The following is a 90,468-nucleotide window of genomic DNA, read 5'->3' on the forward strand; positions in this document are numbered from 1 at the left end:
CCGCAACGGTTTAAGTCTCGGTGAATACCGGGGCCCTTGTGCCGCGCAAAAAGAGAAAGTAATGTCACTTTCAGTTTTCCGGTCCTGATCGCCAGCCCGCTGGTCGCCCGTCGGAGGAGCCGTCCATGGAATCCTTTGTCCACCTACGCAAAGGCAGAACACCGCGCCGCCTGCACGCCGACCTCGAGGGCCTCAAGGACGACGAGTTGGGCCGGGGCGGATTCACCGGCCGCACCGCCAATCTCTACCGGCGCCACGACCCCACCGCCTACCGGTCGGTCGGCCCGCTGCGGCCCATCGACGTGCTGTCCAGCGAGCTCAAGCCCAGCGATGCCACCGACGCCGACGGTGGGCCCCTGCTGATGTTCAGCAACGACGACTGCCGAATTCTGTTGAGCCGACGACTCGAGCCGATGCCGTTCTTCGTCCGCCATGTCGATGGGGACCTGCTGTGCTTCGTCCACGAGGGCAGCGGCCTGGCCGAGACCGAGTTCGGGCCACTGCGCTATCGGGAGGGCGACTGGCTCTACATCCCGAAGGCGTGCACCTGGCGCCAGAGCCCCGACAGCCCGACCACGATGCTGATGATCGAGGCCACCGACGAGTTCCGGGTGCCACCGCCCGGAGCGTTGGGCCGCCACTTCCCGTTCGACCCGTCGCAGGTCGTCATCCCCGAGCCGGCGCCGGCCGACGAGGGCGCAACCGACGGCGAATTCGAGGTCCGGTTGATCCACCAGGGCGGCCCGACAACGCTGTTCTACCAACACAATCCGCTCGACGTCGAGGGCTGGCGTGGGGACAACTTCGCGTTCACCTTCAACATCGCCGATTACAACGTGGTCACCTCCGACAGCGTCCACCTCCCCCCGACCGTGCACCTGTTCATGCAGGCCACCGGCGTCTACGTGATGAACTTCCTGCCCAAGCCCGCCGAAGGGATCCCGGGCACCGAACGCACCCCGTGGTATCACCGCAACGTCGACTACGACGAGATCGCCTTCTTCCACGGCGGCTCGCTGTATGGCATCCCGATGCCGCCGGGCTTGATTTCGCATGCGCCACAAGGCGTTCACCACGGCGCGCCGGAAAAGGCCCGGGAACGCGCGCGGCGCAAATTCGACGACTACTCCCGCGTCGACTGGCAGGTGATCGCCGTCGACACCCGCCGCCGGCTGACCCCGTCGGCCGAAGTACTGGCCCACGACCTAGGACAACATTGATGAAACACGAGTACGACCGGATCCCCTATCTCGTTGCGTTCCAGAACAATTCCGGGGTACGCGACGTCTACGGCGGCCTGGCCGAGATCACCGTGCTGGAGAGCTATCTGCTCAAGCCGAAGGACAAGCCGTCGGACACGGTGCTGGTGTTCATGCATCCGATCGGTGGCGGCGCCTACCTACCGATGATCAATGCGCTGGCCCGAGCCGGCCACCACGTCATCTACTGCAACAGCCGCTTCCGTGGCACCGACTCGGCGCTGCTGATGGAGAAGGTGGTCGAGGATCTCGGCGAGTGCATCAAGGACGCCAAAAAGCGACTGGGCTACTCCAAGGTGGTGCTGGCCGGATGGAGCGGCGGCGGCTCGCTGTCGGTGTTCTACCAGCAGCAGGCGCAGAATCCGACCATCACGTCCAGCCCGACCGGTGACGGCCCCGACCTGACCAAGCTCGACCTGCCCGCCGCCGACGGCATCATGCTGCTCGCGGCGCACATCAGCCGGCACGGCACGCTGACCGAATGGCTGGACGCGTCGATCCTCGACGAATCCGACCCCACCAAGCGCGATCCCGAGCTGGACCTGTACAACCCCGACAACCCCAATCAGCCGCCCTACAGCCAAGAATTCCTGGATCGCTACCGGCAGGCGCAAATCGACCGCAACCGCCGCATCACCGCATGGGTCAAGGACAAGCTGGCCGAGCTGAAAGCGTCGGGGCGCCCCGACGCCGATGTTGCCGAGTTCTGCTTCGTCGTGCACGGCACCATGGCCGACCCGCGCTGGCTGGACCCGGCCGTCGATGCCAACGAACGGGCCCCGGGCACCTGCTACCTGGGGGATCCTCAGGTGGTGAACATGAGCCCCGTCGGGCTGGCCCGGTTCTCCACCCTGCGCGGCTGGCTGTCGCAGTGGAGCTATGACGACGCGCGCGGCGACGCGGTGGCCTGCGGGCCCGACATCGCGATCCCGGCGCTGGTGATCGGTAATCTTGCCGATGACGCCTGTACGCCCAGCCACACCCGGCGGCTGTTCCAGGCGATCGGACACGAGGACAAGGAAATGCACGAAATCCCCGGTGCCACACACTATTACGCCGGGCCCGACCAGCGCGACGCGCTGCGGGCCGCGGTCACCATCGTCACCGACTGGCTGGTGCGGCACGACTTCGCGAGCGCCGGATGACGGTGACCGGGCCCCTGGACGGCATTCGGGTGCTCGAGCTGGGCACCCTGATCGCCGGCCCCTTCGCCGGCCGGCTGCTCGGCGACCTGGGCGCCGACGTGATCAAGGTGGAACTGCCCAACGCCCCGGACCCGCTGCGCACCTGGGGCCAGGCCGAACTCGACGGCCAACACGTCTTCTGGACGGTGCACGCGCGCAACAAGAAGGCGATCACCCTGGACCTGCGCCACCCCCGTGGCCGGGAGCTGTTCTGCGACCTCGTCGAAAAGTCCGACATCGTGGTGGAAAACTTCCGACCGGGCACCCTGGAAAAATGGAACCTGGGCTACGAGGTGCTGAGCGAACGCAATCCGGGCATCATCCTGGTGCGGGTGTCCGGCTACGGGCAGACCGGACCCGACGCCGCCAAGGTCGGCTACGCCTCGGTCGCCGAAGCGGCCAGCGGACTGCGGCACCTCAACGGTTTCCCCGGCGGGCCGCCGCCGCGGCTGGCGCTCTCGCTCGGTGACAGCCTGGCGGGGATGTTCGGCGCGCAGGGCGCGCTGGCCGCGCTGTATCGACGCAGCGTCACAGGACGCGGCCAGGTGGTCGACGTCGCCTTGACCGAATCATGTTTGGCCGTCCAGGAATCCACCATTCCCGACTACGACGTCGGCGGTGTGGTGCGCGGACCGTCGGGCACCCGGCTCGACGGCATCGCGCCCTCGAACATCTACCGCAGCGCCGACGGCTCGTGGGTGGTGATCGCCGCCAACCAGGACACCGTGTTCGCGCGGCTGTGCAAGGCGATGGGCCGTCCGGAGCTGGCCACCGACGAGCGATTCGCCACACACGGGGCGCGCGGCCGCAACCAGGACGAACTCGACCACATCATCGGCAGCTGGGCGGCCGAACGCCAGCCCGGTGACATCATCGAAACCCTTTCCGCCGCAGGGGTGATCGCCGGCCCGATCAACACCGTCGCCGAGGTGGTCAACGACCCGCAGCTGCGCGCCCGCGACATGCTGATCGAGCACTACGACGAGCGGCTGCAGCGCAACGTGCTGGGCCCGGGCATCGTGCCGGTGCTCTCGGAATCGCCGGGCCGCCTGCGCAACGCCGGCCCCGCGCGACCGGGCCAGCACAACGACGAGGTCTTCACCGGGCTGCTGGGCATGACGGCCGAGGAGCTCGAGAAGCTGCGCTCCGAGGAGGTGCTGTGACACACGTCGACATTCGCGAGGTGGCGCTGCGCGACGGTCTGCAGATCGAAAGGCCAATCCCGTTGTCGGCCAAGCTGGAACTGCTGGCCGCGGTGGCGGCCACCGGGGTCCGCGAGGTCGAGGTCACCGCGTTCGTCTCCCCGACGAAGGTGCCGTCGATGGCCGACGCCGCTGAACTGGCCACACATCTGCACGACTACCCCGACATCGAATTCTCGGCCCTGGTGGCCAGTCCCAACGGCGCCAAGCGGGCCGTCGCCGCGGGCTTGCGCTCCGTCGAGTATGTGGTCGCCGCCGATGACACCTTCAGCAAGGCCAACGTCGGACGCACCAGCGCCGAGGCCACCGCGGCGATCGACGAGATCGTCGCGATCGCGCACGACAGCAACGTCACTGTCGAAGTCGTGATCGCCACCGCCTGGGATTCACCCTTCGAAGGTCCCACCCCGCCCCAGCGGGTGCTCGAGATAGCGGCGGCCGCCCGCGAGCGTGGCGCCGACCGCCTGTCCATCGCCGACACCATCGGCACCGTCACCCCGGGTCGGGTGAGTTCGCTTATCGCGCAATTACTTCCGGTGATCGGCGATCTCCCCCTGGGCGGGCATTTCCACAACACCCGCGGCTCCGGACTGGCCAGCGCCTATGCCGCGGTCAGCTCCGGTGTGACCCGGCTGGACGCCTCGGTGGGCGGGCTGGGTGGCTGCCCCTTCGCCCCGGGTGCGACCGGCAACATCGCCACCGAGGATCTGGTGTACCTGTTGGGCGACAGCGGCATCGACGTCGACATCGACCTGCAGGCCGCCATCGCCGCCGCCGATGTGGCGAGATCGCTGGTCGGCCACGACCTGCCGAGCGCCCTGTTGCGCGCCGGCGACCGGATTCGAGACTAGATGTCAGCCCCGGAGGCAGCCCGCGAGCTGACCGCCAAAGGTCGCCAAACCAGGCAGGCCATCGAACAGGCCGCCCGGAAATTGTTTGCCGAACGGGGTTTTCACGGCACCACCCTGGCCGACATCACGTCGGCCGCGGGGAAATCGCCGGCGGTGTTCTACCGATACTTCACCGACAAGGAGGACCTGCTTGCCGGTCTCGCGGAGTCATTCCTGCACGAGGTGGTGACGCCGTCGGGGCTGAGCGTTCACCTTCCGGACTCTCCGGACGACGACGCCTTCTTCGCCTCGGTGGTCACCGGCTACTGGAACATGTTCAAGCAGAACATCGGGATCATGATCGCCGTGGCCCAGCTGGCCGCCACCCAACAGCGGTTTGCCGCCGTGCAGAACGAGTTTCGCCGCTTCGGCATGGACATCGTGGCGGCATCGGTTCGGCGCGCGCAGGAGCAGGGTTACGGCGCCGAGCTCAACCCGCAGCACACGGCGGCGGCCATCGCGCTGCTGTTCGAGAACTTCACCACCGTCTTCGTCGGGCAGTCGGGTCTCGGAATCCAGATCAGCGACGAGGATGCCATCGCGACGCTGTCGACGGTGTGGAAGAAGACTCTCTATGGCGCGTAACGCGAGAATCGCGAGGAGATAACCGTGGATTTCACCCTGCCAGAACACCTGCCGGGCGTGCTCGCCGAGATGGACGAGTTCATCGAGACCGAGATCAAGCCGCTGGAACGGGAAAACATCCAGTACTTCGACCAGCGCCGCGAACACGCGCGCACCGATTGGGACAACGACGGAATCCCGACGCGCGAGTGGGAGGACCTGCTCTCCGAGATGCGCCGCCGCGCCGACAAGGCGGGCTGGCTGCGCTACGGACTGCCGGCCTCGCTGGGCGGTCGCGACGGCAGCAACGTCGACATGGCGGTCATCCGGGAGCACCTGGCGCACAAGGGCCTTGGCCTGCACAACGACCTGCAGAACGAGTCGTCGATCGTCGGCAACTTTCCGCAGGTGATCATGATGGAACGGTTCGGCACCGAGGAACAGCGCAAGGTGTGGTCGGAGGCGTTGATCACCGGGGAACGGTCCATGGCTTTCGGGCTGACCGAGCCCAAGCACGGATCGGATGCCACCTGGCTGGAAACGCGCGCCGAACGCGACGGCGACAGTTGGGTGATCAACGGCTCCAAGCGGTTCAACACGGGCGTGCACCGCGCGACCCACGATCTGGTCTTCGCCCGCACCTCCGGGGAGCCCGGCAGCGCGCGGGGCATCACCGCGTTCCTGGTGCCGACAGACACGCCCGGGTTCACCGTGCCCTACTACTGGTGGACGTTCAACATGCCGACCGACCACGGCGAGGTCGAGCTCACCGATGTGCGGATTCCCGCCGATGCGGTGCTCGGCGAGGTGGACCGCGGGCTGGAAGTCGCGCAAACGTTCCTGCACGAGAATCGAATTCGGCAAGCCGCCAGTAGCCTGGGCGCGGCGCAGTACTGCATCGACCGTGCCGCCGAATATGCCGGCACCCGAACGGTTTTCGGCAAGCCGCTGTCGGTCAACCAGGCCGTCCAGTGGCCGCTGGCCGAGTTGGCGACCGAAGCGCAGATGGTGCGGCTGCTGGTGCATTACGCCGCCTGGCATCTCGATCGCGACCACCATATGGAGGTCTCGGACAAGGTGTCGATGGCGAACTACCGCGCCAACCGGCTGGTGTGCGACGCCGCCGACCGCGCCATGCAGATCTTCGGCGGCCTCGGTTACAGCCGCCACGAGCCGTTCGAACACATCTACCGCCACCACCGTCGCTATCGCATCACCGAGGGCGCCGAGGAAATTCAGATCCGCCGGGTGGCGCAGCGGCTGTTCAAATTCGGCACGAAGTGATGGACAGCGTGGAGCCGGCGGAGCTGGGCACCAAGCTGGCCGGCGTGCTCACGGCGGCCCTCGGCGCCGACACCGCGGTGGAGAACCTGCGCGCGTTGACCGGTGGCGCCAGCAGGACGACCTGGGCGTTCGAGGCCGTGACGGGCGCGCAGCGTCGTGCGCTGATCCTGCGCACCGGCCCACCCGACGACGTGCATGCCGGCATGGAGTTGGAAGCCAAGACGCAGGCCGCCGCGTGCGCCGCGGGCGCGCCCGTCCCCCACGTGTTGATCGCCGACAATTCCCCTGCCGCGCTGGGCAATCCGTTTCTGATCTGTGACGAGATCAAGGGCGAGACCATCGTGCCGCGCATCCAGCGCCAGCTCGACGACGACAAGCGCATGCGATTGCTGCAGCAGTGCGCGCAGGCGGTGGCCGCCATCCACCGCGCCGACCCGGACGTTCCGGACCTGACCCACGAGGACCAGCTCGCCGAGTGGCGGCAGCGTCTCGATGAGATGGGTGACACCACCGCAACCTTCGAATGGGGGTTTCGTTGGCTGGCCGCCCACCGTCCGCCACCGTCGCCGGCGGTGTTGGTGCACGGCGATTTTCGGATGGGCAACCTCATCGTGGACGGGGCTGACCTTGCGGCGGTGCTGGACTGGGAACTCGTGCACGTCGGGCAGGCGTACGAAGACCTGGCCTGGTTCTGCATCCGGGCCTGGCGATTCGGCGCCCCGGCCGGTCTCGGCGCCGGCGGCCTGGGCAGCATCGAAAGCTTCGTGCGGGCCTACGAGCAGGCCAGCGGGACTACCGTCGACCGGGTGGCGTTTCACTGGTGGCTCGTGCTGGCCACCTTGCGCTGGGGCGTCATCTGCCGCTTCCAGGCCGAACGGCACCTGAGCGGGCAGCACCGCTCGGTCGAGTTGGCCACCATCGGGCGTCGAGTCTGCGAAACCGAGTGGGACCTGCTCAACCTGCTCGCGCCCGCCGACGATGCGCGCCGCGCCGCGGCGCGAGGAGGAGGCGGGCAATCGGGGCCGGGCGCGGCCGTGACCGGCGCGTACGGCCGCCCGTTGGCCGTCGAACTCGTCGCCGCGGTCGCCGAATTCCTGGAAAGCGACGTGCGCGGGGCGACCGAAGGACAGGTCAACTTCCACGCCCGCGTCGCCGCCAATGCGCTGCGCATCGTCGAACGGGAACTGCTCGACGACAGTGACGCGGAGTCCCGCGCGGCGCTGGCCGGCCTGGGCTTCGCCGACGAGGAACAGCTGGCCGCCGCGATACGGTCGGGCGAGCTGGACGGGCAGGCGGACCAGGTCACCGCCTGCCTGCGCACCCTGGTACGACGCCGATTGGCCGTCGCCCATCCGGGATACGACACCGAGTAGCCCGGCGATCGAGAGAGGAGCCCGACATGTCCGCTTCCGGCACCGCGACGGTCGTCGAGACGGCCAACCGCCTGTTCGCCGCGATCGAACGCAGCGACACCGCCGCGGTTGACGCGATGTGGAGCAAGGACATCGCGGTGTGGCGCTCCGACTCGCGCCGCGACCCCGTCACAACAGACGACAAGGCTCGCGCGATGCGGGTCATCGATTGGTTCATCGGCGCGACCACGCAACGCCGCTACGAAATCCTCGACCGGCAGTTTTTCGACGACGGCGCCGCGCGGGGCTTCGTCCAGCAGCACATCTTGCACGCCACCGGGCATGCCGGACAGTCGATCTCGCTACGGGTCTGCATCGTGATCAGGGTGGATACCGACGGCCTGATCGAGCGCATCGAAGAATATTTCGATCCCGCAGGGATCGCGCCGTTGCTCAACTAGCGCTAGATTCGCCACGACACACTGGGGGTGACGATGACGACTTTGGAGACACTGCTTCACGATCCCGACATGGCCGGCGCGTGGAACCTGGTTCGGGATCGCTCGGCCATCACGTTCAAGATCCGCAACATGTGGGGCCTACTGAACGTCAAGGGCCGCTTCACCGACTTCACCGGCGACGGCCAACTGACCGGCACGGGAGCGGTTTTCGGCCGCGTCGACATTCGGGCCGCCTCGCTGGACACCGGCATCGGGCGTCGCGACACGCACCTGCGCTCGGCCGACTTCTTCGACGTCGACCGCTTCGGGGAGATCAGCGTCATCGTGACAGCGGTGCACCCGACGAAAGGCAAGGCCGCCGACCTGCGGACCACCTTCACCATCAAAGGCGTCACCGAGGAGGTAACGCTGCCGGTCACGATCTTTGAGCTCGAGGACGGCTCGATCCGAATCACCGGCGAGACCAAGCTCGATCGCGACCGGTTCAACCTGGGTTGGAACCGGCTCGGCATGATGAGCTCCACGGCGACGGTCGCCGCGGACGCCCACTTCGTGCGGGTATCGCAATGAGGATTTCCGCGGGCACCCCGCTTCACGCGGGTCGACACCAGTAGCATCTGCACCGTGCCCGACTCCACCCCCCAATCCAGCGTCGCCCTGCGGATCCTCGTCTACAGCAGCAACGTCCAAACCCGCGAACGGGTGATGCGGGCGCTGGGCAAGCAGCTGCATCCCGATCTGCCCGAACTGAGCTATGTCGAGGTGGCAACCGGGCCCATGGTGGTGGCGACGATGGACAAGGGCGGCATCGACTTGGCCATCCTGGACGGCGAGGCCACCCCGACCGGTGGAATGGGAATCGCAAAGCAGCTCAAAGACGAACTCGAGAACTGCCCGCCCCTGGTCGTCTTGACGGGGCGGCCCGACGATGCCTGGCTGGCCGCCTGGTCGCGCGCCGAGGGCGCGGTGCCGCACCCCATTGACCCCATCGTGCTGGGGCGCACGGTGCTCAACCTGCTCCGGGCACCCGTTCGCTGACTCATCGCACTTTGCTGCGACCACTCCTAGCGGGACATCGGATGAGGGGCTGTCGGCCCTGGCGACGCCGTTGATCTCTACCGCCGCACCGATCTGCACAGCAGCGCCTTTGCTGGTGCTGCCCGCGTAGCCGACGCGGCGGATCACGTCCGGCGACGGGCGTTGCTTTCACCGCCTATCGAGTTTGCGCAGCACAGCGCTGCATGGCGCCGCCGATCCCGCCCAACGCCCACCCCGGGCAAGCACGCCGCGCGCCGCGACGCTATGTTGTAAATCACTGTGGCGGGCTTGCGACCCAGTTCGTCACAGCAGCCCGGTTACCGCCTGGCCGCTGCAGGCGGCTCGTACGACGGATCATGGAGCGAGTTGAACGTCTACATACCCATCCTGGTGCTAGGCGCCATCGCCACCGCCTTCGCCGTGGGCTCGGTGGCGATCGCGAGCCTGGCCGGCCCGTCACGTTTCAACAAGTCGAAGATGTCGGCCTACGAGTGCGGAATCGAACCCACCGAGACCTCGGTGAGCGGCCCGCATGCGACGGCCGGGCAGCGCTTTCCGGTGAAGTACTACCTCACCGCGATGCTCTTCATCGTCTTCGACATCGAAATCGTGTTCCTGTACCCGTGGGCGGTCAGCTACGACGCGCTGGGCACCTTCGCTCTGGTCGAAATGGTCATTTTCATGCTGACGGTTTTCGTGGCCTACGCCTACGTGTGGCGCCGCGGCGGCCTGACGTGGGATTGAGGTAAGACGTGGGTCTTGAGGAACAGCTGCCCGGCGGGATTCTGCTGTCCACGGTCGAGAAGGTCGCGGGCTACGTCCGCAAGAACTCACTGTGGCCGGCGACATTCGGGTTGGCCTGCTGCGCCATCGAGATGATGGCAACGGCCGGGCCAAGATTCGACATCGCCCGGTTCGGCATGGAGCGCTTCTCGGCCACCCCGCGGCAGGCCGATCTGATGATCGTCGCCGGGCGGGTCAGCCAGAAGATGGCCCCCGTGCTGCGGCAGATCTATGACCAGATGGCCGAACCGAAATGGGTGCTGGCCATGGGCGTCTGCGCATCATCCGGCGGAATGTTCAACAACTACGCGGTGGTGCAGGGCGTCGACCACGTGGTCCCGGTGGACATCTACCTGCCCGGCTGCCCGCCGCGGCCGGAGATGCTGTTGTACGCAATCCTGAAGCTGCACGAGAAGATTCAGGAGATGCCGCTGGGCGTCAACCGGGAGACCGCTATCGCCGAGGCCGAGCAGGCGGCCTTGTCGGCCCGGCCCACGATCGAGATGCGCGGACTGCTGCGATGAGCACACCGGACCAAGATCCCCAGGAAGCAATCAGCCGCGCCGACGAAGAGGTAATCGACGTGCGCCGCGGCATGTTCGGCGCCAAGGGCACGGGTGACACGTCCGGTTACGGACGGCTGGTGCGCGAGGTCCTGCTGCCGGGCAGCAGCCCGCGGCCCTACGGCGGCTATTTCGACGAGGTGGTCGACGGCCTGGCCGCGGCGCTGAACCGGGACGACGTCGAATTCACCGAGGCCATCGAAAAAGTCGTGGTGTACCGCGACGAGCTGACCCTGCACGTCCGCCGCGACGCGTTGGTGCAGGTCGCTCATCGGCTGCGTGACGACCCGCAACTGCGTTTCGAAATGTGCCTGGGCGTCAGCGGGGTGCACTACCCGCACGAGACGGGTCGCGAACTGCACGCCGTGTACCCACTGCAGTCGATCACGCACAATCGCCGTATCCGCCTGGAAGTGTCTGCGCCCGACAGTGATCCACACATCCCCTCGCTGTTCGGGATCTATCCGACCACCGACTGGCACGAGCGGGAGACCTACGACTTCTTCGGCATCATCTTCGATGGGCACCCGTCGCTGACCCGCATCGAGATGCCCGACGACTGGCACGGACACCCCCAGCGCAAGGACTACCCCCTCGGCGGCATTCCCGTCGAATACAAAGGCGCACAAATACCCCCGCCCGACGAGCGGAGAGCGTACAACTGATGAGCACTACCACCGAAGCGACGCACGACGGCGCCGGCGAGAGGTTCGTGGTCGCCGGCGGCCAGGACTGGGACAAGGTCGTCGAAGCCGCCCGCGGCGCCGATCCCGGCGAACGCATCATCGTCAACATGGGTCCCCAGCACCCGTCCACCCACGGCGTGCTGCGCCTGATCCTGGAAATCGAGGGCGAGACGGTGACCGACGCCCGTTGCGGCATCGGCTATCTGCACACCGGCATCGAGAAGAACCTCGAATACCGCTACTGGACCCAAGGCGTCACGTTCGTGACCCGGATGGATTACCTCGCACCATTTTTCAACGAGACGGCGTACTGCCTGGGCGTGGAGAAGCTGCTCGGCATCACCGATCAGATACCGGAGCGGGTCAACGTCATCCGGGTGATGATGATGGAGCTCAACCGGATCTCGTCGCACCTGGTCGCCCTGGCCACCGGCGGCATGGAATTGGGCGCCATGACCCCGATGTTCGTCGGCTTCCGGGGACGCGAGATCGTGCTGACCCTGTTCGAATCGATCACCGGCCTGCGGATGAACAGCGCCTACGTCCGGCCCGGCGGTGTGGCGCAGGACTTGCCGCCCAACGCGGAAACCGAGATCGTCGAGGGCCTCAAGGGGCTCCGGCAGGTGCTGCGCGAAATGAGCGGTCTGCTCAACGAGAACGCCATCTGGAAAGCCCGCACCCAGGGCGTCGGTTACCTGGATCTGACCGGGTGCATGGCGCTGGGCATCACCGGACCCATCCTGCGCGCCACCGGGTTGCCGCACGATCTGCGCAAGAGCGAACCGTACTGCGGATATGAAAACTACGAATTCGACGTAATCACCGAAGACACGTGTGATGCTTACGGGCGCTACATGATTCGCGTCAACGAGATGTGGGAGTCGATCAAGATCGTCGAGCAGTGTCTGGACAAGCTGAAGCCCGGCCCGATCATGGTCGAGGACCGCAAGATCGCCTGGCCGGCCGACCTGAAGGTGGGGCCCGACGGCATGGGCAACTCACAGGAGCACATCGCCAAGATCATGGGCGGCTCGATGGAGGCGTTGATCCACCACTTCAAACTGGTCACCGAGGGCATCAGGGTGCCGGCCGGCCAGGTGTACACGGCGGTCGAATCGCCGCGCGGGGAGCTGGGCGTCCACATGGTCAGCGACGGCGGCACCCGGCCTTACCGGGTGCATTATCGAGACCCCTCGTTCACCAATCTGCAGTCGGTGGCGGCGATGTGCGAAGGCGGCATGGTCGCCGATCTGATCACCGCCGTCGCCAGCATCGACCCGGTCATGGGCGGGGTGGACCGGTGACCGGGCCGCAGGGACAGCCGGTCTTCCTCCGGCTCGGCCCGCCGCCGGACGAGCCCAACGCGTTCGTCGTCGAGGGTGCGCCCAAGACGTACCCGCCCGAGGTGCGGGCCCGGCTGGAGGTCGACGCCAAGGAGATCATCGGCCGCTACCCCAGCAAGCGGTCGGCGCTGTTGCCGCTGCTGCACCTGGTGCAGGCGGAGGATTCCTACCTGACGCCGGCGGGGCTGGAGTTCTGCGGTGAGCAACTGGGCCTCACCGGGGCGGAAGTGTCCGCGGTGGCGAGCTTTTACACCATGTATCGGCGCGGTCCCACCGGTGATTATCTGGTGGGTGTCTGCACAAACACGTTGTGCGCCATCATGGGTGGCGACGCCATCTTCGATGCGTTGAAAGAACACCTGGGCGTCGGCAACGACGAGACCACCGCCGACGGGTCGGTCACCTTGCAACACATCGAATGCAACGCCGCCTGCGATTACGCACCGGTGGTGATGGTGAACTGGGAGTTCTTCGACAACCAGACGCCGGACTCGGCGCGCGAACTCGTCGACTCGCTGCGCGCCGGCGAGCCCAAGCCGCCCACCCGCGGCGCTCCCCTGTGCGCCTTCCGCGAGACGTCGCGCATCCTGGCCGGGCTGCCCGACGAGCGCCCCGACCAGGGGCAGGGTGGCGCCGGCGCCGCCACGCTGGCCGGCCTGAAGGTCGCCAGGGAACACGGCATGGAAGCGCCCAGCGCGCCGGAAGGCCAGTAATGACAACGACTTCTGATACCTCGCAGGCGACGCCGCTCACGCCGGTCATCAGCCGCTTCTGGGACGATCCCGAATCCTGGACCCTGCAGACCTATCACCGCCACGGTGGTTACGAGGCGATGAAGAAGGCCCTGGCGATGGCGCCCGACGACGTGATCGGGCTGGTGAAGGACTCCGGGTTACGCGGGCGCGGCGGCGCGGGCTTCTCGACCGGCACGAAGTGGTCGTTCATCCCGCAGGGCGACACCGGCGCGGCGGCCAAGCCGCATTACCTGGTGGTCAACGCCGACGAGTCGGAACCCGGGACGTGCAAAGACATTCCGCTGATGCTGGCGACACCGCACGTCCTCGTCGAGGGCGTCATCATCGCCGCCTACGCGATCCGGGCCAGCCACGCGTTCATCTATGTGCGCGGAGAGGTGCTGCCGGTCCTGCGCCGCCTGCAGAACGCGGTGGCCGAGGCCTACGCCGCAGGCTACCTGGGCCGCGACATCAACGGCTCCGGCTTCGATCTCGAGCTGGTGGTGCACGCCGGCGCCGGCGCCTACATCTGCGGCGAGGAGACCGCGCTGCTGGACTCTCTGGAGGGCCGGCGCGGCCAGCCCCGGTTGCGCCCGCCGTTCCCCGCCGTGGCCGGCCTGTACGGCTGCCCCACCGTGATCAACAACGTCGAGACCATCGCGAGCGTGCCGTCGATCATCGGCAACGGTGTGGACTGGTTCCGTTCGATGGGCAGCGAGAAGTCCCCAGGCTTCACGCTGTATTCGCTGTCCGGTCACGTCACCCGCCCCGGCCAGTACGAGGCGCCGCTGGGAATCACGTTGCGCGAGTTGCTCGCCTACGCCGGCGGGGTCCGGGCCGGACACCGGCTGAAGTTCTGGACACCCGGGGGCTCGTCGACGCCGCTGCTCACCGACGAGCACCTCGACGTGCCGCTGGACTACGAGGGCGTAGGCGGGGTCGGCTCGATGCTGGGCACCAAGGCGCTGGAGATCTTCGACGAGACCACCTGCGTGGTGCGTGCCGTGCGGCGCTGGACGTACTTCTACAAGCACGAATCCTGCGGAAAATGCACACCGTGCCGCGAGGGCACCTTCTGGCTGGACCAGATCTACGAGCGGCTGGAGACCGGCAAGGGCACCAGCGAGGACATCGGCAAGCTGCTCGACATCTCCGACACCATTCTTGGAAAGTCGTTCTGCGCCTTGGGGGATGGTGCGGCAAGCCCGGTGATGTCGTCGATCAAGTTCTTCCGCGACGAGTACGTCGCGCACGTCGAGGGCGGCGGATGCCCCTTCGACCCCCGAGATTCCATGCTGACGCCGGAGCGCAACGGCGCGAAAGGTTAGGGCTCGATGACCAGCGACGCGACGATGCAGCGGGGGCACCACCCGCTTGCGGGGGACGAAGCGATGCGGGGGTCCCTCCCGCTTGCGGGGGGAGAGGAGCGGCGCTCATGACTAGTGCGGCCAAGACCGAGACCGGTGACGAGGTCCGTCCGCCGGACATGGTGACGCTGACCATCGACGGCAACGAGATCAGCGTTCCCAAGGGAACTTTGGTGATCCGCGCTGCGGAACTGATGGGCATCCAGATCCCGCGGTTCTGCGACCACCCGCTGCTCGAGCCGGTCGGCGCGTGCCGGCAGTGTCTGGTCGAGGTCGAGGGGCAGCGTAAGCCGATGGCGTCGTGCACCACGGCCGCCACCGACGACATGGTGGTGCGCACCCAGCTCACGTCGGAGGCCGCCGACAAGGCCCAGCACGGCGTGATGGAGCTGCTGCTGATCAACCACCCGCTGGACTGCCCGATGTGCGACAAGGGCGGCGAATGCCCGCTGCAGAACCAGGCAATGTCCAACGGCCGCACCGATTCTCGTTTCACCGACGTCAAGCGCACCTTCGCCAAGCCGATCAACATCTCCTCGCAGGTCCTGCTGGACCGCGAGCGCTGCATCCTGTGCGCGCGCTGCACGCGATTCTCCGAGCAGATCGCCGGCGACATCTTCATCGACATGCAGGAACGGGGCGCCCTGCAGCAGGTCGGCATCTACGCCAACGAACCGTTCGAGTCCTACTTCTCGGGCAACACCGTGCAAATCTGCCCGGTAGGCGCGCTCACCGGAACCTCGTACCGGTTCCGGGCCCGTCCCTTCGACTTGGTTTCCAGTCCCAGCGTCTGCGAGCACTGCGCATCCGGGTGCGCCCAGCGCACCGACCACCGCCGCGGCAAGGTGCTGCGCCGGCTGGCCGGCGACGATCCCGAAGTCAACGAGGAGTGGAACTGCGACAAGGGCCGGTGGGCGTTCACCTACGCAACCCAGGCCGACGTGCTCACCACTCCCCTGATCCGCGACGCCGACGGCTCGCTGCAACCAGCCTCCTGGTCGCACGCGATCGCCGTCGCGACGAAGGGCCTCGAGGCCGCGCGCGGCCGCACGGGAGTGCTGGTGGGCGGCAGGGCGACGTTGGAAGACGCCTACGCCTACTCCAAGTTCGCGCGAATCGTGCTGGATACCAACGATATCGACTTCCGCGCCCGCCCGAGTTCGGCCGAGGAGGCCGACTTCCTGGCCGCCCGGATCGCCGGGACGCCGATCACCGTCAGCTACGCCGAACTGGAATCGGCGCCGGTCGTCGTGCTGGCCGGCTTCGAGCCCGAAGACGAATCACCCATCGTGTTCCTGCGGTTGCGCAAGGCGGCCCGCAAGCACGGCCTGCCGGTGTACGCGATCGCGCCGTTCGCCACCCGCGCGCTGACCAAGATGTCCGGCCGCTTGATCAAAACCGTTCCGGGCGCCGAGGCTTCGGCGCTGGACGGGTTGGCCACCGGTGAGGTGGGCGACCTGCTCTCCACCCCGGGCGCGGTCATCATGGTCGGCGAACGGCTTGCCTCGGTGCCGGGCGGATTGTCGGCCGCTGCCCGGCTCGCCGACACCACCGGCGCCCGCCTGGCCTGGGTGCCGCGCCGCGCCGGTGAGCGGGGCGCGCTGGAGGCCGGGGCGCTGCCGGGGCTGTTACCCGGTGGCCGCCCGGTCGACGACGAGACCGCCCGGGCCCAGGTTGCCCAGGCATGGAACGTGTCCGAATTGCCCTCCGGCACTGGACGTGACGCGGACGCGATGCTGGCCGCCGCCGCCGACGGAACGCTGGGCGCGTTGCTGGTCGGCGGTGTCGAGCCCGACGACTTCACCGATCCCGCAGCGGTGCTGGCGGCGCTGGACGGCGTCGACTTCGTGGTCAGTTTGGAGCTGCGGCACAGCGCCGTCACCGCACGCGCCGACGTGGTCTTCCCGGTCGCGCCGACGACGCAGAAGGCGGGCGCATTCGTCAACTGGGAGGGCCGCTTCCGGCCGTTCGCAGCGGCGCTGCGCAACACTCAGGACGCCAGCCAATCCGACCACCAGGTGCTCGACACGCTCGCCGACGAAATGGGCGTCTATCTGGGAATGTCCAGCCTCGAGACGGCCCGCGAAGAACTTGCCGCCCTGCGGAACTGGGACGGCAAGCGCACCGCGAACCCGGACGTCGCCGCCCCGCAGCCCGCCCAGCCCGCCGCGGGTGAGGCGGTATTGGCCGGCTGGCGGGCGTTGCTGGACAACGGCCGAATGCAGGACGGCGAGCCGCATCTGGCGGGCACCGCGCGCAAGCCCGTGGCTCGGCTGTCGGCCGACACGGCCGCCGAGATCGGCGCCGCAGACGGCGACGCGGTCACGGTCAGCACGTCACACGGGTCCGTCAGCCTGCCGCTGGTGATCACCGACATGCCCGACCGGGTGGTGTGGCTGCCGGTGAACTCGCCCGGCTCGGCGGTGCACCGCCAACTCGGCGTATCGGTCGGCAGCACAGTCAAGATCGGAGTTGGCTCATGACCGGGTTGACCGCATTCGGGCACGACACCTGGTGGCTGGTGCTCGGCAAGGCACTGGCGATCTTCGTGTTCCTCATGCTCAACGTGCTGGTGGCGATCCTGCTCGAACGCAAGATCCTGGGCTGGATGCAGCTGCGGCCCGGCCCCAACCGGGCGGGGCCGTGGGGGGTTCTGCAGAGCCTGGCCGACGGAATCAAGTTGGCGCTCAAGGAGACCATCACCCCGGGTGGGGTCGACAAGTTCGTCTACTTCGCGGCGCCGGTCATCTCCACGATCCCGGCGTTCACCGCTTTCGCGTTCATCCCGTTCGGTCCGGTGGTGTCGGTGTTCGGCCACCGCACGCCGCTTCAGCTGACCGACCTGCCCGTCGCGGTGCTGTTCATCCTCGGTCTGTCGGCGATCGGCGTGTACGGAATCGTCTTGGGCGGTTGGGCTTCCGGGTCCACCTACCCGCTGCTGGGCGGGGTGCGCTCCACCGCCCAGGTCATCTCCTACGAGGTGGCGATGGGCCTGTCGTTCGCGGCGGTCTTCCTCTACGCGGGCTCCATGTCGACGTCACAGATCGTCGCCGGGCAGGACCGGGTCTGGTACGTGTTCCTGCTGCTGCCGTCGTTCGTGATCTACCTGATCTCGATGGTCGGTGAAACCAACCGGGCGCCTTTCGATTTGCCCGAGGCCGAGGGTGAACTGGTCGCCGGCTTCCACACCGAGTACTCGTCGCTGAAGTTCGCGATGTTCATGCTCGCCGAGTACGTCAACATGATGACGGTCTCGTCGCTGGCCACCGTCCTGTTCTTCGGTGGCTGGCACGCGCCGTGGCCGTTGAACATGTGGGCCGGCGCCAACACCGGATGGTGGCCGGTGCTGTGGTTCACCGCGAAGATGTGGACCTTCCTGTTCGTCTATTTCTGGCTGCGGGCCTCGTTGCCCCGGCTGCGCTACGACCAGTTCATGGGGCTGGGCTGGAAGCTGCTGATCCCCGCTTCGCTGGTGTGGGTGCTGATCGCCGCCGTGATCCGCACGCTGCAGAACCAGGGCTACGCGCACTGGACCCCGATACTGGTGGCCAGCAGCGTCGTGTTCGCCACGGCGCTCGTGCTGTTGCTGCGAAAACCGTTCAGCGCGCCGGGTATTCGCGCGCTGGAGAAACAGCTGCGCCGCGAGGCGAAGAAACTGCCATCCGCAGCGATCCCCGCACCGGTATTCCCGACACCGCCGCTGCCGGGGCAAACCCAGAAGTCCCTGGCGGCTGCGAGCAAGGAGGAAGCACGTGGCTAAATTCTTGGACGCCGTGGCCGGATTCGGCGTGACGTTCGGATCGATGTTCAAAAAGAATGTCACCGAGGAGTACCCGGAGAAACCGGGCCCCGTCTCGCCGCGCTATCACGGCCGCCACCAGCTCAACCGCTACCCCGACGGCCTGGAGAAGTGCATCGGGTGCGAACTGTGCGCCTGGGCCTGCCCGGCCGACGCGATCTACGTCGAGGGCGCGGACAACACCGAGGAACTCAGGTATTCGCCCGGCGAACGCTACGGCCGGGTCTACCAGATCAACTATCTGCGGTGCATCGGCTGCGGCCTGTGCATCGAGGCCTGCCCGACACGGGCGCTGACGATGACCAACGACTATGAGATGGCCGACGACAACCGCGCCGACCTGATCTACGAGAAGGACCGGCTGCTGGCGCCGCTGCTGCAGGACATGCTCGCGCCGCCCCACCCGAGGACCGCCGGCGCCACCGACAAGGACTACTACCAGGGCAATGTGACCGCCCACGGGTTGCGTGAGACCGAGCAGGCCGGAGACTCGCGGTGAGCGGATTGACCGGCCACGCCGTCGCCGTAGCGTCCAGTTTTGCCAACGACACCATCGTGCGAACCTCCACCGGCGAAGCGGTCGCCTTCTGGGTGCTGGGCGTCCTGGCCGTGCTCGGCGCGATCGGGGTGGTCACCGCCGTCAACGCCGTGTACTCGGCCATGTTCTTGGCGATGACCATGATCATCCTGGCGGTCTTCTACATGATCCAGGACGCCCTGTTCCTGGGTGTGGTTCAAGTCGTGGTTTACACCGGCGCGGTGATGATGCTGTTCCTATTCGTACTGATGCTCATCGGTGTGGATTCCGCGGAGTCGCTCAAGGAGACGCTGCGCGGTCAGCGCGTCGCCGGAGTGGCGGCCGGTATCGGGTTCGGCATCCTGCTCATCGCCACCATCGGCAACATCGCGACCGGCAGTTTCGCCGGCCTGACCACTGCGAATGCCAACGGCAACGTGGAAGGGCTGGCGGCGCTGATCTTTTCGCGGTACCTGTGGGCGTTCGAGTTGACCAGCGCGCTGCTGATCACCGCGGCCGTCGGCGCCATGGTGCTGGCGCACCGCGAGCGCTTCGAGCGCCGCAAGACGCAGCGCGAGCTGTCCCAGGAACGGTTCCGGCCGGGTGGACATCCCACGCCGATGCCGAGCCCCGGCGTCTACGCCCGCCACAACGCGGTCGACGTGGCCGCGATGCTGCCGGACGGGTCGTACTCGAAGCTTTCGGTGTCGCCGATACTGCAAAGCCGCGGCGCCGACGGCAAGAAGACCCCGTCCACCGAGCCGAGCCCGAGTCTCTCCCAAGGCGGTACGTCGTGAATCCGGCCAATTACCTGTATCTTTCGGCCCTGCTGTTCACCATCGGCGCCTCCGGCGTGCTGTTGCGCCGCAACGCCATCGTGATGTTCATGTGCGTGGAGCTGATGCTCAACGCGGTCAATCTCGCGTTCGTCACGTTCGCGCGAATGCACGGCCACCTGGACGGGCAGATGATCGCGTTCTTCACGATGGTGGTCGCCGCCTGCGAAGTGGTTATCGGCCTGGCCATCATCATGACCATCTTCCGTACCCGCAAATCGGCGTCCGTCGACGACGCGAATCTACTCAAAGGCTGAAGACGCCAACATGACTCAATACACTCCGCTGCTGGTGGCGCTGCCATTGGCGGGCGCCGCAATCCTGCTCTTCGGCGGGCGACGCACCGACCGGTGGGGTCATTGGTTGGGCTGCGCCACCGCCCTCGCGGCATTCGGGGTGGGCCTGAGCCTGCTGAGCGAGCTGCTCGGCCGCGCCGCCGACGACCGCGTCATCCACCAGAAGGTGTTCAGCTGGATCCCCGTCGGCGGACTCCAGGTGGACCTCGGGCTGCAAATCGACCAGCTGTCGGTGTGTTTCGTCCTGTTGATTTCCGGCGTCGGCTCACTGATTCACATTTATTCGGTGGCCTACATGGCCGAAGACACCGACCGCCGAAGGTTTTTCGGCTACCTCAACCTGTTTCTGGCGTCGATGCTGCTGCTGGTCGTCGCCGACAACTACGTGGTGCTCTATGTCGGCTGGGAAGGCGTCGGCCTTGCGTCCTACCTGCTGATCGGGTTCTGGTACCACAAGCCGACGGCGGCCACCGCGGCCAAGAAGGCGTTCGTGATGAACCGGGTCGGCGACGCCGGGCTGGCCCTGGGAATGTTCTTGATGTTCAGCACTTTCGGCACGCTGTCCTACGCCGGGGTCTTCGCCGGCGCGCCGGGGGCCAGCCGCGGTGCGCTGACAGCCATGGGATTGCTGTTGCTGCTGGGCGCCTGCGCCAAGTCCGCCCAGGTCCCCCTGCAGGCGTGGCTGGGTGACGCCATGGAGGGCCCCACCCCGGTGTCCGCGCTGATCCACGCCGCCACCATGGTGACCGCCGGCGTGTATCTGATCGTGCGGTCCAACCCGCTGTACAACCTGTCACCCGACGCGCGACTGGCCGTGGTCATCGTGGGCGCGGTCACGCTGCTGCTCGGGGCGTTCATCGGGTGCGCCAAGGACGACATCAAGCGGGCGTTGGCGGCCTCGACGATGAGCCAGATCGGCTACATGGTGCTCGCGGCCGGCCTCGGCCCGGCCGGCTACGCCTTCGCGATCATGCACCTGCTCACCCACGGCTTCTTCAAGGCCGGGTTGTTCCTCGGCTCCGGCGCGGTGATTCACGCGATGCACGAAGAGCAGGACATGCGCCGCTACGGGGGACTGCGTGCGGCGCTGCCCATCACGTTCGTCACCTTCGGCCTGGGCTACCTCGCGATCATCGGCGTGCCACCCTTCGCGGGCTACTTCTCCAAGGACGCCATCATCGAGGCGGCGCTGGCCTCCGGTGGCATGCAGGGTTACCTGCTGGGCGGCGCCGCGCTGCTGGGCGCCGGCGTCACCGCGTTCTACATGACCCGCGTGATGCTGATGACGTTCTTCGGCAAGAAGCGCTGGGGTCCCGGCGCCCATCCGCGTGAGGCGCCCGGCCTGATGACGTGGCCGATGATCCTGCTGGCCGTCGGCTCGGTGTTCTCCGGTGGACTGCTGGCGGTGGGCGGCACCCTGCAGCGCTGGCTCGAGCCGGTCGTCGGAAAGCACGAGGAAGTGACCCACGCGTACCCGGTGTGGGTCAGCTCCGCGCTGGCGCTGGGCGTCGTGGTCATCGGCATCGCGGTGGCCTACCGGTTGTATGCGAAGGCCCCGATCCCCCGGGTGGCTCCGCTCTCGGTCTCGGCCCTGACGACGGCGGTACGCAACGACTTCTACGGCGATGCCTTCAACGAAGAGGTGTTCATGCGCCCCGGTGCGGCACTGACCCAGGCGCTCGTCGACGTGGACAACGCCGGTGTCGACGGCTCGGTCAACGGGCTGGCGGCGCTGGTGAGTGCGACGTCAAATCGGCTGCGGGGGTTGCAAACCGGCTTCGCCCGCAACTATGCACTGTCGATGCTGACGGGCGCCGTGCTGGTGGTCGCGCTGATCCTGGCGGTGCGGCTGTGGTGAACCGGCCCGCGACCATGCAGCCAGAAGCGATGACGAGGAGCGGCGCTGGTGAATAACGTTCCATGGTTGAGCGTGCTGTGGCTGGTGCCGCTGGCTGGCTCCGTACTGATCATCCTCACGCCGCCGGGCCTGCGACAGCTCGTCAAATGGACGGGTCTGGTCTTCGGCGTCGCGACCCTGGCCGTGGCGATCGTCGTCACCGCCGGGTTCAAATCCGGTGGCGCGCCCTATCAATTCGTCGAAAGCCATCAGTGGATCCCGGCGTTCGGCGCCGGCTACACCCTGGGCGTCGACGGCATCGCGGTGGTGCTGGTGCTGTTGACCGCGGTGCTGATCCCGGTGCTACAGGTGGCCGGCTGGAACGACGTTGGCGAAAGCAACCCCCGCGGTGTACACGCGTACGTCGCGCTCACGCTGGCCATCGAATCCATGGTGCTGATCTCAGTCGTCGCGCTCGACGTGTTGCTGTTCTACGTCTTCTTCGAGGCGATGCTCATCCCGATGTACTTCCTGATCGGCGGTTTCGGCGGCGGAACCGGCCGCTCGCGCGCGGCCGTGAAGTTCTTGTTGTACAACCTGTTCGGCGGGCTGATCATGCTGGCCGCGGTGATCGGGCTGTACGTGGTGACCTCGCAGCACGGTTCGGGCACCTTCGACTTCCGCGAGATCGTGGCCGGCGTCGCCTCCGGCCGCTACGGCGCGGATTCCGCGGTGTTCAAGGCGCTGTTCGGAGGCTTCATGTTCGCGTTCGCGATCAAGGCGCCGCTCTGGCCGTTCCACCGTTGGCTGCCCGACGCCGCCGTCGAGGCCACCCCGGCGACGGCCGTGCTGATGATGGCGGTGATGGACAAGGTCGGCACCTTCGGCATGCTGCGGTACTGCCTGCAGCTGTTCCCCGGCGCCTCAACGTATTTCCGGCCGTTGATCGTCGTGCTGGCGGTCATCGGGGTGATCTACGGCGCGATCGTCGCCATCGGCCAGACCGACATCATGCGGCTGATCGCCTACACCTCGATCTCGCACTTCGGATTCATCATCCTGGGCATCTTCGTGATGACCAGCCAGGGGCAGAGCGGGTCGACGCTGTACATGCTCAACCACGGCCTGTCCACGGCGGCGGTCTTCCTGATCGCCGGGTTCCTGATATCGAGGCACGGCAGCCGCGCGATAGCCGACTACGGCGGCGTGCAGAAGGTGGCGCCCGTACTGGCGGGCACCTTCCTGGTGTCGGCCATGGCCACCCTGTCACTGCCGGGTCTGGCCCCGTTCATCAGCGAATTCCTGGTCCTGTTGGGAACTTTCAACCGGTACTGGCTGGCGGCCGCATTCGGGGTCACCGCGCTGGTGCTCTCCGCCGTCTACATGCTGTGGCTCTACCAGCGGGTGATGACCGGCCCGGTCGCCACGGGCAACGAGAAGATCGGCGATCTGCGCGCCCGCGAATTGATCGTCGTCGCACCGTTGATCGCGCTGCTGCTGGTGCTCGGCATCTATCCCAAGCCGGTGCTCGACATCATCAACCCCGCCGTCGAGAACACCATGACCACTATCGGCCAGCACGACCCCAAGCCCACCGTCCCGGTGGCAACACCGCGGCCGGCCGACCTACCCCGGACCGCCGAAGGACCGCGATGACCCTCCCTACCCCGAGCATCCAGTACTTCCTGCTGTGCCCGACGCTCATCGTGTTCGGCGTCGCCGTGGTGGCCGTCCTCGCAGAGGCGTTCGTGCCGAGGCGAATTCGCTACGCGGCACAGGTGGCGCTCGCGCTGGGCGGCTTGGTCGCGGCGTTCGTCGCCGTCATCGCCGTGAGCCGCTCGATCCCGGCCTCGGGACGCGCCGCCGTGTTGGGCGCCATGGCCATTGACCGCCCGACGCTGTACCTGCAGGGCACCGTGCTGCTGGTCGCGGTGATGGCGGTCATCTTCATCGCCGAACGCACACAGGCCCGGGCGGACAGCAAGGTTTCCGTGGGCGTCGGCACGGCCGGTTCGGGCGGCCTGGACTCCATTACCCCGCAGGCGTCGGCGGTGCCCGACAGCGATGCCGAGCGGGAGGCCGAGCGGGCCGGAGCCGCCCAGACGGAGCTGTTCCCGCTGGCGCTGCTGTCGGTCGGCGGCATGATGGTCTTCCCCGCGTCCAACGACCTGTTGACCATGTTCGTCGCGCTGGAAGTGTTGTCGTTGCCGCTGTACCTGATGTGCGGTCTGGCCCGTCATCGCCGCCTGCTGTCGCAGGAAGCCGCGATGAAGTACTTTCTGCTGGGCGCGTTTTCGTCGGCGTTCTTCCTCTACGGCGTGGCGCTGCTCTACGGCGCCACCGGCACGCTGCTGTTGACCGGCATCCGCGATGCGCTTGCCACCCAAGGCGATACGTCGATGGCGCTGGTCGGTGTGGCGCTGCTGGCGGTCGGTCTGCTGTTCAAGGTCGGCGCCGTTCCCTTCCATTCGTGGATTCCCGACGTGTATCAGGGCGCGCCCACCCCCATCACCGGGTTCATGGCGGCCGCCACCAAGGTCGCGGCTTTCGGTGCGCTGCTTCGGGTTATCTACGTCGCACTACCGCCCCTGCACGATCAGTGGCGCCCGGTGCTGTGGGCCATCTCCATTTTGACGATGGCGGTGGGCACCATCACCGCGGTGAACCAGACCGACGTCAAACGCATGCTGGCCTACTCGTCGGTCGCCCACGTCGGATTCATCCTGACCGGCGTCATCGCCGACAACCACACGGGCCTGTCCGCCACGCTGTTCTATCTGCTGGCGTACAGCTTCAGCACCGTCGGCGCGTTCGCCATCGTCGGCCTGATCCGCGACGCCGACGGCGTCGAGGACGCCACGCTCTCGCACTGGGCGGGACTGGGGCAGCGCTCACCCATTGTGGGCGTGATGTTTTCGATGTTCCTATTGGCCTTCGCCGGGATCCCCCTGACGAGCGGATTCGTCAGCAAGCTCGCCGTGTTCAAGGCCGCCGCCCAGGGTGGTGCCGCGCCGCTGGTGATCGTCGGTGTGGTCGCGAGCGGGGTGGCCGCGTACTTCTACGTGCGGGTGATCGTGTCGATGTTCTTCACCGAAGCGACCGAGGACACGCCGCACGTGGTGGCGCCGGGCATCTTGAGCAAGGCCGCGATCGCGGTGTGCGCCGCGATCACCGTGGCGCTGGGCATCTTCCCGCAGCCGCTGCTCGACCTGGCCGACCAGGCCGCCCAGCTGCTGCACTGACCCGGCGCCCGTCGGCAGCGGTTTAGTTCATGAACGGCCGGACGGCCAGTAGGTAGATCAGCAGCGCCGCCAGCGGGGCGAGCAACGGCAACCACGGCAATTGCAGGGGGAACGACGTCGCCACCAATCCGGCGATCGTAAACCCCACGGCGCCAAGCGCGGTCGGCCAGCTGTCCAGCACCACCAGCGCGGACGTGCCGGCCGCATGGCGGCATACCAGGTAGGCGGCGGCGCACAGACCGGACAGCGCGACGAGTATCACCGGCGGGCCGGACACCACGACGGTGACGGCCGCCAACACCACGGCAACCGTGGCGGCGCGGCGGAATACGATGCCAGCCGCGACCGCGATGAGGGCCGCCACCCATGCGGCGATCGCGGGTTCGTGCCAGCCGTCGGCGGCCAGCCCCACCATGAGCAGTCCGAAGGCCGTCGCGAACGCAGGCGCGCCCGCCCGTGCCAGCACCCCGGCGTCGCCGTCAGCCACGGAGCTTCCCGCGCACCCGCCGCCGCCGATCCGGCAACACACCCATCGACTGCTCCAGACCACTCGCGGCGGGCCAGGACACGATATCCACGCCGATGGTGGCCATGTCGCGATACATCGCGGAGCGCTGCAACGCCCACATCCGATCCACCAAGGGATCCTGTTCGTCTTCGAACGGCGAACTGTCCAGGATGTCGACGGCCAGCACCACATGGCCCCGCTTGCGCAGATTGATCAGGGCCAAGGCGAATTCGGTGTCGAGCAGCGTGGAGAACGCGATGACGATTGCCCCGGCGGGAACCGCCGCGCGCGGCGCCAACGTGCCCGTGGTGTGTTCGAATTGGTCACCGGCGCGAAGCACGGTGTCGAGCACCCGATAGAACTGGCGCTGCCCGATGTCGGCTCCCAGCCAACGCGGGTGGTTGCCGCCGAGGGCCACGATGCCGGCCCGGTCACCGTGGCGCAGCGCGGTTTGCACCACTTGCGCCGCACCGCGAGCGACGCGTTCGGTGGCCTCGGTGGCCGGCCCCGCCGGCTGCCGGTAGCCGTCGATCAGCACCACCACGTCGGCGGCGCGGTCGGTCAACCGCTGCGTCACGTGTAGTTGGCCGCGGCGCGCACTCACCGGCCAATTCACCGCGCGCAGTTGGTCGCCGGGCACGTAGGGACGAATGTCGGCGTATTCCACTCCCGGACCGATGTGGCGGGTCAGGTGGGCACCCAGGCGGTCGAGCAGCTCGGTCTGCGGGATGGGCGTCGGCTGCGGCGGCGTCAGCGGGAACACGATGACCTCGGCGGCCCCGACGACGGCCGTTCCGGTGAGCAGCCCACCGCGGGCGACGACATCGATGCGGACCCCGATCGAATACCGCCCCCAGCGCCGCGCGGTCGACGTGACCGTTTTCGCTTGATCCCCATCGGATTCCGCGACGTCGAGCTCCATCCCCGCTATGTCCGGGATCGTCAGCCGCACCGCCGCGGCCCCGTCGTCGTCCGTCAACCACACCCTGATGCGCGCCTGCTCGGTTTCGAAGCACCGCTGGGTGTCGGGTTCACCGTGCACCCGAACCGTCGGAACCGGCCGCTGCCAGCTGATCGAGCACAGCACGCCCAGCAGCGGCGCCGCGAACGCGATCAGCTGCCACCGGCCGCCGATCACGGCCGCGGCCATCGCGAATCCCGCGCAGGTGGCGATCGCTCGCGTCAATTCCGATGCCCGCCAGCGAAACTCGACCCCGCCGCCGTGGGTCACGCGGGGCTCATCCGCTCTCGCCGGCACTGGCACCGGTACGGGGCACCGGCAGCCGGTGCAGCAGTTCCGCGATGACGTCGGCGCCCTGGATTTTGCGCACCCACATCTCGGGGCGCAAGGTGATGCGGTGCGAGACCGCCGCGATGGCAAGCGCCTTCACGTCCTCGGGGATGACGTAGTCGCGGCCGAGCAGCAGCGCGCGGGCGCGGGCGAGCTGAACCAGATCGAGTTCGGCGCGGGGGCTGGCCCCGACCGCGACCTGCGGATGGTGCCGCGTGGCGTTGGCCAGCGACACCACGTAGTGCAGGACGTCTTCGTGCACGGTCACCTGCTCGACCGATTCGCGCATGGCCAGCAGGTCGTGGGCGTCCACCACCTGGTTGACCGTCGGCTCGGCCGAACCGCGTTCGAGGCGGCGGCGCAGCATCGACGTCTCGTCCCGCTCGTTGAGATACCGCAGCTCCAGCCGGATCGCGAACCGGTCGAGTTGCGCCTCGGGCAGCGGATAAGTGCCCTCGTACTCGATCGGGTTGTCGGTGGCCAGGACGATGAAAGGCTTTGGCAGCTGGTGTGTTTCGCCGTCGATGCTCACTTGCCCTTCGGCCATCGCCTCCAGCAGGGCCGCCTGGGTTTTCGGCGGCGTGCGATTGATCTCATCGGCCAGCAACAAGTTGGTGAAGATGGGGCCGGGCCGGAACGCGAAGCGGCCGGACTGCATGTCGTAGATCGTCGAGCCCAGCAGGTCCGCGGGCAGCAGGTCCGGCGTGAACTGCACCCGGGTGAATTGCAGCCCCAGCGCCGCGGCAAAGGATCTCGCGATCAGCGTCTTGCCCAGGCCGGGCAGGTCTTCGATGAGAATGTGACCGCGAGCCAGCACCGTGGTGAGGATGAGCCGCAGCGCGGCTCGCTTCCCCACCACCACGCGTTCTATCTCGTCGAGAATCGCTTCGCAGTGGGCGGTCGTGGTGGCGGCCGGCAGGGTCATGTTCGGATCGCGCCTCCTGTCATACCTGCTCGAGCTTTTGCAGAATCTCTTGCAGCGCCGCACGGCCCGGGCCGGGTTGGCGATCACCGCCGCGCGTGACGTTGTTGGGATTGACCCATTCCCACAGCTCCACACCGAAGATCATGCGCCCGGTTGCGTGGTACGCCGCGGAGTCCTTGGATTGCCTTTGGCCCGTTGTCATCTCGTACCGGCGGGCGAGCATCGGGCGCAGATGGCGGTCCCAGTCGGCCCGGGTCGACTCCGACCACCGGATCGTCGTCTCGGTAGTGGCGAGCCAGCGCCGCAACGAATCCCCGAGATCGTCGGCGTCCGCCTCCCCCTCGGCATCGAAACCCCGCCCCAGCGCACGACGCAGGGTCAGCAACACCAGCGCCAGCCCCGCACCGGACGCCGCCAGCACCAAGCGCCGATCATGCTGCGTCAGCGCCAACAGTTCGATGCCGATGATAAACCAAATGCCCAGCGTCGTAGTCTTTTTCATGCGGGACTCCGCGAACCCAGCTCGTCGAGGACCAACCGGAGGACGCCCACGGCGACGTCGCGGTGGCCCTCGTTCATCACGTGCGGGCTGAACCGCGCCTCGGCGAACAGGTTCACCAATTGGACGGCGTTGTCGGCGTGCAGGGCGTGGTGCTCGACCGCGCGGGCCAGCACCTCGGTCGGGGTATCGAATTCCTGGGGGACGGCGCCGGGAACATGTGCGAGTTCACGTTCCATCGCGGCGTAGCAGGCGATGATCGCCTCGCGCGGTTCGCGGCTCAGGTCGGTCATCTCGGCCAGACCTCGTTCGGCCGCCCGCGCCAGTGACTCCGAACGCGCCGGCGCCGGCGCGGGCTCCGCCGGTTCGTCGGCGACGCCGGGCACCGCCGGACGCCAACGCCGCCGTGCCGTGGCGACGGTACCGGCGACGAACAGCACCAGCATCGCGACCGTGCAGGCGAGCAGGATCCCCAGCATGTTCTGCGAGCCGTCGCGCGGTCGGTGCTGACGTTGCTGCGGCGGGGGCGGTGCGGACGGATTCGCCGGCGGCGCCGCGCCGCTATCGGGTGGTGAGGGGGCGGGAGCGACGCTGTGACCCAGGAGCCGGGCCAGCAGCATCACGGCCAGCAGCCAGGCCACGATCACGGCGAGCCCGATCAGCAACACGCGCCAGCTCGGCCGCCCCCGACCGGTGCCCAACATGTCGGACACCGCACCGGCGGTCGGCGCGGCGGCGCGCGGGTCTCGCAACCGCGCGACGACCGCGATCGCGATCAGGGCGAGCGACACGGCCAGGGTCGCTACCACGAGGGCCAGCGCCCCCCGCCCGCCCGACTCGCTGCGCACCGCGTCGTGGCGAGCGGGAAGGTAGCCGTGCAGGGCGGCGGCGACCACGAGCAGCAGGACGATCAGGGCGACGACTCGCCCTGTCGGCTTGTCTATACCAGGCATTGGCACACCGCTCGATTGGTTGTTGCGGCACTGGCTTTCCTCATACTTGCACGTCAAGCGGCCCCAGGCCAGGACTGGCGTGGCCGCTTATCCACAGTCGGCAGTTCATCCACAAATGCCACGCGGCGCTGCTGATTCGAACACAGGTTCGATACCGTGGCGGGTGTGGGACCTCTGGTGAATGCGGAACAGGCGCGGCAGCGAATCCGCTCGGCGCTCGACGCGATCGACGCTGCCCACGAGGTGTTGCGCCAGACCCCGTCGGACGCGGTCACCAACGCCTTTCGGGTCGACGTCGCCGACCGCCTCGAGGCCCAGGACCGCGCCAATCGCGGCATGATGTACCGGATTTTCGGCGAAATCGCCGACCCGCCGGGCGGCGTGGCGTGCGTGCCCGCGGTGCGCGCCACGCTGTGGGCGCGACTACGCATCACCCCGAAGGAAGTCGCGCGCCGCTTTCGGCTCGCCGCACGCCTCCGGCCGCGCCGCGCGCTGACCGGGGCGGTCCTGGGACCCGAACTGCCGGCCCTGGCGGAGGCGGTGGCCGCCGGTGCGGTGGGTGAGGACCACATTCGCGCCGTGTGCGCCGCCGTCGACATGTTGCCCTCTTGCGTTTCGCCCGTCGATGTCGCGGACGCCGAGCGCACGCTGGTACGGCACGCGACCAAGCTCGACGCCGCGGTGGTCACCAAGCTGGGCCACCGGATTGCCGACTATCTCAATCCCGACGGCCGCTTCACCGACGTCGATCGGGCCCGCCGCCGCGGTGTGCGGCTGGGCCCGCAGGGGCCCGACGGGATGTCGCGGCTCTCCGGCCTACTGGATCCCGAGGCCCGGGCGTACTTCGAAGCCCTCGAAGCTGCGGTCCGGCCCGGTCGCCATCAGAGCCCCGACACCGATCCCGAGGCGCGCGATGACCGCACGCCGGCCCAACGCTGCCACGACGCGCTCAAGCTGGGTCTCGAAATCGCCATCGCCTCCGGCGGTCTCGGGGCGCACCGCGGGCTGCCCGTAACGGTGATCGCCACGACCACGCTGGCCGAACTCGACCGAGCCGCGCACGCAGCCGTCGACTCGTCGGTCCCGATGCCCGCGCCGGCACCCACCGGCGGCGGTTCACGGCTGCCGATGCCGGATCTGATCCGCATGGCCGCCAAGGCAATTCACTACCTCGCGGTGTTCGATGACCACACCGGCCGGCCGTTGTACCTAGGGCGCCAAAAGCGCGTCGCATCGGCGGATCAACGGCTGGTGTGCTACGCCCGTGACCGCGGCTGCACCCACCCCAACTGTCTCGAACCCGGCTATCACTGCGAGGTCCACCATGCGCGCGAATGGGCAGACGGGGGCCCGACCGATGCCGACAACCTGTTCTTCGCCTGCGGATCCGACCACGGCGCGGTGGGCCGAGGCGAATGGCGCACCACGGTGGCCGGCAACGGGCGACTCGGCTGGACCGACGGCAAGGGTCCGCCCGAGGTGAACCACGCGCACCATCCCGACGAGCTGCTGCGCGGCGACCCCGACCCGCCTGAAGGCGAGTGGGTTTAGTCAGGCGTGAAGGGCCGGAAACTGCCCTCGAGGACCTGGAGGTGACCGATGGTGCGGCCGGTGACCTTGCTCGGATCGACCAGGGCCAGTTCGACTGCCGCACGGGCGAATTCGTCCTCCGAGCAGGTGTGATCGAAGGCGCGGGCATAGTAGGACAGCCCCGGGGTGAGGATCGGCTTGGACGGTGACAGCGCATTGACCGCGATGTGGTGGTCGGCCAGATCGAAAGCGGCGCACTGGGTCAGGTGCTCGAGCGCGGCCTTGGATCCGCCATACCCGGGCAGCACGCCACCGCTGCGGTCGGCGTACGGGCCATCACCGGGCAGTCGCGACGCGACCGAGGTGATGTTGATGATCGAGCCGCCGCCCGCCTCGATCATGTCGGGGCACACCATTTGCATCAGTTCGTAGGCCGCGAACACCGCGATCTCGAAGTGCCGGCGATACGCGTGCAGGGGCGTGCTGACGAATCCCGGCCAGCCGGGCTTGGCGGCACCGGCCGGCTTGGCGGCACTCGCCGGGTCGGCGGCGCGGGCTGGCTTGGCGGCGCGCGGCGGCGCGCCCGGTGCCGGCGGGCGCCCGGGCGCGGTGAAGGCCGCATTGTTGACCAGAATCTCGATGGGGCCCAGCGCTTCTCGCGCCGACTCGACCAGCCGGGCGATGTGCTCGCGGTCGGTCAGATCCGCCCGGACCGGCACGGCGCGCCCGCCGGCCGCCTCGATGTCGGCGACGGTCTCTCCGATGGTTCCGGGCAACCGGTCGTCCCACACTTCTTCGGTACGCCCGGCCACCGCCACCGCCGCCCCCTCGGCAGCCAGTGCCAACGCGATGGCCCGGCCCAGACCGCGGCTGCCGCCGGTGACGATCGCGGCGCGGCCGGCGAGCCGCCCCGTCACCGGCGCACCCCGTGCACGACGATGGCGGTGGTCTGCTCCACCCACGCGTCGCCGAGTACCTCTTCCGGACGCAGCAGCATCCGCAGCATCGTCGCTCCCCCGATCAACTCGATCAAACGGTCGGGATCCACATCGGGATGGGCTTCGCCCCGGTCAACCGCCTCCCGCAGCCGCACCCGCACCGCGGTGAACAGGTCCACGAACCGCGCCATCACCCGCGCGTTGAGCGCGGGATCGGCCGTCATGTCGGCAACCAGACCGGGCAGCGCGGCACGCACCACCGGGGTGGTGAACACGTCGCGGGTGGCCTCGATCATCATCCGCATGTCGGCGGCGATGTCCCCGGCCGGCGACTCCAGCGCGGTCGGGGCCGTCGGGAAGGCGGCCTCGTGCACCAGCTCGGCCTTGCTCGACCACCGCCGATACAGCGCGGATTTCGTGGTGCCGGCGCGCTCGGCGACCGCGGCCAGGCTGATGTTGGAATAGCCCGTTTGGACAAGCAGTTCCGCGGTCGCCGACAGGATCGCGGAGTCGATACGCGGATCGCGCGGGCGGCCGGCGCCGGAGGCCTTGTCAAGGCCGGACGGGTCTGCTTTCATAACGCTACCTACCGTATCGTAATTGCCTCAACGAAGGAGGCACCTTATGGCCACAGAACCGGCGGTCGACAACGTCGACCGGCTCCAGCGCTCCAGCCGCGACGTCACCACCTTGCCGACGGTCATGTCACGCTGGCTCTCCACCGTACTGCCGGAGGCCGCAAATCCCGAGGTGACCGTGGAAAGCGGCGTGGACTCGACGGGCATGTCGTCGGAGACGATCATCCTGACCACCCGCTGGCAGCAGGACGGGCAGCCGACCGAGCAGAAGCTGGTGGCCCGGGTGGCGCCCACCGCCGAGGATGTGCAGGTCTTCCCGACCTACCGGCTCGACCACCAATTCGACGTCATCCGCAAAGTGGGCGAGCTGACCGACGTGCCCGTGCCCCGGGTGCGCTGGCTGGAGAACACCGGCGACGTCCTGGGCACACCGTTTTTCGTGATGGACTACGTCGAGGGTGAGGTGCCGCCCGACGTCATGCCGTACACCTTCGGGGGCAACTGGTTTGCCGACGCGCCCGCCGAGCGGCAGCGCGAGCTGCAGGACGCCACCGTCGGCGTCCTGGCCGCATTGCACTCGATCGCGAACGCGCAGAGCACATTTGGCTTCCTCACCGAGGGCCAGTCCGGCGACACCGCGATGCGCAAGCACTTCAACTGGGTGCGATCCTGGTATGACTTCGCGGTACCCGACATCGGGCGATCGCCGCTGCTGGAGCGGACCTTCGAGTGGCTGGAGGCCAACTGGCCGGCCGAGGCGGCCGCCGCCGAGCCGGTGCTGCTGTGGGGCGACGCCCGGGTCGGCAACGTGCTGTACAACGACTTCCGGCCGGTCGCGGTGCTGGACTGGGAGATGGTGACGTTGGGACCGCGCGAGCTGGATGTGGCGTGGATGATATTCGCGCACATGGTCTTTCAGGAGCTCGCCGGCCTGGCCGGCCTGCCGGGGCTACCCGGGGTGATGCGCGAGGAGGACGTGCGCGCCACCTACGCGCGGCTGGCCGGCGTCGAAGTCGGTGACCTGCATTGGTTCTACGTGTACTCCGGCGTGATGTGGGCGTGTGTGTTCATGCGCACCGGCGCCCGGCGGGTCCACTTCGGCGAGACCGAAAAGCCCGACGATGTCGAATCGCTGTTCTACCACGCCGGATTGATGCGGAGGCTAATCGGTGAGGGTTTGATCGGAGAGGACCAGTAATGCTCGGACCGCTCGACGAGTTCCCCGTACACCAGATCCCCCAGCCCATCGCCTGGCCGGGCTCCTCGGACCGCAACTTCTACGACCGCTCCTACTTCAACGCCCACGACCGCACCGGCAACATCTTCGTGATCAGCGGCATCGGCTACTACCCCAACCTCGGCGTCAAGGATGCGTTCCTGCTCATCCGGCGCGGCGATACCCAGACCGCCGTTCACCTTTCGGACGCCATCGATCAAGACCGGCTCAACCAGCACGTCAACGGCTATCGCGTCGAGGTCATCGAACCGCTGCGCAGGCTGCGCATCGTGCTCGACGAAACCGAAGGCATCGCAGCCGATCTCACCTGGAAGGGCCTGTTCGACGTCGTCCAGGAGCAGCCGCACATCCTGCGCTCGGGCACCCGCGTCACCCTGGACGCGCAGCGCTTCGCGCAGCTGGGCAGCTGGAGCGGGCACATCGTCATCGACGGCGAGGAGATCGCCGTCGACCCCAACACCTGGCTGGGCAGCCGCGACCGGTCCTGGGGCATCCGTCCGATCGGCGAGGCCGAGCCCGCGGGCCGGCCGGCCGATCCGCCCTTCGAGGGCATGTGGTGGCTCTATATACCCATGGCGTTCGACGATTTCGCCATCGTGCTGATCATCCAGGAGGAGCCCAACGGGTTCCGTTCGCTCAACGACTGCACCCGCATCTGGCGCGACGGACGCGTCGAGCAGCTGGGCTGGCCGCGGGTCAAGATCCACTACCGCTCCGGCACCCGCATCCCCACCGGCGCGACCATCGACGCCACCGCTCCGGACGGGACCCCCGTCCACTTCGACGTGGAGTCCAAGCTGCCGGTGCCCATTCACGTCGGCGGCGGGTACGGCGGCGACTCCGACTGGATTCACGGCACGTGGAAGGGCGAAAAGTTCACCGAGCGGCTGACTTACGACATGACCGACCCGGCCATCGTCGGCCGCGCGGGCTTCGGCGTGATCGACCATGTCGGCCGCGCGGTCTGCCGCGACGGCGACGGCGAGCCGGTCGAGGGCTGGGGCCTGTACGAGCACGGCGCGCTGGGGCGCCACGACCCGTCCGGGTTCAAGGATTGGCTGACGGTCGCGCCGTAGTCCGGCGCCGTAGTCCGGCGGCGTAGTTCGGCGCTGTAGTCCAGCGCCGGTAGCCGCGCCGGGACGGCGGGGCGGAGGACATGACTTGCGGAAAGCACGTGGTGGCAGCGCAATTAACATAGCGAGCTCGGCATACGTTTGCCATCGCCACGAGGCGAACGTCGCGCAATCAGCTTGCAGAAAGTGCCGTAAAAAGCGCGGAAATGCGGTTCACTGGACCGCGTGCCAAATCCGCCGCGCATCGTCGACGTCGTCGTCGTCGGTGCGGGCTTCGCCGGACTCGCCGCGGCGCGCGAGCTGGCACAGCAGGGCCATGACGTCGTGGTGTTCGAGGGCCGCGACCGGGTCGGCGGACGGTCCCTGACCGGCAGCGTCGCCGGATTGCCGGCCGATCTGGGCGGCACGTTCGTGGGGCCGACCCAAGACGCCGTGTTGGCGATGGCCGCCGAACTCGACGTCCCGACCACCCCGACGCATCACGACGGCAAAAACCTGATCCATTGGCGCGGGTGGACGCACGCGTATCGCGGCACCATCCCCAAGCTTTCGCTGACCGGCCTGCTGGACATCGGTCGGCTGCGCTGGCAATTCGACAGGATCGCCCGCAGCATCCCGCTGGCCGCGCCGTGGGATGCCCGGCGCGCGGGTGAACTCGACGGCCTATCGCTCGGCGGCTGGTTGCGCTCGGTGCGTGCGACCGCATCCTCGCACGACCTGCTGGCGATCGTGGCGCGGGTGACCTGGGGATGCGAACCCGACGACGTGTCGATGCTGCACGCCGCCCGTTACGCGCACGCCGCCGGCGGCCTGGACCGGTTGCTCGACGTCGAGCACGGCGCCCAACAGGACCGCTTCCCCGGTGGCACCCAACAGATCGCCGAGGCGGCGGCCGCCGAACTGGGCACCCGGGTGGTGCTCAACGCCCCGGTGCGGCGGATCGAGCGCCACGGCGCGGGCGTCACCGTCACGACCGACCTCGGTGAGACCGAGGCCGGGTTCGTCATCGTCGCCATCCCGCCGGCCCACCGCGCCTCCATCGAGTTCACTCCCCCGCTGCCCGCCGAGTACGAGCAGCTCGCCCGGCACTGGCCGCAGGGCCAGCTCAGCAAGGCGTATGCGGCCTACTCGACGCCGTTCTGGCGGACCAATGGGTTCTCCGGGCAGGCCCTGTCCGACGAGGGCCCGGTTTTCATCACGTTCGACGTCAGTCCGCACCCGGACGGGCCCGGCATCCTGATGGGTTTCGTCGACGCCCGCGCGTTCGACTCGCTACCCAGCGACCAGCGACGCCGCGACGCGTTGCGCTGCTTCGCAACGCTGTTCGGCGACGACGCGCTCAAGCCCCTGGACTATGTCGATCACCGTTGGGGCGCAGAGGAATTCGCGCCCGGCGGCCCCACCGCCGCGGTGCCGCCGGGGTCGTGGACGCGGTTCGGGCCGTGGCTGCGGGAACCGGTCGGGCCGATCCATTGGGCCGGAACCGAAACCGCCGACGAGTGGACCGGATTCCTCGACGGAGCGATCCGCTCCGGGCAGCGCGCGGCCGCCGAGATCACCGCCCTGCTATGAGCTGATCCGGCGGGTGGCCGCGTTGTGGATCGCCATTTCGGCGAGCCCGCGCAGCTGGCGGTTCACCTCGCGCGGGTGTTCCAGCATCGAGCAGTGCCCGCCGGGCAGTTCGACCAGTTCGATCAGGTTGGGAACGGTGCGCGCGATCCTGCGGGACTGGCTGATCGGGGTCAACCGGTCGCGCTCGCTGCCGATCACCAAGGTGGGCACGGTCAACCCGTCGAGGTTGAGGTGGCGAGACCCCAGCGACGCGACCAGCGCCCTCGCGCAACCGGCCCGTCCCGCCGGTGACGTGCTCTCGAAGAGCTCGTAGACCAAGCTGGCGACACCCGGATCGGCGTCTCGTCCGGTGGCCAGCATCGCGACCACATAGCGGCTCGGGATGCGGGCGGCACCGGGCACCGCGAATCCTCCGAACGCGTTGATCAGGGCGCGCCCGGCCAGGACTCGGGCCGGCGCGAGCCCATAGGGCGCCGGCAACAGCTGCACCCTGCGGATCAGATCGCCGGTGGTGGTGTTGATCAGCGCGACCGCGTCCGCGCGCCGCGGGACCTTGTGGCGGTAGCGCTCCGACCATGCGGCGATGGTGATGCCGCCCATCGAGTGCCCGGCCACCACGGCGCGCTCGTGCGGCGCCAAGGTCGCGTCCAGCACCGAATCCAGGTCGGACGCAAGGTGTTTGAGGCCGTAGTTCTTGGCTCGCGGCAAGCCGCTGCGGCCGTGGCCGCGATGATCGAAGGCGATCACCCGGTAGTCGTGGGACAGGTCGGCGATCTGATATGCCCACGCCCGGATGGCGCAGGTGATGCCGTGCGCCAAGACGATCGGGTAGCCGTCGGGCGGCCCGAACACCTCCGCGTGCAACCGGGTTCCGTCGGCCGCCCGGACCGTCACGATCTCACTCGGCGGCAGCTGCTCGGGGAAGGGGTCAACCGGGCGGGCCGTTCGTCGCGCACTCATCACCGCTCCCCCCTCCAACGCGGCGCCGTTGCCGCAGCTAAGGATGGGACGATCTTATCCCTAAGTTCGGTTCGCTTTTGGTAAATCCGGCAAACGATTCTTATGAGACGCTTAGACTCGTGTCGGGGTTGTCGCGCCGGGCATTTTTCGCGGCCGCGACCGGCGTGGCCGGTGGCGCGCTGGCCGCCGCGTGCGCGTCGAACCAACCGACACGCGCTACGGTGCGCCCGTCCGACCCACCGGCACCGGACACCACCTCGATCCTCGTCGTCGGCGCGGGAATGGCGGGTCTGTCCGCCGCCCGCAGCCTTGCCGAGGCCGGCCGGCCGGTGCGGGTCATCGAGGCCCGCGACCGCATCGGCGGCCGAGTCTGCACCGACCGCGGCTGGGGCACGCCCCTGGAGCTGGGCGCCTCATGGATCCACGGCACCGCGGACAACCCCCTGACCGAGCTCGCCCAGCGGGCGCGGTCGCAGTTGGTCAGCACCGACTATTACGGGTGGGTCAAGCTCGCGGTCGATCCCGGGTTACAGCCGCTGGATTACCGCAGTGCGACCTGGCGATCGTTCGTCGAACGGGCGCGAACTCAAGGCGGGGCGGCAAACCTGGGCGCCGCGGTGCAGGCCGCCGCCGACGGCGCACGGCTGTCCGCGTCCGACCGCGCGCAGCTGGCCTTCTACCTGGCCACCGAGATCGAGGACGAATACGCGGCCGATGCGAACCAGCTTTCGGCGAGCACGTTCGACAAGGGCGAGTACACCGGCGGCGACCAGGACGTCATCACCAACGGCTATGACGCCCTGCCCAAATCGCTCGCCGACGGGCTGGCCATCGAGCTCAACACGCCGGTCACCGCGATCGTGCAACGCGACGACGCCGTCATCGTGCGGGCGGGCGAGAAGTCGTTTCGGGGTCCGGCCGCGATCGTCACCGTTCCGCTGGGCGTGCTGAAATCCGGCGCAATCACCTTCGATCCGCCGCTGCCCGATGAGCATGCCCGGGCCGTGACGGCCCTGGGCTTCGGGGCGTTGTCCAAGAGCTTCTTTCGCGCCGATCAGCGAACGTGGAAGGTGGACAACGCTTTCTACCAATACCTCGGGCCCGAAGGCGGGCTGTGGTCGCAATGGTTCACCCTGCCCGGCGATGCGGGTCCAATCGTGGTGGCCTTCAACGGCGGCGAGCGCGGGCGATTCGTGGAATCGCGCCAGCCCAAGGATCAGCTGACCAGCGCGCTGCCCGTCGCACGGCGGCTCTTCGGTGACAACATTTCGCTGACGGATGTGCGGACCTCGAATTGGACCGTCGACCCGTACGCCCTCGGCGCCTATTCGTTCCATGCGCCCGGCTCCGGCCTCGACGACCGGCGCCGGCTACAGCAGCCGATCGGCGACCGGCTCTATCTGGCGGGTGAGGCTGTCGGCGTTGACAATCCGGCCACCGCGACGGGCGCCCTGGCCAGCGGCCGCTACGCCGCGAACCAGCTGCTGCATCGGCTGAACGGCTGACCTGCCCGCGTGGCGATCAGGACGGTGTGGCGTGTTGTCTCAGCGTGGTATGTGGGCTTTGGCCATAGGTCTGCCGATAGAGCACCGCGAACCGACCGGTGTGCGCGAAACCCCACCGTTGGGCGATTTCGGTGACGGTCGAGGCGGGGGCCGTCGCTGTCATCAGCTCTTGATGGGCGCGGCTGAGCCGGACGCGGCGCATGTATTCGGTCGGTGTCGTGTCTAGCTGTCGCCGGAAGAGGTACTGGATCGCCCTGGGGGTCAGGTGCACCGCGGCGGCGACCTCGTTGATGCCGATGTCTTCGGCAGTGTGGCGGTGGATGAAAGTCACCGCCTCCTTGAGGGTTTCGGGCAGGGCGAGATCACTGCCCGGGTCCTGCTCGGTGAGGTTGGACGGATAGCACTCGAGCAGCGCACCGGCCAGCAGGTTGGCCAAACCCGCGGCGATCAGCGGCTGCGCAGCGGTGTCGGCGGACGCCAACGTCGCCACCACATAGTCCAGGGCACGGTGCCACGCCCGCACGGCGGCACGGGAACGAGGGCGCCAATCGACGAACTGGGTCTGCTGCCCCGGCGACGTATGCCAGTCGGCGGCGACTTTCTGCAGTACGTCCTCCTCGATGGTGATCACGTCGAAACGAGCTCCGCTGCAGTGTATTACGCACGACATACCATGGGCGACCAGAATCGGGAAGTCCGTTGTCGCCAACGGACCACCCGCGACGCTCAATGATCCCGCCCGCGGCTGGACCACCAGGATGGTGTCCGACGCCGGGATCTCGAAAGTCAGCCGTCCCTGGATCATCACCTCATCGACCGTCATGGAGCCGGCATCGCTGCGCCGATGTGAGATCGCGGTGTGGCCCGCCAGCCCGCAGATCCGCCATCCCGGTTGATAGGCACGCGCGAAGAACCGCCGCGTGGCCTGCGCATCGATGGTGCGAAATTGCTTGCATTGCACGGCGGCCGGGTGGAAGGCCGCTTCGGAGTCACGGCCGAGCACCGGGCGCGCGGGACAAAAACCCGACCCGGGCACTTCGGCCGGTTCGCCGACCGGTCCCACTGGGGCCTTGGATGGCTTGCGCCCGGCCCCACTCGTCACGGTGGTCATGGCCGACCCGAATGCATTGCGTTCTGGCCCCGCATCATTGCCTCATCGTGGCGTCGATGACGAACCCGTCGGTGCCCGATCATGCGCCCCGACGTCGGCATAGATGTTCAGGGCATCGAGGGCGATTCGCTGCCAGGCGAAGCGCGACACGGCGCGGCTGCGACCCGACGAACCCATACTCTTGGACTGAAAGCGCTGGGCGAGAAGTCTTCTCGTTGCCGCGGCCAGGCCGGCGGGATTCTCCGGCGGCACCACGAGCCCGGTGATGTCGTCGAGTACCACGTCGGCCAGGACTCCCACGCTGGCCGCGACCACCGCGACCCCGCTGGACATGGCCTGCAACACGGTGCTGGCCCGCGGTGGTTGGCGAGGCGTGCACGCCACCACGTCGGCGGACCTGATGAATTTCGGCAGTTCGCCGTCGGTGACCTGCCCGGCGAAGCGCACGCGGTCGTCCACACCCAGGTCCGATGCGAGCCGTTGCAGCTTGGCCCGGGCATGGTCGTGACCGTTGTTCGTCGCGCCGTTTTCCGCGATCACCAATTCGGCGCCACGTACCTTGGGCAAAGCGCGGATGGGAATATCGAGTCCGTTGCACCACAACGGACTCGGGGCCACGGCCAGAATGCGGTGCAGGCCGTTGCGGGGGACCGCCGGACCCGCGGGTGTGAAGCGCCCAGCATCGACCCCGCACGTCAAGGTGGACACCCGTGCCCGGCGATGGCGCAGTCGGGCCAGCGCATCGACATCGTCGCTGCTCTCACCGGTCACCCACGCCGCGCTGCGGGCCAGCAGCGGCTCGATGCGCTCCAGTTCGTCTCGGTCCGCACCGGCGTGACCGCGCGATGTCGCGGCCAATCCCAAGAATGTCTGCACGGTCGGAATGCGCCGGCGGCCCGCGGCCAATTGAGCGGCCAGCCCGCCCAGCCAGCCGTATGCGTGCACGACATCGGGTGGGTCGGTCGACCAGATCCGGTCGAGCGTCACCGCCCACTCGCCCACATAGGGCAGCACGCCGACCGGTGACGCCGCTTTGCGTGGACCGACGGGAACCGAGACGCGGTGATAATGGGCCTCGCTGGCCGCCTGCCCGGAGCGACGACTGGCCCGCCGCAGGTAGACAGTGGCGTCGTGGCCCTGGGCCGCCAGCGCGGCGCACAGCCGTTCCGGGTCCTCCCCGACGACGTCGTCGCCACTGACAATTGCCACCCTCAACCCGCAAATCCCTCCGCGCGACCGTCCTTATGTCAACATCAGGTGGCATACCCTGCGCAGTAGTCGGGAAACGGCCGCCGGGACCTCTTCGCGTGGTGGCCAGCCGTTTCGTCTGCTGGACCGCGGGGGGACGGCATCTCGGCGTGCCCGACCAACACCGCGCCCTGCGTCCGCAGGGCAACGCAAAGCGCCCCAACGTATTTCGCCGCGAGCAGGTCAGAACTGGTCTTCGCGACCGATCAGCGCCCAGACGGTCTTGCCCGAAGTCGTCGGCGTGGCGCCCCATGCCCGGCACAGCGCGGCGACGATGGCCAGCCCCGAGACGATGTCCGCCCCCACGTCGGCATCTTCGTGCCGCCCGGGCAGCTGAGAGCTCCTGTCTTCGACCGCGACCGTGACGGTGTCGTGGTAACCCTCGACAATCAGCACCGGCGCGCTCTCGGTGTGGTCAAGGACATTCTCGATCAAAACGGTGGCCACCGTGGCCGCCACCGGGATCACCTCACCGATGTCCCACCGGGTGAGCCATTCGGCGATCACACCGCGCGCCACATCGACGCTGCTGATGTTTCGCGCCAGGTCGCTGCGCGCGCGCCGCCGGTCGTGAAGAGACTGGTGCTGCAGGGCCGCCAGGGCAAGTTCCCGTGTGGAATGAATCGGCACATACCGGGTGACGCCGGCCGCGCTGATGGCGTGCCGCACCTGCGGCGCGGCGCACACCAGCAGGATCGGCACATCGGGCCACACGCTGACGTGCCAGCGAGCGCTGCTGAACACCGTCCATGCCGAAGCGGATGGTGCATGCAGACGGTCGACGTCCACAATCACCGCGCGGGGCTCGTCGATGGCAACCTTGATCACCGTGTCGCGGATGGTTCGATAGGTCGAGCTGTCCAGGACGCCCTGCATCGTCAGCATCGGCACATCCCGACGAGATTCCCGCTCGACCAGGACGAGCGCGTGCTTCTCAGCCACGTGCTTCACCTCGAGACGCCGTGGTGGTTGATAACCCCGGTCGCGGGGGGGCGAGCGCCATTGCCACCGATCGCAGCAAAGCCTGGAATGCCGGCCGATGCACCGATCCCGACCACGCCTTGCAGGGCGCCGACCTCGGCCGTGTGAATCACCACTTTCGACTACCCCCATCGACGCGAGGTAATCCGGCCGAAGTTGAATAGCTGCGCATTCGTGGCCGTTTGCACCCGGTTGACCGGTGGTAACCCCACCGGCATGGCCACCGACCAGAATCCCAAGCAGCGCGATCTGGAGCCGGCCCGGTTCCGTCGCGATACGGGTTACCTCACCACTCAACAGGGCGTCCGCGTCGACCACACCGACGATTCGCTGACCGTCGGCGAGCGGGGTCCCACCCTGCTGGAGGACTTTCATGCCCGCGAGAAGATCACCCACTTCGACCATGAACGCATCCCGGAGCGCGTGGTGCACGCGCGCGGCGCCGGCGCCTACGGCTATTTCGAGCCCTACGACGACTGGCTGGCGGACTACACGGCGGCGAAATTTTTGACCAGCCCTGGTGTCCAGACGCCGGTGTTCGTTCGGTTCTCCACGGTCGCCGGCTCGCGCGGCTCGGCCGACACCGTGCGAGACGTACGCGGCTTCGCCACCAAGTTCTATACCGAACAAGGCAATTACGACCTGGTGGGCAACAACTTCCCGGTGTTCTTCATTCAGGACGGCATCAAGTTCCCCGACTTCGTGCACGCGGTGAAGCCCGAACCGCACAACGAGATTCCGCAGGCCCAGTCGGCGCACGACACGCTGTGGGACTTCGTGGCCTTGCAGCCCGAGACCCTGCACACCATCATGTGGCTGATGTCGGACCGGGCCTTGCCGCGCAGCTACCGCATGATGCAGGGCTTCGGCGTGCACACCTTCCGGTTGGTAAACCGTAGCGGCGAAGGAACATTCGTAAAGTTCCACTGGAAGCCGCGCCTGGGCGTGCACTCACTGATCTGGGACGAGTGCCAGAAGATCGCCGGCAAGGATCCCGATTACAACCGCCGCGATCTCTGGGAGGCGATCGAGTCGGGCCAGTACCCGGAGTGGGAGCTGGGCGTGCAGCTCGTCGCCGAGGCGGACGAGTTCAAGTTCGATTTCGACCTGCTCGACGCGACGAAAATCATTCCCGAGGAGCAGGTTCCGGTTCGTCCGGTCGGCAAGATGGTGTTGAACCGCAACCCGGACAACTTCTTTGCCGAAACCGAACAGGTGGCGTTTCACACGGCGAACGTGGTGCCCGGCATCGATTTCACCAACGACCCGCTGCTGCAGTTCCGCAATTTCTCCTATCTGGACACCCAGCTGATCCGGCTGGGTGGCCCCAACTTCGCTCAGCTGCCGGTCAACCGGCCGGTGGCCGAGGTCCGGACCAACCAACACGACGGCTATGGGCAGCACACCATCCCACAGGGTCGCACCAGCTACTTCAAGAACAGCATCGGCGGTGGCTGTCCGGCGCTGGCCGACGAGGACGTCTTCCGCCACTACACCGAACGAGTGGACGGGCAGACGATGCGCAAGCGCGCCAAGGCCTTTGAGAACCACTACAGCCAGGCGCGAATGTTCTGGCGGAGCATGTCGCCGGTCGAGGCCGAGCACATCGTGGCCGCGTTCGCCTTCGAGCTCGGCAAGGTCGAAGTGCTCGAGATCCGTTCGGCCGTAGTGGGTCAACTCGCACGGGTGGATGGCGGGCTGGCCGCCCAGGTGGCTGCCAAGCTAGGTTTGCCCGAGCCAGCCGAGGAACCGGTCGATGCGAATGTGGCCGCGTCACCGGCGCTGTCCCAGATCGGTGTGAGCGACACCATCGCCTCGCGCAAGATCGCCGTGCTGGCCGCCGACGGTGTCGACGTGGTGGGAACGCAGCGCTTCATCGAGCAGATGGGCGAACGCGGCGCGGTGGTCGAGGTGCTGGCGCCGGTCGCCGGCGGCACGCTCGAGGGCGGATCCGGCGGCGAGCTTCCCGTCGACCGATCGTTCACGACCATGGCCTCGGTGCTTTACGACGCCGTCGTGGTGGCGTGCGGGCCGCGGTCGGTATCGACGCTGTCCGAGGATGGCTATGCCGTGCACTTCGTGACCGAGGCCTACAAACACCTGAAACCGATCGGCGCCTACGGAGCGGGCGTCGACCTGCTGCGCACCGCCCGCGTCACCAACCGTCTGGCCGAGGACACCGACGTGCTCAACGACCAGGCCGTCATCACGACTACCGCCGCTGCCGACGAGCTGCCCGACCGCTTCGCCGAGGAATTCGCCGCCGCCCTGGCGCGGCACCGCTGCTGGGACCGGCGCACGGACCCGGTGCCGGCCTGAGGATGAGGTTTTTGACGCGGCCGCGGCGGGCACTACTGACGACAAATGTCTCACCGTGGACAGGAGGATTACCATGCCACGTTCGTCGATCAAGAACGAAAAGATGTACCAGGACTTGCGCAAGAAGGGCGACTCCAAGGAAAAGGCCGCGCGCATCTCGAACGCCGCCGCGGGACAGGGCAAGTCGAAGGTCGCCCGCGAGGGCGGGCGGTCAGGCTCATACCAGGACTGGACGGTTCCAGAACTCAAGAAGCGCGCCAAAGAGCTTGGCATGTCCGGCTATTCGAGCCTGAGCAAAGACAAACTGGTCGCCAAACTGCGTAATCACTAGCCGGTCAGGCCGAGTCGGTCTGACAGCACCAAGAACGCCGCCGCATAATCGTTGTCGGCGGTCTGCGCCCGGATGGCTTCCCAGTCCAGGCGTTCGCGCACCGCACGCACCGCCGGCAGTAATTTGGCGAAGTCGCAGTGGTGTTCGTGCAGGGCACGCAGCTGCTGCACCAGCACCATGGTGGGGGGCAGCACCGGCATGCGAATTGCCAGCACGTCCAGCTCCGCGGCGTGGTCCAGGGTGTCCGCGTCGACGGGGACCCCGTTGATGCGGTGCAGGATATCCACCAGCACGCCGGCGGTGCGGGCCTTGAACAACCAATCCTCCGGCGGGCGTTCGATGACGAACCCGGCGTCGGCCAACGCGGCCACGGCGGCGTCGACGTCGGTCTCGCTGACCACCAGGTCCACGTCGTGGCTGGGTTCCGGTGCGCCGTAAGCCCATAGCGCGTAACTACCGGCCAAGGCGAAGCGCGGACCCTTCTCCTTGAGCGCCGACGCCGCGCCCCGCAGCGCTTCTCGCAAGGGCGTGGTGCAGGCGGATCCCTCGGTGTGGGCGTCGGTCGCGGCCATGGTGTTTACGTCATACCCGGCGAGCGCGCGGGGCAACCTGACGTGGTGCTAAAGCCGTTTAACTTGCGGCCAATTGGGAAATCTTGGGGTTATGTCAACCGCCGTGCCATGCGCATATGACGCTGCAGCCGTCGTGATCCCCGTCCGCAACGAGCGAGCGAAGCTGCCTGCGTGTCTGCGTGCGGTGCTGACGTCCGCCCTGTGTGCGCCGATCCCGGTGCGGATCGTGGTGGTCCTCGACGATTGCGACGACGGCAGCGACGAGCTGGCCGGCAAGTACGGGCCCGACGTGCATTTCATCAAGGTCGACGCGCACAACGCTGGCACGGCCCGGGCCGTCGGGTTCGGTTACGCGCGCTCATTACTGCGCGACGACGCCAAATGCTGGTTTGCCACCACCGACGCCGATAGCCGGGTGGACCCGCGCTGGTTGGTTCATCAGCTGGAATCCGGCGCGGACATGGTCGTGGGCGTCGTCCGGTACTACGAGGCCAGCCCGGGCCGCCCGGAAAGCCATCACGAACTCGTCGACGGCGACATGGGCTTCGACGCGCGGGCATATTGGCACGTCGGCGGCTTTCGCACCCTGCCGACCGGCGCAAAAATCGACCTGGTCGAGCGGTTCGAGGCCGCGGGCCACCGCATACATCGACACACCGAACTGTCTGTGATCACACCGGCGCGGACCCAGGCTCGGGCCCTTGACGGCTTCGCCCGCCTCAGGCAGTTGGGGAGATCGGCGGCGGGTGATTGCGTGTGACGGCGGGTCTGGTTGAGCACTGGCTGGAGTCCGGGCGACTCGAGCTACCTCTGCCCGCCTCCGGCCGCACGGCCGAACGCTGGCAACGGCTGGCGCGACTGGCCGAGGAGAACATAGTGGCCGCCAGGATCGCCGAGGCCCATGTCGACGCGGTGGCGATACTGCACGAGCTGGGCGGCAAGCCGCCCGAACCGGGTCAACTATGGGGCGTGTGGGCGGCTGAAGCCCCAGACGCCGTACTGACGGCGACCGACGTCGACGGCGCCTTCACCCTGAGCGGCACCAAGGTGTGGTGCGCGGGGGCGGGGTTCTGCACCCACGCGCTGGTGACCGCGCGACTGGTAGACGGGACCCGCGGGCTGTTCGCGGTCGCCGCTACCGACCCGACCGTCAAGGCGTTGCCCAGCACGTGGTGGAACGCCGGAATGGCGGGCAGTGACACCAGGCCGGTTCAGTTCACCAACGCTCAAGCCGTCGCCGTGGGCGACCCGGGGGCCTATCTGAACCGGCCCGGGTTCTGGCACGGCGCCATCGGTGTCGCCGCCTGCTGGCTGGGTGGCGCGCGCAGGGTCGCCGATCCGCTGTACCGCTGCGCCGCAAGCCAATCCGCCGACGCGTATTCGCTGGCACACCTGGGTGCGGTCGACGCCGCGCTGGCCGCCGGTGACGCGATCCTGGCCGCGGCGGCGAGTCAGATCGATGACGATCCGTTCGACCGGGCCGGCACCGCGCAGCTGTTGGCCCGCCGCGTGCGCACGGTGGTGGAGCATGCGGTCGACGAGGCCATCACCCGCACCGGGCGTGCGCTGGGCCCGGGCCCTCTGTGCCAGGACGGCCGGCACGCGCAACGGGTCGCCGATCTGAGCATCTACATCCGGCAAAGCCACGCCGAGCGAGACCTTGCGGAGCTCGGACGGCTGGCGGGCCGGCAGGCGACGAGGGACCCATGACAACCCTGCCGGCGGGCAACTGCGCCAGATTCGCGGTCAAGCCGGTGACGCACAGCGGCACCCCAGCGCCGTTGTGGCTGGCCGAGTTTCAGGAGCGGTCCCTGCCGGCGCTGGATCTCACGGAGTGCACGGAACTGGTCGTCGTGGCCCCTCACCCCGACGACGAAACCCTCGGCCTGGGCGCCATGATCACCCAGCTCGCCGCGGCGGGGTGGGAGTCCGAGTGGTCTGCGCCAGCGATGGGGGTGCCGCACGTCCCGGCGCGTCGGCCTCGGAGCGGCTTCGGATGGAAACCATCCTTCGGTACGAATCGCGTAGGGCGACAAATCTTTTGAACGTCCCTCCCCCGGTGTTGATGGGCTTGCCCGACTGCGAGCTGCCGGAACACGAGGACAACCTCACCGAAACACTGACCGAGGTCCTCGAAGCCGCCGGCCCCGCGACCTGGTGTGCGGCGACGTGGCGGGGTGACGGCCATCCCGATCACGAGGCGGTGGGGCGTGCGGCCTCGGCCGCATGCGAGCGCACTGGAGCCACGCTGCTGGAATATCCGATCTGGATGTGGCACTGGGCAATTCCGGCCGACGCGGCGGTGCCCTGGGACCGGGCCCACTCGGTGCGCACGCCCGGGTGGGCGATGGAGCGCAAACGTCGCGCCGCGCAATGCTATCGTAGCCAATTCGATTCCAGTACAGCTGAGTCAGGGCCCATACTGCCGGGCTTCGTGCTTTCGCGACTGCTCACGGTGGGCGAGGTCGTTTTTCGGTGACCGTGTCGCCCCGGTGACTGCATCACCGCGAAAGTGGGTAGGTGAAAACCTATGCGCGTGGCGACCTTCAACATTCTGCACGGCCGCACCGTCGGCGATGGCGTGGTGGTCGACCGGCTGCGTGACTGCGTGCGCCGTCTCGATCCCGACGTGCTGAGCCTGCAGGAGGTCGACTGCGATCAGCCGCGCTCCGAGCGCGCCGATCTGACCGCCGCGGCGGCCGATGCCATGGGAGCGGTCGAACACCGGTTCGTGGCGGCCATTTCCGGCACACCTGGGGCGACCTGGATGGCCGCCACCGGCCGCGAACAGCCGGGCACCGCGGCCTACGGGATTGCGTTGCTGTCCCGGTACCCGGTGACCAGTTGGCAGGTGTTGCGCTTACCGCGGATTCCCATGCGCTTTCCCATGTACCTTCCCGGCCCCAACCGGGTGATGGTCGTCGACGAAGAGCCGCGGGCGGCGGTCATCGCGCAGTTGCGCACCCCGATGGGCGGGCTGACGGTGGCCAACACGCACCTGTCGTTCGTTCCGGGATGGAATCGGCGCCAGCTGAGCCGGCTGATGCGAGACCTGCGCGGCTTCCCGGGCCCGCGGCTGTTGACCGGCGACCTGAACATGACCCCCAAGGCGGTGCGCCGCTGGTCCGGCATGCGGGCGCTGGCCGCGGCGCAGACGTTTCCCGCGGACACGCCCAACCGTCAGCTCGACCACATCCTGACCGACGATCCCCGGCTGCGCGGGGGCGCCGTCGAGGCGGATCTGATGACCATTTCCGACCACCGGCCGCTGGTGGTGGACCTGCACCGGGACTGAATCCCGTTCAGTCTCCTTGCCTGCCAGCCGATCTCATCCCGACCAGCACGCGTTCGACGTCGGTCGTGCTGGGCATCGCGTCGGTAACCCCGATGATGGCCACTCCGACATCGGCGTGGTCGACATCGGCGTGGTCGATCGCGCGGCGATTGGACCTGAGCAGCCTGCGGGCGATGGCGGTGATTTCTTCGTCGGTCACGCGGCGCGGCAACAACGCCAACAGCGGTGCGTAACCGAGGTCGGGTGCGCCCCGGGGGCGGCCCGCACGCAAAAACGCGATCATGCCGACTACCCGCTGTCCCAGGCTCATCTACCACCCCTTCGTCCGCACGCCACCCGCCAACGCGACTCAAGCCGGGGAATAGCCCGGCGGGGCGGGTTGAAACCATCGATGGGCGATCGACGTCGCCGGCATACCCTACGGGCGAAAGGGGCCCGGCCCGATGGTCGGGCCGGGCCCCCTTGCGGGTGGACTATTGGTTCTTCTTCTGGCGCTCTTCGGCAGCGTCCGCGCCGGCCCGCGCCGACTCGGCTTCGGCTTCCTTCTTGCCAGCGTCGCGCTGGGCGTCAGCCTTGTCCTGCTGGGCCTGGCCCTCTTCGGTCAGGTCGTCGCGGCCGAGTATCGTCCCGCCGACCTCCTTGGCCTTGCCCTTCACGCCTTCGACAGCGCCCTTGACCGCTTCCTGCGGTCCGCTGTTCTGGTCTCCCATGCGTCGACCTCCTTCTCGTGGTTGTGGACGTTCGCTCGAATGGCATCTAGGGCGTTCCCGCCGCGCGGGGCGTCAAACGCCCCCACCCCGTTGGCCCTGGACAGGCGCGACGGTGTGTGCGCGTGATCACTCATCGGGGTGTTCGGGCCCGAGCGTCACGTCCCCTCTGCTAGCCAACCGGTTTGAAACGGGTAGACCTGGGTACCTCTCGACGACGAACGCCCGGGGGTGAGGTGTAGTGACGACGACCATCGCCGTGATCGGGGCGACCGGCACAGCGGGTTCGCGGGTTGTCGCCCGGTTGAGGGCGCGCGGCGTCGCAGTGGTCGAGATTTCGCGGCAGCACAACATCGATCTGTTCAACGGAGCCGATCTGTCGCGGGCGCTCCAGGGCGTCGACGTCGCCATCGACGTGTCGAACCCCGTCCCGCCCGACGGGCGGTCCGACATCGGCCAGACCCTCACCTACCGCTTCCCACAACATCGTGGGCGCGTGCGTGACGCAGGACGTGCACCGTCTGGTGGTGTCGACGATCGCCGGAATCGAAGACCCGGTGTTCGACGGTTTCCCGTACTACCAGGCCAAACGCCAGGCGAAGGACATCTTGCTCGACGGCCCGGTGCCGACCACCATCGTCAAGTCGACCCACTGGTACGAATTCGCCACCAACCACGACGCGGTCAGCTGCGACGACAACGAGGTGGTCGTCGAGGACTGGCTGATTCAACCCATCGCGGCCGACACCGTCGCCGACGTGTTGGTCGAGGCGGCCCTGGGTCAGACACACACGCCGCGCACGATCACCGGGCCGGACCCCATCCGGTTACCGGAGCTGACGTCCAAACTGCTGATCCAGCAAGGTGATCCCCGACAGGTCCGCGCGGTGGAACCTGCGGTCGCCGCGCTGGGCGCCGGGGCGCTGCTGGCTGGTGACCGTGCGGTGGTCGTCGGCCCCGACGTCGACACCTGGTTACACACCCTGGCACCGCCCTGCACCGACGGACATCACCGCACAGACGGCGACGGCTCCAGCAATGGCATCGGCCCGAGCTTCAGATAACGATTGCGTCACGATCCCGATTACGATTTCGTAAGAACCGGCCCCGTTTCTTAAAAACCCCCGGCTCGCTTCATCGTTCGCACAGCAAAACGACCCCTGAAGCGGCCCCGACGGCCCCGGCGCTCGTCGGCGGCGAACGCCCGCACTGTTCGCTTCCGCTACTTTGGATTTCGAGGATCGGGAGCCTCTCTGCAGAAAAATCATTTCGTTTTCGAAGGACATCACAATCATGAAAATCAGCAGCATTGTCGCGCGCCGGAAAGTGGCGGGAATCAGTGTCGGCTGTCTGCTCGGGGGAATGGCCATGGGCATCGTCGGCGCACCGTCGGCGGCGGCAGCACCCGACTGCAGTCCGGGCGGTGTGAACAACACCGTGTCCGCGGTGCAAGGCTCGGCCGAGCAGTATCTGGCCGCGCACCCGGGCGCCAACCAGGTGGTGACGGCCGCCTACGGGCAGCCGCGGCCGGAGGCTGAGGCAAGCCTGCGCGGCTACTTCACCGGCCACCCGCAGGAATACAACGACCTGCGCGGCATCCTGGCACCGATCGGCGACACCGAACGGCAGTGCAATGTCACGGCCCTGCCGCCGTACCTCGAGTCGGCTTACCAGGAGTTCATGGCCGGCTGATCGGATTCCGAGACGACCCGTCACAACGCCGTGGCGGGTCGTTTCCGTTCCGCGCGCGTTTGCCTACCGTGTGAACAACTCCTCGGACGGGTAATTGTGCAGTCAGCTACCAGAACTCCGAGGAGACGACAATGCGGTTGCGCCGTAGCGTGCTGAGCCACCCGGGAATCGCGCGCAAGCGTCGCGGCAGAGGCTTCGCCTATTACCAACCGGATGGCACGCCGCTGTCGGACCCGGAAACCTTGCAGCGCATCAAGGATCTGGTCATTCCGCCGGCTTGGAAAAAGGTATGGATTTCGCCGCACGCCAATGGCCACATTCAGGCCGTCGGCGTCGATGCGGCCGGTCGCCGGCAGTACCTGTATCACGCCGCCTGGCAACAGGAGCGGGCCGAGGAAAAGTTCGACCGGGTGCTGGAACTGTCCACACGGCTGCCCGTGTGGCGCGCCCAGATCGCCAAAGATCTGGCCCGACAGGGCTTGACCCGCAGGCGGGTCTTGGCGCTCGCGCTGCGGCTGCTGGATCGCGGCTACTTCCGCGCCGGCGGCGAACAGTACGCCGAGGAGCACGAGTCCTACGGCCTGTCTACCCTGCTGTGTGAGCATGTGGTGGTGCGGCGCAACGCCGTCGAGTTCGATTTCCCGGCCAAGAGCGGGGTGCGGCGCACCGTGGAAATCGAGGATCCCGAAGTGGTCCGCGCGGTGCGCGCCCTGATGCGCCGCCCCAACCGCACCGAGCGACTGTTGGTGTGCCGCAATGCATCCGGGTGGCTCGATGTGCGCGCCGACGACCTGAACGCCCGGTTCAAGGAGCTGGTGGGCGAGGAGTACACCGTCAAAGATCTGCGGACGTGGCACGGGACGGTGCTCGCGGCGGCGGCGTTCGCCGATGCGGACCCGGCGGTCTCGCAGCGGGTCGCCAAGCGCGTCGAATCCGCGGTGATGAAAGAAGTCGCCGAGGAACTGGGCAACACCCCGGCGGTGGCGCGCGGTTCCTACGTCGACCCCCGCGTCGTCACCGGTTACGAGCAGGGACTGACCATCGCCGCGGCGGTGCGCCGTGCCGAGCGCGCCCGCAAGCCGGATGTGGCGCAGGAAATCCTGGACAAGGCGACCCGGATGCTGATCCGGCGGGTCGCCAAGGGCAACAGCGCGTCGGGATCGTCGCTGGCCAAGAGCGCCTGAGCAAAGAGCGCGGGCTCGGCCGGCCGGCGATGGGGCCTACTTCTCACCACACCGTTGTGTGCCGGCCAGGTGGCGGGTTATGAGCCGCAATCGCCCGACCCTGTCCCCGCTGTGCCGCAGCTAAGCGGGGGTGACGGCCGCCGACGCGATCGTGGTGCTGACCGAAAAAGGCCGCCCCGGCCGCCGTCATCGATGCCGCAAATTCGCTCGATACGGCCACCGTGCGTGAAGCGGGCCTCGCTTGGCTGGACACGTTGTGCCACAAGGCTTTCGACGCGGCGCCCCCGCGTCTCCTGCGCATCGCGGGGCGCCGTTGCACAATCGCCAGCTGAAAACTGGCTGAGAGTCGGCCCGCCGTTGCGGTTTCGGCGAATAACGGCGGCCAATCCGGGTAATACCGCCCGGGTGGGAAGTGCCGAAGCCGCCCATGCGGTGGCAGCCTGCATACGTCACGCCCGTCAGCGGGAGCCGCGCTCGGTTAGCGCGCGCATCGCCGGCGGCGCCATGCAGGTGGTTCAAACAATAGCCACACACGCCCATCCGCCAGCACTGTAGAACCGTCTGTCGAGGAGGGAAACATGTCCAAAAAAGAGGTTTCCGATTATTTGCTGGAGCGCTTGCGGGCGTGGGGCGTTGAACATGTATTCGGGTATCCCGGCGACGGCATCAACGGGCTGCTGGCCGCGTGGGGCCGCGCCGACAACAAGCCCAAGTTCATCCAGTCGCGCCACGAGGAGATGAGCGCCTTCGAGGCGGTGGGCTACGCGAAATTCACCGGCCGGGTCGGGATCTGCGCGGCCACGTCGGGCCCCGGCGCGATCCATCTGCTCAACGGCCTCTACGACGCCAAGCTCGACCACGTCCCGGTGGTGGCCATCGTCGGTCAGACCAACCGCAGCGCCATGGGCGGCAACTACCAGCAGGAGGTCGACCTGCTGAACCTCTTCAAAGACGTCGCCAGTGACTACGTCCAAATGGTCACCGTCCCCGAGCAATTGCCCAACGTGCTGGATCGCGCCATCCGCATAGCGATGACCCAGCGGGCGCCGACGGCGTTGATCATCCCCAGCGATGTGCAGGAACTGCCGTACTCCCCGCCCGAGCACGCGTTCAAGATGGTGCCCTCCAGCCTCGGCATCGAGTACCCGGACATCGCCCCCGACGACACCGCGATCGCGCGGGCGGCCGACGTGCTCAACGCCGGCAAGAAGGTCGCCATCCTGGTGGGTACCGGCGCGCGCGGGGCTCACGAAGAGCTGGCCGAGGTCGCCGACCTGCTTGGCGCGGGAGCGGCCAAGGCTCTGTTGGGCAAGGACGTCCTGTCGGACGAATTGCCCTGGGTCACCGGCTCGATCGGGCTGCTCGGGACGCGGCCGAGCTACGAGATGATGCGCGACTGCGACACGCTGCTGACGGTCGGGTCCAGCTTCCCCTACACGCAGTTCCTGCCCGAATTCGGTCAAGCGCGCGCGGTGCAGATCGACGTCGACGGCCGGATGATCGGCATGCGCTACCCGTACGAGGTCAACCTGGTCGCCGACGCCAAGACCGCGCTGCGGGCGCTGATCCCGCACCTGCGCCGCAAGGAGGACCGGTCGTGGCGCGAGGGCATCGAGAAGACGGTGGCCCGCTGGTGGGAGACCATGGACAAGGAGGCGATGGTCAGCGCGAACCCCATCAACCCGCTGCGGTTGTTCTCCGAGCTGTCCCCCCAACTGCCCGAAAACGCTATCGTCGCAGCCGATTCCGGCTCGTCCGCCAACTGGTACGCGCGCAACCTGCGCTTCCGCGGCGACATGCGGGGCTCGCTGTCGGGCACGCTGGCCACCATGGGCCCCGGGGTTCCGTACGGCATCGGCGCCAAGTTCGGCCACCCGGACCGCCCCGTCATCGTGTTCGCCGGTGACGGCGCCATGCAGATGAACGGCATGGCCGAACTGATCACGATCAAGCGGTACTGGAACGAATGGAAGGATCCCCGCCTGATCATCGCGATCCTCCACAACAACGACCTCAACCAGGTGACCTGGGAAATGCGCGCCATGGCCGGCGCGCCGAAATTCGCGGAGTCCCAGAACCTTCCGGACATCGATTTCGCCGCATTCGCCGCGAGCCTGGGGCTGAACGCGATGGCGATCAAGGATCCGGAAGAACTGTCGGACGCCTGGCGCAACGCGCTGTCCGCGGACCGTCCCACCGTGCTGGACGTTCACACCGACCCGGACATGCCGCCGATCCCGCCGCACGCGACATGGGAGCAGTTCAAGTCGGCGACCACGGCGGTGCTCTCCGGTGACGAGGACCGGGTCGGCTTCGTCAAGGTGGGCCTGAAGACCAAGGCCCAGGAGTTCTTGCCGCACAAGAAGAGTTGACGGGCAGCGGGGTCGGGCCTCACCTGCGCTTGGTGACGCCCGACCCCGCGGTGCGCAGATCGTCGACGAACGCCTTGTAGATTTCGTCATGCCGGTCACTGCGGTCGCGCAACACCGACGAGGGATGAACCGTGGCGACCACGGTCGGCTCGGGCTCGATGTGCACGTCGACCGATGAGGGCAGGCGCAACTGCTGGCCGCGCTGCGTGGACACCCGAAAACTGTTCCCCAGCAACGACTGTGCGGCCGTGGCGCCCAGGCACACGATGACCTGCGGGCGCACCGCTTCGATTTCGGCGATCAGCCAGGGCCGGCAGGCGACGACCTCGGTGCGGCCCGGCTTCTGGTGGATGCGTCGCTTGCCGCCCTTGCGGGTGAACTTGAAATGCTTGACCGCGTTGGTCTCATAGACCAGCGCAGGCTCGATGCCGGCGTCCTCGAGAGCACGGGCCAGCAGGCGCCCGGCCGGGCCGACGAACGGCTCACCGGCGCGGTCCTCCTGATCGCCGGGCTGCTCGCCCACCAGCATGATCGGCGCACCGGGGTGTCCATTGCCGAACACGGTCTGGGTGGCGTCTTCGAAAAGCGAACAGCCATGGCATGTTTCGGCCGCCGTCCGCAGCGAATCTAGGCCCCGCTCCTCCGGGAGGTAGCGGTCGGCACCGGGGGCTTTCGACGTTGCGGCCATGATCTTTTCTCACCAGGGGCGTGGGTACCCCCGCTCCCCCACCGAGCGGGGGTACCACGCCGGGGGCGGCTCTCCTCAGCCCTTGCCGCTGATGGCGTCGCGGGCGCGGTCGAGCATCGCGGCGAACGGCCCCGCGGCCAGGTTGGCCGCCTGGGATTCCACGCCGGCGTGCGGGCGGGTGGGGGCAATCGCCTCGGCGAGCTTGGCGGCGCGGCCCATCCGTTCCAGCTCGTCGCCGCTCAATTCCTCGCCGAGCTTGGAGAATTCGTCGTGCTCCTCATGCTCGGCGTGCTCGATGACCGCGTCGCGCAGCTTCGTCAATTCGCGGGTGAACTCCTCGCTGTCGACGTCGAGCTTTTCCAGCTTCTGCAGAACGGTCTTGGCCTCGTGCTCTTCGTGCAGCCGTTCGTCGACGACGGTGGCGCCGCCCGAGATCTTGCGCTTGGCGCGCGGGTGAACGATCTCTTCCTCGGCGGTTTCGTGCACGGCGAGCAGTCGCCGCAGCTCGACAAAGGCCTTCTCGCGGGCCTTTCCGGACGCCGCCAGGGTTTCGGCGAACATCGCCTTGATCTGCTGATGCTGACTGACGAGAAAGTCGACCACGTCGGTGGGCGACTGGATGGCGTTCGGTGCCACAGTGTCCCTCCCATCTTCGGTTGGGCGCGCGGGCTGTGCGCGCTCCTGGATCCGGCTACCCGACCAATCAGACCGCCAAACGGGGTGTGGCGCCCCGCGTGTGGGGTATGTCCTGGACAAACAGCGGAAAGGAGCGGGTGGTCGATGGGCGCCGAAACGGGTTCCCCCACGGGCCAGCGCATCCGGGCGTTGGTGCGCTGCGCAGTCGTCGGCGCGGTGGCTGCGGCGTCGCTGACCACAGCCTGTTCGCGGCCCGGGGCGTCGCTGGAGGGCGCACCCGCCGTCGAGGTGTGGCGGGTGGCCGCGCCATTGCACGAACCGGTGTGGTCGTACGCCGCGGGCGCCCTGGTCGCGCTGACCGACGATCACCGGGTGGCCGAGGCCACCGCGGGCGAACACGGCGGCGATGCCACGACGCGCTTCTCCGCACCGATGGCCTCAGGACGCAACCTGCAGATCAGCCAGAAGGACGAACGGCTGGTCTTCGTGCCGCAACCCGACCGCGACAGGGTCGCCGCCGTCGATGTGGAAACCCTGCGCCAGGTCGATGATTTCGACGCCGGGCCGGCGCCGGCTTACCTGGCGGAAGACGCGGGATTGCGCATGCTGCTGGCATTGTCGGCCGATGGGATGGCGGTGACCCCGGTGGATCAGTACGGCTACCGCAAGCTGCCCACGGCGACCACCGATACCAGCGCCGACACCATCGACGGCACCAACCGGGGCCGCGAACTCGACTACCACCTGTACGGATCGTCGGGCATCCGGCACTTCAAGGGCACCTCGTCACCGCCGGCGCAACGCGGCTCGCTGACCATCGACGTCGCGGTCTCGGCGGGTGACGGCACCGCGGTGACCCGAAGCTATGTCGCCGGGCACGACGATGACACCCTGCGCGCCGTCGACTCGCGCCGGGGTGGAAAGGGAATGGAGGTGCTGGCCACCACCCGGCTGCCGGCGCCGATCCGCGAACTCGGCACCGACGACACGAGGATCTACGCCGCCACCGACCACGAACTGGTGACCCTCGAAACCGCAAGCTTCACCGGCTTTCCGGACGGGCGCATTCCCGTGCTGCGCACCATCGGCTACCGGTCGGGCCTGCCCGCGGCCGCGCAAACGGCCCACCTTTCGGGCATGGCCGTCGGGCCGCACCGGGTCTACCTGACCTTCGCCGGGGTGCCCTACGTGGTCGGCATCGCCAAACCGCGCCTGTGACGTCCTGGTTTAGCCCTGCGCCCTCGTCGGCTACATTTCGGGCAGGTTCTCCCCACGAAGGAGGCGCTGCGTGACCAACCCGCAGGACCCGTATTGGCAGAACCCGCTGAGCTACGACCCGCTGGGCCGCGTCCCGCCCCCCGACGTGGAGCCGCTTCCCGCGCAGCCACCGCCGCACACACCGCCATACACGCCGCCGCCCGCACCCCCGCCCTACCGGCCGCCCGTCAACACGTTGGCGACGCTGTCGCTGGTGTTCGCGTTCCTGTTCGCCCCCGCGGGGGCAATCCTGGGCCACCTCGGGCTGGCGCAGATCCGCCGCACCGGTGAACTCGGGCGCGACCGTGCGCTGGTGGGTGTGACCCTGTCGTACATCTTCATCTCGTTGGCGGTCGTCGCCCTGGCCGGGTGGGCCACGCTGGCCGGTTCCACCTCGCCGCACCGGACATCCCCCGCCTCCAGCACGGCCGCCGGGCCGCCACCGCCCACGGTCCCGCCGGAGACCATCGCCACCCTGCTGCCCGGGCTGGACGCGCTGCGCAACATCACCGGCGATGCGAACCTCGACGTCGGCCCGACCTGGAACAGCCCCGGCCGCTCCCCGGATGACGGCAGCATCGACCGCCCGGAGTGCTGGGAAAGCATCGCCGCCGGCAGCCCCGACGCCTACGCCCCCGGGACGCTGGCCGGATACCACGCCGGAGAATTCACCGACACCCGTAGCATGCTGAAGTCCATGCAGGTCATCCAGGGCGTCGCGGCGTTCCGCGATCCGGGTGCGGCCCAGGCTCAGCTGGCCACGCTGCTGTCGGGATGGCACAAATGCGGCGAATCGACCGTCACCGTGTCCGCTCCCGGTGGGCAGCCGATCCCGATGTCGGTGAGCGCCCCCGTCGACGCCGGCAACGGGATCACCACGCTGGACCTGACCCCCAAGGGCATCCAGGTGCGCTCGGCGCGGGCGATCGCGGCCAAGGCGAACGTCGTCATCGACCTGAACGTATCCGCCAGCGGGACCACGGACAGCGCGTCGCCCCGCGCGGCCGCCGTCAGCATCGCGAACTACATCCTCGGCAAGATCCCCGGCTGAGTACGCTGACCGCATGAAGTTTGTCGACGTCGACGGGGTCGGCCGGGTCAGCCGAATCGGCTTGGGCACCTGGCAGTTCGGTTCACGCGAGTGGGGTTACGGGGACAGCTACGCGGCCGGGGCCGCGGGTGACATCGTGCGCCGCGCCCTTGCCCTCGGGGTGACGCTCTTCGATACCGCCGAGGTGTACGGCCTGGGCAAAAGCGAACGGATCCTGGGCGAGGCGCTCGGCGACGAGCGCGCCGAGGTGGTGGTGGCCAGCAAGATCATGCCGGTCGCGCCCTTCCCCGCGGTGGTCAAGCAGCGCGCCCGCGCCAGCGCGCAGCGACTGGGGCTGGACCGCATCCCGCTGTACCAGATCCACCAGCCCAACCCGGTGTTCCCCGATTCGGTGATCATGCCGGGCATGCGTGACCTGCTCGAGCGCGGCAAGATCGGCGCCGCCGGCGTCTCGAACTATTCGCTGCAGCGCTGGCAGAAGGCCGACGCCGCGCTGGGCCGCCCGGTAATCAGCAACCAGGTGCACTTCTCGCTCGCCTACCCGAAGGCGCTGAAGAACCTGGTGCCGTTCGCCGAGCGGGAGAACCGCATCGTGATCGCCTACAGCCCGCTGGAACAGGGGCTGCTGGGCGGCAAATACGGTGTCGACAACCGTCCGGGGGGCGTGCGCGCGGTGAACTCCCTGTTCGGCACCGAGAACCTGCGCCGCGTCGAGCCGCTGCTGCAGCTGTTGCGCGATGTCGCCAAGGACGTCGACGCCAAGCCGGCGCAGGTGGCCCTGGCCTGGCTGATCAGCTATCCGGGCGTGGTCGCCATCCCCGGCGCCTCGTCCGTCGAGCAGCTGGAGTTCAACGTCGCCGCCGCCGACATCGAGCTGCCCACCGCATCCCGTGACGCGCTCACCGACGCGGCCCTGGCCTTCCGGCCGACATCGGCGGCGCGCTTCCTGACCGACCTGGCCAAGGAGAAGCTCGGCCGCCGCTGAGCGGCCGGCCTACGACTGGTTGGCCTCGGCGAACGCGGCGGGGCTGGCTGGCGCGCCGCGGGCCACCACCAGCGGCATCGACGTCGAGGCGTTGGTCCGCAGGATCGTGTGCACCACGTCGATCAGGTCCTCGACGGGCATCAACTTGCCGGGCATGCAGCCGCGCGAGGACCACAGCGGGACGGCCTTCATCGCGAGGTCCATGTCCCAGCCTTCGTTCATGCCGGTCTGCCCGTCGCCCTCGCCACCCGCGCACTCCCCGACGATCAGGTTGGTGAAGCCGATGTCGGAATGCTCCGCGCGCCACGCCTCCACCAGCCGCTCCAGGGCCGCCTTGCTGACCCCGTAGGCGCCCAGGCCGGGCCACGGCGGCCCGAAGGTTCCGGCGTCGGAGGACAGGTACACGGCCTTGCCCGCCGAGGCCGTCAGGTGCGGCACCGCCGCGGCCGTCACCAGCGAGGCGCCGATGACGTTGGTGTCGAAGATGCGCCGCCAGGTGTCGGCGTCGGTGTCGACCATGCGGACCAGCGGCCCGACGGCCGGCGTGTAGACCATGTTGTCGATGCCGCCGAGCGCATCGGCGGCGCGGTCGATGGCCGCGCGGCAGGACGCCTGGTCGGTGACATCGCATTCGATGGCGACGGCGTTCGGGCCGGCGTCCTTGGCCGCGGCCTCGATGCGTTCGCGCCGCCGGGCAAGCAACGCGACCTGATCACCGCGCTGCGCCAGACCGACACCTATGCAACGCCCCAGCCCGCTGGAGGCGCCGACCACCACTGTCCTTGACATATTCGCCCTCTCTTGTAACGCAAGACGCCGTCGCGAGAAACCTACCGGATCCGACGCGCCGCGTGGTGATCACTGGGCCGCTTAGTTGGGAACGACGGTGTTGCGGTCGCCCGATTTGGCCCGGTACATGGCCTCGTCGGCTCGCGCGGTCACGGTGTCAACGGACTCGGCGAAACGGGCCAGCGTGGCACCGATGCTCAGGGTCGCGCGAATCATGTTGCCGGACAGGTGGATCGGCTCGGCGACCCGGCTGCGAATCTTTTCCGCGATCTGCGCGAGCTCGTCGGCGCTGCGGACGCCGGGCAACAGGACCAGTATCTCGTCGCCCCCCGTGCGCCCGACCGTGTCCCCGCGGCGAACGCTCGCCCGGATCCGCGCCGCCAGGGTGGCCAGCACGAAGTCCCCCATGCCGTGCCCCCACGTGTCGTTGATCGCCTTGAAGTGGTCGACGTCGCAGAACAGGACGCCGACGTGCGTTCCGGCGGGTTGCGGCTGCGCCAGTGCGGACTCCAGCCGGCCGAGCGCCTCGGCCCGGTTCACCAGGCCGGTGAGGGTGTCGAAGCGCGCCAACCGTTCCAGCCGCTGCTCGGCCTCGACCTGATCGTCGACGACGCGTAGCGCCGCGATCAGCCCATCGGTGTTGCCCTCCGCGTCGGTGTAGGGCTTTCCGTGACCGTCGACCCAGTGGTAATCGCCGTCGACCGCGCACACCCGGAACCGCTGCAGAACCTGTTCACCGCCGGCGATGCGGCGCACGGCGGCGACGAGTCCGTCGCGGTCGTCGGGATGGATGCGACGGGCGAGACCCGAGCGCGTCCATCGCTGCAGCGGCCCGCCCAACGCAGCTTCCGCGGAGGGCGAAATCCACACCACCTCGCCGTCGCGGAGGTGCACGATGATGTCGACCGCGTTGTCGGCGAGGAGGCGGTAGCGCGCCTCGGCCTCGGCGCGTTCCTTGCTGGCCAACTCCTTGGCGATCAGCAGCTTCTGTTCGCGCTGACTGAAGTAGAAGGTGATCGCGCCAACGACCGTGGTGCCCAACAGGATCGAGAAGGTCCACTCGGCGTGCTCGCCCAGCCCGAGCTGCAGAAAGATCGGCCTCGCCAGGGCCACCACCAACGGGAAACCCGCGAGGATGGCGACCAGGCGGACCAGCGACCGCCGGTCGGGCCGCGCGTACAGCCAGGCGAGCGGGAACCGGTCGGGGCGCGCCAGCGACGTCGCGGCGATGAGCACCAGCAGGGCCGACGCGGTCGAGAGTGCCTGCCCCGTCGAGGGCGAGACACCGACCAACGCCAACGCATCGAACAAATAGGCCCCGACGGTCACGAGCGGGATGGCCCCACTGCCTGCCAGGCACGCCGGCCAGATCACGCGGGTGCCGCGATCAACCCGGATCAGCGCGACTGCGACGGCCAGCATGAGGACCGGCGCCGCGGTCTGGGGGCTGGGACGCCCCGGCCATGAGGTTTGCCGCCCGCGCACCGCGTCCCCGAACAGAACCTGGTCGACGCCGAGCGACCCGATCGGGGTGTACTCCAGCAGGATTACCACGGCCAGCACACCCACGAGAAGCGCCAGAGCGCGTCCCACCCAGATGCGATTGGTCGACGCGTGGCCGGATTGCGCCAGGATCGCCAGGCCCAGCGCGGCCAGCCACAGGGCTGTCCACGGCATCATCTGCGGCCAGGTGGGATAGATCCGCGTCAGCCGCTCGATACCGGCCGTCCAGCCCAGCCACGTCAACCCGGCGACCATGAGGACGACGACTACGGCCGCGCGGCCGCCCCAGGCCAACGCTCTCGTCATGCGGCTGTCGAGGCCGGCCCTGTCCATCGGCTGTCCCTTCGTTTCCGGCACTCGGGGCGCGGCCGCGGCGTCGGCGGCAGCAATACTTTGCGCCAAAGTTAACCGATGTCGCCTATTCGGCGCGAGCGGCCCGCTCGATCCGCAGAAACGGTGGGTGCAACCCGGGGGACGCGGCTGTGCGCGTCGCGAAAGGGTGTCGCGAACGGGTGTCGCGAAGGCTAGTCCGAGGGCAGGGCGCGCAGCACCACGGCGGTGTGCGCTTCCACGTTGAGCCCGCCGCCGCCGGGCACCTCGTCGGCCGGCGTCGTCTCGTCGGGACCGGTGTACACCACGACCTCCCAGGCGGCGCCGAATTCCTTTGGCGGCAAGGTGAATTCGATCGGCTCGTAGTGGGCGTTGAAGCACAACAGGAACGAGTCGTCCAGTACCCGCTGACCGCGGGCGTCGCGGTCGGGAATGCCGTGACCGTTGAGGAACACCGCGACGGACTTGGCGAAGCTGGCACCCCAGTCCTCGTCGGTCATCTCGGTGCCCTCGGGGGTGAACCAGGCGATGTCCGCCAGGCCGTCCCGCCCGCGCCGGCCCACCGGTTTTCCCGAGAAGAATCGGCGCCTGCGGAACACGGGGTGCCCGGCCCGCAGCGCCGAGACCGTCCGGGTGAACTCCAGCAATCCGGCGTCGGCGTTGTCCCAGTCGATCCAGGTGAGCTCGTTGTCCTGGCAATAGCCGTTGTTGTTGCCGTTCTGGGTGCGCCCGAGTTCGTCGCCGTGACAGATCATCGGCACGCCCTGGGACAGCAGCAGCGTGGTCAGGAAGTTGCGCTGCTGGCGGGCGCGCAGCGCGTTGATCTGCTCGTCGTCGGTGGGCCCCTCCACGCCGCAGTTCCACGACCGGTTGTGGCTTTCGCCGTCGTTGTTGTCCTCGCCGTTGGCCTCGTTGTGCTTTTCGTTGTAGGACACCAGGTCGCGCAGCGTGAACCCGTCGTGGGCGATGACGAAGTTGATCGAGGCCACCGGCCGGCGCGCGGTGTGCTCGTAGAGATCCGCCGATCCGGAGAGCCGATAGGCGAACTCGTCGAGGGTTGCGGGCTCGCCGCGCCAGAAGTCGCGGACGGTGTCGCGGTACTTGCCGTTCCACTCAGTCCACTGCGGCGGGAAGTTGCCCACCTGATAGCCGCCCGGCCCGACATCCCACGGCTCGGCGATCAGCTTGACCTGGCTGACGGTCGGATCCTGTTGCACGAGTTCGAAAAACGTCGCCAGGCGGTCGACGTCGTAGAACTCGCGGGCCAGCGTCGAGGCCAGGTCGAAGCGGAACCCGTCGACATGCATCTCGGTGACCCAGTAGCGCAGCGAGTCCATGATCAGCTGCAGCGCATGCGGATGCCCGACGTTGAGGCTGTTGCCGGTGCCCGTGTAGTCCATGTAGTACTGCTTGTCGTCATCGACCAGCCGGTAGTACGCGGCGTTGTCGATGCCGCGCATCGACAGGGTCGGGCCCAGGTGGTTGCCCTCGGCCGTGTGGTTGTAGACGACGTCGAGGATGACCTCGATGCCGGCCTCGTGCAGCGAGCGCACCATGGCCTTGAACTCCTGGACCTGCCCGCCCGGGGTGGTGGCGCTGGAGTACTTGAAGTCGGGCGCGAAGAATCCGATCGTGTTGTAGCCCCAGTAGTTCGACAGTCCCTTGTCGACCAGGGTGGAGTCGTTGGCGAAGTGATGCACCGGCATCAATTCGATGGCCGTGACACCGAGTTCCTTGAGGTGCTCGATGATCACCGGGTGCGCGACCGCGGCGTAGGTGCCGCGCAGCGGTTCGGGGATATCGGGGTGGGTCTGGGTCAGCCCCTTGACGTGCGCCTCGTAGATCACCGTGTCGGCGTACTGGTGATCCGGTGGACGGTCGTTGCCCCAGTCGAAGTAGGGGTTGATCACCACCGACTTGGGCATGCTTTCGGCCGAGTCGTCGTCGTTGCGGCTGTCGGGGTCGCCGAAGTTGTAGCTGAACAGCGACTGGTTCCATTCGAAGGAGCCGTCGATGGCCTTGGAGTAGGGGTCCACCAGTAGCTTGTTGGGGTTGCAGCGCAGCCCCGCCTGCGGGTCGTATGGGCCGTAGACGCGGTAGCCGTAGCGCTGGCCCGGTTCGATGTTGGGGATGTAGGCGTGCCAGATGAAGCCGTCGATCTCGGGCAGGGTGATGCGGCTCTCGGTGCCCTCGGCGTCGAACAGGCACAGCTCCACCCGCTCGGCCACCTCGCTGAACACGGCGAAGTTGGTGCCCGCCCCGTCGTATGTGGCGCCCAGCGGGTAGGCCCGGCCCGGCCACACCTCTCCGGTGGGCGTGGGAGCGGCGGCGTCTGCGGTGGTCATGGCGCTGTCAATACCCTGCCGTCATGGCGGTCAAACTGCGGGCCGCCCCTCGCGGCGCGGTGACTGTTCGGAAAGCCTTGCGGCATGGGCGATCACGGCTTCAGTATGACCTTGACCGCACCATCCTGCTTCTTCTGGAAGATCTCGTAGGCGTGCGGGGCCTGGTCCAGCGGCAGCACGTGGGTGGCGAAGGTGTCGACGCCGAGTGGGTCGTCATCGGTCAGCAGCGGCATAATGTCGTCGACCCAGCGCTTGACGTTGGCCTGCCCCATCCGCAGGGTCAGCTGCTTGTCGAACAGGGTCAGCATCGGGAGCGGGTCGGCCATACCGCCGTACACGCCGCTGAGGGAGATCGTTCCGCCGCGCCGCACGATGTCGATGGCGGAGTACAGGGCGTTGAGGCGATCCACGCCTGCGGTCTGCATCAGCCGCTTGCCCAACGCATCCGGCAGCACCCCGGCGACCTGCTGCGCCAATTTGGCGGCCGGTGAGCCGTGCGCCTCCATGCCCACGGCGTCGATCACCGAGTCGGTTCCGCGTCCGTCGGTCAGGTCGCGGATCGCGTCACCAAGCGAGGAGTCGAGCCGGCCCAGATCGATGGTATGGATGCCGCGTTTCGCCGCGCGCCCCAGCCGCTCGGGCACCAGGTCGACGGCGATGACGCGGTAGCCCAGGTGATCGGCGATGCGGGCGGCCATGTCCCCGATGGGACCCAGCCCGAGCACGGTCACCGAGCCACCGTCCGGGATGTCGGCGTAGGCGACCGCCTGCCACGCGGTGGGCAGCACGTCCGACAGGTAGACGAACCGCGAATCCGGCGGTCCCACAGGCACTTTGATGTGAGTGAATTGCGCCTGGGGCACGCGTAACAGCTCGGCCTGGCCACCCGGGACTTCACCGTAGAGCTCCGAATAACCGAACAGCGCCGCCCCCATGCCCTGGTCGCGCACCTGAGTGGTCTCGCATTGGGTGTAGAGCTGCTGAGAGCACATGTGGCAACTGCCGCAGGAGATTTGGAACGGGATGACGACCCGGTCCCCTACCCGCAGGTCGCCCGTTTCGGTGCCGACCTCCCGCACGATGCCCATGGCTTCGTGCCCGAGGATGTCCCCGGGGTTCATGAACGCCCCGAGGATCTCGTAGAGGTGCAGGTCGGAGCCGCAGATGTTGGTCGAGGTGACTTCCACGATGGCATCGGTCGGTCGCTCGATCTTCGGGTCGGGCACCGAGTCCACCCGCACATCGCGCTTGCCCTGCCAGGTAACAGCCTTCATATGGGTGGCACATACCCGTCTCACACTCGTCGAAACCGCACCGCAGGCATGGAACCGGCGGGAGTGATCACGGTCGGCGACGGCCGGGCCGGGGCGCGCAGTCGGCGATCTGACGAAAGATGATGGGAACGTTAGTGTTTGGTGTCGCGCCGAGCCGCGGTCAGTGCCGCCGCTGCTTGAGCGGGTGTTCACTGTCTATCAGCGCCGCCGCGATGTCGATCAGCCTGACGTTGGATTTCTGCGAAACCCGGGTGAGCAGTTCGAACGCTTCGACGGCGTCGAGGTTGAAGCGCTCCATGACCACGCCCTTGGCCTGCCCGATGATGTCGCGCGAGGCCAAGGCGCTGCGAAATTGGTCCTGGCGGCGCATCATCGACCACGCCAGGGCGATGTGCGTGGCGAACACCGCGCCGAGTTCTACCGACTCCTCGCTGAACGCCTGCGGGCGGTCGGCATAGAAGGTGAGCGCGGCCATGCTGGTGCCGTCGATGAACAATTCGTACGACAGGATCGAGCGGATCGGCGTCTGCTCGAGCGCAAGCCGCCGGTAGCGCAACCAGCGTTGTTCGGCGTTCAGGTCGGCGATGTGCATGATGTGGTGCTCCCAGGCGGCCGTCAGGCACGGCCCCTCGCCGCAGCTGTTCTGGATCGCGTCAAGCACCATCGGGTAACGATGCGTGGCGACCACGCTGCTGACCGACCTGTCCTTCTCGGCCAGGGTGATACCGGCGTACTGCGAGCCTGTCACGTGATCGGTCCCGCTATCGATGAGCTCGTGCAACCCGGAAGCGGTATCGCCTTGTTCGCGCTGCAGATTGCCCACCAGCTCGACGAGCTGAGCGACGATCGTGGCATTGCCATCCCGCATACGATCACCCCCCGGAGCCGCCGTGGCCCGCAGAGCCCTTTCCCGCCGTCGCCATGGTGCCATTCACACGAACACGAACGCCCAAGGAGAAGTCTATGGGCCAGAAAACGAAGTGCAAGGCCAGATAACGGACGGGCGCGAGCGGTACCGGCCCGTCGCCCGGCGCAGGAGATGGGGCGCGGCAGAAGGTCCGTAGCCTCCGTCCCGACCCCGGCCGCTTAAAAGCTTGACTGCCAACGCCTTTCACGACACCCGAACACGCAGCGCGACGGGGACCCGCGACCCGTCCGCGCCGCGCGCCTACACTCGGGTCGGTGACCTCCATTGTGATCGTGGGAAGCGGCTTCACCGGATTCACCTGCGCCCGTCGCCTGGCCCGAATCATGCGCCGACGGCGCGCACCCGTCGACATCACGATCATCTCCCCCGTCGACTACATGCTGTACACGCCGTTGTTGCCCGACGTCGCCGGCGGCGTCGTCGACGCCCGCTTTGTGGCTGTCCCCCTGGCCAATTCGCTCAAGGGGGTCCGCGCCGTGCGAGGCCGCGTGGACGCCGTGGATTTCACCCAGCGCACGCTGACCTATTGCGATCCCGAAGAGCGCAGCCATTCGATGTCCTGGGACCGGCTGGTGCTGACGCCCGGCTCGGTCACACGGTTGTTCGACGTTCCCGGCCTCGCCAGGCACGCGCGCGGTTTGAAGACCACCGCCGAGGCCCTCTACCTGCGCGACCACTTCGTCGAGCAACTGGAGTTGGCTAACCTCGAGGACGATCCGCGGGCCGCCGCCGCCCGTCGCACCGTCGTGGTGGTCGGCGCGTCGTATTCGGGCACCGAACTGGTCGCGCAGCTGCGGGCGCTGGCCGACGCGGCGGCCAAACAGATGGGCTTCAACCGCGCCGACGTGCGGTTCCTGTTGCTGGACCTGGCCGACCAGGTGATGCCCGAGGTCGGCAAGCGACTGGGCGACGCCGCGCTCAAGGTGCTACGCAAGCGCGGAATCGACGTCCGGCTCGGCATCACCCTCAAGGAGGCGCACGCCGATCACGTTGTGCTCAGCGATGATTCGCGGATCGACACGCGCACGATCGCGTGGGTGACGGGGGTGACCGGCGCACCGCTGATCCAGGACCTGGGACTGCCGACCGAAAAGGGCCGAGTCACGGTGCGGGCCGACCTGCAGGTGCCGGATCACCCGGAGGTGTTCGCGGCCGGTGACGCGGCCGCGGTGCCCGACCTGACGCAACCGGGCAAGATCACCCCGCCCACGGCCCAGCACGCGACCCGGCAAGGCAAGGCCCTGGCCCGCAATGTCGCCGCCAGCCTGGGCTACGGCAGCAGTAAGGAATACAAACACCGCAACCTGGGTCTGGTGGTCGACCTCGGGCCGCGCTATGCGGTGGCCAATCCGCTCAACATCCACCTGTCCGGGCTGGCCGCCAAGGCCGTCACCAGGTCCTACCACCTGTATGCGATTCCGCGCGGTGTCAACCGGTGGGCGGTGTCGCTGGCCTACCTGACCGACGCCCTGTTCGCCCGCTCGGTCGTCTCGATCGGGTTGACCTCCGGGGACGACGCGCAATTCACGGCCAGCGAAGGCATACCCATGCCGAAGACGAGCTGACGCGCCGGGTTTCGAGCCTCAGCCCTCGGCCGACTGCTGGGCCATCGCGTAGGCGAGCTGAAGGAAGTCCGCGCCCGCCAGCGCGGTGAACACACCGGCAATCAGCCGCGTGAACCGTGGCGCGAACACCAGGCCGATCGCGAACCCGGTGGCCACCCACATGTCCAGGCAGAACGGGCAGGTCAGCAACTCCCCGAGGCTGTGCCGGAGCTGGCTGTGCTCGCGGACCTCTTCCTGCACCTCGGCGGGGCCGCCGGTGCCGGCGTAGCGGGTGAAGGGCGCGCGCAGCGGGCTGGTCACGGCGTCCTTGGTCAGGGTTCGCGACAGCTTGTGGGTGCCCAGGGTGAGGATCAGCAGGTCTTGGACCCGCCATCTGGTCGGCAGCGTGCGGCCGGTGGCCAGCGCGGCCAGCACCGCGGCCACCACCACCACGCCATAGACGGCCATGACGGCCAGGTAGCCGCCCAGCGGCCGATCGTGGTCGCCCCGGTAGGCGTCCGCTTCCTGTCGTGCGCCATCGACGAACTGCGCACCGGTTTCCGTCAACTCACCCATCGCTTCTCCTTAACGGCATAGCGGGACGGATACCCGGCGTGGGTCAGCGCAACCCGCGAGGGGCTCAGACGGTGTCCGGCTCGGCGTACTTCGCCGTTTTCGCGGCTTCTCGCAAGGTGCGGTTGGTGGAGCGCAGATCGGTGTTGGCCGCGGATAGCGTGGCGTTATGGTCCTCGAGATCGAGGATGCGCGCGACGCCGGCCAGGTTGACCCCGGAATCGACCAGCGCAGTGATGCGCTTGATCCTGGCCAGATCGTCGGCGCTGTACCGGCGCGTGCCGCCTTGGCTGCGCGACGGCGTGATCAGGCCGTAGCGTTCGTAAAGCCGCAGCGTCTGCACCGCAGTCCCGGAGAGTTCGGCGGCCACCGAGATGCCATACACCCCATGGTCGGACGCCGGAGTATCCGCGTTTCCGCGGTAGTCGACCATTGCGCCTCCCCTTAGCTTCTCGCTTAGAAAATCTGTTTAGCACACTTGCGCACTTCTGTCGATGGTGCTATACAAAATCTATGTCATTGGACATAGGAAATTGCCGACCCACAGCCTAGATTGGAGTGAGAGGTGACCACCATGCTGATGCGTTCAGACCCCTTCCGTGAACTCGACCGCTTCGCCCACCAGGTCCTGGGTACCGCCGCCCGGCCGGCGGTGATGCCGATGGACGCCTGGCGCGAAGGCGAGAACTTCGTCGTCGAGTTCGACCTGCCCGGCATCGACGCCGACTCCCTGGACATCGACATCGAGCGCAATGTGGTGACGGTGCGCGCCGAACGGCCGGCCGTCGACCCCAACCGCGAGATGCTCGCCACCGAGCGGCCGCGCGGCGTGTTCAGCCGCCAACTGGTGCTCGGCGAAAACCTCGATACCGACAAGATCGAGGCCTCCTATTCCGAAGGCGTTCTGCGCCTGCACATCCCGGTGGCCGAAAAGGCCAAGCCGCGCAAGATCACGGTCGGCCGCGGCGACGGTCACAAGGCGATCAACGACAAGGCCTCGGAACGCGAGGTGATCAACGCCTGACCGACCGGCGGGCCGGGCGGCGGCCGCACTGACCGCACATGTGTGCGGCCGCCGCATGCCCCGGCTTCTGGCCGCCCGGGCGAACGGCGCACCGCCTGCGGTGGGAAACGGACACACGATGAAATGGGAACTCGACGGCCAGACCGCCAACGTCGAACAGGCGTTGGCGGGCGGCGCTGCGCAACCGGCGGGGTGGTTTCGGTTCTACTTCGCCGACCAGCGCTGGGAATGGTCGGAACAAGTGCAACGCATGCACGGCTACGAGGCCGGCAGCATCACGCCGACCACCGAACTGGTGCTGTCCCACAAGCATCCCGAGGACCGCGGACAGGTCGTGGCCACCATCGACCAAATCGTCCACACGCGACAGGCGTTCAGCACGCGCCACCGCATCGTCGATACCCGGGGACAGGTGCACCACGTCGTCGTCGTCGGTGACCGGATCTTCGACGACGACGGTGACGTGATCGGCACGCACGGGTTCTACATCGAGGTCTCCGCGCCCTACGAACAGGCGCGCGAGGACGCCATGAGCGCGAAAGTTGCTGAGATCAGCGAGAACCGGGCCGGCATCGAGCAGGCCAAGGGCATGCTCATGCTGATCTATGGCATCAGCGATACCGCGGCGTTCGAGTTGCTCAAGTGGTTGTCCCAGGAGGCGAACGTCAAACTGCGCCCGCTCGCCGAGCAGATCGCGCAAGACTTCCGCGGTGCCGGCCTGTCACTGAACACCCTGTCGGACTTCGATCATCTGCTGTTGACCGCGCACGAACGCGTCCGCAGTAATCACCAATAGGCGTGCAGACCAAGGCGTTTCGGCGCTCAGCTGTCGAGCAGCGGGGCGACCCAGTGCACCCGGGTGCCGCCCGCGGGCCCAGCGGTGATCTCACACGTGCCGCCGAGTTGCTCGGCGCGCCGCTTCATATTGGCCAGGCCGCTGTATCGGGTGTTGCCGGCCGGTATGCCACATCCGTCGTCGATGACGTTGAGGATGAACACGTCCGCGACACTGATCTCCACGGTCAGCCGTGACGCCCCAGAATGACGCAGGGCATTGCTGACCGCTTCGGTGGTGACCGCTTCGGCGTGATCGGCAAGCTCGGCACCCACGGCGCTCATCGGCCCGTCGACGCGCACGGTGGTGACGAGGTCACGGTTTCCGGTCAGGTCGGCGACCACCCGCGCGATGCGCTGCCGGAAATCGGCACTGGCGGCCACCGGCGACTTGAGCGCGAAGATCGTGGTGCGGATTTCCTCGATGATGGTCTGCAGATCGTCGAGCGTGCGGTTGAGCCGGTCGGCCACTTCCGGTGAACGCGCCCGGGCCAGGGTGCCCTGCAGGTTCATGCCGGCCGCGAACAGCCGCTGGATGACGTGGTCGTGCAGGTCGTGCGCGATGCGTTCCCGCTCGGCCAGAATGGCCAGCTGCCGGGCGTCCTCGCGCGCCGACGCCAGGACCAGCGCGATCGCGGCGTGCGTGGCGAAGTCGCTGACGAGGTCCAGATAGCTCTCGTTGAACGGCGGTTGGTCGGCGCCGCGGGCGATGGCGATCACCCCGACGACCTCGTCGCGGGCGCGCAGCGGCATCAGGATCGCCGGGCGCTGCCCGACGTCGGTGAAGGACTGGATCGGGTAGCGCAGCTCCTCGGTGATCAGCGGTTCCCCGGACTTAAACACCGCGCCGGTGGTGGAGCCCTGCACCGGAACTCGCTGCCCGAGCACCTCGGAGGCGTGCAACCCCACCGCGGCGGACACCACCAGCGTGTCGACCTCGTCGTCGGGCGCGTCGGCGTCGGCCGGCACCAGCACGATGGCCTGTTCGGCGTCGGTCAGCAGGCGCGCGCGCTCGGCGATCAGTTGCAGGGGGCGCCGGTGCGGTTCGGGGCGCGCCAGCAGCGCGGTGGTGATCTCGCGGCTGGCCTCCATCCACTTCACCGACGTCCGCTCCCGTTCGAAGACCTGTGCGTTGTCGATGGCGACGGCGGCCCCGAACGCCAACGCCCGCGCGGCGACCTCGTCGGACTCGGAGAACACCCGCGCCGGATCGACGTGGGTCAGGTACAGGTTGCCGAATACGGTGTCGCGGATGGTGATCGGGACCGCGAGGAAGGCGCGCATCCGGGGATGGTGTTCGGGAAAGCCGACCGCGGCGTGGTGGGTGGTCAGATCGTCCATCCGCAGCGCGGGGGTGTCCAGCATCGACAAACTCAGCAGGCCCTTGCCGACCGGCAGGGGCCCGATGCGCCGGACGGTCTCGGCGTCCATGCCCTCGTGGACGAACGAGATCAGGTTGCCGTCACGATCGCGGATGGCAAGCGCGCCGTAGGGGGCGGAGGTCAATTCCCTTGCCGCGCTGATGATCCGGTGCAGCGTGGCGTCCAGATCGAGCCCCGCGCCGATCTCGACGATGACCCGCAGCAACCGCTCCATCTGGTCGCGCGAGGCCAGCAGCTCGTCGAGCTGGGCATGCATCTGGCTGACCAGCCCGCGCTGCCCGAGTCCGGCGAATGCCGAGCCCTGTTCGTCGCCGGTCACCCCGACCAGTCCGGCGCGGTCGACGGTGGGCCGGACCGCTGATTCAGTTTCGACGCGAACACCGCCGCCTGGGTGCGGCGCTCCATGCCGAGCTTGGCCAGTAACCGAGATACGTAGTTCTTCACCGTCTTCTCCGCGAGGAACATGCGCGCGGCGATCTGCCTGTTGGTCAGTCCCTCGCTGAGCAGTCCGAGCAGCGTGCGTTCCTGCTCGGTCAATCCGGAGAGCGGGTCCTCGCGCGTGGTCGCGCCGCGCAGCTTGGACATCAGCGCGGCCGCGGCCCGGTTGTCCAGCAGCGATTTACCGGCGCCCACCTCTTTGATCGCGTGGGCCAGCTCCATGCCCTTGATGTCCTTGACCACGAATCCGCTGGCGCCGGCCAGGATTGCCTCGAGCATCGCCTCGTCGGAGGTGAAGGACGTCAACATCAGGCAGCGCAGGTCAGGGTGATCCGACACCAGGTCACGGCACAATTCGATGCCGTTGCCATCGGGCAGGCGGACATCGAGCACGGCGACGTCGGGTTGCAACGCCGGGATCCGTGCTTTCGCCTCCGCCACCGTGCCGGCCTCGCCGACGATCTGCAGATCGGGATCCGACGCGAGCAGATCGGAAAGACCGCGGCGAACAACCTCGTGGTCGTCGACCAGGAATACCTTGACCATGGCGGGCCCTTTCCTGCCGGTCTCGCAACTGGAAAGATTCGCGGCAGACCAACCCAATATCCCATATTCTCGACGGGAACCATCGAGAAGCAACGGCTTCAACGACTTTGGTCCCCACGGGTGAGGACCTTCGGCCGCCGCTCTGAGCGATGGTGCGTCAATATCCTTGCGGCAGTGGCCCATTGCGGTAGTGGCCCATTGAGGACAGCGGCCGCATACGCGGGAAGGGAATCTCGATGACCGACGACGGAGTCGCCATCCTGCCGGTGCACGAATGCTGGGAGCTGCTCGGCAGCCTGGCGCTGGGCCGGCTGGTGACCTACGCCGACGGCCAGCCCGACATCTTCCCGGTCAACTACGTCGTCCAGCGCCGCACGGTGCTGTTCCGCACCGCGGCGGGCACCAAGCTGGTCAGTTCCGCGATCGACAACCGGGTGCTGTTCGAGGTCGACGACCACAACGTCGCCGAGGCATGGAGCGTGATCGTCCGGGGCAGGGCGCGGTCGCTACGCACCCCCGAGGAACTCGAGGAGGCCGAACGCGCGCAGGTGTTGCCGTGGACCAGGCCGGAGAAGACGCACTACGTGCGCATCGTTCCGGAAAGCATTACCGGCCGCCGGTTCCAGTTCGGCTCGCCACCGGGTGATGTGTAGTCCCCGCGATCAGATCGCCCACTCGACGAAGTCGCCGAGGTCGCGCCGCGGCGTCGCCGGCAACGGATCGGCGTTGATGGGCGCCCAGCCCACCCGCAGCAGCATCTGCGGATAGTTGCTGTCGCCGAAGATGTCGCAGCGGACGGCTTGGCGGGTGTCGGCCGTCTCCAGCGGTTCGGTGACCGGGCAACTGGCCAGGCCCGCCGATGTCGCGGTGAGCAGCGCGACGCTGGTGGCCTCACCGGCGCGCAGCTGCGCCAGCCGGTCGTCGTGGCGGGTGCCCAGCGCAAGCACCACGGCGTTGTCGTCGGCCGCGGACGAATTGGGGGCCATCGGCAGCGCCGCACCGGCGAACAGCCGACTCGGGATTTTCGCGTCCGGATCCGATATCGGCGTGTTGTGGGCGGGAACGCCCGCGACCGAGAAGTAGCGCCCGCTCCACGTCGTAAGCTCGGCGAGATAGTCCTGGGTCAGGTGATCGCGGACGGACTCGGCGACGATGTCGTGCAGCGTGTCGACGTCTTCCACCTGGCACAGCGTGACGCCGGCGCGGGCGGCGCGCGCCGCCATGAGCGCGATGTCGCCCACCGGCACCGGCCACGAGCTGTAGTGGCGCCGATCGGTCCGCCGCCGGGGGATGGCGGCCGCGAGCGCGATGTCGACGTAATCGGCGGGCTGCGGGGAAAGCTCGATCGTGGCGAGGTGTGCGGGGTCGTCGGGGCTCGGCAGCCGGCGCACCCGCGATCGCCATCCCACCGCGGCGAACGCGACCACGCAGTGATGCAGCGCCGTGCCGCAACTCAGAATCAAATCGCGGCCGTCGGGGTCGGCATTGGGCAGCTGCCGCCCGGCGTCGGCGTACAGCTGCAGGCCGGTCGCCTCGACGCGCCACCGCCACGGTTGGGTGTTGTGCACCGACGGGGCGCGCGATGCCAGCGTCAGGGCCGTCCGTATCGTTCCAGCGTCCGGAAAGTGGGCGTTCATGCCATGGTCCCTTCCCTCCCATTGCCTTGTCGGTCTCCACGATCGCGCCTCCTCCTCGGCATCACGAGGGCACGACGGCTCTAACCCGAGGGACTTTCGGCCAATATCCGAGGTCGCCGCGCCGCGGGGTCTTCGCCCTTATGCTGACGACGATGGCGAATCACGGCCCCGATCCCACGACGCCGCTGTGGCGCGCTGCCCAGGTGTTCCGGCTGCTGAGTTGCATCTATGCCACCGGCTTTCAGATCGCGATCAATCCGGATCTGGTTCGGCCGGTGCTGGGTTGGGTGCTTTTCGGTGGGCTGATCGGCTGGAGCGCGGCGTGCGCGGTCGCCTACCTGCGCGGGTTCGGGCGCCGGCCGGCGTGGGTGCTGGCCGAGCTGGTGATCGCCGTGATGCTCATGTGGTCGAACAGCCTCGTCGCGAGCCCGCACTGGGCGGCCGAGAACCAGACCTGGCCGACGACGTTGTGGGCGAGCAACCCCACCATTTCCGCGGCCATCCAGTTCGGCCCCGCGGGCGGAATGCTGACGGGCCTGGCGGTGATGGCCACCAATTTCGCCGTCAAGAACTACTTTGCGCTCAACCTCGGGCACAACGCGACCCTCATCATCGAACTGGCGATCGGGATGGCGATCGGGATGGCCGCGCAGACCGCGCGGCGCGCCCACGACGAGCTGCAACGAGCGGCCCAACTGGCGGCCGCGGTCGCCGAACGCGACCGGCTGTCCCGGCAGGTCCACGACGGAGCCATTCAGGTGCTGGCGCTGGTCGCCAAGAAGGGTCACGAGATCGGCGGCGCCACAGCAGAACTCGCCGATCTGGCCAGCGAGCAGGAGCGCGCGTTGCGGCGCTGGCTGGCGTGTACGGACGTCGATGCCGACGCCGACGGCACGACGCTCGACCTGCGCACGCTGCTGCGCTGCCGGGAGTCCGATCGGGTGTCGTTCAGCCTGCCGGGCACCCCGGTGCCGTTGGGCCGTTGGGCCGCAACCGAACTCGACGCCGCGGTGGGCAACGCGCTGGACAACGTGGCCGCCCACGCCGGCCCGGATGCGCACGCGTTCGTGCTCGTGGAGGACCTCGGCGATTCCGTCGTGGTCAGTGTCCGCGACGACGGAGTGGGGATTGCCGCCGGCCGGCTCGAGGAGGCGTCTCGTCAGGGACGCCTCGGCATCGCCCAATCGATCGTGGGACGGTTGACGGCGCTGGGCGGCAGCGCCGAATTGCGCAGCGCCCCTGGGGAAGGCGCCGAGTGGGAACTGTGCGTGCCACGCCGGGAGGAACGCCATGACGGATGACGAGAAGCCGACGACGGTGATGGTCGTCGACGACCATCCGATCTGGCGTGACGCGGTCGCCCGCGATTTGACCGAGGAAGGCTTCACGGTGGTCGCCACGGCCGACGGTGTGGCGGTCGCAGGGCGGCGGGCCGCCGTGGTCAAACCCGACGTGGTGGTGATGGACATGCAGCTGACCGATGGCGACGGTGCACAGGCGACCGCCGCGGTGCTCGCGGTCTCACCATCGACGCGGGTGCTGGTGCTGTCGGCCTCCGATGAACGCGATGACGTGCTGGACGCGGTCAAAGCCGGCGCGACGGGATACCTGGTCAAGAGCGCCTCGAAAGCCGAACTGGCACAGGCGGTATCGGCCACCGCCGCCGGTCGGGCCGTGTTCACCCCGAGCCTGGCGGGGCTGGTGCTGGGCGAATACCGGCGTATCGCGCAGACCAAGGATGACGGGCCCGCCCGCCCCAGCCTCACCGAACGCGAAACTGAGGTGTTGCGTTACGTGGCAAAAGGGCTGTCCGCCAAGCAGATCGCCGAGAAGCTGTCGTTGAGCCACCGTACGGTGGAAAACCATGTGCAGGCGACATTCCGCAAGCTCCAGGTCGTCAATCGGGTGGAACTGGCACGCTACGCCATCGAGCACGGCCTGGACGACGAGCCGTGACCCGCGGGGCGGGCGGATAACGCCCCTACCCCGCGGGCCACCGGCTCAGGTCTATGGCGCCGCGACCCGGCGCCCCACCGGCAGTGTGGCCACGACTCGGGCGGTCACCAGCGCGGTCACCACCACGCCCATGCACACCAGCCCGTCGTCTTTCAGCCCCCACCTGATCGCCGCGAGCAGCGCCACGCCGGCCGCGCACAGCAGGGTGCCCATGGCCGCGCTGCGCCCCCGCGACGTCACCGCCGGCGCACCGTCCCACCCGGACAGCGGGTTGTTCTCCAGCGGCCGCAGCGCTACGAACAGCACCGCCACCGCGACGACCACGATGAGCACCTGCGCGAGGCTGATGGCCAGGAAGTCCTGCGCACCCGGAAAGCGCGGGCAGCCAAGGAGATCGAAGGCCAGATGCACACCCAGCAGCACCGGCATGTGCCACAGATACAGGGTCATCGCGCCCGAGTTGCCGATGGCGGTCCACCACCACACGCGGGGCCGCTGCGCCCAGCGTGCGATCGCCGGCGCGGCGGCGATGGCCAACGCGCTCAGGATGATTGCGTGTCCGGCCAGCAGCAGCGACGGCGGGCTGGTGTTCGACAGGTGGTGGTCACCGGTGCCGACCATGCTGATCTGATATGGCCCCCAGTGCACCAGCGCGACGTCGACGGCGAAGAAGATGGCCGCGACGGCCAGCGCGGCGCGGCCGCCGAGCAGCCGGCGACGGTAAGCCACGCCGAACATCGCGGGAATGAGCCAGACGGCCAGGTTGACGTAGCCGAGCGGCATCATTGCCGGCCAGTGCAGCCGGATCACGTCGATCAGCGCGATCGCCCCGTAGACCGGCGCCACCCCGGCGGCCAGGCGACCTGCCGTGGTGATGCGATACAGCACCGGCATCGCGGCCAGCACCAGGACGTAAGCCCCCAGGAACCACAGCAGCTGCGTGCTGACGCCGGCGATCGGCTCGTAGATGTGCTGTGGCAGTGCCCGGTACAGCACGGTCAGCGCCACGGCCCAGAATGCCAGGTAGTAGAACACCGGCCGGAACAGCCGGGTGCATCGCTTCATCAGCCAGGCACCCCAGTTGGTGCCCGGGACCCAGGAGGACACGCAGGCCGCCGCGCCGGCGAAGAAGAACAGCGGCATGATCTGCAGCAACCACGTCATCGCCTGAAACAGCGCCGAGGTGGTGAGCAGGTTGTCCCAGATCAGCACGTGGTTGCGGATGATGCTGGCCGCCATCACGGTATGGCCGAGCACCACACCGACCAGCGAGGTGATGCGGATGACGTCCAGGACGCGATCGCGATCGGCCGGCGTACTCGCGGCCACCTCGGCGACGTCGGGAAACCTGACAAGAGTGGTCATGGGAGCGGAACTGCCCTTCTGTGCTGTGAATGGGAACCGTTGTGGTCAAGCAGGAGTCATGCGTTTGACACAAGCATCGCCGGTCGCGCGGTTGCGGGCCTGCGCACTTCTACGCGTCGGGGCTGAGTAGTTCTACTCAGCCCGCGGCATTGAGCGGGTCGTAGTCGGCCAGCATCTTTTCGACGCGGGCCTCATCGAGCCGCACGCGAACGGTTGCGGCCTCCTGCTGGTCGCGGATCACCTTGGCCAGGGTGAACGCGCTCGACACCAGGAAGAGGAAGGTGACGCCGAGGAACAATCGCGGCCAGGGGTCAAGCGGCAGGAAGTAGATTCCGCCGAGCGCGGCGACGAAGCTGATCGCGAACGCGACGGCGGCCTGGACGAAGAAGGCGGCGGTGGTTTTCGACGTGCCGTTGGGAATGGTCATGCCAATAAGACTGCGGCAGCGCAGCGTTGGCGAGGATCCGTAAGACTACTCAGATTTGGCGGTGCGACCGCGAGTCGTCGCCAGCAGCACCGCCGCGGCACCGGCGGTGCTGACGCCGATCGCGGCGGCAATCACCGTCGCCACCTCCACCGAAGCGAACCCGGAGTCCGCGAGCGGTTTGACCACGGCCGCCACGCCCAGCGCGGGCATCACCAGCCTGACCCACCAGGCCATCGCGCTGTCACCGGGTATCCGCGAATTCGCCTCTGTGACAAACACATACAGTGCCATCAGCAGCAGGGGCGCCGCGCCCAGGATCGCCAGGCCGATCAGTCGCGCTCCGTGAGCCGAGACGACGGCGGCAACCAGCGCGACGAGCGCGACCACCCCCAGCCGCAGGCCTGCGCCGGATGTCGCCCCGCGCATGACCGCCAGGCCCGCGGCGGCGCGCACCGCGGCCCAGGCGCACACCAACGCGGCGGCCACGGCCAACGCGATGCCGGCCACCGCGAGCCACCGCCGGCCGTCGTCGGCGTAGAACTCGGGCACCGCCTCGGCCAGCATCGTGGCGCTCCATCGCCACGGGCCCACCACGCCCCGGTGATCGCCAGCCCACAACATCACCGCGGCCGCGGCCACCAGACCGACGGCCAGCGACATGGATCGCCCCGGCCGGGCGACGCGCGGGACGCGGACGGTGAGGAGTTCGACGCCCACCATCCCCAGGCCGAAGCCGACGAGCTGGCCGGACAGCGGGCGCGGTGTCGCGGCCGTCCCGATGACGACGGGGTCGGTGCTCAGCGCGACGAGGGCCGTCACCGCCACCGCGAGGCAGACGTAGAGGAGCAGGCCCGCGAGGACGAGCGGCAGCGCCAGTGACGCCACGGCGCGCGTCGACGCCCAACACGCGGCGGCGCCAACGACAACGGCGACAATCGCGGCGCCGGCCGGCAACCACGACAGGGTCTTGACGGGGTCTTGATCGGGCCAAAGCGACTGCAGCAGTTGCAATCCGAGCGTGGCGGCGAATTGCGCCGCCAGCACCAGGTAGGCGAGCAACTGAACGATTCCCGCCGCCATCCCCGCCGTGCGGCCCAGCGTGGCGCCGATCAGCTCGGCGGTGCTGCGCGCGTCCGGCGCATGGCCGCGCAGCCGTGCCAGCGCGTAGATCACCGGCATCATGACCACGGCGCCGAGCAGCGCGCCCAACCCGTACCACGCCGCGGACGCGATCACGGCCATGCTCAGCGCGGCGGCCCGCCAGCTCCCCAGCCCCGGCTCCCCCGACCCCGTTTCCCGCCGCGCCGGCGCGGGCAGCGATTTCTTCGGCATCGCCTAAGCATGACGCAGCCGGGGTGAATTGATCGCTGAACGTGACCCGGCTTCGTTAGTTTTGTAGGCCCAACGGCAGTGAGGGCTCGAAATATGTCTGACACGGTGACGGTGACTATCGATCGCAGCTCGGTCGCCATGGGCGACGATACCGAGTCCCACCGCGAGTTCTGGGTTTTCCCTGCCTCGGCCACGATCGATGACCTGCTGGTCGAAATCTCTTCGCGCTTTGTGCCCGGAGTTGCCGGCCCGGCCGGGTGGCGCATCTGTCTCGGGACGCGCCGCGACGAGCAACAGGAAATCGGCCTCATCTACACCCGCGATGACCTCAACCAGCAGGATCAGATCTGCAGGTTGTACCCGGGCGAGAGAACTCTGGGCGAGCTGGCCCGTTGGACGGGATTGCCGGAGTTGGAGGTCTACGCGTCGTACCTGACCTATGACCAGGCCCGGCCCATGGCACTGGACGAGGTGACGGGCGGCCCCACTTGCACGGGCAGCCGACCGGTCAAGCTGGAATCCGAGGCGGCGGCCGACGCCAAGCGTGACTGGGTGATGATGCGCGAACTCGACCGACTGGCTAAGGCGGTGGCGAGCGCGCGGCGCGACTGGGTTCGGGCCAACCTGCTATCGGCCCCGCCGCCGTGGATCGACGTCTTCATCGCCCGCAACTTCCACTACCTGGCCGACCTGCACTGCCCGGCCAGCATGACGCTCGCGGCAAACCTGCTGGGGCTCGAGGAGACCCGTGAAGAACAGTTGACGGCGCGGGCCAACGTCGACGTGCGCGCCGATGTCATGATCCTGGCGATGGTGCTGGCGGCGTTCGAGTGGGGAGCAGAACGCGAAACCTGGCGAGTCGGTGAACGGCCCTACCTCAAGGCCTATCTGGAGCTACTCGCCCACTGCGGTTATCCGCTCTCACCGATCGAACACGTCATGGCCGGCCACATCAGCATCGAGCAGCTCAAATTTTCTGCGGCCGATACCACCAGACTCGAGCGCATCCGCCAACTGCGCGATCAGCAATATCAGCTCCGCATGAACCGCTACTACACAAAAACCCTCAGCGACGAGCAATACCAGGCCGCCATCCAATCCGTGCACGCAGAGCTGTCGAGCTTGGGGGAAGTCCCCGGGCCCCTATAGAAGCGCTCAGGCGTCGATGACCACGCGCCCGGATTTCGCGCGGGATACGCAGACCAGCATCTCGTCGTCGCCTTCGGCGGTGCGCCCGCGGCGATCGACCTGCCCGCCAAGCACTTTCACCTTGCACGTGCCGCAAAACCCCTGCTGACAGGAGTACGCGGTGGTCGCATCGCGATCGAGCATGACGTCGAGCGCCGACCGGTTCGCCGGTACCTCGAGGACCCGCCGCGAGCGGGCGAGTTCCAGCTCGAAGGCCACCCCGTCGACAACCGGTGGAGGGCCGAAGCGTTCGTAGTGCAGCGGCGCGTTCGCGTGTTCGTTGCTGGCGGCGCGCACCGACTCCAGCATGGCGGTGGGGCCACACACGTAGACGGCCGTCGCCGGCCCGGCGCCGGCAAGCAAGTCCGACGCGGTGGGGATCCGGCCCCGCTCGTCGTCGGCCCACACCGTCACCCGGTCCGGGGCGACCGCCAGCACCTCGTCCAACAGCGGCATGTAATCGCGGGTGCGGCCGGCATACACGGCGCGCCAATCGATTCCGCGCTGCTGAGCCCTCTGGATCATCGGCAGAATGGGTGTCACGCCGATGCCGCCGATCACGAACAACACTTCGCGCTCGTCGGTGACGAGATAGAACGCGTTGCGGGGCCCCTCGAACTCGAACCTGTCCCCCACCGTGAACGCGTCGTGCATTTCGATCGAGCCGCCGCCGCCCTCGGCGATGCGGCGCACCGCGATGCGATAGTCGGTGCGCCGGCCGGGCGGACCACACAGCGAGTACTGCCGGCGACGGCCCGACGGCAGTCGAACGTCGATGTGCGCGCCGGGTGTCCAGGACGGCAACAATCCACCGGCCGGGTCGGCCACCGTCAGCGCGACCACGTCGGGGGCGAGCAGCTCGCGGTTGACCACCACCGCGGTGGTGGTGCGCCGCACCGGCTGCACGCGCGAGGATGTCCACCGCGACGCCGACGCCAGGCCGCCGAACAGCGAGCCCACCCCGTACAACGCCGTGTACATGCGGTCGCGTTTGCGGCGGCCGTAGAGATCAGCCGGAATGCTATCCCAAATGGCCTGTCCCACAACGAACCTCACATCTGGCCGGTGTCGCGGCGGTCTGCGGACTGGGCGATCAGGTCGACCCACTCGCCGGTGAGCCGGGCGATGACCTCGGGGTATGCGCTGACCACCCAATGGCCGCCCTCGATCGGGACGACCCTGCCACCCTCCGGGATGGAGCCGGTGAACCGTTGCAGCGCAGGCGATACGAAATAGTCCTGGCGTGCGACGAGTACCTGCACCGGCACGGCGGTCTGCGGCAGCCGCTCGCCGGGCGCGAGCATCGGTTTGGGCATGTTGGCCCGGTACAGGTTGAGCCCGTTGAGGTAGTCACGGATCGAGCGGCTCGTCGCCGCGCGCCGCTGCGCGCCCCGCGGCCGGCCGATGAGTTCCACGCCAGCGAAGACCGCCACTGTCGCCCGCGACCAGATCGCCAGCTCGGGCACGCCGGGGCACAGAAAGAACCAGATGTAGGTGGAGGCGAGCGCCTGCTTGAGGACGTCGAGGACGCCACGCGGCGAGCGCGCGGACCGCAGGAATCGGCCCGCGTAGTTCAGGTGCGGGCCCGAGATGGACGTGAACGAGGCAACCTTGTCCATCACCGCGTCGTCGGTGACCGCCGCCCAGGCCTGGATCGAGCCCCAGTCGTGGGCCAACAAATGAACCTGGTTCACCCCGAGGCTCTCGATCACCGCATCGATGTCCGAAACCAGCTGCGGAAAGCGGTATCCCGCCCGTCTAGGCGGCTTCGACGAGTCGCCGGCGCCGCGCACGTCGTAGGCCACGACGTTGAAGCGGCGGCCCAGTATCTCGGCCACCCCGTCCCACACGTGGTGGTTGTCCGGGTAGCCGTGGATGGCCAGGACGGTCGGGCGTCCCGGTTCGATGTCGGTGTAGGCGTGCACCGCCAGTCGCACGCCGTCGGAGGCGTCGACCGTGGTTGACGCCACTTCGGTCGTCATCGTCAGTGCCGTTTCAGTGCGAGGCCCGGGCGGCGGGTGAGCGGGCCAGGTAATCGACGGCGCGCCCCACCCCGCCCAGCTGGGACGGATGGAAACTCGGCGTGTAGTAAGCCCCGATGACCCGGAGGAACTGGAACGGCCCGGGCACCAAACCGCGCCGCGCCGCGCGGAAGTAGTCCCGCCAACGCGGCTTGGTGCCGGGCGGCAGGTAGGGGTCGACCGAATACATGAACCGCACACCGCGGATGAACAACCACAGCAGCGCGGGCGTGATCAGCAGCTGGGTGCGCACCTGCCGCCAGTACCCGCCGCGCAGGTGCTTCATGGTGTCGAACGCGACCGCCTTGTGCTCGACCTCCTCGGCGCCGTGCCAGCGCAGCAGGTCGAGCATCACGGGGTCGGTGCCCATCGCGTCGTGTTGCGGGGTGTCGAGAATCCATTCGCCGAGGATGGCGGTGTAGTGCTCGAGGGCGGCGACCATCGACACCCGCTCGAGCAACCAGCTCTGCCGCCGGCGACTGCTCCACCGCGGCCGGTCACCGATGAGTTGGGTGAATAGCCAACGCATTTGGTCGGTAAACGGCGTCACGTCGATGCCTTTGGCCGCGAAGTGCCCGAGCACCCCCGCGTGCGCCTGGGAGTGCATCGCCTCCTGGCTGATGAATCCCTGCACATCGCGGCGCAGTTGATCGTCTTTGATCAGCGGCAAGGTGTCCTTGAAGGCGTCGACGATGAATTCCTCACCCGCGGGCAGCAACAAGTGCAGCACATTGCAGAAGTGGGTGGTGAAGGGTTCGTTGGGCACGTAATAGAACGGCAGCGTCGACCAGTCGAAGTCGACGTCACGCGCCTGCAGGACGATCCGCTCGTGGTCGAGCGAGGCATCGTGCGGGCCCGTTGCCTTGTCATCGACGGTGAACATCGTCGCCACCCCTTTCCGCCGTGCAACGTCTTTAGGCTAGGCGCTGCGTTGTGCCTCGTCCTCTACCTCAGTGATCAGACGCTCGCTGCGCAAGAACCGGACCAGATGATCGACCGTCTCGGTCAGGGCCGGCTCGCGCAAGCGGACCTTGGCCAGGCCCCGCCGGTGACGGTACTGGGTGTTGTCGTAGCGCTTGTCGCGCATCGCCGCGATCTTGTCCGCCGACCGGGTGAGGAAATCGACCAACGGGTACATCTGGTCGTTCGGCGTGCAGCGGCGGTTGAGCTGCTCGGTGAACGACGGGATGTCGTGGTACTCAAAGCGATACCCGTAGCGCTCGGACAGGATGCGGGTGACGTCGGTGAGGTTGTAGTAGTCGTCCGCGGTCATGTTGAAGACGCTGCCCACGCTGTCATCTTTGGGCAGGCCCATCAGCGTGACGATGTGATCCGCGATCAAGTCCGCCGGCAGCAGGCTGATCTGGTTGAGCGCGTTGACGGCGACGCCGTGCTCGATCATGAACGCCGTCAGGCGCACCAGGATGTCGTCCTGGCTGCCGAATCCCGCCCGGGTCGGCGAGATGAGCGAGGGCCGGTAGATGCGGACGTCGAGTCCCTTGCGCTGCGCGGCCAGCGCCAGCTGCTCGCCGACCCACTTGGTCTGCGAGTAACCGAAGTCCAGGCCGGCCATCTTCTCGTTGGCGTCCCACTCCCCGACCACCGGCTCGGTGCTCCAGCCGTAGATGAACGTGCTGGAGACGAGGTGGAAAGCCTTGCGGTGGCTGATCATCGCCAGCCGTAACAGCTCGCGCGTACCCTCCACGTTGGCGGGCCGCAGCGCGTCGTAGGTGCGCACGTAGTTGACCAGGGCGCCGTTGTGCACGACGACGTCGACGTCCTGCGCCAATTGCTGGAAGGCCGCCTCGCCGATGCCCAGCGCGGGCTGGGCGAGATCGCCGCAGACGACGCGAACCCGGGCGCGGACGTCGGCTTCCAGCGCCGGCGTCCAGAGCTGGGCGCGGCGCAACGACGCGACGATGCGGTCAAGGCCGTGCGCGGGATCGGTGGCGCGTACCAGTGCGTGCACCGTGTAGGTGGTCCGCGCCAGCAGGCTGCTCACCAGGAACGGCCCGAGGAACCCGGTCGCGCCCGTCAGCAGCAGGTCGGTGGGCTCGCCCGGCCGCGCGGGCGCGAGCTCCGGCAGCGGCAGAGCCGCGTCGGCCCGCATCTGGGCGGCCTCGTGGGCCTCGTATTCGGCGGAGATCTTGTCCAGCGCCCCGCGCAGCGCGTCGAGCGGCCGGCCGGAATCGTCGCCGAATTGCCTTATCAGTCCGAAGAATTCGGACACCGTTAGTCGCTGGAGGAGCCGCGTGTTGACCTCGTCGGCCAGCTCGCCGGCGCCGTTGTCCTCCAGCAGGGCCTGCAGGTCCGTGCGCAGTTCGGCCAGCGCCAGCGAGTCGATGCCGAGGTCGGCGAACGAGCAGTCCTCGTCACCGGTGAGGTCGTAGCTCTCGATGAGGTTGCGGAAGCGCTCCAGCGGACCGGCGCCCGCACCCAGTTCGCCGTGAGTCCGGTTGGCCGACTGGTTGATCCAGGTGGCGAAGGCGGGCAGCTTGTCGTCCAGCCACAGCTGGCGTGTCGAAGCGCGCCGGATCTTGCCCGACGTGGTCTTGGGGATGCTGCGCGGCGGCGCGAAAACGATCGCGTGTGGATCGATGTGGCAGTGCCGGCGGATCGCGCGGGCCACCGACTTGGCGTCGGGAAGGTTGTGCTCGTCGCGCACCTCGGCGACGACGATCAGCGCTTCGGTCTCATCGTGTTCGACGGAGAAGGCGGCGACACAGCCGCTCCGGACGTGCGCGGCCGTGCGCTCGACGACGGCCTCGATGTCGGAGGGGTAGCAGTTGACGCCGCGGACGATGATCAGGTCCTTGCTGCGGCCGCAGACGAAAAGCTCACCCTCGTAGAGGAAGCCGAGATCGCCGGTACGCAGGAAGGAGTGCTCGTCATCGCCGGCGATGTGGGCACCGAACATTTCCGCGGTGAGCTCCGGGCGGTTCCAGTAGCCGGCACCCTTGGAGGGCCCGGCCAGCCAGACCTCGCCGACCCGCCCGTCGGGCAGCGCCTGGCGCGATTCGGGATCGACGATGCGAACCAGCGTCTCCTCGATGGGCTTGCCGCAGCTGACCAACGCGACCTGGTTGCTGTTCTCCGGCAGCGCCTTTTCCACGCGCGCCACGTTGCGCTCCAGCCCGCGCTTGTTGACCGCGATGGTCTGGCGGCCGCGGATCGACACGATCAGGGTGGATTCGGCCATGCCGTAGGCGCCGGTCAGCGCCTCGGGCCGCAGCCCGTACTCGGCGAACCGCTGCCGGAAGCGAGCGAAGGTGTTGGCGCGCAGCGGTTCCGCGCCCACGACGATGCATTCCAGGCTGCTCAGGTCGACGCCGGCCAATTCCGCGGCGGGCAGCTTGTCCTCGCGCAGGCAGTATTCGAGCGCGAAGTTCGGCTCCGGGGTGTGAGTGGCGCGCACGTCGCTGATGAGCCGAAGCCAGGACGACGGCCGGGCGAGGAAGTCCAGCGGCGACATCGCGTGGGTGGACCCGCCCAGCAGCACGATGAACATGTAGGCCGAGATCAGGCCCATGTCGTGGTGTTGCGGCAGCCACGAGGCCAACACCACGTCGCCCGTGAAGGCCGAGCCGTTGGCGATGACGTTGGCGTGGGTGACGATGACACCCTTGGGGTTGCTGGTCGAGCCGGAGGTGTACTGCAGGAACAACACGTCGCCGGGGGTGTCGGCGACCGGGGCGCCGCCGAATTCCTGCGCGCCGTCGGTCGCGAACCAGGGCAGCTCCGGCAGGCCGGCGTCGGCCTCGTCTGTCCAGACCCGCTCGCCGCGGCGTTGACCGAGCAGCAGGCGGAAGTCGTACTCGAACTGTTTGGTCGACAGCACCGCCGCCGCCTGGCAATCGCGGGCGATGAAGCTCAGCTTGGCCAACCCGGAATCGAAGGACATCGGCAGGGGCGGGCTGACCGGAACGGCGATCACCCCGATGCGCGCGCACGCATACAGCGCCGCGATCATCTCCAGACCGGGCGGGTAGACCAGCAGCGCACGATCGCCCGACTTCAGACCGGCCTCTTTGGACAGGTATGCGGCCAGCTCGCGGGTGCGTTCGGCGAAGGCCTGGTAGGTGTAGTGCTCGAGTTCGCGGCCGTCCCCATCGACGAACCGGAAGAGGGTCTGATCCGGCTTCTGCGTTTCCCACATCTGCAGGTAATCGATCAGCGTCTCCATCGTAGGAGTGATCCCCCTTCCAGGTTGGCTTAGCCCGAGAACGACTTCCGTCGTGAATATAAAGACCAATGTAGCGCCGCGAGCCCGTCCTGAGCAAAGCGTGAAGCCGCGTTAATGGCCGTCGCACACCACATTCACAGGTGAAACTTAACCGATGGAATCTAATGCGCGAATGCTGATCTGCGCACATACGGACTTCAGTATGTCAGGCGGGGGCGACCAGGAATTATCCCAGCTGAGCCGCCTGAGATACTGAAGTGCGTATCTACGAATTCGCGCATTTTCTATTTCGCCCCCCAACGCACAATCGGACGCGAAATGCTATTACCTTCGTCACGCCAAATGGCGAAATTGCAAATCGAAAACCGCAATTCGATTCGCCCCCCAACGGCAATGATCGCGGCCGCGCCGCCGAACTGCCTGCGTGGCCGGCTAGGAGGGCACTGCGATGCGGATCCGCGGGCCCGAGCGGGCCACCAGTCTCACGATGCCCGGGAATCGCTCGCCGTCGATGATGGGCGACAGTGGTTCGCCCTCGGCCTCGATGACCATTTCGCGGCCGTTGACATCGCGGAGCCCGTCGCCGCGGAGCATGCCGTTGGTCAGGGCCGTCGGAAGCTGGGCGACGATCCTCGACGGCCGCAGGTATCCGGCCTGAAAATGCAGCGCGCCGGGCTCGGACGCCTTGGGGAACAACCGAAGTGGGCCACCGATGCGCAGGTCGATCGCGCCGGCGTGCAGCAGGCTGTGCGTGCGCGACGGGACCTCGTCGCCGTCGATCACCACGCGCGCCTGCGTCGGGGTGAACAGGATGGACGCATAGTTCGGCGTCTTCACACGGCCGGGGGCGACCTTGGAGGTGATGTAGTCGCCGAAGCTGCGGGCGATCACTCGCGCGACGGCCAGCCGGCCGTGGTCGGGTGAGTCGTAATACCGGTCGTAGAAACGGTTTCCGACGCCGCCGGCGGCCAGCCCGAAGCAGAGCCGATGAAACGGCGCGCCCTCGGCCGTGGCGCCGTCGAGCACCAACGTGTCCAGGTTCACCTCGGGCGGAGGTCGATTCGCTTCGGCGGCCGCCGTCAGCGCGCGGATGATCGCCTCGGGGCGCCCGCGCACCCGGGCCTTGCGGGCGACGGCGTTGACGCTGCCGCCATTGGACGGGACGAATGCGGGCCAGCGTTGTGGGTCACCGATGCAGTGCTCGATCTCGTTGATCAACCAGTGCAGTGCGCCGTCGCCGCCGTCGCCCACCAGATGGGTGACCCGCGGCGCGAGCTGCGCGATGGTGTCGCGCAGTTGGTCGATCGAGTTGGTCTCGTGCACCTCGCCCCACGGGCCGACGATGCGACGCAGTTCGGCGATGCGATCGCGGGAAGCGGACCGATTTTTCCGCGCTTTCGGATTGACGATGACGCCTAGATGCATCCGGCGATCCCCGCGTCAAGTGGGATGTCGCTGGCCATCCCAGGCACGATACCGGGCGGACCGGGTGACCGACATCGCTGCGCCGGCCGCCGCGGGCCCCTCGGGCCACCGGCCGGGACCGCACGTGCGAAGTTAGGGTGGCTGCCATGGCCGATTGGACCGCAGCACAGCTGCCCTCGTTCGCCGGACGGACCGTCGTCATCACCGGGGCCAACGCCGGGCTGGGCGAGGTCACCGCCCGCGAGTTGCTCCGGGTGGGCGGCCACGTCATCCTGGCCGTCCGCAACACCGACAAGGGCGACGCGGCCGCCGCGCGCATGACCGGCTCGGCAACCGGCCCCGCGACCGGGAAAGTCGAGGTGCGCCCGCTCGACCTGCAAGACCTGTCCTCGGTGCGGCGCTTTGCCGAGGGCATCGACAGGGTCGACGTGCTGATCAACAACGCCGGCATCATGGCCACCAAGCACGCGGTGACCGTCGACGGTTTCGAGGGTCAGATCGGCACCAACCACCTCGGCCATTTCGCGTTGACCAACCTGCTGTTGCCCAAGCTGACCGACCGCGTGGTGACGGTGTCCTCGCTGATGCACCACTTCGGCTACATCAGCCTCAAGGACGTGAACTTTCAGTCCCGGCCGTATTCGGCCTGGCTGGCGTACAGCCAATCGAAGCTGGCCAACCTGTTGTTCACCAAGGAGCTGCAGCGGCGGCTGAACGACGTCCCCACGTCGCTGCGGGCCCTGGCCGCCCACCCCGGCTGGTCGCACACGAACCTGCAAGGGAACTCCGGCCGCAAATGGGGCGACGCGGCGGTGCTGGCGGTCGACCGGATCGTGTCCACCGATGCCGACTTCGGCGCCCGCCAGACGCTGTACGCAGCCTCGCAGGATTTGCCGGGCGACACCTTCGTCGGCCCGCGCTTCGGGTTGTACGGCCGCACGCAGCCCACGTGGCGGAACTGGCCGGCAAAGCGCGCGGGCACCGCCGCCGCCCTGTGGGAGCTGTCCGAGCGGCTCACCGACACGAAGTTCCCGCTCTGATGCCGTCTTCGCTGGCCGGGCGACCTTCGACGCGCCGGTCGCCCGGGCCGTGACTAGATTGGATGGGTAGCGCCACCGCACCCAGCGAGGAGGTAATGCCATGTCGGACGCGCATCTGGCGGCCATTATCGCCCTGTGCGCCGCGTTGGCGTCCGCGATCGGCAACGTGGTGCGGCAGCGCTCCGCGCAGGAGGTCACCGACAAACGGGTGGGCCACCTCACGTTGTTCGGCATGTTGTTGCGCGACAAGCGTTGGTGGATGGGCGGTTTGGGGGACATCGGCAGTTACGTGCTGCTGGCCGCCGCGCTCGACAAGGGCTCGGTGTTGTTGGTGATGTCGTTGCAGGTGACCGCGCTGCTGTTCGCCCTGCCGATCTACTCGCGGATGACCGGTAACCGGATCACCCGCCGAGAGTGGACCTGGGCGCTGGTGCTGGCGGTGGCGCTGGCGGTGCTGATCGCGATCGGGGACCCGACCGGCGGCCAGCAACGGGCGCCGCTGCACATCTGGGTCGTGGTCGCCGTGGTGATCGGCCCGCTGTTGTTGCTCGGGCTGCTGGGAGCGCGGATCTGGGCGGATCGCCCGGTCGCGGCGCTGCTGCTGGCGGCCGTCGCCGGAACGCTGCTCGCGGTGTTCGCGGTCCTGATGAAGGGCGTGGTCGACGTCCTGGAACACCACCCCGGCCAGGTATGGATGTCATTCGAGCTGTACGCGCTGGTGTTCTGCGGCGCGGCCGGGATGATCTATCACCAGTCGGCGTATCGAGCCGGCGCGCTCACCGCCTCGCTGCCGACGATCATCGTGGCGAAGCCGGTGGTGGGCGGGATCCTGGGCATCATCGTCCTTCAAGAAACGTTGGCAGCCGGCGGCTGGGAATGGTTTGTCCTGGCGGGGACGCTCGTCGTGGTGATCGTCGCGACGGTCGGGTTGGCTCGCGGTGAGGCCGCCTCCATGTCGGCCGGCGCGGGTCGCGACGTGAAATCCAGCTCTCGACCCGCCGCGGCCACCCAGGCCTGAAGCGGCCGAAGGGATTGCCGGCTAAGCATTCTCGATCCCGGCGTGGGCCGGCGTGCACCACTTAGGGGTTGATGGTGTTGTCGCCGACCTGGCGGCCCCAGACGTATTCGATGGCGTACGGCGACCCGGTG

General features: G+C 68.0%; 84 protein-coding genes and 2 pseudogenes. 51 read left to right on the forward strand and 35 right to left on the reverse strand.

The window, feature by feature from the left end:
* The first annotated feature begins 125 nt into the window (after positions 1-125).
* From AC5Y5B_RS21055 to nuoN, 24 genes are all read left to right on the forward strand, one after another.
* A complete protein-coding gene (locus tag AC5Y5B_RS21055) occupies positions 126-1,220 on the forward strand; it encodes a homogentisate 1,2-dioxygenase (protein ID WP_500006300.1) in 1,095 nt (364 codons plus the stop codon).
* Complete coding sequence (locus AC5Y5B_RS21060; protein ID WP_112634414.1) at positions 1,220-2,404, forward strand: alpha/beta hydrolase family protein; 1,185 nt, start codon at positions 1,220-1,222, stop codon at positions 2,402-2,404. The genes AC5Y5B_RS21055 and AC5Y5B_RS21060 overlap by 1 nt, the downstream gene beginning before the upstream one ends.
* Positions 2,401-3,606 (forward strand): CaiB/BaiF CoA transferase family protein, encoded by a 1,206-nt coding sequence (locus AC5Y5B_RS21065; RefSeq protein WP_500006301.1) that lies wholly within the window; start codon positions 2,401-2,403, stop codon positions 3,604-3,606. The genes AC5Y5B_RS21060 and AC5Y5B_RS21065 overlap by 4 nt, the downstream gene beginning before the upstream one ends.
* Positions 3,603-4,496, forward strand: coding sequence for a hydroxymethylglutaryl-CoA lyase (locus AC5Y5B_RS21070; RefSeq protein WP_112634416.1), 894 nt, complete (start codon positions 3,603-3,605; stop codon positions 4,494-4,496). Before AC5Y5B_RS21065 ends, AC5Y5B_RS21070 begins: the two co-directional genes overlap by 4 nt.
* Positions 4,497-5,120, forward strand: a complete 624-nt coding sequence (locus AC5Y5B_RS21075; protein WP_112634417.1) for a TetR/AcrR family transcriptional regulator — start codon at positions 4,497-4,499, stop codon at positions 5,118-5,120. It abuts the gene before it with no gap.
* A 24-nt stretch (positions 5,121-5,144) separates the two neighbouring features.
* Positions 5,145-6,383, forward strand: coding sequence for an acyl-CoA dehydrogenase family protein (locus tag AC5Y5B_RS21080; protein WP_500006302.1), 1,239 nt, complete (start codon positions 5,145-5,147; stop codon positions 6,381-6,383).
* Entirely contained in the window at positions 6,383-7,756 is a 1,374-nt protein-coding gene (locus AC5Y5B_RS21085; RefSeq protein WP_500006303.1) for a phosphotransferase family protein, read from the forward strand. The genes AC5Y5B_RS21080 and AC5Y5B_RS21085 overlap by 1 nt, the downstream gene beginning before the upstream one ends.
* A gap of 26 nt (positions 7,757-7,782) precedes the next feature.
* Complete coding sequence (locus tag AC5Y5B_RS21090) at positions 7,783-8,196, forward strand: nuclear transport factor 2 family protein (RefSeq protein ID WP_500006304.1); 414 nt, start codon at positions 7,783-7,785, stop codon at positions 8,194-8,196.
* 33 nt (positions 8,197-8,229) lie between these two features.
* The gene (locus AC5Y5B_RS21095; RefSeq protein ID WP_500006305.1) at positions 8,230-8,766 is read left to right on the forward strand and encodes a YceI family protein; all 537 of its coding nucleotides are present in this window, start codon (positions 8,230-8,232) and stop codon (positions 8,764-8,766) included.
* Positions 8,767-8,820: 54 nt separating this feature from the next.
* Entirely contained in the window at positions 8,821-9,234 is a 414-nt protein-coding gene (locus AC5Y5B_RS21100) for an Rv3143 family two-component system response regulator (RefSeq protein ID WP_112634420.1), read from the forward strand.
* A 366-nt stretch (positions 9,235-9,600) separates the two neighbouring features.
* Positions 9,601-9,978, forward strand: a complete 378-nt coding sequence (locus AC5Y5B_RS21105; protein WP_007772880.1) for an NADH-quinone oxidoreductase subunit A — start codon at positions 9,601-9,603, stop codon at positions 9,976-9,978.
* Between the two features lie 8 nt (positions 9,979-9,986).
* Positions 9,987-10,541, forward strand: coding sequence for a NuoB/complex I 20 kDa subunit family protein (locus AC5Y5B_RS21110; protein ID WP_007772881.1), 555 nt, complete (start codon positions 9,987-9,989; stop codon positions 10,539-10,541).
* Positions 10,538-11,245, forward strand: coding sequence for an NADH-quinone oxidoreductase subunit C (locus tag AC5Y5B_RS21115; RefSeq protein WP_112634421.1), 708 nt, complete (start codon positions 10,538-10,540; stop codon positions 11,243-11,245). Before AC5Y5B_RS21110 ends, AC5Y5B_RS21115 begins: the two co-directional genes overlap by 4 nt.
* Positions 11,245-12,570 carry an NADH dehydrogenase (quinone) subunit D gene (gene nuoD / locus AC5Y5B_RS21120; RefSeq protein WP_112634422.1) on the forward strand — a complete coding sequence of 442 codons (1,326 nt, stop codon included), beginning with the start codon at positions 11,245-11,247 and terminating at the stop codon, positions 12,568-12,570. Before AC5Y5B_RS21115 ends, nuoD begins: the two co-directional genes overlap by 1 nt.
* Positions 12,567-13,322, forward strand: coding sequence for an NADH-quinone oxidoreductase subunit NuoE (gene nuoE / locus AC5Y5B_RS21125; RefSeq protein WP_500006306.1), 756 nt, complete (start codon positions 12,567-12,569; stop codon positions 13,320-13,322). The genes nuoD and nuoE overlap by 4 nt, the downstream gene beginning before the upstream one ends.
* The gene (gene nuoF, locus AC5Y5B_RS21130; protein ID WP_112634424.1) at positions 13,322-14,671 is read left to right on the forward strand and encodes an NADH-quinone oxidoreductase subunit NuoF; all 1,350 of its coding nucleotides are present in this window, start codon (positions 13,322-13,324) and stop codon (positions 14,669-14,671) included. Before nuoE ends, nuoF begins: the two co-directional genes overlap by 1 nt.
* Positions 14,672-14,778: 107 nt before the next feature.
* Complete coding sequence (locus AC5Y5B_RS21135) at positions 14,779-17,193, forward strand: NADH-quinone oxidoreductase subunit G (protein ID WP_112634425.1); 2,415 nt, start codon at positions 14,779-14,781, stop codon at positions 17,191-17,193.
* 5 nt (positions 17,194-17,198) lie between these two features.
* Positions 17,199-18,470, forward strand: a complete 1,272-nt coding sequence (gene nuoH, locus AC5Y5B_RS21140; protein ID WP_500006361.1) for an NADH-quinone oxidoreductase subunit NuoH — start codon at positions 17,199-17,201, stop codon at positions 18,468-18,470.
* Positions 18,463-19,008 (forward strand): NADH-quinone oxidoreductase subunit NuoI, encoded by a 546-nt coding sequence (gene nuoI, locus AC5Y5B_RS21145; RefSeq protein WP_500006307.1) that lies wholly within the window; start codon positions 18,463-18,465, stop codon positions 19,006-19,008. The genes nuoH and nuoI overlap by 8 nt, the downstream gene beginning before the upstream one ends.
* Positions 19,005-19,823, forward strand: a complete 819-nt coding sequence (locus AC5Y5B_RS21150; RefSeq protein WP_112634428.1) for an NADH-quinone oxidoreductase subunit J — start codon at positions 19,005-19,007, stop codon at positions 19,821-19,823. Before nuoI ends, AC5Y5B_RS21150 begins: the two co-directional genes overlap by 4 nt.
* A complete protein-coding gene (gene nuoK, locus AC5Y5B_RS21155; RefSeq protein WP_007772892.1) occupies positions 19,820-20,119 on the forward strand; it encodes an NADH-quinone oxidoreductase subunit NuoK in 300 nt (99 codons plus the stop codon). The genes AC5Y5B_RS21150 and nuoK overlap by 4 nt, the downstream gene beginning before the upstream one ends.
* Before the next feature lie 10 nt (positions 20,120-20,129).
* Entirely contained in the window at positions 20,130-22,016 is a 1,887-nt protein-coding gene (nuoL, locus tag AC5Y5B_RS21160) for an NADH-quinone oxidoreductase subunit L (RefSeq protein ID WP_500006308.1), read from the forward strand.
* 48 nt (positions 22,017-22,064) lie between these two features.
* Positions 22,065-23,651, forward strand: a complete 1,587-nt coding sequence (locus tag AC5Y5B_RS21165) for an NADH-quinone oxidoreductase subunit M (RefSeq protein WP_500006309.1) — start codon at positions 22,065-22,067, stop codon at positions 23,649-23,651.
* Positions 23,648-25,237 (forward strand): NADH-quinone oxidoreductase subunit NuoN, encoded by a 1,590-nt coding sequence (nuoN, locus tag AC5Y5B_RS21170; RefSeq protein ID WP_500006310.1) that lies wholly within the window; start codon positions 23,648-23,650, stop codon positions 25,235-25,237. The genes AC5Y5B_RS21165 and nuoN overlap by 4 nt, the downstream gene beginning before the upstream one ends.
* Before the next feature lie 22 nt (positions 25,238-25,259).
* Here nuoN and AC5Y5B_RS21175 read toward each other — a convergent pair whose 3' ends face one another.
* The 5 genes from AC5Y5B_RS21175 to AC5Y5B_RS21195 form a co-directional block, all read right to left on the reverse strand.
* Complete coding sequence (locus tag AC5Y5B_RS21175) at positions 25,260-25,652, reverse strand: hypothetical protein (protein WP_500006363.1); 393 nt, start codon at positions 25,650-25,652, stop codon at positions 25,260-25,262.
* A 64-nt stretch (positions 25,653-25,716) separates the two neighbouring features.
* On the reverse strand, positions 25,717-26,976 hold the full coding sequence (locus tag AC5Y5B_RS21180; RefSeq protein WP_500006311.1) for a DUF58 domain-containing protein: 1,260 nt from the start codon (positions 26,974-26,976) through the stop codon (positions 25,717-25,719).
* A gap of 7 nt (positions 26,977-26,983) precedes the next feature.
* A complete protein-coding gene (locus AC5Y5B_RS21185) occupies positions 26,984-27,961 on the reverse strand; it encodes an AAA family ATPase (RefSeq protein ID WP_112634434.1) in 978 nt (325 codons plus the stop codon).
* 19 nt (positions 27,962-27,980) lie between these two features.
* On the reverse strand, positions 27,981-28,463 hold the full coding sequence (locus AC5Y5B_RS21190; RefSeq protein ID WP_112634435.1) for a hypothetical protein: 483 nt from the start codon (positions 28,461-28,463) through the stop codon (positions 27,981-27,983).
* Positions 28,460-29,413, reverse strand: a complete 954-nt coding sequence (locus AC5Y5B_RS21195; protein WP_500006312.1) for a DUF4129 domain-containing protein — start codon at positions 29,411-29,413, stop codon at positions 28,460-28,462. The genes AC5Y5B_RS21190 and AC5Y5B_RS21195 overlap by 4 nt, the downstream gene beginning before the upstream one ends.
* 165 nt (positions 29,414-29,578) lie before the next feature.
* Here AC5Y5B_RS21195 and AC5Y5B_RS21200 point away from each other — a divergent pair, with 165 nt between their 5' ends.
* A complete protein-coding gene (locus AC5Y5B_RS21200) occupies positions 29,579-30,964 on the forward strand; it encodes an HNH endonuclease signature motif containing protein (protein WP_500006313.1) in 1,386 nt (461 codons plus the stop codon).
* Here the strand turns inward: AC5Y5B_RS21200 and AC5Y5B_RS21205 are convergent.
* Positions 30,961-31,860 carry an SDR family NAD(P)-dependent oxidoreductase gene (locus AC5Y5B_RS21205; RefSeq protein WP_500006314.1) on the reverse strand — a complete coding sequence of 300 codons (900 nt, stop codon included), beginning with the start codon at positions 31,858-31,860 and terminating at the stop codon, positions 30,961-30,963. The two genes, AC5Y5B_RS21200 and AC5Y5B_RS21205, sit on opposite strands and share 4 nt — an antisense overlap.
* Positions 31,857-32,459: a TetR/AcrR family transcriptional regulator gene (locus tag AC5Y5B_RS21210; protein WP_500006315.1), complete on the reverse strand. Its 603-nt coding sequence runs from the start codon at positions 32,457-32,459 to the stop codon at positions 31,857-31,859. Before AC5Y5B_RS21210 ends, AC5Y5B_RS21205 begins: the two co-directional genes overlap by 4 nt.
* 46 nt (positions 32,460-32,505) lie before the next feature.
* On the opposite strand from AC5Y5B_RS21210, the gene AC5Y5B_RS21215 reads away from it, so the two are divergent.
* The 3 genes from AC5Y5B_RS21215 to AC5Y5B_RS21225 all read left to right on the forward strand — a co-directional run bounded on the left by AC5Y5B_RS21215 (position 32,506) and on the right by AC5Y5B_RS21225 (position 36,341).
* Positions 32,506-33,657, forward strand: coding sequence for a phosphotransferase family protein (locus AC5Y5B_RS21215; RefSeq protein WP_500006316.1), 1,152 nt, complete (start codon positions 32,506-32,508; stop codon positions 33,655-33,657).
* Complete coding sequence (locus AC5Y5B_RS21220; protein ID WP_112634140.1) at positions 33,657-34,772, forward strand: Rv3169 family protein; 1,116 nt, start codon at positions 33,657-33,659, stop codon at positions 34,770-34,772. Before AC5Y5B_RS21215 ends, AC5Y5B_RS21220 begins: the two co-directional genes overlap by 1 nt.
* 222 nt (positions 34,773-34,994) lie before the next feature.
* A complete protein-coding gene (locus tag AC5Y5B_RS21225; protein WP_500006317.1) occupies positions 34,995-36,341 on the forward strand; it encodes a flavin monoamine oxidase family protein in 1,347 nt (448 codons plus the stop codon).
* Here the strand turns inward: AC5Y5B_RS21225 and AC5Y5B_RS21230 are convergent.
* Positions 36,336-37,301 carry an alpha/beta fold hydrolase gene (locus AC5Y5B_RS21230; protein WP_500006318.1) on the reverse strand — a complete coding sequence of 322 codons (966 nt, stop codon included), beginning with the start codon at positions 37,299-37,301 and terminating at the stop codon, positions 36,336-36,338. The two genes, AC5Y5B_RS21225 and AC5Y5B_RS21230, sit on opposite strands and share 6 nt — an antisense overlap.
* Positions 37,302-37,420: 119 nt before the next feature.
* Between AC5Y5B_RS21230 and AC5Y5B_RS21235 the strand changes: the two genes are divergently transcribed.
* The gene (locus tag AC5Y5B_RS21235; protein WP_500006319.1) at positions 37,421-38,806 is read left to right on the forward strand and encodes a flavin monoamine oxidase family protein; all 1,386 of its coding nucleotides are present in this window, start codon (positions 37,421-37,423) and stop codon (positions 38,804-38,806) included.
* Positions 38,807-38,822: 16 nt separating this feature from the next.
* Here AC5Y5B_RS21235 and AC5Y5B_RS21240 read toward each other — a convergent pair whose 3' ends face one another.
* From AC5Y5B_RS21240 to AC5Y5B_RS21250, 3 genes are all read right to left on the reverse strand, one after another.
* Positions 38,823-39,917, reverse strand: a complete 1,095-nt coding sequence (locus tag AC5Y5B_RS21240) for a helix-turn-helix transcriptional regulator (RefSeq protein WP_500006320.1) — start codon at positions 39,915-39,917, stop codon at positions 38,823-38,825.
* A 42-nt stretch (positions 39,918-39,959) separates the two neighbouring features.
* Positions 39,960-41,132 (reverse strand): glycosyltransferase, encoded by a 1,173-nt coding sequence (locus AC5Y5B_RS21245; RefSeq protein ID WP_500006321.1) that lies wholly within the window; start codon positions 41,130-41,132, stop codon positions 39,960-39,962.
* A 216-nt stretch (positions 41,133-41,348) separates the two neighbouring features.
* Positions 41,349-42,107, reverse strand: a complete 759-nt coding sequence (locus tag AC5Y5B_RS21250) for an STAS domain-containing protein (protein WP_500006322.1) — start codon at positions 42,105-42,107, stop codon at positions 41,349-41,351.
* 255 nt (positions 42,108-42,362) lie between these two features.
* Between AC5Y5B_RS21250 and AC5Y5B_RS21255 the strand changes: the two genes are divergently transcribed.
* Together AC5Y5B_RS21255 and AC5Y5B_RS21260 are read left to right on the forward strand one after the other, a co-directional pair.
* A complete protein-coding gene (locus AC5Y5B_RS21255) occupies positions 42,363-44,465 on the forward strand; it encodes a catalase (protein ID WP_112634146.1) in 2,103 nt (700 codons plus the stop codon).
* A 73-nt stretch (positions 44,466-44,538) separates the two neighbouring features.
* Positions 44,539-44,796: a DUF7218 family protein gene (locus AC5Y5B_RS21260; protein ID WP_500006323.1), complete on the forward strand. Its 258-nt coding sequence runs from the start codon at positions 44,539-44,541 to the stop codon at positions 44,794-44,796.
* Here AC5Y5B_RS21260 and AC5Y5B_RS21265 read toward each other — a convergent pair.
* The gene (locus AC5Y5B_RS21265; RefSeq protein ID WP_112634148.1) at positions 44,793-45,368 is read right to left on the reverse strand and encodes a nucleotidyltransferase; all 576 of its coding nucleotides are present in this window, start codon (positions 45,366-45,368) and stop codon (positions 44,793-44,795) included. The genes AC5Y5B_RS21260 and AC5Y5B_RS21265 overlap by 4 nt on opposite strands.
* Before the next feature lie 91 nt (positions 45,369-45,459).
* Between AC5Y5B_RS21265 and AC5Y5B_RS21270 the strand changes: the two genes are divergently transcribed.
* From AC5Y5B_RS21270 to AC5Y5B_RS21285, 4 genes and pseudogenes are all read left to right on the forward strand, one after another.
* Positions 45,460-46,128 carry a glycosyltransferase family 2 protein gene (locus AC5Y5B_RS21270; protein WP_165821836.1) on the forward strand — a complete coding sequence of 223 codons (669 nt, stop codon included), beginning with the start codon at positions 45,460-45,462 and terminating at the stop codon, positions 46,126-46,128.
* The gene (locus AC5Y5B_RS21275) at positions 46,125-47,078 is read left to right on the forward strand and encodes an acyl-CoA dehydrogenase family protein (protein WP_112634150.1); all 954 of its coding nucleotides are present in this window, start codon (positions 46,125-46,127) and stop codon (positions 47,076-47,078) included. Before AC5Y5B_RS21270 ends, AC5Y5B_RS21275 begins: the two co-directional genes overlap by 4 nt.
* A pseudogene (locus tag AC5Y5B_RS21280) lies at positions 47,075-47,847 on the forward strand (PIG-L deacetylase family protein). Before AC5Y5B_RS21275 ends, AC5Y5B_RS21280 begins: the two are co-directional and overlap by 4 nt.
* Positions 47,848-47,898: 51 nt before the next feature.
* Positions 47,899-48,663 carry an endonuclease/exonuclease/phosphatase family protein gene (locus AC5Y5B_RS21285; RefSeq protein ID WP_112634151.1) on the forward strand — a complete coding sequence of 255 codons (765 nt, stop codon included), beginning with the start codon at positions 47,899-47,901 and terminating at the stop codon, positions 48,661-48,663.
* A 7-nt stretch (positions 48,664-48,670) separates the two neighbouring features.
* Here the strand turns inward: AC5Y5B_RS21285 and AC5Y5B_RS21290 are convergent, their stop codons facing one another.
* Together AC5Y5B_RS21290 and mbp1 are read right to left on the reverse strand one after the other, a co-directional pair.
* Positions 48,671-48,973, reverse strand: a complete 303-nt coding sequence (locus tag AC5Y5B_RS21290) for a DUF3349 domain-containing protein (RefSeq protein ID WP_112634152.1) — start codon at positions 48,971-48,973, stop codon at positions 48,671-48,673.
* Positions 48,974-49,136: 163 nt separating this feature from the next.
* The gene (gene mbp1, locus AC5Y5B_RS21295; protein ID WP_112634153.1) at positions 49,137-49,373 is read right to left on the reverse strand and encodes a microaggregate-binding protein 1; all 237 of its coding nucleotides are present in this window, start codon (positions 49,371-49,373) and stop codon (positions 49,137-49,139) included.
* A 238-nt stretch (positions 49,374-49,611) separates the two neighbouring features.
* Here mbp1 and AC5Y5B_RS21300 point away from each other — a divergent pair.
* The 4 genes and pseudogenes from AC5Y5B_RS21300 to AC5Y5B_RS21315 all read left to right on the forward strand — a co-directional run bounded on the left by AC5Y5B_RS21300 (position 49,612) and on the right by AC5Y5B_RS21315 (position 54,618).
* Positions 49,612-50,434, forward strand: a pseudogene (locus AC5Y5B_RS21300) (SDR family oxidoreductase).
* A gap of 229 nt (positions 50,435-50,663) precedes the next feature.
* Complete coding sequence (locus AC5Y5B_RS21305; RefSeq protein WP_112634155.1) at positions 50,664-51,062, forward strand: heme-binding protein; 399 nt, start codon at positions 50,664-50,666, stop codon at positions 51,060-51,062.
* A 131-nt stretch (positions 51,063-51,193) separates the two neighbouring features.
* Positions 51,194-52,246, forward strand: a complete 1,053-nt coding sequence (locus AC5Y5B_RS21310) for a DNA topoisomerase IB (RefSeq protein ID WP_500006324.1) — start codon at positions 51,194-51,196, stop codon at positions 52,244-52,246.
* A 578-nt stretch (positions 52,247-52,824) separates the two neighbouring features.
* On the forward strand, positions 52,825-54,618 hold the full coding sequence (locus AC5Y5B_RS21315; protein ID WP_112634156.1) for a thiamine pyrophosphate-requiring protein: 1,794 nt from the start codon (positions 52,825-52,827) through the stop codon (positions 54,616-54,618).
* A 19-nt stretch (positions 54,619-54,637) separates the two neighbouring features.
* On the opposite strand, the gene AC5Y5B_RS21320 is transcribed toward AC5Y5B_RS21315, so the two are convergent.
* On the reverse strand, positions 54,638-55,306 hold the full coding sequence (locus AC5Y5B_RS21320; RefSeq protein WP_112634157.1) for a UdgX family uracil-DNA binding protein: 669 nt from the start codon (positions 55,304-55,306) through the stop codon (positions 54,638-54,640).
* Between the two features lie 75 nt (positions 55,307-55,381).
* A complete protein-coding gene (locus tag AC5Y5B_RS21325) occupies positions 55,382-55,942 on the reverse strand; it encodes a hemerythrin domain-containing protein (protein ID WP_112634158.1) in 561 nt (186 codons plus the stop codon).
* Between the two features lie 144 nt (positions 55,943-56,086).
* Here AC5Y5B_RS21325 and AC5Y5B_RS21330 point away from each other — a divergent pair, with 144 nt between their 5' ends.
* The 3 genes from AC5Y5B_RS21330 to AC5Y5B_RS21340 all read left to right on the forward strand — a co-directional run bounded on the left by AC5Y5B_RS21330 (position 56,087) and on the right by AC5Y5B_RS21340 (position 59,235).
* Positions 56,087-57,160 (forward strand): hypothetical protein, encoded by a 1,074-nt coding sequence (locus AC5Y5B_RS21330; RefSeq protein WP_500006325.1) that lies wholly within the window; start codon positions 56,087-56,089, stop codon positions 57,158-57,160.
* Positions 57,161-57,230: 70 nt separating this feature from the next.
* Positions 57,231-58,250, forward strand: coding sequence for a sensor domain-containing protein (locus tag AC5Y5B_RS21335; RefSeq protein ID WP_500006326.1), 1,020 nt, complete (start codon positions 57,231-57,233; stop codon positions 58,248-58,250).
* 13 nt (positions 58,251-58,263) lie between these two features.
* The gene (locus tag AC5Y5B_RS21340) at positions 58,264-59,235 is read left to right on the forward strand and encodes an aldo/keto reductase (RefSeq protein ID WP_112634160.1); all 972 of its coding nucleotides are present in this window, start codon (positions 58,264-58,266) and stop codon (positions 59,233-59,235) included.
* Between the two features lie 9 nt (positions 59,236-59,244).
* Here AC5Y5B_RS21340 and AC5Y5B_RS21345 read toward each other — a convergent pair whose 3' ends face one another.
* The 5 genes from AC5Y5B_RS21345 to AC5Y5B_RS21365 form a co-directional block, all read right to left on the reverse strand.
* Entirely contained in the window at positions 59,245-60,012 is a 768-nt protein-coding gene (locus tag AC5Y5B_RS21345; protein ID WP_112634161.1) for an SDR family oxidoreductase, read from the reverse strand.
* A gap of 93 nt (positions 60,013-60,105) precedes the next feature.
* On the reverse strand, positions 60,106-61,860 hold the full coding sequence (locus AC5Y5B_RS21350; protein WP_500006327.1) for a diguanylate cyclase domain-containing protein: 1,755 nt from the start codon (positions 61,858-61,860) through the stop codon (positions 60,106-60,108).
* 191 nt (positions 61,861-62,051) lie between these two features.
* Positions 62,052-64,202 carry a glycogen debranching protein GlgX gene (gene glgX / locus AC5Y5B_RS21355; protein WP_500006328.1) on the reverse strand — a complete coding sequence of 717 codons (2,151 nt, stop codon included), beginning with the start codon at positions 64,200-64,202 and terminating at the stop codon, positions 62,052-62,054.
* A gap of 92 nt (positions 64,203-64,294) precedes the next feature.
* Positions 64,295-65,476 carry a zinc-dependent alcohol dehydrogenase gene (locus AC5Y5B_RS21360; RefSeq protein WP_112634164.1) on the reverse strand — a complete coding sequence of 394 codons (1,182 nt, stop codon included), beginning with the start codon at positions 65,474-65,476 and terminating at the stop codon, positions 64,295-64,297.
* Positions 65,477-65,636: 160 nt separating this feature from the next.
* Positions 65,637-66,344 carry a GAF and ANTAR domain-containing protein gene (locus tag AC5Y5B_RS21365; RefSeq protein ID WP_112634165.1) on the reverse strand — a complete coding sequence of 236 codons (708 nt, stop codon included), beginning with the start codon at positions 66,342-66,344 and terminating at the stop codon, positions 65,637-65,639.
* A gap of 314 nt (positions 66,345-66,658) precedes the next feature.
* Here AC5Y5B_RS21365 and AC5Y5B_RS21370 point away from each other — a divergent pair, with 314 nt between their 5' ends.
* Entirely contained in the window at positions 66,659-67,969 is a 1,311-nt protein-coding gene (locus AC5Y5B_RS21370) for an NAD(P)/FAD-dependent oxidoreductase (RefSeq protein WP_500006329.1), read from the forward strand.
* A gap of 18 nt (positions 67,970-67,987) precedes the next feature.
* Here the strand turns inward: AC5Y5B_RS21370 and AC5Y5B_RS21375 are convergent, their stop codons facing one another.
* Positions 67,988-68,524, reverse strand: a complete 537-nt coding sequence (locus AC5Y5B_RS21375) for a DUF1360 domain-containing protein (RefSeq protein ID WP_500006330.1) — start codon at positions 68,522-68,524, stop codon at positions 67,988-67,990.
* A gap of 64 nt (positions 68,525-68,588) precedes the next feature.
* The gene (locus tag AC5Y5B_RS21380) at positions 68,589-68,954 is read right to left on the reverse strand and encodes a MerR family transcriptional regulator (protein WP_112634168.1); all 366 of its coding nucleotides are present in this window, start codon (positions 68,952-68,954) and stop codon (positions 68,589-68,591) included.
* 141 nt (positions 68,955-69,095) lie between these two features.
* Here AC5Y5B_RS21380 and AC5Y5B_RS21385 point away from each other — a divergent pair, with 141 nt between their 5' ends.
* Both AC5Y5B_RS21385 and AC5Y5B_RS21390 read left to right on the forward strand, forming a co-directional pair.
* Positions 69,096-69,545, forward strand: coding sequence for an Hsp20/alpha crystallin family protein (locus AC5Y5B_RS21385; RefSeq protein ID WP_066871189.1), 450 nt, complete (start codon positions 69,096-69,098; stop codon positions 69,543-69,545).
* A 118-nt stretch (positions 69,546-69,663) separates the two neighbouring features.
* Positions 69,664-70,341, forward strand: coding sequence for a PAS and ANTAR domain-containing protein (locus AC5Y5B_RS21390; RefSeq protein ID WP_500006331.1), 678 nt, complete (start codon positions 69,664-69,666; stop codon positions 70,339-70,341).
* A 26-nt stretch (positions 70,342-70,367) separates the two neighbouring features.
* Here AC5Y5B_RS21390 and AC5Y5B_RS21395 read toward each other — a convergent pair whose 3' ends face one another.
* Both AC5Y5B_RS21395 and AC5Y5B_RS21400 read right to left on the reverse strand, forming a co-directional pair.
* Positions 70,368-72,017, reverse strand: a complete 1,650-nt coding sequence (locus AC5Y5B_RS21395; protein ID WP_112634179.1) for a sensor histidine kinase — start codon at positions 72,015-72,017, stop codon at positions 70,368-70,370.
* 59 nt (positions 72,018-72,076) lie between these two features.
* Entirely contained in the window at positions 72,077-72,745 is a 669-nt protein-coding gene (locus AC5Y5B_RS21400) for a response regulator (RefSeq protein ID WP_112634170.1), read from the reverse strand.
* 236 nt (positions 72,746-72,981) lie between these two features.
* On the opposite strand from AC5Y5B_RS21400, the gene AC5Y5B_RS21405 reads away from it, so the two are divergent.
* Positions 72,982-73,398 carry a pyridoxamine 5'-phosphate oxidase family protein gene (locus tag AC5Y5B_RS21405; protein ID WP_500006332.1) on the forward strand — a complete coding sequence of 139 codons (417 nt, stop codon included), beginning with the start codon at positions 72,982-72,984 and terminating at the stop codon, positions 73,396-73,398.
* A gap of 9 nt (positions 73,399-73,407) precedes the next feature.
* On the opposite strand, the gene AC5Y5B_RS21410 is transcribed toward AC5Y5B_RS21405, so the two are convergent.
* A complete protein-coding gene (locus AC5Y5B_RS21410) occupies positions 73,408-74,382 on the reverse strand; it encodes an Acg family FMN-binding oxidoreductase (protein WP_500006333.1) in 975 nt (324 codons plus the stop codon).
* Positions 74,383-74,522: 140 nt separating this feature from the next.
* Here AC5Y5B_RS21410 and macS point away from each other — a divergent pair, with 140 nt between their 5' ends.
* Together macS and AC5Y5B_RS21420 are read left to right on the forward strand one after the other, a co-directional pair.
* A complete protein-coding gene (gene macS / locus AC5Y5B_RS21415) occupies positions 74,523-75,683 on the forward strand; it encodes a MacS family sensor histidine kinase (protein ID WP_500006334.1) in 1,161 nt (386 codons plus the stop codon).
* A complete protein-coding gene (locus AC5Y5B_RS21420; protein WP_500006335.1) occupies positions 75,673-76,338 on the forward strand; it encodes a response regulator in 666 nt (221 codons plus the stop codon). Before macS ends, AC5Y5B_RS21420 begins: the two co-directional genes overlap by 11 nt.
* Positions 76,339-76,389: 51 nt before the next feature.
* On the opposite strand, the gene AC5Y5B_RS21425 is transcribed toward AC5Y5B_RS21420, so the two are convergent.
* From AC5Y5B_RS21425 to AC5Y5B_RS21435, 3 genes are all read right to left on the reverse strand, one after another.
* Entirely contained in the window at positions 76,390-77,703 is a 1,314-nt protein-coding gene (locus AC5Y5B_RS21425; protein WP_500006338.1) for an acyltransferase family protein, read from the reverse strand.
* A gap of 136 nt (positions 77,704-77,839) precedes the next feature.
* Positions 77,840-78,130 (reverse strand): YiaA/YiaB family inner membrane protein, encoded by a 291-nt coding sequence (locus AC5Y5B_RS21430; protein WP_500006340.1) that lies wholly within the window; start codon positions 78,128-78,130, stop codon positions 77,840-77,842.
* A gap of 45 nt (positions 78,131-78,175) precedes the next feature.
* Positions 78,176-79,462, reverse strand: a complete 1,287-nt coding sequence (locus AC5Y5B_RS21435; protein WP_500006342.1) for a hypothetical protein — start codon at positions 79,460-79,462, stop codon at positions 78,176-78,178.
* 93 nt (positions 79,463-79,555) lie between these two features.
* On the opposite strand from AC5Y5B_RS21435, the gene AC5Y5B_RS21440 reads away from it, so the two are divergent.
* Positions 79,556-80,611, forward strand: coding sequence for a hypothetical protein (locus AC5Y5B_RS21440; RefSeq protein ID WP_112635365.1), 1,056 nt, complete (start codon positions 79,556-79,558; stop codon positions 80,609-80,611).
* Between the two features lie 6 nt (positions 80,612-80,617).
* Here the strand turns inward: AC5Y5B_RS21440 and AC5Y5B_RS21445 are convergent, their stop codons facing one another.
* The 5 genes from AC5Y5B_RS21445 to AC5Y5B_RS21465 form a co-directional block, all read right to left on the reverse strand.
* On the reverse strand, positions 80,618-81,694 hold the full coding sequence (locus AC5Y5B_RS21445) for a PDR/VanB family oxidoreductase (RefSeq protein WP_500006345.1): 1,077 nt from the start codon (positions 81,692-81,694) through the stop codon (positions 80,618-80,620).
* 8 nt (positions 81,695-81,702) lie between these two features.
* A complete protein-coding gene (locus AC5Y5B_RS21450; RefSeq protein ID WP_500006348.1) occupies positions 81,703-82,632 on the reverse strand; it encodes an alpha/beta fold hydrolase in 930 nt (309 codons plus the stop codon).
* Positions 82,633-82,645: 13 nt separating this feature from the next.
* Positions 82,646-83,554 carry a metal-dependent hydrolase gene (locus tag AC5Y5B_RS21455; protein ID WP_500006350.1) on the reverse strand — a complete coding sequence of 303 codons (909 nt, stop codon included), beginning with the start codon at positions 83,552-83,554 and terminating at the stop codon, positions 82,646-82,648.
* Positions 83,555-83,590: 36 nt separating this feature from the next.
* The gene (locus tag AC5Y5B_RS21460; RefSeq protein ID WP_500006353.1) at positions 83,591-86,854 is read right to left on the reverse strand and encodes a thioester reductase domain-containing protein; all 3,264 of its coding nucleotides are present in this window, start codon (positions 86,852-86,854) and stop codon (positions 83,591-83,593) included.
* Between the two features lie 432 nt (positions 86,855-87,286).
* Positions 87,287-88,279, reverse strand: a complete 993-nt coding sequence (locus AC5Y5B_RS21465) for a diacylglycerol/lipid kinase family protein (RefSeq protein WP_112635374.1) — start codon at positions 88,277-88,279, stop codon at positions 87,287-87,289.
* Positions 88,280-88,425: 146 nt separating this feature from the next.
* On the opposite strand from AC5Y5B_RS21465, the gene AC5Y5B_RS21470 reads away from it, so the two are divergent.
* Together AC5Y5B_RS21470 and AC5Y5B_RS21475 are read left to right on the forward strand one after the other, a co-directional pair.
* Positions 88,426-89,319 (forward strand): oxidoreductase, encoded by an 894-nt coding sequence (locus AC5Y5B_RS21470; protein WP_500006356.1) that lies wholly within the window; start codon positions 88,426-88,428, stop codon positions 89,317-89,319.
* A gap of 100 nt (positions 89,320-89,419) precedes the next feature.
* Positions 89,420-90,337 carry a DMT family transporter gene (locus tag AC5Y5B_RS21475; RefSeq protein ID WP_500006359.1) on the forward strand — a complete coding sequence of 306 codons (918 nt, stop codon included), beginning with the start codon at positions 89,420-89,422 and terminating at the stop codon, positions 90,335-90,337.
* A 61-nt stretch (positions 90,338-90,398) separates the two neighbouring features.
* Here AC5Y5B_RS21475 and AC5Y5B_RS21480 read toward each other — a convergent pair.
* Positions 90,399-90,468 (reverse strand): hypothetical protein (locus tag AC5Y5B_RS21480; protein ID WP_500006365.1); only part of this gene is annotated, 70 nt, incomplete at its 5' end.

The organism is Mycobacterium sp. NGS33 (genome assembly GCF_059812885.1).

Bases quoted from the DNA above. Each gene is read 5' to 3' on its own strand.
- AC5Y5B_RS21055 (WP_500006300.1), top strand. From the start codon at position 126: ATGGAATCCTTTGTCCACCTACGCAAAGGCAGAACACCGCGCCGCCTG.
- AC5Y5B_RS21060 (WP_112634414.1), top strand. From the start codon at position 1,220: ATGAAACACGAGTACGACCGGATCCCCTATCTCGTTGCGTTCCAGAAC.
- AC5Y5B_RS21065 (WP_500006301.1), top strand. From the start codon at position 2,401: ATGACGGTGACCGGGCCCCTGGACGGCATTCGGGTGCTCGAGCTGGGC.
- AC5Y5B_RS21075 (WP_112634417.1), top strand. From the start codon at position 4,497: ATGTCAGCCCCGGAGGCAGCCCGCGAGCTGACCGCCAAAGGTCGCCAA.
- AC5Y5B_RS21085 (WP_500006303.1), top strand. From the start codon at position 6,383: ATGGACAGCGTGGAGCCGGCGGAGCTGGGCACCAAGCTGGCCGGCGTG.
- AC5Y5B_RS21090 (WP_500006304.1), top strand. From the start codon at position 7,783: ATGTCCGCTTCCGGCACCGCGACGGTCGTCGAGACGGCCAACCGCCTG.
- AC5Y5B_RS21095 (WP_500006305.1), top strand. From the start codon at position 8,230: ATGACGACTTTGGAGACACTGCTTCACGATCCCGACATGGCCGGCGCG.
- AC5Y5B_RS21115 (WP_112634421.1), top strand. From the start codon at position 10,538: ATGAGCACACCGGACCAAGATCCCCAGGAAGCAATCAGCCGCGCCGAC.
- nuoD (WP_112634422.1), top strand. From the start codon at position 11,245: ATGAGCACTACCACCGAAGCGACGCACGACGGCGCCGGCGAGAGGTTC.
- nuoF (WP_112634424.1), top strand. From the start codon at position 13,322: ATGACAACGACTTCTGATACCTCGCAGGCGACGCCGCTCACGCCGGTC.
- AC5Y5B_RS21135 (WP_112634425.1), top strand. From the start codon at position 14,779: ATGACTAGTGCGGCCAAGACCGAGACCGGTGACGAGGTCCGTCCGCCG.
- nuoL (WP_500006308.1), top strand. From the start codon at position 20,130: ATGACTCAATACACTCCGCTGCTGGTGGCGCTGCCATTGGCGGGCGCC.
- nuoN (WP_500006310.1), top strand. From the start codon at position 23,648: ATGACCCTCCCTACCCCGAGCATCCAGTACTTCCTGCTGTGCCCGACG.
- AC5Y5B_RS21175 (WP_500006363.1), bottom strand. From the start codon at position 25,652: ATGGTGGGGCTGGCCGCCGACGGCTGGCACGAACCCGCGATCGCCGCA.
- AC5Y5B_RS21185 (WP_112634434.1), bottom strand. From the start codon at position 27,961: ATGACCCTGCCGGCCGCCACCACGACCGCCCACTGCGAAGCGATTCTC.
- AC5Y5B_RS21190 (WP_112634435.1), bottom strand. From the start codon at position 28,463: ATGAAAAAGACTACGACGCTGGGCATTTGGTTTATCATCGGCATCGAA.
- AC5Y5B_RS21195 (WP_500006312.1), bottom strand. From the start codon at position 29,413: ATGCCTGGTATAGACAAGCCGACAGGGCGAGTCGTCGCCCTGATCGTC.
- AC5Y5B_RS21210 (WP_500006315.1), bottom strand. From the start codon at position 32,459: ATGAAAGCAGACCCGTCCGGCCTTGACAAGGCCTCCGGCGCCGGCCGC.
- AC5Y5B_RS21215 (WP_500006316.1), top strand. From the start codon at position 32,506: ATGGCCACAGAACCGGCGGTCGACAACGTCGACCGGCTCCAGCGCTCC.
- AC5Y5B_RS21220 (WP_112634140.1), top strand. From the start codon at position 33,657: ATGCTCGGACCGCTCGACGAGTTCCCCGTACACCAGATCCCCCAGCCC.
- AC5Y5B_RS21230 (WP_500006318.1), bottom strand. From the start codon at position 37,301: ATGAGTGCGCGACGAACGGCCCGCCCGGTTGACCCCTTCCCCGAGCAG.
- AC5Y5B_RS21240 (WP_500006320.1), bottom strand. From the start codon at position 39,917: ATGACCACCGTGACGAGTGGGGCCGGGCGCAAGCCATCCAAGGCCCCA.
- AC5Y5B_RS21255 (WP_112634146.1), top strand. From the start codon at position 42,363: ATGGCCACCGACCAGAATCCCAAGCAGCGCGATCTGGAGCCGGCCCGG.
- AC5Y5B_RS21260 (WP_500006323.1), top strand. From the start codon at position 44,539: ATGCCACGTTCGTCGATCAAGAACGAAAAGATGTACCAGGACTTGCGC.
- AC5Y5B_RS21265 (WP_112634148.1), bottom strand. From the start codon at position 45,368: ATGGCCGCGACCGACGCCCACACCGAGGGATCCGCCTGCACCACGCCC.
- AC5Y5B_RS21270 (WP_165821836.1), top strand. From the start codon at position 45,460: ATGTCAACCGCCGTGCCATGCGCATATGACGCTGCAGCCGTCGTGATC.
- AC5Y5B_RS21285 (WP_112634151.1), top strand. From the start codon at position 47,899: ATGCGCGTGGCGACCTTCAACATTCTGCACGGCCGCACCGTCGGCGAT.
- AC5Y5B_RS21290 (WP_112634152.1), bottom strand. From the start codon at position 48,973: ATGAGCCTGGGACAGCGGGTAGTCGGCATGATCGCGTTTTTGCGTGCG.
- mbp1 (WP_112634153.1), bottom strand. From the start codon at position 49,373: ATGGGAGACCAGAACAGCGGACCGCAGGAAGCGGTCAAGGGCGCTGTC.
- AC5Y5B_RS21305 (WP_112634155.1), top strand. From the start codon at position 50,664: ATGAAAATCAGCAGCATTGTCGCGCGCCGGAAAGTGGCGGGAATCAGT.
- AC5Y5B_RS21310 (WP_500006324.1), top strand. From the start codon at position 51,194: ATGCGGTTGCGCCGTAGCGTGCTGAGCCACCCGGGAATCGCGCGCAAG.
- AC5Y5B_RS21315 (WP_112634156.1), top strand. From the start codon at position 52,825: ATGTCCAAAAAAGAGGTTTCCGATTATTTGCTGGAGCGCTTGCGGGCG.
- AC5Y5B_RS21320 (WP_112634157.1), bottom strand. From the start codon at position 55,306: ATGGCCGCAACGTCGAAAGCCCCCGGTGCCGACCGCTACCTCCCGGAG.
- AC5Y5B_RS21330 (WP_500006325.1), top strand. From the start codon at position 56,087: ATGGGCGCCGAAACGGGTTCCCCCACGGGCCAGCGCATCCGGGCGTTG.
- AC5Y5B_RS21340 (WP_112634160.1), top strand. From the start codon at position 58,264: ATGAAGTTTGTCGACGTCGACGGGGTCGGCCGGGTCAGCCGAATCGGC.
- AC5Y5B_RS21350 (WP_500006327.1), bottom strand. From the start codon at position 61,860: ATGGACAGGGCCGGCCTCGACAGCCGCATGACGAGAGCGTTGGCCTGG.
- glgX (WP_500006328.1), bottom strand. From the start codon at position 64,202: ATGACCACCGCAGACGCCGCCGCTCCCACGCCCACCGGAGAGGTGTGG.
- AC5Y5B_RS21360 (WP_112634164.1), bottom strand. From the start codon at position 65,476: ATGAAGGCTGTTACCTGGCAGGGCAAGCGCGATGTGCGGGTGGACTCG.
- AC5Y5B_RS21365 (WP_112634165.1), bottom strand. From the start codon at position 66,344: ATGCGGGATGGCAATGCCACGATCGTCGCTCAGCTCGTCGAGCTGGTG.
- AC5Y5B_RS21375 (WP_500006330.1), bottom strand. From the start codon at position 68,524: ATGGGTGAGTTGACGGAAACCGGTGCGCAGTTCGTCGATGGCGCACGA.
- AC5Y5B_RS21380 (WP_112634168.1), bottom strand. From the start codon at position 68,954: ATGGTCGACTACCGCGGAAACGCGGATACTCCGGCGTCCGACCATGGG.
- AC5Y5B_RS21385 (WP_066871189.1), top strand. From the start codon at position 69,096: ATGCTGATGCGTTCAGACCCCTTCCGTGAACTCGACCGCTTCGCCCAC.
- AC5Y5B_RS21390 (WP_500006331.1), top strand. From the start codon at position 69,664: ATGAAATGGGAACTCGACGGCCAGACCGCCAACGTCGAACAGGCGTTG.
- AC5Y5B_RS21395 (WP_112634179.1), bottom strand. From the start codon at position 72,017: ATGCATGCCCAGCTCGACGAGCTGCTGGCCTCGCGCGACCAGATGGAG.
- AC5Y5B_RS21400 (WP_112634170.1), bottom strand. From the start codon at position 72,745: ATGGTCAAGGTATTCCTGGTCGACGACCACGAGGTTGTTCGCCGCGGT.
- AC5Y5B_RS21405 (WP_500006332.1), top strand. From the start codon at position 72,982: ATGACCGACGACGGAGTCGCCATCCTGCCGGTGCACGAATGCTGGGAG.
- AC5Y5B_RS21410 (WP_500006333.1), bottom strand. From the start codon at position 74,382: ATGAACGCCCACTTTCCGGACGCTGGAACGATACGGACGGCCCTGACG.
- macS (WP_500006334.1), top strand. From the start codon at position 74,523: ATGCTGACGACGATGGCGAATCACGGCCCCGATCCCACGACGCCGCTG.
- AC5Y5B_RS21420 (WP_500006335.1), top strand. From the start codon at position 75,673: ATGACGGATGACGAGAAGCCGACGACGGTGATGGTCGTCGACGACCAT.
- AC5Y5B_RS21425 (WP_500006338.1), bottom strand. From the start codon at position 77,703: ATGACCACTCTTGTCAGGTTTCCCGACGTCGCCGAGGTGGCCGCGAGT.
- AC5Y5B_RS21430 (WP_500006340.1), bottom strand. From the start codon at position 78,130: ATGACCATTCCCAACGGCACGTCGAAAACCACCGCCGCCTTCTTCGTC.
- AC5Y5B_RS21435 (WP_500006342.1), bottom strand. From the start codon at position 79,462: ATGCCGAAGAAATCGCTGCCCGCGCCGGCGCGGCGGGAAACGGGGTCG.
- AC5Y5B_RS21440 (WP_112635365.1), top strand. From the start codon at position 79,556: ATGTCTGACACGGTGACGGTGACTATCGATCGCAGCTCGGTCGCCATG.
- AC5Y5B_RS21450 (WP_500006348.1), bottom strand. From the start codon at position 82,632: ATGACGACCGAAGTGGCGTCAACCACGGTCGACGCCTCCGACGGCGTG.
- AC5Y5B_RS21455 (WP_500006350.1), bottom strand. From the start codon at position 83,554: ATGTTCACCGTCGATGACAAGGCAACGGGCCCGCACGATGCCTCGCTC.
- AC5Y5B_RS21460 (WP_500006353.1), bottom strand. From the start codon at position 86,854: ATGGAGACGCTGATCGATTACCTGCAGATGTGGGAAACGCAGAAGCCG.
- AC5Y5B_RS21465 (WP_112635374.1), bottom strand. From the start codon at position 88,279: ATGCATCTAGGCGTCATCGTCAATCCGAAAGCGCGGAAAAATCGGTCC.
- AC5Y5B_RS21470 (WP_500006356.1), top strand. From the start codon at position 88,426: ATGGCCGATTGGACCGCAGCACAGCTGCCCTCGTTCGCCGGACGGACC.
- AC5Y5B_RS21475 (WP_500006359.1), top strand. From the start codon at position 89,420: ATGTCGGACGCGCATCTGGCGGCCATTATCGCCCTGTGCGCCGCGTTG.